Annotated in this window: 107 protein-coding genes, 1 pseudogene and 1 riboswitch (2 of these 109 cut by a window edge); of the genes and pseudogenes, 62 read left to right on the top strand and 46 right to left on the bottom strand. The window is 71.4% G+C overall.

The annotated features are described in order from the left end of the window. The 4 genes from JAP66_RS15985 to JAP66_RS15970 form a co-directional block, all read right to left on the bottom strand. Positions 1 to 934: the 5' portion of an ABC transporter ATP-binding protein gene (locus JAP66_RS15985; protein ID WP_199432529.1), read on the bottom strand. 23 nt of this gene lie to the left of the window's left edge; only the first 934 of its 957 coding nucleotides appear in the window; it begins with the start codon at positions 932 to 934; its stop codon lies beyond the left edge, outside the window. Between the two features lie 35 nt (positions 935 to 969). After that, positions 970 to 2409 carry a GMP reductase gene (gene guaB1 / locus JAP66_RS15980; protein WP_199432528.1) on the bottom strand — a complete coding sequence of 480 codons (1440 nt, stop codon included), beginning with the start codon at positions 2407 to 2409 and terminating at the stop codon, positions 970 to 972. 60 nt (positions 2410 to 2469) lie between these two features. Beyond that, a complete protein-coding gene (locus JAP66_RS15975; RefSeq protein ID WP_199432527.1) occupies positions 2470 to 3093 on the bottom strand; it encodes an MBL fold metallo-hydrolase in 624 nt (207 codons plus the stop codon). A 62-nt stretch (positions 3094 to 3155) separates the two neighbouring features. Continuing rightward, entirely contained in the window at positions 3156 to 4667 is a 1512-nt protein-coding gene (locus JAP66_RS15970; RefSeq protein ID WP_199432526.1) for an ATP-dependent DNA ligase, read from the bottom strand. 90 nt (positions 4668 to 4757) lie between these two features. Between JAP66_RS15970 and JAP66_RS15965 the strand changes: the two genes are divergently transcribed. Next, complete coding sequence (locus JAP66_RS15965) at positions 4758 to 5327, top strand: TetR/AcrR family transcriptional regulator (RefSeq protein WP_199432525.1); 570 nt, start codon at positions 4758 to 4760, stop codon at positions 5325 to 5327. 81 nt (positions 5328 to 5408) lie between these two features. On the opposite strand, the gene JAP66_RS15960 is transcribed toward JAP66_RS15965, so the two are convergent. Further along, positions 5409 to 7448: an acyltransferase family protein gene (locus JAP66_RS15960; RefSeq protein WP_199432524.1), complete on the bottom strand. Its 2040-nt coding sequence runs from the start codon at positions 7446 to 7448 to the stop codon at positions 5409 to 5411. A gap of 174 nt (positions 7449 to 7622) precedes the next feature. On the opposite strand from JAP66_RS15960, the gene JAP66_RS15955 reads away from it, so the two are divergent. Beyond that, on the top strand, positions 7623 to 8864 hold the full coding sequence (locus JAP66_RS15955) for a hypothetical protein (RefSeq protein ID WP_199432523.1): 1242 nt from the start codon (positions 7623 to 7625) through the stop codon (positions 8862 to 8864). Beyond that, a complete protein-coding gene (locus JAP66_RS15950) occupies positions 8822 to 9157 on the top strand; it encodes a hypothetical protein (protein WP_199432522.1) in 336 nt (111 codons plus the stop codon). The genes JAP66_RS15955 and JAP66_RS15950 overlap by 43 nt, the downstream gene beginning before the upstream one ends. Before the next feature lie 7 nt (positions 9158 to 9164). Here the strand turns inward: JAP66_RS15950 and JAP66_RS15945 are convergent, their stop codons facing one another. Continuing rightward, entirely contained in the window at positions 9165 to 10562 is a 1398-nt protein-coding gene (locus tag JAP66_RS15945) for a class II fumarate hydratase (protein WP_199432521.1), read from the bottom strand. A gap of 99 nt (positions 10563 to 10661) precedes the next feature. Here JAP66_RS15945 and JAP66_RS15940 point away from each other — a divergent pair, with 99 nt between their 5' ends. Continuing rightward, entirely contained in the window at positions 10662 to 11651 is a 990-nt protein-coding gene (locus JAP66_RS15940; RefSeq protein WP_199432520.1) for an NAD(P)/FAD-dependent oxidoreductase, read from the top strand. A gap of 36 nt (positions 11652 to 11687) precedes the next feature. Here JAP66_RS15940 and JAP66_RS15935 read toward each other — a convergent pair whose 3' ends face one another. From JAP66_RS15935 to JAP66_RS15910, 6 genes are all read right to left on the bottom strand, one after another. Then, positions 11688 to 12515, bottom strand: a complete 828-nt coding sequence (locus tag JAP66_RS15935; RefSeq protein ID WP_199432519.1) for a S1 family peptidase — start codon at positions 12513 to 12515, stop codon at positions 11688 to 11690. Continuing rightward, a complete protein-coding gene (glpX, locus tag JAP66_RS15930) occupies positions 12515 to 13576 on the bottom strand; it encodes a class II fructose-bisphosphatase (protein WP_199432518.1) in 1062 nt (353 codons plus the stop codon). Before glpX ends, JAP66_RS15935 begins: the two co-directional genes overlap by 1 nt. Before the next feature lie 109 nt (positions 13577 to 13685). Next, a complete protein-coding gene (locus JAP66_RS15925; RefSeq protein WP_199432517.1) occupies positions 13686 to 13916 on the bottom strand; it encodes an exodeoxyribonuclease VII small subunit in 231 nt (76 codons plus the stop codon). After that, complete coding sequence (locus tag JAP66_RS15920) at positions 13913 to 14302, bottom strand: hypothetical protein (RefSeq protein ID WP_199432693.1); 390 nt, start codon at positions 14300 to 14302, stop codon at positions 13913 to 13915. The genes JAP66_RS15925 and JAP66_RS15920 overlap by 4 nt, the downstream gene beginning before the upstream one ends. Before the next feature lie 148 nt (positions 14303 to 14450). Then, the gene (gene xseA / locus JAP66_RS15915) at positions 14451 to 15710 is read right to left on the bottom strand and encodes an exodeoxyribonuclease VII large subunit (protein WP_199432516.1); all 1260 of its coding nucleotides are present in this window, start codon (positions 15708 to 15710) and stop codon (positions 14451 to 14453) included. Next, entirely contained in the window at positions 15707 to 16465 is a 759-nt protein-coding gene (locus JAP66_RS15910; protein WP_199432515.1) for a lipid droplet-associated protein, read from the bottom strand. Before JAP66_RS15910 ends, xseA begins: the two co-directional genes overlap by 4 nt. A gap of 189 nt (positions 16466 to 16654) precedes the next feature. On the opposite strand from JAP66_RS15910, the gene JAP66_RS15905 reads away from it, so the two are divergent. Further along, a complete protein-coding gene (locus JAP66_RS15905; protein WP_199432514.1) occupies positions 16655 to 17686 on the top strand; it encodes a 4-hydroxy-3-methylbut-2-enyl diphosphate reductase in 1032 nt (343 codons plus the stop codon). Positions 17687 to 17760: 74 nt separating this feature from the next. On the opposite strand, the gene JAP66_RS15900 is transcribed toward JAP66_RS15905, so the two are convergent. Both JAP66_RS15900 and rmuC read right to left on the bottom strand, forming a co-directional pair. Further along, complete coding sequence (locus JAP66_RS15900) at positions 17761 to 18807, bottom strand: DUF6542 domain-containing protein (protein WP_199432513.1); 1047 nt, start codon at positions 18805 to 18807, stop codon at positions 17761 to 17763. Positions 18808 to 18949: 142 nt separating this feature from the next. Then, positions 18950 to 19867, bottom strand: a complete 918-nt coding sequence (gene rmuC / locus JAP66_RS15895) for a DNA recombination protein RmuC (protein WP_307849580.1) — start codon at positions 19865 to 19867, stop codon at positions 18950 to 18952. A gap of 177 nt (positions 19868 to 20044) precedes the next feature. Between rmuC and JAP66_RS15890 the strand changes: the two genes are divergently transcribed. Further along, positions 20045 to 21211 carry an exonuclease SbcCD subunit D gene (locus JAP66_RS15890; RefSeq protein ID WP_199432512.1) on the top strand — a complete coding sequence of 389 codons (1167 nt, stop codon included), beginning with the start codon at positions 20045 to 20047 and terminating at the stop codon, positions 21209 to 21211. Further along, positions 21208 to 24186 (top strand): AAA family ATPase, encoded by a 2979-nt coding sequence (locus JAP66_RS15885; RefSeq protein WP_199432511.1) that lies wholly within the window; start codon positions 21208 to 21210, stop codon positions 24184 to 24186. Before JAP66_RS15890 ends, JAP66_RS15885 begins: the two co-directional genes overlap by 4 nt. On the opposite strand, the gene JAP66_RS15880 is transcribed toward JAP66_RS15885, so the two are convergent. Further along, positions 24173 to 24685: a methylated-DNA--[protein]-cysteine S-methyltransferase gene (locus JAP66_RS15880; protein ID WP_199432510.1), complete on the bottom strand. Its 513-nt coding sequence runs from the start codon at positions 24683 to 24685 to the stop codon at positions 24173 to 24175. The genes JAP66_RS15885 and JAP66_RS15880 overlap by 14 nt on opposite strands. Beyond that, positions 24682 to 26241 carry an AlkA N-terminal domain-containing protein gene (locus JAP66_RS15875; RefSeq protein ID WP_199432509.1) on the bottom strand — a complete coding sequence of 520 codons (1560 nt, stop codon included), beginning with the start codon at positions 26239 to 26241 and terminating at the stop codon, positions 24682 to 24684. The genes JAP66_RS15880 and JAP66_RS15875 overlap by 4 nt, the downstream gene beginning before the upstream one ends. 98 nt (positions 26242 to 26339) lie before the next feature. Here JAP66_RS15875 and JAP66_RS15870 point away from each other — a divergent pair, with 98 nt between their 5' ends. Then, positions 26340 to 26561, top strand: coding sequence for a hypothetical protein (locus JAP66_RS15870; protein ID WP_199432508.1), 222 nt, complete (start codon positions 26340 to 26342; stop codon positions 26559 to 26561). Between the two features lie 36 nt (positions 26562 to 26597). Then, positions 26598 to 27680, top strand: coding sequence for a redox-regulated ATPase YchF (gene ychF, locus JAP66_RS15865; protein ID WP_199432507.1), 1083 nt, complete (start codon positions 26598 to 26600; stop codon positions 27678 to 27680). 152 nt (positions 27681 to 27832) lie between these two features. Here ychF and JAP66_RS15860 read toward each other — a convergent pair whose 3' ends face one another. Beyond that, positions 27833 to 28231, bottom strand: coding sequence for an NUDIX hydrolase (locus JAP66_RS15860; protein WP_199432506.1), 399 nt, complete (start codon positions 28229 to 28231; stop codon positions 27833 to 27835). 201 nt (positions 28232 to 28432) lie between these two features. Here JAP66_RS15860 and JAP66_RS15855 point away from each other — a divergent pair. The 4 genes and pseudogenes from JAP66_RS15855 to JAP66_RS15840 all read left to right on the top strand — a co-directional run. Continuing rightward, positions 28433 to 28978 (top strand): annotated as a pseudogene (locus JAP66_RS15855) (Clp protease N-terminal domain-containing protein); the annotation flags it as partial. A 156-nt stretch (positions 28979 to 29134) separates the two neighbouring features. After that, positions 29135 to 30697 (top strand): amidase, encoded by a 1563-nt coding sequence (locus tag JAP66_RS15850; RefSeq protein WP_199432504.1) that lies wholly within the window; start codon positions 29135 to 29137, stop codon positions 30695 to 30697. A 205-nt stretch (positions 30698 to 30902) separates the two neighbouring features. Further along, complete coding sequence (locus tag JAP66_RS15845) at positions 30903 to 31106, top strand: CopG family transcriptional regulator (protein WP_199432503.1); 204 nt, start codon at positions 30903 to 30905, stop codon at positions 31104 to 31106. After that, positions 31103 to 31519: a type II toxin-antitoxin system death-on-curing family toxin gene (locus JAP66_RS15840; protein ID WP_199432502.1), complete on the top strand. Its 417-nt coding sequence runs from the start codon at positions 31103 to 31105 to the stop codon at positions 31517 to 31519. Before JAP66_RS15845 ends, JAP66_RS15840 begins: the two co-directional genes overlap by 4 nt. 210 nt (positions 31520 to 31729) lie before the next feature. Here the strand turns inward: JAP66_RS15840 and JAP66_RS15835 are convergent, their stop codons facing one another. The 3 genes from JAP66_RS15835 to JAP66_RS15825 form a co-directional block, all read right to left on the bottom strand. Continuing rightward, on the bottom strand, positions 31730 to 31939 hold the full coding sequence (locus JAP66_RS15835) for a hypothetical protein (protein WP_199432501.1): 210 nt from the start codon (positions 31937 to 31939) through the stop codon (positions 31730 to 31732). Positions 31940 to 32029: 90 nt separating this feature from the next. Next, entirely contained in the window at positions 32030 to 32236 is a 207-nt protein-coding gene (locus tag JAP66_RS15830; RefSeq protein ID WP_199432500.1) for a hypothetical protein, read from the bottom strand. Positions 32237 to 32309: 73 nt separating this feature from the next. Further along, a complete protein-coding gene (locus tag JAP66_RS15825; protein ID WP_199432499.1) occupies positions 32310 to 32600 on the bottom strand; it encodes a 4a-hydroxytetrahydrobiopterin dehydratase in 291 nt (96 codons plus the stop codon). 32 nt (positions 32601 to 32632) lie between these two features. After that, positions 32633 to 32744: riboswitch (TPP riboswitch) on the top strand. A gap of 24 nt (positions 32745 to 32768) precedes the next feature. Here JAP66_RS15825 and JAP66_RS15820 point away from each other — a divergent pair. The 3 genes from JAP66_RS15820 to JAP66_RS15810 are packed head-to-tail and all read left to right on the top strand — an operon-like array spanning position 32769 to position 36463. Continuing rightward, positions 32769 to 33818 (top strand): thiamine ABC transporter substrate-binding protein, encoded by a 1050-nt coding sequence (locus tag JAP66_RS15820; protein WP_199432498.1) that lies wholly within the window; start codon positions 32769 to 32771, stop codon positions 33816 to 33818. After that, positions 33794 to 35410, top strand: coding sequence for an ABC transporter permease (locus tag JAP66_RS15815; protein WP_372448975.1), 1617 nt, complete (start codon positions 33794 to 33796; stop codon positions 35408 to 35410). Before JAP66_RS15820 ends, JAP66_RS15815 begins: the two co-directional genes overlap by 25 nt. Positions 35411 to 35449: 39 nt before the next feature. Next, positions 35450 to 36463, top strand: a complete 1014-nt coding sequence (locus JAP66_RS15810) for an ABC transporter ATP-binding protein (RefSeq protein ID WP_199432497.1) — start codon at positions 35450 to 35452, stop codon at positions 36461 to 36463. 41 nt (positions 36464 to 36504) lie between these two features. Here JAP66_RS15810 and JAP66_RS15805 read toward each other — a convergent pair whose 3' ends face one another. From JAP66_RS15805 to JAP66_RS15795, 3 genes are read right to left on the bottom strand one after another with little or no spacing between them, the layout of a single operon-like run. Then, positions 36505 to 37380, bottom strand: coding sequence for an ABC transporter permease subunit (locus JAP66_RS15805; RefSeq protein ID WP_199432496.1), 876 nt, complete (start codon positions 37378 to 37380; stop codon positions 36505 to 36507). Beyond that, the gene (locus JAP66_RS15800; protein WP_199432690.1) at positions 37377 to 38405 is read right to left on the bottom strand and encodes an ABC transporter ATP-binding protein; all 1029 of its coding nucleotides are present in this window, start codon (positions 38403 to 38405) and stop codon (positions 37377 to 37379) included. Before JAP66_RS15800 ends, JAP66_RS15805 begins: the two co-directional genes overlap by 4 nt. A gap of 8 nt (positions 38406 to 38413) precedes the next feature. Beyond that, a complete protein-coding gene (locus JAP66_RS15795) occupies positions 38414 to 39478 on the bottom strand; it encodes a LolA family protein (protein WP_199432495.1) in 1065 nt (354 codons plus the stop codon). A 148-nt stretch (positions 39479 to 39626) separates the two neighbouring features. Here JAP66_RS15795 and JAP66_RS15790 point away from each other — a divergent pair, with 148 nt between their 5' ends. From JAP66_RS15790 to JAP66_RS15780, 3 genes are read left to right on the top strand one after another with little or no spacing between them, the layout of a single operon-like run. Then, complete coding sequence (locus JAP66_RS15790; RefSeq protein ID WP_307849579.1) at positions 39627 to 40331, top strand: response regulator transcription factor; 705 nt, start codon at positions 39627 to 39629, stop codon at positions 40329 to 40331. Beyond that, a complete protein-coding gene (locus JAP66_RS15785) occupies positions 40331 to 41659 on the top strand; it encodes a sensor histidine kinase (protein ID WP_372448981.1) in 1329 nt (442 codons plus the stop codon). The genes JAP66_RS15790 and JAP66_RS15785 overlap by 1 nt, the downstream gene beginning before the upstream one ends. A gap of 12 nt (positions 41660 to 41671) precedes the next feature. Continuing rightward, complete coding sequence (locus tag JAP66_RS15780; protein ID WP_199432493.1) at positions 41672 to 42088, top strand: (deoxy)nucleoside triphosphate pyrophosphohydrolase; 417 nt, start codon at positions 41672 to 41674, stop codon at positions 42086 to 42088. A 23-nt stretch (positions 42089 to 42111) separates the two neighbouring features. On the opposite strand, the gene JAP66_RS15775 is transcribed toward JAP66_RS15780, so the two are convergent. After that, entirely contained in the window at positions 42112 to 42264 is a 153-nt protein-coding gene (locus JAP66_RS15775) for a hypothetical protein (protein ID WP_199432492.1), read from the bottom strand. A 237-nt stretch (positions 42265 to 42501) separates the two neighbouring features. On the opposite strand from JAP66_RS15775, the gene typA reads away from it, so the two are divergent. Both typA and JAP66_RS15765 read left to right on the top strand, forming a co-directional pair. After that, positions 42502 to 44415: a translational GTPase TypA gene (gene typA, locus JAP66_RS15770; RefSeq protein WP_199432491.1), complete on the top strand. Its 1914-nt coding sequence runs from the start codon at positions 42502 to 42504 to the stop codon at positions 44413 to 44415. A gap of 146 nt (positions 44416 to 44561) precedes the next feature. After that, positions 44562 to 46340: an ABC transporter family substrate-binding protein gene (locus tag JAP66_RS15765; RefSeq protein WP_199432490.1), complete on the top strand. Its 1779-nt coding sequence runs from the start codon at positions 44562 to 44564 to the stop codon at positions 46338 to 46340. On the opposite strand, the gene JAP66_RS15760 is transcribed toward JAP66_RS15765, so the two are convergent. Continuing rightward, positions 46337 to 47227 (bottom strand): sigma-70 family RNA polymerase sigma factor, encoded by an 891-nt coding sequence (locus JAP66_RS15760; protein ID WP_199432489.1) that lies wholly within the window; start codon positions 47225 to 47227, stop codon positions 46337 to 46339. The two genes, JAP66_RS15765 and JAP66_RS15760, sit on opposite strands and share 4 nt — an antisense overlap. A gap of 87 nt (positions 47228 to 47314) precedes the next feature. Here JAP66_RS15760 and JAP66_RS15755 point away from each other — a divergent pair, with 87 nt between their 5' ends. Both JAP66_RS15755 and JAP66_RS15750 read left to right on the top strand, forming a co-directional pair. After that, entirely contained in the window at positions 47315 to 48748 is a 1434-nt protein-coding gene (locus JAP66_RS15755) for an MFS transporter (RefSeq protein ID WP_199432488.1), read from the top strand. Positions 48749 to 48750: 2 nt separating this feature from the next. Then, complete coding sequence (locus JAP66_RS15750) at positions 48751 to 49143, top strand: VOC family protein (protein ID WP_199432487.1); 393 nt, start codon at positions 48751 to 48753, stop codon at positions 49141 to 49143. 26 nt (positions 49144 to 49169) lie between these two features. Here the strand turns inward: JAP66_RS15750 and JAP66_RS15745 are convergent, their stop codons facing one another. The 5 genes from JAP66_RS15745 to JAP66_RS15725 form a co-directional block, all read right to left on the bottom strand. Further along, the gene (locus JAP66_RS15745; RefSeq protein WP_199432486.1) at positions 49170 to 50222 is read right to left on the bottom strand and encodes an ABC transporter ATP-binding protein; all 1053 of its coding nucleotides are present in this window, start codon (positions 50220 to 50222) and stop codon (positions 49170 to 49172) included. Beyond that, on the bottom strand, positions 50222 to 51307 hold the full coding sequence (locus JAP66_RS15740; protein WP_199432485.1) for an ABC transporter ATP-binding protein: 1086 nt from the start codon (positions 51305 to 51307) through the stop codon (positions 50222 to 50224). The genes JAP66_RS15745 and JAP66_RS15740 overlap by 1 nt, the downstream gene beginning before the upstream one ends. Continuing rightward, positions 51304 to 52275 (bottom strand): ABC transporter permease, encoded by a 972-nt coding sequence (locus JAP66_RS15735; RefSeq protein ID WP_199432484.1) that lies wholly within the window; start codon positions 52273 to 52275, stop codon positions 51304 to 51306. Before JAP66_RS15735 ends, JAP66_RS15740 begins: the two co-directional genes overlap by 4 nt. Beyond that, complete coding sequence (locus tag JAP66_RS15730; RefSeq protein WP_199432483.1) at positions 52268 to 53248, bottom strand: ABC transporter permease; 981 nt, start codon at positions 53246 to 53248, stop codon at positions 52268 to 52270. Before JAP66_RS15730 ends, JAP66_RS15735 begins: the two co-directional genes overlap by 8 nt. A gap of 157 nt (positions 53249 to 53405) precedes the next feature. Beyond that, the gene (locus tag JAP66_RS15725; RefSeq protein ID WP_199432482.1) at positions 53406 to 55160 is read right to left on the bottom strand and encodes an ABC transporter family substrate-binding protein; all 1755 of its coding nucleotides are present in this window, start codon (positions 55158 to 55160) and stop codon (positions 53406 to 53408) included. Positions 55161 to 55594: 434 nt separating this feature from the next. Here JAP66_RS15725 and mshB point away from each other — a divergent pair, with 434 nt between their 5' ends. Genes mshB through JAP66_RS15710 form a run of 3 tightly spaced genes read left to right on the top strand, consistent with a single transcriptional unit; the run spans position 55595 to position 57620 of the window. Continuing rightward, positions 55595 to 56416 carry an N-acetyl-1-D-myo-inositol-2-amino-2-deoxy-alpha-D-glucopyranoside deacetylase gene (gene mshB / locus JAP66_RS15720; protein ID WP_235999060.1) on the top strand — a complete coding sequence of 274 codons (822 nt, stop codon included), beginning with the start codon at positions 55595 to 55597 and terminating at the stop codon, positions 56414 to 56416. Further along, positions 56413 to 56814, top strand: coding sequence for a hypothetical protein (locus JAP66_RS15715; protein WP_199432480.1), 402 nt, complete (start codon positions 56413 to 56415; stop codon positions 56812 to 56814). The genes mshB and JAP66_RS15715 overlap by 4 nt, the downstream gene beginning before the upstream one ends. Before the next feature lie 2 nt (positions 56815 to 56816). Continuing rightward, positions 56817 to 57620 (top strand): hypothetical protein, encoded by an 804-nt coding sequence (locus JAP66_RS15710; RefSeq protein WP_199432479.1) that lies wholly within the window; start codon positions 56817 to 56819, stop codon positions 57618 to 57620. A gap of 45 nt (positions 57621 to 57665) precedes the next feature. Here the strand turns inward: JAP66_RS15710 and JAP66_RS15705 are convergent, their stop codons facing one another. Then, on the bottom strand, positions 57666 to 58439 hold the full coding sequence (locus tag JAP66_RS15705; protein ID WP_199432478.1) for a site-2 protease family protein: 774 nt from the start codon (positions 58437 to 58439) through the stop codon (positions 57666 to 57668). Positions 58440 to 58702: 263 nt separating this feature from the next. On the opposite strand from JAP66_RS15705, the gene JAP66_RS15700 reads away from it, so the two are divergent. Beyond that, the gene (locus JAP66_RS15700; RefSeq protein ID WP_307849578.1) at positions 58703 to 59023 is read left to right on the top strand and encodes a WhiB family transcriptional regulator; all 321 of its coding nucleotides are present in this window, start codon (positions 58703 to 58705) and stop codon (positions 59021 to 59023) included. Between the two features lie 125 nt (positions 59024 to 59148). After that, complete coding sequence (locus tag JAP66_RS15695; protein WP_235999046.1) at positions 59149 to 62499, top strand: glycosyltransferase family 2 protein; 3351 nt, start codon at positions 59149 to 59151, stop codon at positions 62497 to 62499. Here the strand turns inward: JAP66_RS15695 and JAP66_RS15690 are convergent. Then, positions 62460 to 62921 (bottom strand): metallopeptidase family protein, encoded by a 462-nt coding sequence (locus JAP66_RS15690; RefSeq protein ID WP_199432687.1) that lies wholly within the window; start codon positions 62919 to 62921, stop codon positions 62460 to 62462. The two genes, JAP66_RS15695 and JAP66_RS15690, sit on opposite strands and share 40 nt — an antisense overlap. A gap of 102 nt (positions 62922 to 63023) precedes the next feature. Here JAP66_RS15690 and JAP66_RS15685 point away from each other — a divergent pair, with 102 nt between their 5' ends. From JAP66_RS15685 to JAP66_RS15650, 8 genes are all read left to right on the top strand, one after another. Beyond that, on the top strand, positions 63024 to 63380 hold the full coding sequence (locus JAP66_RS15685) for a DUF3499 domain-containing protein (protein ID WP_199432477.1): 357 nt from the start codon (positions 63024 to 63026) through the stop codon (positions 63378 to 63380). A 76-nt stretch (positions 63381 to 63456) separates the two neighbouring features. Then, positions 63457 to 64812: a phosphomannomutase/phosphoglucomutase gene (locus tag JAP66_RS15680; protein ID WP_199432476.1), complete on the top strand. Its 1356-nt coding sequence runs from the start codon at positions 63457 to 63459 to the stop codon at positions 64810 to 64812. Positions 64813 to 64829: 17 nt separating this feature from the next. Further along, positions 64830 to 65081 carry a Trm112 family protein gene (locus JAP66_RS15675; protein ID WP_199432475.1) on the top strand — a complete coding sequence of 84 codons (252 nt, stop codon included), beginning with the start codon at positions 64830 to 64832 and terminating at the stop codon, positions 65079 to 65081. Next, a complete protein-coding gene (locus JAP66_RS15670) occupies positions 65071 to 66162 on the top strand; it encodes a hypothetical protein (protein WP_199432474.1) in 1092 nt (363 codons plus the stop codon). Before JAP66_RS15675 ends, JAP66_RS15670 begins: the two co-directional genes overlap by 11 nt. A 53-nt stretch (positions 66163 to 66215) precedes the next feature. Next, the gene (gene manA / locus JAP66_RS15665; protein WP_307849577.1) at positions 66216 to 67451 is read left to right on the top strand and encodes a mannose-6-phosphate isomerase, class I; all 1236 of its coding nucleotides are present in this window, start codon (positions 66216 to 66218) and stop codon (positions 67449 to 67451) included. Positions 67452 to 67564: 113 nt separating this feature from the next. Then, a complete protein-coding gene (locus JAP66_RS15660; protein ID WP_199432473.1) occupies positions 67565 to 68482 on the top strand; it encodes a cation diffusion facilitator family transporter in 918 nt (305 codons plus the stop codon). A gap of 68 nt (positions 68483 to 68550) precedes the next feature. Beyond that, a complete protein-coding gene (locus tag JAP66_RS15655; RefSeq protein ID WP_199432684.1) occupies positions 68551 to 70062 on the top strand; it encodes an amino acid permease in 1512 nt (503 codons plus the stop codon). Positions 70063 to 70236: 174 nt separating this feature from the next. Beyond that, positions 70237 to 71001 (top strand): hypothetical protein, encoded by a 765-nt coding sequence (locus tag JAP66_RS15650; protein WP_199432472.1) that lies wholly within the window; start codon positions 70237 to 70239, stop codon positions 70999 to 71001. Between the two features lie 177 nt (positions 71002 to 71178). On the opposite strand, the gene JAP66_RS15645 is transcribed toward JAP66_RS15650, so the two are convergent. Beyond that, on the bottom strand, positions 71179 to 73491 hold the full coding sequence (locus tag JAP66_RS15645; protein ID WP_199432471.1) for a hypothetical protein: 2313 nt from the start codon (positions 73489 to 73491) through the stop codon (positions 71179 to 71181). 111 nt (positions 73492 to 73602) lie between these two features. Here JAP66_RS15645 and ahcY point away from each other — a divergent pair, with 111 nt between their 5' ends. Continuing rightward, a complete protein-coding gene (gene ahcY / locus JAP66_RS15640; protein WP_199432470.1) occupies positions 73603 to 75096 on the top strand; it encodes an adenosylhomocysteinase in 1494 nt (497 codons plus the stop codon). Between the two features lie 27 nt (positions 75097 to 75123). Beyond that, the gene (locus tag JAP66_RS15635) at positions 75124 to 75771 is read left to right on the top strand and encodes a dTMP kinase (RefSeq protein ID WP_199432469.1); all 648 of its coding nucleotides are present in this window, start codon (positions 75124 to 75126) and stop codon (positions 75769 to 75771) included. Between the two features lie 32 nt (positions 75772 to 75803). Here the strand turns inward: JAP66_RS15635 and JAP66_RS15630 are convergent, their stop codons facing one another. Then, a complete protein-coding gene (locus JAP66_RS15630) occupies positions 75804 to 76601 on the bottom strand; it encodes an IclR family transcriptional regulator (protein ID WP_199432468.1) in 798 nt (265 codons plus the stop codon). A gap of 180 nt (positions 76602 to 76781) precedes the next feature. On the opposite strand from JAP66_RS15630, the gene mtrA reads away from it, so the two are divergent. The 6 genes from mtrA (at position 76782) to secA (ending at position 86026) form a co-directional block, all read left to right on the top strand. Further along, a complete protein-coding gene (gene mtrA, locus JAP66_RS15625) occupies positions 76782 to 77459 on the top strand; it encodes an MtrAB system response regulator MtrA (protein WP_199432467.1) in 678 nt (225 codons plus the stop codon). Between the two features lie 7 nt (positions 77460 to 77466). Continuing rightward, positions 77467 to 79182: an MtrAB system histidine kinase MtrB gene (mtrB, locus tag JAP66_RS15620; RefSeq protein ID WP_199432466.1), complete on the top strand. Its 1716-nt coding sequence runs from the start codon at positions 77467 to 77469 to the stop codon at positions 79180 to 79182. After that, positions 79179 to 80954 (top strand): LpqB family beta-propeller domain-containing protein, encoded by a 1776-nt coding sequence (locus JAP66_RS15615; protein WP_307849576.1) that lies wholly within the window; start codon positions 79179 to 79181, stop codon positions 80952 to 80954. Before mtrB ends, JAP66_RS15615 begins: the two co-directional genes overlap by 4 nt. A 45-nt stretch (positions 80955 to 80999) precedes the next feature. Beyond that, positions 81000 to 81674, top strand: a complete 675-nt coding sequence (locus JAP66_RS15610) for a ComF family protein (protein WP_307849575.1) — start codon at positions 81000 to 81002, stop codon at positions 81672 to 81674. A gap of 554 nt (positions 81675 to 82228) precedes the next feature. Then, positions 82229 to 82933 carry a ribosome hibernation-promoting factor, HPF/YfiA family gene (gene hpf, locus JAP66_RS15605; protein ID WP_199432465.1) on the top strand — a complete coding sequence of 235 codons (705 nt, stop codon included), beginning with the start codon at positions 82229 to 82231 and terminating at the stop codon, positions 82931 to 82933. A 243-nt stretch (positions 82934 to 83176) separates the two neighbouring features. Continuing rightward, on the top strand, positions 83177 to 86026 hold the full coding sequence (secA, locus tag JAP66_RS15600) for a preprotein translocase subunit SecA (protein ID WP_199432464.1): 2850 nt from the start codon (positions 83177 to 83179) through the stop codon (positions 86024 to 86026). Between the two features lie 78 nt (positions 86027 to 86104). Here the strand turns inward: secA and JAP66_RS15595 are convergent, their stop codons facing one another. Then, positions 86105 to 86593, bottom strand: a complete 489-nt coding sequence (locus JAP66_RS15595) for an Rv3235 family protein (RefSeq protein ID WP_199432463.1) — start codon at positions 86591 to 86593, stop codon at positions 86105 to 86107. A 168-nt stretch (positions 86594 to 86761) separates the two neighbouring features. On the opposite strand from JAP66_RS15595, the gene JAP66_RS15590 reads away from it, so the two are divergent. From JAP66_RS15590 to JAP66_RS15570, 5 genes are all read left to right on the top strand, one after another. Further along, a complete protein-coding gene (locus JAP66_RS15590) occupies positions 86762 to 87169 on the top strand; it encodes an HAD-IA family hydrolase (protein WP_199432462.1) in 408 nt (135 codons plus the stop codon). A 54-nt stretch (positions 87170 to 87223) separates the two neighbouring features. Then, positions 87224 to 87670, top strand: coding sequence for a hypothetical protein (locus tag JAP66_RS15585; protein ID WP_199432461.1), 447 nt, complete (start codon positions 87224 to 87226; stop codon positions 87668 to 87670). Further along, the gene (locus JAP66_RS15580; RefSeq protein ID WP_307849574.1) at positions 87667 to 88299 is read left to right on the top strand and encodes a DUF3558 domain-containing protein; all 633 of its coding nucleotides are present in this window, start codon (positions 87667 to 87669) and stop codon (positions 88297 to 88299) included. Before JAP66_RS15585 ends, JAP66_RS15580 begins: the two co-directional genes overlap by 4 nt. Positions 88300 to 88364: 65 nt before the next feature. After that, positions 88365 to 89645, top strand: coding sequence for a hypothetical protein (locus JAP66_RS15575; RefSeq protein WP_235999084.1), 1281 nt, complete (start codon positions 88365 to 88367; stop codon positions 89643 to 89645). Beyond that, the gene (locus JAP66_RS15570; protein WP_307849573.1) at positions 89642 to 90400 is read left to right on the top strand and encodes an ESX secretion-associated protein EspG; all 759 of its coding nucleotides are present in this window, start codon (positions 89642 to 89644) and stop codon (positions 90398 to 90400) included. Before JAP66_RS15575 ends, JAP66_RS15570 begins: the two co-directional genes overlap by 4 nt. A gap of 43 nt (positions 90401 to 90443) precedes the next feature. Here JAP66_RS15570 and JAP66_RS15565 read toward each other — a convergent pair whose 3' ends face one another. Further along, on the bottom strand, positions 90444 to 91208 hold the full coding sequence (locus JAP66_RS15565) for a TrmH family RNA methyltransferase (RefSeq protein WP_199432458.1): 765 nt from the start codon (positions 91206 to 91208) through the stop codon (positions 90444 to 90446). A gap of 35 nt (positions 91209 to 91243) precedes the next feature. Between JAP66_RS15565 and JAP66_RS15560 the strand changes: the two genes are divergently transcribed. The 3 genes from JAP66_RS15560 to pruA are packed head-to-tail and all read left to right on the top strand — an operon-like array spanning position 91244 to position 94837. After that, on the top strand, positions 91244 to 92650 hold the full coding sequence (locus tag JAP66_RS15560) for a WS/DGAT/MGAT family O-acyltransferase (protein WP_199432457.1): 1407 nt from the start codon (positions 91244 to 91246) through the stop codon (positions 92648 to 92650). Next, positions 92647 to 93159: a DUF6912 family protein gene (locus tag JAP66_RS15555; RefSeq protein ID WP_199432456.1), complete on the top strand. Its 513-nt coding sequence runs from the start codon at positions 92647 to 92649 to the stop codon at positions 93157 to 93159. Before JAP66_RS15560 ends, JAP66_RS15555 begins: the two co-directional genes overlap by 4 nt. Before the next feature lie 49 nt (positions 93160 to 93208). After that, positions 93209 to 94837 carry an L-glutamate gamma-semialdehyde dehydrogenase gene (gene pruA / locus JAP66_RS15550; protein ID WP_199432455.1) on the top strand — a complete coding sequence of 543 codons (1629 nt, stop codon included), beginning with the start codon at positions 93209 to 93211 and terminating at the stop codon, positions 94835 to 94837. 73 nt (positions 94838 to 94910) lie between these two features. Here pruA and JAP66_RS15545 read toward each other — a convergent pair whose 3' ends face one another. Together JAP66_RS15545 and rsgA are read right to left on the bottom strand one after the other, a co-directional pair. After that, positions 94911 to 95759, bottom strand: a complete 849-nt coding sequence (locus JAP66_RS15545) for an SCO4651 family lipoprotein (protein WP_199432454.1) — start codon at positions 95757 to 95759, stop codon at positions 94911 to 94913. A gap of 110 nt (positions 95760 to 95869) precedes the next feature. Then, positions 95870 to 96874 (bottom strand): ribosome small subunit-dependent GTPase A, encoded by a 1005-nt coding sequence (gene rsgA / locus JAP66_RS15540; RefSeq protein ID WP_199432453.1) that lies wholly within the window; start codon positions 96872 to 96874, stop codon positions 95870 to 95872. Between the two features lie 157 nt (positions 96875 to 97031). Between rsgA and JAP66_RS15535 the strand changes: the two genes are divergently transcribed. Further along, complete coding sequence (locus JAP66_RS15535; protein WP_199432452.1) at positions 97032 to 97823, top strand: SOS response-associated peptidase; 792 nt, start codon at positions 97032 to 97034, stop codon at positions 97821 to 97823. Next, positions 97820 to 98434 (top strand): alpha/beta hydrolase family protein, encoded by a 615-nt coding sequence (locus JAP66_RS15530; protein ID WP_199432451.1) that lies wholly within the window; start codon positions 97820 to 97822, stop codon positions 98432 to 98434. The genes JAP66_RS15535 and JAP66_RS15530 overlap by 4 nt, the downstream gene beginning before the upstream one ends. Positions 98435 to 98442: 8 nt before the next feature. Here the strand turns inward: JAP66_RS15530 and ybaK are convergent, their stop codons facing one another. After that, entirely contained in the window at positions 98443 to 98919 is a 477-nt protein-coding gene (gene ybaK / locus JAP66_RS15525) for a Cys-tRNA(Pro) deacylase (RefSeq protein WP_199432450.1), read from the bottom strand. Positions 98920 to 99107: 188 nt separating this feature from the next. Between ybaK and JAP66_RS15520 the strand changes: the two genes are divergently transcribed. Then, positions 99108 to 99764, top strand: a complete 657-nt coding sequence (locus JAP66_RS15520; RefSeq protein WP_199432449.1) for a sigma-70 family RNA polymerase sigma factor — start codon at positions 99108 to 99110, stop codon at positions 99762 to 99764. Further along, positions 99761 to 100087 (top strand): mycothiol system anti-sigma-R factor, encoded by a 327-nt coding sequence (gene rsrA / locus JAP66_RS15515; RefSeq protein WP_199432448.1) that lies wholly within the window; start codon positions 99761 to 99763, stop codon positions 100085 to 100087. Before JAP66_RS15520 ends, rsrA begins: the two co-directional genes overlap by 4 nt. A 102-nt stretch (positions 100088 to 100189) precedes the next feature. Here rsrA and JAP66_RS33205 read toward each other — a convergent pair whose 3' ends face one another. Further along, positions 100190 to 100264 (bottom strand): 50S ribosomal protein bL37, encoded by a 75-nt coding sequence (locus JAP66_RS33205; RefSeq protein ID WP_372448980.1) that lies wholly within the window; start codon positions 100262 to 100264, stop codon positions 100190 to 100192. 113 nt (positions 100265 to 100377) lie between these two features. Between JAP66_RS33205 and JAP66_RS15510 the strand changes: the two genes are divergently transcribed. Further along, a complete protein-coding gene (locus JAP66_RS15510; protein ID WP_199432447.1) occupies positions 100378 to 101901 on the top strand; it encodes a sensor histidine kinase in 1524 nt (507 codons plus the stop codon). Positions 101902 to 102021: 120 nt separating this feature from the next. Here the strand turns inward: JAP66_RS15510 and JAP66_RS15505 are convergent, their stop codons facing one another. Both JAP66_RS15505 and JAP66_RS15500 read right to left on the bottom strand, forming a co-directional pair. Beyond that, a complete protein-coding gene (locus tag JAP66_RS15505) occupies positions 102022 to 102276 on the bottom strand; it encodes a WhiB family transcriptional regulator (protein WP_199432446.1) in 255 nt (84 codons plus the stop codon). 290 nt (positions 102277 to 102566) lie between these two features. Next, the gene (locus JAP66_RS15500; RefSeq protein ID WP_199432445.1) at positions 102567 to 103493 is read right to left on the bottom strand and encodes a diacylglycerol/lipid kinase family protein; all 927 of its coding nucleotides are present in this window, start codon (positions 103491 to 103493) and stop codon (positions 102567 to 102569) included. A gap of 332 nt (positions 103494 to 103825) precedes the next feature. Between JAP66_RS15500 and JAP66_RS15495 the strand changes: the two genes are divergently transcribed. Beyond that, a complete protein-coding gene (locus tag JAP66_RS15495) occupies positions 103826 to 104305 on the top strand; it encodes an NUDIX hydrolase (RefSeq protein ID WP_199432444.1) in 480 nt (159 codons plus the stop codon). A 34-nt stretch (positions 104306 to 104339) separates the two neighbouring features. Here the strand turns inward: JAP66_RS15495 and JAP66_RS15490 are convergent, their stop codons facing one another. Beyond that, positions 104340 to 104813, bottom strand: coding sequence for a GNAT family N-acetyltransferase (locus JAP66_RS15490; RefSeq protein ID WP_199432443.1), 474 nt, complete (start codon positions 104811 to 104813; stop codon positions 104340 to 104342). Further along, positions 104810 to 105409 (bottom strand): acid phosphatase, encoded by a 600-nt coding sequence (locus JAP66_RS15485; RefSeq protein ID WP_199432442.1) that lies wholly within the window; start codon positions 105407 to 105409, stop codon positions 104810 to 104812. Before JAP66_RS15485 ends, JAP66_RS15490 begins: the two co-directional genes overlap by 4 nt. Positions 105410 to 105466: 57 nt before the next feature. Between JAP66_RS15485 and JAP66_RS15480 the strand changes: the two genes are divergently transcribed. Both JAP66_RS15480 and JAP66_RS15475 read left to right on the top strand, forming a co-directional pair. Further along, positions 105467 to 105943 (top strand): hotdog fold domain-containing protein, encoded by a 477-nt coding sequence (locus JAP66_RS15480; protein ID WP_199432441.1) that lies wholly within the window; start codon positions 105467 to 105469, stop codon positions 105941 to 105943. Between the two features lie 97 nt (positions 105944 to 106040). Next, positions 106041 to 107648: a GMC oxidoreductase gene (locus tag JAP66_RS15475; protein WP_199432680.1), complete on the top strand. Its 1608-nt coding sequence runs from the start codon at positions 106041 to 106043 to the stop codon at positions 107646 to 107648. A gap of 16 nt (positions 107649 to 107664) precedes the next feature. Here the strand turns inward: JAP66_RS15475 and JAP66_RS15470 are convergent, their stop codons facing one another. Further along, positions 107665 to 108261 carry a dTDP-4-dehydrorhamnose 3,5-epimerase family protein gene (locus JAP66_RS15470; protein ID WP_199432440.1) on the bottom strand — a complete coding sequence of 199 codons (597 nt, stop codon included), beginning with the start codon at positions 108259 to 108261 and terminating at the stop codon, positions 107665 to 107667. A gap of 365 nt (positions 108262 to 108626) precedes the next feature. Here JAP66_RS15470 and JAP66_RS15465 point away from each other — a divergent pair, with 365 nt between their 5' ends. Continuing rightward, a complete protein-coding gene (locus JAP66_RS15465; RefSeq protein ID WP_199432679.1) occupies positions 108627 to 109814 on the top strand; it encodes an NAD(P)-dependent malic enzyme in 1188 nt (395 codons plus the stop codon). A 49-nt stretch (positions 109815 to 109863) separates the two neighbouring features. On the opposite strand, the gene JAP66_RS15460 is transcribed toward JAP66_RS15465, so the two are convergent. Continuing rightward, positions 109864 to 111324, bottom strand: a complete 1461-nt coding sequence (locus tag JAP66_RS15460) for a bis-aminopropyl spermidine synthase family protein (RefSeq protein WP_199432439.1) — start codon at positions 111322 to 111324, stop codon at positions 109864 to 109866. Between the two features lie 91 nt (positions 111325 to 111415). Here JAP66_RS15460 and JAP66_RS15455 point away from each other — a divergent pair, with 91 nt between their 5' ends. Next, positions 111416 to 112499, top strand: partial view of an ABC transporter ATP-binding protein gene (locus JAP66_RS15455; RefSeq protein WP_199432438.1) — the 5' portion only. It continues 14 nt past the right edge of the window; only the first 1084 of its 1098 coding nucleotides appear in the window; the start codon lies at positions 111416 to 111418; the stop codon falls past the right edge of the window.

Genomic DNA, 112499 nt, shown 5'->3' with positions numbered 1-112499 from the left:
GGTGGATGAACACGTCCTCGAGACTGGGCCGGCCGATCGAGAGGTCGGTGACCGCGCAGCCCGCCGCGCCCGCCGTCCCGAGCACGTCCGGTAGTACCGCCGCCGGCTCGCGCCCGGTGTAGAGCCGGAACTGCTCGTCCGCCGTGTGCTCCACCCGTTCGATGCCGTCCACGGCGGCGAACTTGCCGCTCACGACGTCCGGATCGTGCCCGTCGGCGCTCACCGAAACGCTCAGCGTCGCACTGCCCGGCAGCGCGCGGGTGAGCGCGCCGGGCGTGTCCAGTGCGAGCAGCCTGCCGTGGTCGACGATGCCGACGCGGTCGCACAGTTTCTCGGCCTCGTCCATGTCGTGCGTGGTGAGCACGACGGTGACCCCCTCGCGGCGCAGGTCCGCGATCCGGTCGTGCACGAACAGGCGCGCCTGCGGGTCGAGCCCGGTCGAGGGCTCGTCGAGAAAGAGCACCCTCGGGTTGTGCATCAGCGCCCTGGCGATCATCACCCGCTGGGACTGGCCGCCGGAGACGAAGTCGATGCGCTCCTTCGCCTGGTCCGTGAGGCCCATCCGGTCGAGGATCTCGTCGGCCCGCCGGATGCGCTCGGCCCGGTCCACGCCGTGATAGATCGCGTGGAAGAGAAGGTTCTGCCGGATGTTGAGCGAGCGGTCCAGGTTGTTGCGCTGCGGGACCACCGCGAGCAGCTGCCGCGCCGTGCTCGGCGCCCGCACGACGTCCACGCCGTGCAGCTCGGCCCGGCCCGACGTGGGCCGCGCGCGCGTGGTGAGCACGCCGACCGTCGTCGTCTTACCGGCGCCGTTCGGGCCGAGCAGCCCGAACACCTCGCCGTGGTGCACGGCGAAGCTCAGCCCGTCCACCGCGTTCGGCCCGCTGCGCCGGTAGCGCTTGACCAGGTCCGTCACGACCACCGCTTCGTCCACACACCCAGCGTAGGGCGGTCTGCGGCGGCCGGCCGTCACCAGCCGGTGGGCAGCGGTCTGCCCTCCGCGAACCCCGCGCTCGACTGCACGCCCAGCACGGCACGCTCGTGCAACTGCTCCAGGGTGGCCGCACCCGCGTAGGTGCAGGCCGACCGCACTCCCGCGGTGATCGAGTCGAGCAGGTCCTCGACACCGGGGCGGGCGGGGTCGAGCGCCATCCGGGACGACGAGATGCCCTCTTCGAAGATGGCCTTCCGCGAGCGCTCGTACACGTCGTCGGTGCGGGTGCGCGCGCCGACCGCTCGCTTGGAGGCCATGCCGAAGGACTCCTTGTACGGCCTGCCGTGCTCGTCGTGGCGCAGGTCGCCGGGGGACTCGTGGGTGCCGGCGAACCAGGAGCCGACCATCGCGGCGGACGCGCCGGCCGCCAGCGCGAGCGCCACATCGCGGGGGTGCCGCACGCCGCCGTCGGCCCACACGTGCTTGCCGTGCGCGCGTGCCTCGGCCGCGCAGTCCAGCACTGCCGAGAACTGCGGGCGCCCGACGCCGGTCATCATGCGGGTGGTGCACATCGCGCCCGGCCCGACACCGACCTTGACCACGTCGGCGCCCGCCTCGATGAGGTCGCGCGTGCCCTCGGCGGTGACCACGTTGCCCGCCACCACCGGAACCGTCGGCGACACCGAGCGGACCGCCTTCAGCGCCGCCAGCATCTTCTCCTGATGTCCGTGCGCGGTGTCCACGACCAGCACGTCGACACCGGCACCGAGAACGGCCTCCGCCTTCGCGGCGACGTCACCGTTCACGCCGATCGCGGCCGCCACCCGCAGGCGCCCTTCCGCGTCCGCGGCGGGCCGGTAGATGTCCGCCCGCAGCGCGCCGACCGCGGTGAGCACCCCGGCGAGCCGTCCGTCCGCGTCGACGCCGAGGGCGAGCCTGCCACCGTGCGCGTGCAGACGGTCGAACACCTCGCGCGGGGGCGTGTCGAGCGGGCAGGTGAGCACGGCCGTGTCGGCGACCTCACCGAGCCGCGAGAACCGGTCCACGCCTGCGCATGAGACCTCGTCGACCACTCCGGCCGGCCGGCCCGTGGCGTCGACCACGACGACGGCGCCGTGTGCCCGCTTGCCGAGCAGGTTCAGCGCGTCGGCCACCGCGTCGCCAGGGGTGAGCACCAGCGGGGTGTCCCACACGGTGTGCCGGTCCTTGACCCAGGAGACGATGTCGGTCACCGCCGCCGCCTCGACATCCTGCGGTAGCACGACGAGGCCGCCGCGCCGGGCGACCGTCTCCGCCATCCGCCTGCCGGCGACCGCCGTCATGTTGGCGACCACGACCGGAATCGTCGTGCCGGTGCCGTCGGCGGTGGAGAGGTCGACGTCGAAACGGGACTCCACGGCCGATCGGTTCGGCAGCAGGTAGACGTCGTCGTAGGTCAGGTCGTGGGCGGGCCGGTGGCCATCCAGAAAGCGCACGAGGCTCCAGCTTACGTGGTCAAACCGGACAGGGCGGAACCGGTCCGCCGCCGTGCCCGGTCAGGGGACGGGCCAGCCCGTCGAGCCGTCTTTCTCGGCGCCGATCGTGGTGTGCTCGCCGTGGCCGGTGTAGACCGTGGTGTCGTCGGGCAGCGCGAACAGGCGCTCCCGGATCGACTTCACGATCGTCGGGTAGTCGGAGTACGAGCGGCCGGTGGCGCCCGGCCCGCCGCTGAAGAGAGTGTCACCGGTGAACACCGCGCCGAGGTCGGCCGCGTAAAGGCAGACCGCGCCCGGCGCGTGGCCCGGTGTGTGCAGGATGCTCAGCTCGGTGCCGGCGATCGACAGTGTCTGGGCGTCGCAGAGCTTGTCGTCCGGCGCCCGGTCCGGATGGGTGAGGTCCCACAGCCCGCGGTCCTCGGGGTGCAGCAGGATCGGTGCGCCGGTGCGTTCGGCCAGGTCGGGCGCGGCGTTGACGTGGTCGTTGTGGGCATGTGTGCACACGATGGCCCGGACGGCGCGCTCGCCGATCACGCCCGCGATCTGTCCGGCGTCGTGCGCGGCGTCGATGACGATCACCTCGGTGTCGTCGCCCACGATCCACACGTTGTTGTCGACGTTCCAGCTTCCGCCGTCGAGCTCGAAGACGCCCGACGTGACCAGGTTCTGCACAGTTGCTGCCATGCGACCGACCCTAACCGACCTCGCTGGGAGGGCCAGGAGGTTCGCGGCGGTGGCGGCGCCGATCAGCCGCGCAGCATCGCGCGCACGGCGTCGATCGTGTCCGCCTCGGCGGGGTCCTTGTCCGGCCGGTACCGCAGCACGCGGGCGAACCGGAGAGCGGCCCCGCCGGGGTAGCGGGTGCTCACCTGCGCGCCGTCCAGCTCGATCTCCACGACCAGCTCGGGGCGGACGTACACGGTCCAGTCGTCGCGGTGGGTCTCGATTCCCGGCAGCTCCGCGGTCTGCCAGGCGAGCAGCTCGTCGGTGAGCCCCTTGAACGTCTTGCCGACCATGATCGGCGGCCCGCCGTCGGGGTCGCGCGCGCCGAGATGCAGGTTCGACAGGTAGCCGGTACGCCTGCCGTGCCCCCACTCGGCGCCGAGCACCACGAGGTCGAGCGTGTGCACCGGCTTCACCTTCAGCCACGCGCGCCCGCGCCGCCCGGCCGCGTACGGCGAGTCGAGGTCCTTCACGAGCACGCCCTCGTGACCCGAGTCGAGCGAGCCGGACAGGATCGCCTCCGGGTCGGCGGGCTCGATCTCCCCGGGGATCACGTGCTCGCCGGCGACCTTGCGGAGCGCGGTGTTGCGCTCACGCAGCGGCGCGTCCAGCAGATCCGTCCCGTCGAGGTGCAGGCAGTCGAAGAAGTACGGGCGCAGCAGCAGCGCGCGGACCTGCTCCTCACGACTGCTCCCGAAGCGTGACATCGTCTCCTGGAACGGTCGGGGCCTGCCCTCGTCGGTGAGCGCCAGCGTCTCGCCGTCGAGGACCACGGACTCGCACGGCAGCGAGCGCACGAGGTCGGCGAGCTCGCCGACGTGCGGGGTGACGTCCCGCAGCGTGCGCGTGTAGACGCGGACCTCGTCGCCGTCGCGGTGCACCTGGATGCGCGCACCGTCCATCTTGTACTCCACCGAGACGGATCGCAGCTCGGCGAGCGCGTCGGCCAGCGTCTCCGCGGGCGAGGCCAGCATCGGGCGGACCGGCCTGCCCAGCTCGATCCGGAACTCGGCCAGCGCGGCGCTGCCGCCGGACATCGCCGCGCTCGCCGTCGCGGGCAGCCGCCCGGAGAGCATGAACGCCCGGCGCACCGCCTCGCCGGGCACCTCGGTGGCGGCGGCGATCGCGTCGACCATCACGCCTTCGAGCGCGCCCTGCCGGAGCTCGCCGGTCAGCAGCCGGAACAGGAAGCTCTGCTCGGCCTCCGTCGCGCGGGCGAACAGGCCGCCGAGCACCTCGGCGCGGCGGGCCGCCGAGCCGCTGCCCGTGGTCTCCGCGACCTCGCCGAGCGCGGTGTCGACCTCGGCGACCGTGAGTGACGGCTCGGCTGCGGGCTCGGTGCGCAGCGCGGCCAGCGTGCGCCAGCCGGCGCCGATCCGGCCCTGGGTGGGCGTGCCGGTCAGGAACGCGACCGTGGCCGCGAGCTCGCCGGCCGGGGCTGCGCCCAGCAGGTCGGCGAGGATCGTGGTCTTCGCCTTGCGCGAGCGCGTGGCGGCGAGCGCCGCCGAGGCGGCCACGACTTCGTGAAGCCACATGCCGACATCATCACCCCGGACACCGACATTTCGCCTGCCGAATCTCCTGCCGGGAAGACACGCCTAGACCGGTCGGTATACCGTCGAGGGGTGACTGAGGAACTGACGTTGACCCCGGCCGCCGAGCGGGTGCTCGATGTCGCCGGGCGGCTGTTCTACGACAACGGCATCCACGCCGTCGGCGTCGAGTCGATCGCCACCGAGGCCGGGGTCACGAAGAAGACGCTGTACGACCGTTTCGGCTCCAAGGACGCGCTGATCGGCTGCTATCTGCGCCGGCGCGACGAACGCTGGCGCGAGCACGTGGTGAGGGTCGTCGAGCAGCGGGCGCGGATCACCCCGGCCCGGCGGTTGCTGCTGGTGTTCGACGCGCTGGAGCAGTGGATCACCACCGAGAACACGCGCGGCTGCGCGTTCGTCAACGCGCAGGCCGAGCTGCCGGACGCCACCCATCCCGGCCGCGAGGTGATCCGGGAGCAGAAGCAGTGGATGCTCGACTACCTGCGGACACTGGCGCGAGAGGCGGGTCTGCGCAACCCGCGCAAGGTCGCGACGTCACTGCTGATGCTGCTGGAAGGCGCCACGGTGACCGCCTCGCTGGGGGTCGTCCCCGGTGCGGTCGGCAACGCCAAGGAGATGGCCCGGCAGCTGCTCACCTAGCCTGTCCTCGAACCCGCTGGTCACCGGTCGTGAGCGCGTAACAGTGTTCTAACTCGCGTGCGCACTCACGAGTGGCCGGGCTCAGGCGTCCTGCGGCCAGCGCAGCGCGGCGGCCAGGTGCTCGGCGAGCGCCGGGGCCAGCGTCGCCATGTAGCTCGCCGTGACGTGGTTGTCGTCCAGGTACACCAGCACGTTGCCGATCACCGGGCGGCACACGTCCTCGGGGCAGAAGTAGTCGCTGAGGTCGAGGAAGGACACCCCGGGCGGCGTGTCGAGCGCCGCGTACGGCGGCTCGGGTGCGTACAGGTCGGACCGCGGGACGCTGCACTCGGGCGCGCCGGGTCCGTGCCGCTCCACGCACGCGGAGGGCTCGAAGTCGTAGCGCGGGTTGTCCCGCACGGCCACCACGGGGATGTCCGCGTCGGCGAGCCGCTGCCACTGCTCGACGTAGCCGGGCGGGGTCCATTCGGTGAGCCCGGCACGCACGTCCCTGGTCGCCATCGTCAGTACGGCGTCCGGCCGCATCTCGATGATCTCCTCGGCCACCGCCTCGTTCCAGTCCAGGCAGCTCTGGTCGCCGGGCGAGTTCTCGGAACCGGTCGAGAGCGGGCAACCGCCGCGCCCCATCGAGATGATCTCCCAGTTGCTCGCCTCGGCGATCGGTGCGAGCGCGCCGATGTACTGCTGCGAGTGCGAGTCCCCGGCCACCACGATCCGCCGATCGGGCGGACCGGTGGTCCCGGTCGTGCAGATCACCAGTTCGGCGTGGCGCTCGGCCACCGTGCAGTCCTTCTCCTCGAAGGCCACGAACTCGTCCCGCAGCGCGATGAAGGGCGGCACGATCGGCGCCTCGGCGTCGAACACCGGCAGTTCGGCGGCGACCGCCCGCGCGCCGGGGTGCACCGGATCGTCCGGGGAGGCGGTGTACGAGGCCTTCTGCTGGCTCACGTACTCCCAGCCGCCGGCGAAGACCAGTACCGGAGCGAGCGCTAGTGCCGCGAACCGGTACGCGCCCCAGCGGGTCGCGACGCCGATCCGCGAATCCCGCACCGGGGTCTCGATCAGGTGGTAGGTCAGGGCCGCCAGCGCCGTGGCGCCGGCGATCAGGGCGGCGCCCTCCCACCAGCCGACCTTCGGCGTGTCCCTGGCGACGAGGTAGAAGATCAGCACCGGCCAGTGCCACAGGTACAGCGCATAGCTGATGTTGCCGAGGTACTCCAGCGGCCGGGACGAGAGCAGCCGGTCGGCGCCGATGCGGCTGCCGGTCGCGCCGGCGAGCAGGACGAGCGACGCGGACAGCGTCGGCCACAGTGCGGCGTAGCCGGGAAAGACGGTGCCGATCTGGAGGACGAGGCCGCACAGGACCAGCCCGGCGACGCCGAGCCAGCCGAGCGCTATCCGCAGCGCGCGGGGCAGCGCGATCGCGTCGATCACCAGTGCCAGCAGCCCGCCGAGGGCGAACTCCCAGATCCGGGTGAGCGAGGTGAAGTACGCGAGCGGCTGGTTCACCGCCGTGAGCCAGACCGAGTAGGCCAGCGACGTGCCGAGGAGCACGGCCAGGCTCGCCCCCAGGGTGGACCGCAGGTCCCAGCCCGCCCGCCGCGCGAGCAGGGCGACGGCCGCGATCAGCAGCGGCCAGGCGAGGTAGAACTGGCCCTGGATGGACAGCGACCAGAAGTGCTGGACGACGCTGGCCGTGTCGTGCTGGGCGAAGTAGTCGACCGAGTCGGCGGCGAGCCGCCAGTTCTCCACGAACAGCGCCGAGGCGACCACCTCGCGGATCGTGTCGAACCAGCGGTGCTGGGGCAGCAGCACCACGGCGACCGCCATGGTCGCCAGCAGGACGGTCAGCGCGGCAGGGAGGAGCCGCTTGATGATGCGGCCCCACATCGGCCGGAACTCGATCCGGCCGCGCGCCGCCACCCGGACGAGCTGCCCGGTGATGAGGAAGCCGGACACCAGGAAGAACACGTCGACGCCGCCGGAGATGCGGTCGAGCCACACGTGATAGGCGACGACGAGCAGGGCGGCGACGGCGCGCAGGCCCTGCAGCTCGGGGCGGTACCGCCGCGGCGACGGCTGGGCGGTGCCCTCGGGCGCGCTGGCTCGCGGCTGCGGCATCCGCCGAGTCCCCCTGTTCCCAAAGCTGTCTCGTAACCCGCGAGGCCGGGCCCCAGTCGTCTCCACCGGTCAGCGCCGCACGATCGTGCAGCGCGGTTCACCGGATCGGGCGGTTACCTTACCGGTCACCCGCGCCGTGCGGGTATCGGGCCGCCCGCCGCTAGCCTGCGCGGCATGGCCACGTTGACCCCGGGTGATCTGACCGAGACCGAGCGCGCCCTCGCCGGCGCCGTTCTCGCCGGCACCTTGCTCGACCTCGGAGACCTCGAAGACCTCGGAGACCTCGGAGACCTCGGAGACCTCGAAGACCTCGAAGACACGGAGGAGCGCGAGGTGCGGGCCGAGTTCGTACGGCAGGTCATGGCCGGGAGGTTCCCGTGGCACGGCGGCGAGCGGCCCGACCCGCGAGGGCTCCGGCTGCGGGGCGCACGGATCATCGGCGAGCTCGACCTCTCCGAGGTGGACTCCCAGCTCCCACTGCGGCTCCTCGATTGCCACGTGGACGGGGCGGTGCGGCTGACCGGCGGCCTGCTGCGCGCGGTGGACCTGTCGGGGCTGGTGGCGACGAGTGTCGCCGCGCAGGAGATGACCCTCGAGCGCAGCCTCGTGCTGCGGGACGTGCGCCTGCGCTCGGACGGTCTCCACGCGCCGATCGAGCTGGGCGGCAGCAGGCTCGGCGGGCTGCTCGACCTCAGTGGCGCCCGGCTGACCAGCGCGGACGGGCCGGCCGTGCAGGCGAGCAACCTGCACACCGGCGGTGGGGTCTTTCTCAACCGTGGCTTCCGTGCCGACGGCCGCGGCACACTGGGCACGGTCCGGCTGCCGGGGGCCGTGCTCGGCGGGCAGCTGAACATGACCGGCGCCGTCGTGCGCAATCCCGACGGCCCCGCACTGATCGCCGACTACCTGCAGACCGCGAGCAACGTGATGTTGAACGGGGACTTCCGGGCCGAGGGACGGCGGGACACCGGGACGGTCCGGCTGGTCGGCGCCCGCATCGGAGGACGGCTGATCTGCGAGGGCGGGCGCGCGCGGGCGGCCGAGCCCGGCGACCTCGCCCTGAACCTGTCGCAGACCGCGGTCGCCGGTGACCTGCTGCTACCGGTGTCGTTCGCCGACGGACCGGTCGATCTCAACGGGCTGACCTACGGCGGGCAGGCGCGGCACGCCGATCTGACGGAGTGGCTGGACCTGCTCTCCACCGGGACGAACTACTACGCGAGCCAGCCGTACTTCCAGCTCGCCGCGGCGCACGGCTCCACCGGGCACGAGCGGGACGTCCGGCGCATCCACATCGCCGGCAGAAGGATCTGCTCAGGCGTGGTGAGCTCGGGTTCTGGGGCCGGCTCTGGCACCGCGTCACCGGGCCGACGGTGGGCTACGGCTACCGGCCGGCGCTGGCGTTGCTCTGGCTGATCGGCACCCTGCTCGTGTCGATCGTGCTCACCGTCGGCGTCGCGGGCGCGGCCGGAGTCACGAGCCGCCCCGGTGAGGGCGGCCCGTGCTCGGTGGTGGAACAGGCCGGGCTCGCGCTGAGCGCGGCGGCGCCGCTGGTCCGGACGGATGGCGGCCGGCGCTGCGTGATCGACGCAGGTACCGGTGCCGGCCAGACTGTGCTCGCCGCGACGTGGGTGCTGCAGGCCCTGGCGTGGGCCTTTCTCACCCTGTTCGTCGCCGGCTTCACCGGCCTCGTCCGCAGGTCGCCGTGACCGCCGCTCACTTGCCGCCGCGCGCCATCCTGAGCACGTCGAGGGCCTCGTCGAGCTGCGCCTCGGTGAGCTTGCCGCTCGCCACGTGGCCGCGTTCGAGCACGACGTCCCGGATCGGCTTGAGCTCGGCCAGCGCCTGCTTGGCGACGGCGGCCGCCTCCTCGTAGCCGATGTAGGCGTTCAGTGGCGTCACGATCGACGGCGAGCCCTCGGCGTAGGCGCGGGCGCGCTCGACGTTCACGGTGAGCTCCGCGAACACCTTGTCCGCCAGCAGCCGAGACACCGCCGCCAGCAGCCGCGCCGACTCCAGTACGTTGCGGGCGATCACGGGCAGGTTCACGTTCAGCTGGAAGTTGCCCTGCGAGCCGGCGAACGCGACCGCGGCATCGTTGCCGATCACCTGCGCGACGACCTGGAGCGTCGCCTCCGGGATCACCGGGTTGACCTTGCCCGGCATGATCGACGAGCCCGGCTGCAGATCCGGCAGCGCCAGCTCGGCCAGCCCGGCACGCGGGCCGGAGCCCAGCCAGCGCAGGTCGTTGGCGATCTTGTTCAGCGACACCGCGACCGTGCGCAGGTGGCCGGACGTCTCCACCACGCCGTCCTGGCTGGCCTGCGCCTCGAAGTGGTCGCGTGCCTCGGTGAGCGGCAGGCCGGTGACGTTCGCCAGCTCGCCGGCGACCGCGGCGCCGAACCCGGCAGGCGCGTTCAGCCCGGAACCCACCGCGGTGCCGCCGATCGGCAGCTCCCCGAGCCGGGGCAGGCCGCTGCGCAGCCGCTCGATGCCGAAGCGCACCTGCGCGGCCCACGCTCCCGCCTCCTGGCCGAGCGTGATCGGCACCGCGTCCATCAGGTGCGTGCGGCCCGACTTCACCACGTCCCGCCACTCGGCGGCGCGGCTCTCGATCGTGGCAGCGAGATGGTCGAGTGCCGGGACGACGTCGGTGAGCACCGCCTCGGTCGCGGCGACGTGGATCGTGGTCGGGAAGGTGTCATTGGAGGACTGGGAGGCGTTCACGTGGTCGTTGGGATGCACGTCCCGGCCCAGTGCCCGCGCGGCCAGGGTGGCGATGACCTCGTTGGCGTTCATGTTCGACGACGTCCCGGACCCGGTCTGGAAGACGTCGATCGGGAAGTGGGCGTCGTGCCTGCCCTCCGCCACCTCGTCGGCGGCGGTCGCGATCGCCGTGGCGACGTCGGCCTCCAGGACGCCGAGGCGGGCGTTGACGCGGGCCGCGGCGGCCTTGAGCAGGCCGAGCGCGCGGATCTGGGCGCGTTCGAGACCGCGGCCGGAGATCGGGAAGTTCTCCACGGCACGCTGTGTCTGCGCGCGGTACAGGGCGTCGGCGGGGACCCTCACCTCGCCCATCGTGTCGTGCTCGATCCGGTATTCCTGTTCAGCCATGGCGCCAGTCTGTCCCACCGCGCATCCGTCCGCCCGGTGTCGTTGCGCACTAGGATCGAGGGTGACGGCCACCCACCACGGCGGGAAGGACGGTGAGCCATGGGCTCGCCCGAGACGCTGACGGTCGACGTGCTGATCGTCGGTGCTGGACCGACCGGTCTGTTCGCGGCGTACTACGCCGGGTTCCGCGGTCTTTCGATGGCGATCGTGGACTCGCTGCCGGAATCCGGCGGGCAGGTCACCGCCATGTACCCGGAGAAGATGATCTACGACGTCGCCGGGTTCCCGGGGATCCGCGGCCGGGACCTGATCAAGGGGCTGGTCGAGCAGGCCGCACCGTGGGACCCGGTGTACCTGCTCGGCCGCAAGGCCGTCACGCTCGAGAAGACCGGGGACGGGCTGGAGATGACGCTGGACGGCGGCGACGTCGTGCGGGCCGGGGCGGTGCTCATCACCGCCGGGATCGGTGAGTTCACGCCACGGCCGCTGCCCGCGGGCGACGGCTGGCTCGGCAGGGGCATGGTGCACTTCGTCCCGGCGCTCGACGCGCACCGCGGCGAGGACGTCGTCGTGGTCGGCGGCGGCGACTCCGCCTTCGACTGGGCGCTCGCGCTGCAGCCGATCGCGTCGAGTGTGGCGCTGGTGCACCGGCGGGCGAAGTTCCGCGCGGCGGAGTCGATCGTGCGGCAGGCCCGCGAGACCGGGATCCGGCTCATCACCGACGCGGAGGTCCGCGATCTGCGCGCCAACGGCGACGGCGAGCTCGGCGAGGTCGAGGTCGAGATCAAGGGCGGCGAGCGGCTGGTGCTGCCCGCGCAGACCGTCGTCGCGGCGCTCGGCTTCACGGCGGACCTCGGCCCGATCGAGACCTGGGGGCTGGAGATCCACAAGCGCTCGATCGCGGTGGACTCCACCATGGCGACCGCCCGCGACCGCGTCTACGCGGCGGGCGACGTGGCCGCCTACCCGGGGAAGGTGAAGCTCATCGCCACCGGCTTCGGCGAGGCGGCGACGGCGATCAACAACATCGCGGTCACCCTCGATCCGAGCGCGCGCCTCTTCCCCGGCCACTCGACCAACGCCGACTGACCCACGACCCGCTCGCCCGGCCCGGGCGAGGGAGCTTCACCACCGCGGGGCCGGGGCTGGTTCCGGAACGGGTGGTGGCTCCGGTGCCGTGCCGAGCTGTTCGGTGATCCACGGTTCGTAGGCCACCGCCGAGGTGTAGATCGACGGTCCGGTACCGCACGTCGCGTCGTCGTTGCCGGGGCGGCTGGAGACGCCGAGCAGCAGCCACCGGTCCTCGACCCGCATGAGCTGGGGCCCTCCGGAGTCGCCGTAACAGGGCCCCGCGGTGCCGCCGGGGTTGCCCGTGCACAGCTCGACCGTGGCGTCGAAGGCGCTGCACCCGGCGCCGTCGACGATCGTCGTGTCCAGCTGCTGCAACATCACCGGGCTCGTGCCGCATCCCTCCGCCGGGCACGTCTGTCCCCAGCCGAGCAGCCGGGTCGCCGTGCCGACGGCGGCTTCCGTGCCGAGCTCGACCGGCGCCGCCTGCGCCGGTTCCGCCAGCCGCACCAGCGCGAGGTCACCGCCCGCACCGTCCGGGTCGTACTCCGGGTGCGCGACGAACTCCGCCACCGGGCGTGTCTCGCCGCCGTCGGTGCGGTCGTTGCTGCCGATCCGCGCGGTCACCGCGCCGGGCTGCCGGCCCTGCACGCAGTGCGCCGCGGTCAGCACCCACCCGGGGGCCGCGAGCGCGCCGCCGCAGAAGTGCTCGCCGGAGGCGAACTGCAGCGACACCATGAACGGATACGGCTGGTCCGCCTCGATTCCGCCCACGATGAACGGCTGCACCGCGGAAGCCTGTGGCACCGCCGTGCCTGCCAGCGCCAGCACCCCGGCGACGACTGCGGCGAGCCGGGCACCGCCCCGCCGTAGGCCGACGCCCATCAGGGAAGCGGCGGGACGACGTCGTCGTCCGTGGGGCCGCCGTCGAAGTCCACGGACGAGTAGTCCCGCAGCTTCGTCAGCCGGTGGTAGCCGTCGATCAGGCGCACCGTGCCGGACTTGGACCGCATCACGATCGACTGCGTGGTGGCGCCGCCCGCGCGGTAGTGCACGCCACGCAGCAGGTCGCCGTCGGTCACCCCGGTGGCGCAGAAGAACACGTTGTCCCCGCGCACGAGGTCGTCGGTGGTGAGCACCCGGTCGGGGTCGTGCCCGGCCGCGCGCGACTTCTCCCGCTCGGCGTCGTCCTTCGGCCACAGGCGCCCCTGCAGCTCGCCGCCGAGGCACTTCATCGCGCAGGCGGCGATGATGCCCTCGGGCGTGCCGCCGATCCCGAGCAACATGTCGACACCGGTCGTCGGGCGGGCGGCGGCGATCGCCCCGGCCACGTCACCGTCGGTGATGAACCGGATTCGGGCACCGGCCTCGCGGACCTCCTTCACGATCTGCTCGTGCCGGGGCCGGTCGAGGATGCAGACGGTGACGTCGGAAACGCTGCTGTGCTTCGCCCTCGCCACCCGGCGGATGTTCTCCGCGATCGGCGCGGACAGGTCCACCGCACCGGCCGCCTCGGGACCCACCGCCAGCTTCTCCATGTAGAACACGGCGGAAGGGTCGAACATCGCGCCGCGCTCGGCGACGGCGAGCACGGCCAGCGCGTTGGGCATGCCCTTGGCCATCAGGGTCGTACCGTCGATCGGGTCGACCGCGACGTCACAGTCCGGCCCGTCGCCGTTGCCGACCTGCTCGCCGTTGAACAGCATGGGCGCCTCGTCCTTCTCGCCCTCGCCGATGACGACAACGCCCCGCATCGAAACGGTGCCGATGAGCTGCCGCATGGCGTCGACCGCGGCGCCGTCGCCACCGTTCTTGTCGCCCTTGCCGACCCACCGGCCAGCAGCCATCGCGGCCGCCTCGGTGACCCGCACCAGTTCCATCGCGAGGTTGCGGTCCGGGGCCTCACGGCGTCTCGGCGAACTCGTGGACTGGCCTGCGACGGTCATGGTTCCTCCCGGATCGACGCGACTTGCTCACTACACGGTTCCCACGGTTCCGCACGGGAATCCTCCCAGATACCCGCGAAAGCTCCAGCTCAAGCCGCCGTCGCGAACATCACTCCGCGTCGTCGCCGTCCTCGACGCTGGCCAGCGCGGCCTCGATCCGCTCGCGAGCACCCTCGAGGTGCCGTTCGCAGAGCTTGGCGAGCTCCTCGCCCTTCTCCCACAGCGCGAGCGAGTCCTCCAGGGAGAGCCCGCCGGCCTCCAGCTCGCGGACGACCTCGATCAGCTGGTCGCGCGCCTGCTCGTAGCCGAGTTCGGCCTGCTCACCGTTCGCTTCGCTCAACTGTGCCTGCTCAACTTCTCCGATGGTGGTCCTGCGGTCCGGGCGCACACTACCGCGCTGGCCATCGCATGGTCGTAACCCACGAACGCCTTCGCGAACTCCTGTCCGTCACCGTCGGTCACCGCGTCCTCGATGTGCGACTGGGCGGTGGCCACCCGAAGGCGGTATGCCGAACCGTCCCGGAACCACCAGCGGGTGCCGACATAGAACGACGTGGCCTCGGACAGCCTGCGCAGCCGCGGCCCGAGCGCGTCGCGGCCCGCGGAGTCGCATCCCGCGAGCAGCGCGGTCCAGCAGCGCGCCGCCGCGGCCTCGGCCTCCTGGGCCCTGCGGTGGACGGTCACGGCCCGCTCGCGCGCCTCCCCGGACGTCGCGCCGCGGCACATGCGCGCGACGGCGTCCGTGGTCAGCGGGAGGAACCTGGTGGCGTGCGGAGCGGCCGTCGTGGGCACGGACAGGCCGTGCGCGGCCTGCGTGGCCTGTGAAGGCGGTGGATACGGTGGTGACACTGCCGCCCTCCCTGGTCGTGATCGGTCACTCGTCCTGTCCCCGCGCGACGGCGGAGACGGCGCCGTCGGCGACCCGCACGCGAAGCGGCGTGCCGTCGGCTATTTCAGAGACCGATCGGAGCACCTTCAGGTTGCCCGCCGAATCGGTGTATTGCACGACCGCGTAACCGCGGGAGAGCGTCGCCGACGGCCCGAGCGCGCTCAGCCGGGCACGCGCGGAGGCCAGTGCGGTCTGCTCCCGGGTGAGCGTCGAGAGGATCGCGCGCCTGCCACGCTCGGTATGTGTCTCGATCTCGGCGGCGCGGCGGTCGATCGGGCCCATCGGGTCGGCCAGCGAGGGCCTGCTGCGCAGCTGGTCCAGCAGCCGGCACTGGGTGTCGACCCAGCCGTGCAGTGCGCGGCGTGCCCGGTCGCGCAACTGGTGTACGCGGGCGGTTTCCTCGCGCACGTCCGGTACGACGCGCTTGCCGGCGTCGGTGGGCGTCGAACAGCGCAGGTCGGCGACGTAGTCCAGCAGGGGCGAGTCGGGCTCGTGCCCGATCGCGCTGACGACCGGGGTGCCCGCCGCCGACACGGCCCGGCAGAGTGCCTCGTCGGAGAACGGCAGCAGATCCTCGACACTGCCGCCGCCGCGCGCGATGACGATGACATCGACGTCCGGATCGGCGTCCAGAGTGGACAGCGCCCGCAGGATCTGCGGCACCGCCTGTGTGCCCTGTACCGCGGTGTTGACGACCCGGAACGCGACGGCGGGCCAGCGGCCCTGCGCGTTCACCAGCACGTCGTGCTCGGCGGCGGAGGCCCGGCCGGTGATCAGCCCGATACCCCTCGGCAGGAACGGAAGCGCGCGTTTGCGTTCGGCCGCGAATAGGCCCTCGGCGGCGAGCAGGCGCCGCAGCCGCTCGATGCGGGCCAGCAGCTCGCCGATGCCCACCGCGCGGATCTCGTTGGCGCGCAGGCTCAGCGTGCCGCGGCCGAGGAAGAAGGTCGGCTTGGCGTGGACCACGACGCTGGCGCCGTCCCGCAGCGGTGGCTCGACGGTGCGCAGCAGCCGCGCCGGGCACGTCACGCTCATCGAGACGTCCGCGGAAGGGTCGCGCAGCGTCAGGAACGCCGTCTGCGTGCCCGGCCGCGCGGAGATCTGCGTGACCTGGCCCTCCACCCAGACCGTGCCGAGACGGTGAATCCAGTCGGCGATCTTGCGTGCGACGGTGCGCACCGGCCAGGGATTCTCGGCACTGGAGGGCCCGCTCGTGGCGCGGGTAGCCGGTTCGGCGCCGCTCACCGTTCGGTCGGGCCCTCGGTGTCACCGGCCGCGGCCTGCCGCACGTTGGCGATGCGGCGGGTGAGCATGCCGACGAACGAGGGCCGGTCGGCGTGCGCACGCTCGTAGGCGAGCATCTCCTCGAGGTCGGCGAGGGAGAGCCTGCGCAGGCGCGCCCTCACCTGGGGCAGCGTCAGCCGGTCGTAGTCGGCGAGGCCGGCCGGGCCCGGTGCCGGCGCGGTGGCGGCGGGCCCCGCCGGCTCGGGTCCGTCGGCGCTTTCCGGGCCGGGGCTTTCCGGTCCGGTCCGGTCCGGGCTGTCGAACTCGCCCTCCTCGTGTTCCTCCGCTAGCGCGCGCTCCTCCTCCGCCCACGGGTCGTCGCCGGGGGCGGGCTCGCCGGTGTCGCGGGCGTCGTCGCGAAGCGGTGCCTGCGGCTGCCCGTTGTTGCGGGCGTGGGAGTCCGTCACGCCGAACGGGGCTCCGATCGGCGTGACGTTGCCTGCCGGCGTCGCGGGGCCGCTCAGGTCCGGTTCGATGTCCTCGTCGAAAGTCGCCCAGCTCGGGTTCTCCTCGACGGGGCGCAGCGTCGCGAGCGCGTCGTCGCCCTTGATGGCCAGTTCGGTGACGTGCTGCTGGACGCGCATCGACACCTGCAGCACCTGGCTGGCGACGGTCACCGGCAGCCCCGTGAGCTGCTTGGGGAGGTCTCGAACCCGCTCGGCCGTCGTGACGGCGAGCCCTGCCGCGACCCGAAGCGGGAACGGGAGATGCGTCATGTCCCTAAGCCTGCCGCACATGGTTCGTCCTGCCCAACCGAAAGTGGTAACGCGTGTTGCGGGGTGACGCTCCGCACAGTGCCCGATGATGGAACCGGGTCGGAAGCCCCGTACCTGCCCTGCTCATCGCGTACTCCATGACCCTCGTCTCGTGTCCTGGCGCTCGTACGTGACCCGTACCCTGGTGGCATGAGTGCAGCGAGTCCCGGAACCGAGCCTGCCACCAGCGTATCCATCGATGCGGGTGCCGAGGCACCGGCGACCGATGGTAAGCGCGTTCTGCTGGCGAAGCCGCGTGGTTACTGTGCCGGGGTCGACCGTGCCGTCATCACCGTCGAGAAGGCGCTGGAGATCTACGGCCCGCCGGTCTACGTCCGTAAGGAGATCGTGCACAACCGGCATGTCGTGGACACGCTGCGGGAACGCGGGGTCATCTTCGTCGAGGAGACCTCCGAGGTGCCCGAGGGCGCGCTCGTGGTCTTCTCCGCGCACGGGGTCTCACCCGCGGTGCACGCCGAGGCGGAGAACCGCAACCTGCGCACGATCGACGCGACCTGCCCGCTGGTGACCAAGGTCCACAAGGAGGTCAACCGGTTCGCCCGCGAGGACTACGACATCATGCTCATCGGCCACGAGGGCCATGAGGAGGTCGAGGGCACCTCGGGCGAGGCGCCCGACCGGGTGCAGCTGGTGGACTCCGCCGACGACGTCGACAAGGTCAATGTGCGCGACCCGAACAAGGTCGTCTGGCTCTCGCAGACCACGTTGAGCGTCGACGAGACGATGGAACGCGTCGACCAGCTCCGCGAGCGTTTCCCCGACATCGCCGACCCGCCGAGCGACGACATCTGTTACGCGACGTCCAACCGCCAGGTCGCGGTCAAGGCGATGGCGGCCGAATGCGATCTCGTCATCGTCGTCGGCTCCGGGAACTCCTCGAACTCGAGGCGCCTCGTGGAGGTCGCCCTGCAGGCGGGCGCGCGCGACGCCCACCTGGTGGACTTCGCGAAGGAGGTCGACGAGACCTGGCTCGAAGGCGTGGAGACCGTCGGCGTGACCAGCGGGGCCTCCGTGCCGGACGTGCTGGTGATGGAACTGCTCGAATGGCTCGCCGGGCGTGGCTGGGACGACGTCCAGGAGGTCACGACCGCGAACGAGAAGATCGCCTTCGCGCTGCCACGCGAGCTGCGCTCCGGAGCCGCGCAGAGCAGCGTGCGCTGAGCCACGGCGCCGCTCGGCCCGGATCGGCCGGCCGAGCACGCTCCTGTCCCAGGGGCAGGGTTCGAGTCAGCTGTTCAGCGTTCCTCGTCCCACGGGCGGCTACGGCGCGGCGGCCGGGGGCCACGACTGGGATCGCGCCGCGGGCTGTCCGGCCTGCCGGGCGGCGGCTCGTCGGAGCGCGGCGGTGTGCGGCGTGGCCGTTTCGGCCCCGGTGGACGTTCCGGCCGGTCCTCGTCGCGGCCACGGGCCGGCTCGCCCGGCGGCGGCGTGCGCGGACGCCGAGGCGTACGCCGGTCCGGGTTGCGGGGCGCGGCGTCGCCCGCCGCGCCCGGGTCACGTTCCGCTGGCCGCTCGCGGCCACGCCGCCCGCTCTCGTCCGGACGCCCGCGCCTGCCGGCCGCGCCCGCGGGCGGTGCCGCGCCCCGGCGGGGTGCGTCGGGCGGCGCGGCCTCCGGTGCCGCTCGCCGAGGTGGCGCCTCACCCCGGCCCTCGGCGGGCCGCTTCTTCGCCGGCCGTTCCCGGCCGCCCGCGTCGTCCTTGTTCTTGGCGGTCTTGGCGCCCTTCGCGTCCCTGACTCCCGCCCGTGGAGCGCCGCCCGCGGACGGTTTGTCGTCGGTCCGCTTGTCCTTGGCCGGAGCCTTCCTGGGCGCGTCCGGGTCGCGCTCCCGGAACATCCGGTAGACGCCGATCGCCACGGTGATGCCGGTGGTGATCGCCATCGTCGGGAACCCGTTGATCAGCGGCGTGCTGATCGCCAGCGCCTTGGACAGCATGTCACTGCTCGCGGGCAGGCCGGATCCCATCAGCACCACCGTCGGCACGGTGATGGCGAGGATGAGCGGTGGCTGCACCATCGGGCCGAACAGGCTCCGCCGGCGTACCGCGCCGACCGCCACGACCGAGCCGACCAGGTAGCAGCCCTGGAACAGCCAGTTCAGCGAGCCGGAGACCTGCAGGTCCGCGACCGCGCCCAGCGCGGCCAGGCCGAAGGCGAGCAGCACCGCTCCCCACCACGGCATGCCTCGCCAGGGCCCGAAGAGAGGACGCTCGTCCCAGTCGACGTCGGGGGCGTCATCGTCGGCGGCGTCAGGATCGCTCCGGCGATCGCGAAGGGCGGTCACGAGGCAACACCGTATCCCGTTACCGCCCGGAAGTGCCTACCGCTCCGCGACCTCGACCTTTGCGACACCCAGGAGCGTGAAACGGGCCACATCGCAACCATCATGCCGCACGATGGTATGGACCAGGGATCCGTCCTGTCCGTCAGTTGGCGGCCATTTCGTCCCCTTTCCGGATCGTGGCGACCTGCGACGGGCTGGCGGACGCCTCGGTGAGCGGGGAGACGTTCGCCCGGAAGGTCTCCAGAGCGTCCAGCTCCCGCCGCCTGGCCGACAGGAAACGCTGCAGGTGTGTGCTCGACAGGTTCACCGCGTCGATCGCGTTTCCGGCGGCGCGGTGGGCCGACGCGGCCTGTGCCCGCACGTTCTCGACGTCCTCGACCAGTGCCCGCTCGGTGGCCGCGAACACCGCCGCCGACGCGATCACCGCGAACCCGGTCGGCCCGCACAGGAACACCCGCCGGTCGAGCATCCAGCGCAACAGTTCCGGATCGGTGTCCAGTGCCGCGACGACGGCCGCGTCGGAGGGCACGAACATGACCGTGCCGTAGATGGCGTCCGCCCACCGCTGGTAACCCTTCGCCGACAGTTCGGCCGCACGGGAACGCAGGTTCCGGACGTGCACCCGCAGCGCGTCGCGGCGTTCCGCGGGGTCGTCGGTCTCGACCGCCTCGGCCCAGCACGCCATGCTCGCCTTGGCGTCGACCGGGACCGTGCGGTCGCCACCGACCCGGAGCACCAGGTCCGGTTTCGCCGCGCCGCCACCCGCGAGATCGGTCTGCACGGTGAAGTGCAGGCCCTCCCGCAGCCCGAGCGCCCTGGCCGTCTCGGTCAGCACCTGCTCGCCGAGTTCGCCACGCCCGCTGATCGAGGCGAAGGCGACCTCGTAACGACGAAGCTCGGCCTGGCGCTCGTCCGCCCTCGCGCGTTCGACGTCGACCTGCCGCGCCGCGGCGTCGGCGCGGCGCATGCCGTCCTGATAGAGCCGCCACAGCATGACGACCGCGGCCGCCAGCAACAACGCGACCACCACGGCCGCCGTGCTGAGCACCGTCGAACCCACCGGCACGCTCCTTCCCGTTCGTTCCCGTCCACGCCTTCGCGCTCCGTGACCGGTCGTGCGCATCATGGCGTACGGCACCGACAGAATCGGAGCGGGAACGAGCTCGAACACACGTTCGAGTGACACGCCGGGCTTTGCTACCGGGTTCTGTCGTTCCACCGTCCTAGCTTGGGTTCCGTGCGGATGCTGCATACCTCGGACTGGCACGTGGGACGGACGTTCCACGGTGCCGACCTGCTCGCGGAGCAGGAGTCCGTGCTCGGTCACCTCGCCGACCTGGTGCGCGAGGAGGGGGTGGACGTGGTCCTCGTCGCGGGCGACGTCTACGACCGCGCGGTGCCCTCCGCCGAGGCGGTGCGGGTGGCCACCGGCGCGCTCGCGAGGATGCGCGAGGCCGGCGCCCAGATCGTGCTCACGCCCGGCAACCACGACTCGGCGGCCAGGCTGGGCGCCTTCGGGGAGTTCGCCGCCGCGGGCGGGCTGCACCTGCGCACCACGATCGCCGAGCTGCACCGGCCCGTGGTGCTCGAGGACGAGCACGGACCGGTGGCGCTCTACGGCATCCCGTATCTGGAACCCGAGGTGGCACGGCACGCGCTGGGTGTGCCGGACGCGCGCGGGCACACCGGTGTGCTGACCGAGGCGATGCGGCGCGTCCGTGACGACCTGGCGGACAGGCGGCCGGGGACGCGCTCGGTCGTGCTCGCGCACGCGTTCGTCACCGGTGGCGCTGCCAGCGAGTCCGAGCGGACCATCGCGGTCGGCGGTGTCGAGCAGGTGCCCGGGTCCGTCTTCGACGGTGCCGAGTACGTCGCGCTCGGCCACCTGCACGGGCCCCAGCGGCTCGCCGAGCACCTGCGCTACTCCGGCAGCCCGCTCGCGTACTCCTTCTCCGAGGCGGCGCAGCACAAGTCGGTCTGGCTGGTCGATCTCGACGGCGGCGGACTGGCCGGGGTCGAGCGGCGCGAGCTGCCGGTGCCGAGGCGGCTCGCGACGGTGCGGGGCAGGCTCGCGGAGCTGCTGGAGGACCGCCGGTACGACGAGTTCGCCGACTGCTACCTGTCCGCCACGCTGACCGACCGGGTGCGCCCGGTGGATGCCATGCGGAAGCTGCGCGAGCGCTTCCCGCACGCGGTGCACCTGGACTGGGAGCCGGAGGACGGCGCGGCGACCGTGCTCCGGTACGCCGAGGCGGTGCGCGGGCGCTCGGATGCCGAGATCGGCCGCAGCTTCCTCGCGGACTGCCGGGGCGCGCCACCGAGCGAGCGGGAGCACGCATTGCTGATGGCCGCGCTGGAGACGGCGGGAAAGGGCGACCCCGAGCGGGACGGTGATCCCCGGTGAGACTGCACCGGCTGGACGTGACGGCGTTCGGTCCTTACGCGTGCCGGCAGACCGTCGACTTCGATGCCCTCGGCGTGGACGGGCTGTTCCTCCTGCACGGCGACACTGGGGCCGGCAAGACGACATTGCTCGACGCGATCGCGTTCGCGCTGTTCGGCACGGTGCCGGGAGCGCGGGGCCAGGTGAAGCGGCTGCGCTGCGATCTGGCCGACGCGGAGACGCCCACCGAGGTGGCGCTGGAACTCACGGTGCAGGGGCACCGGCTACGGCTCGTCCGCTGTCCCGAGTACCAGCGGCCGAAGCGGCGCGGCGACGGCTACACCACTCAGCAGGCCACGGCGTCGCTGAGCTGGGTCGGCGAGGTGCCACACGGGCAGCCCGCCGAGGGCCTTACCCGCATCGACGAGGTCTCGCGCACCGTGCAACGCCTGCTCGGGATGAGCGCGGAACAGTTCTTCCAGGTCGTGCTGCTGCCGCAGGGGGAGTTCGCCCGTTTCCTGCGGGCCGAAACCACGGAACGGGAACAGCTGCTGGAGCGCCTGTTCGGCACGCGCCGGTTCGCCGACGTGGAGCGGTGGTTCCGCGAGCTACGCGTCGAGCGCGGCCGGGAGCTGGAGCGGCGCAGGCAGTCGGTGCGCGAGTGGGTAGCGCGGATCGGGCAGGTCGCCAAGGAGGAGCCGCCCGAGGACGCCGGGCAGCAGTGGGTCGACGACGTCCGGCGGCGTGCGGACGAGGCGGCGGCCGATGCGGCCGAGGCCGAGCGGACGGCGAGCGCCGCCCGGGAACGGGCCGATGTGGTGCTGCACGAGCGGAGGACCGCTGCCGACCGGGTACGCCGCGTCCGGGCCGCGCACGAGAGCCTCGGCACGCTGGCCAAGCAGGCGGACGAGCGCGCCGAGTGGGCCGCCGAGCTCGCGGCGGCCAGGCGGGTCACCACGGTCACCGAACTGGCGGCGGAGGCGGACCGCCAGCAGGCCAGGTTCGACCGGGCCCGCGACACCGAGATCGCGGCGCGGAACGCGGTGGTGGACATCGGGTTCACCGAACCCGATGCGACGGTTCCGGTGCTGCGGGAACGGGCCGGTGCGCTGCGTGAGGAGGCCGGTGCGCTGGCCGGGCTGGTCGCCGAGGCGGAGCAGCAGGCACGCGACCACGCACGCCTGCGCGAGCTGGAGGAGATCGCCACCTACGCCACCGCGCAGGCCACGGCGCTCGGCGAGAAGCTGGCGGGCCTGCCCGAGCGCACCCGGGAGATGCGGGCCGAGCGCGACCTGGCCGCGGAGGCGGAGGTGAAGCTCGAAGGCGCCCGGTCGCGGGAGGCTGAGCTGGCCGCCGCCCATGCCGACGCCGAGAACGTCCCCGCCCTCGAACGCGCCGCCGTGCGGGCCCGTGACGCCGAGCGCGAGGCCGTCGACGCCCACCAGCTGGCCAGGACGGCCCTGCTCGACCTCCGCGAGCGGCGGCTCGCCGGGATGGCGGCCGAGCTGGCCGCCGACCTGCGTGCCGAGGCGCCGTGCCCGGTGTGCGGATCGGCCGAGCATCCCGCGCCGGCTGCCCCCGACGCGAGCTCGGTCGGCGAGGACGAGGAGCGCGCCGCCACCGAACGGGAACGGGCCGCCGAGCAGCGGCGGCACGCCGCCGTCACGGCGCGGCACGAGGCCGACAGCAGGCTCGCCGCGGCCCGCGAGCGGCTGCGCGGGCAGACGGCCGATGAGATCACGCGACAGCTCGCCGCGACCCGGGACGAGGTCACCAGGCTGTCCACGCTGGCCGGGCGCAAGCCGCGGCTCGACGCGTCCCTGCGCGCCGCCGAGGAGGAGGCCGAAGAGCTGACGGCCGAGCGGACCGCTGCGGAGAAGTCCGCCAGCACGGCCACGGCGGAGCGCCGGGCGCTGGCCGAGCACGTCGGGGAAAGGGCCCGGCGGCTGGAGGCGGCCCGCGGTGAGCACGCAGGCGTCGCCGAACGCCGTGAGCACCTGGTGGCGGTCGGTCACGCACTCGACACGCTCGCCGAGGCCAGGTCAGCGCGGGCCGCCGCACGGGAGCGGCTCGACGAACAACTCGCCGCGGTTGCGGACGCCGCCGGCCGTGCCGGTTTCGAGACGGTGGCTCCGGCGCTCGCGGCGGCCAGGACGGAGCCCCGGATCGCCGAGCTGGAGCGGGAGCTCACCGAGGCCGCCGAGGCGGAGGCCGCGGCCCGCGCGGTGCTCGGCGAACCGGAGCTGGCGGGCGTTTCGCCGGACGATGTGATCGACGTCGACTCCGCCCGGGCCGCCGTGGAAGAGGCCCGGGCTCGCGCCGAGACGGCGGTGGCGACGGCGCGTTCGGCGGCCGAGCGGGCACGGGAGCTGACGATTCTGTCCGGGCGGTTCGCCGAAGCCTCGGCCGACCTTGCCCCGGCCGAGGAGGAGTACGCCGAGCTGGACGCACTGACCGACGTCGTCAACGGCCGGGGCCAGAACGCGCGCAAGATGTCGCTGCGTTCGTATGTCCTCGCGGCACGGCTGGAGGAGGTCGCGGTGGCCGCGACCGCCCGGCTGCGCTCGATGAGCCAGGGCCGGTACTCCTTCGTGCACTCCGACGCGGCCGGGGCCCGTGGCACCCGGGGTGGTCTCGGTCTCGACGTGCTCGACGACTACTCGGGCACGGTGCGTCCGGCGAAGACCCTGTCGGGCGGCGAGTCGTTTCTCGCCTCGCTGGCGCTCGCCCTCGGCCTCGCCGACGTCGTCGCGGCCGAGGCCGGCGGGGCGCTGCTGGACACGCTGTTCGTCGACGAGGGCTTCGGCACGCTCGACGCCGAGACCCTCGATGTGGTCATGGACGTGCTCGACGAACTGCGGGCAGGTGGGCGCGTCGTCGGCCTGGTGTCCCACGTCGAGGAACTGCGCCAGCGCATACCGACCCGGCTCCGGGTACGCAAGTCCCGGACCGGGTCGGCGCTCGAACCGGAGGGAGAGATGGCTATCGCAGGCTGACCCCGGCCTCGTGGTCGAGCAGCCAGCGCTTGACGTCGACACCCCAGCGGAAACCGCCCAGCGCACCACCGATGCGGAGCACGCGGTGACACGGCACGAACAGCGCCGCCGCGTTGCGGGCGCACGCGGACGCGGCCGCGCGGACGGCGGCCGGGCGGCCGGCCAGCGCGGCGAAGTCGGAGTAGGTCACCGGCTTGCCCGCGGGCACCGTGCGCAGCACGTCCCATGCCTGCACCAGGAACTCGCCGGAGCGCTGCCGTACGGGAACGAGGTCCACCGCGTCGAACTCTCCGGTGTGGTAGCGGTGCACGGCGGTGCTGACAGGGCCGAGGTCGCGCTTCTGCCGCAGCTCCGTCGGTACCAGCGCCGGTGAGATCTGCGGCGTCAGTGCCGCGAGGTCGGCGGTCCAGCCCGAAGCCAGAACGGCGCCGTCCGAGGCGACCACGGCGGTGAACGGGCCGATCGGTGTGTCGTGCGTGGACCAGTGGGCGATGCTCATCGTGTCTCTCCTGTGGTGGCTGGGTCGGTGGGTGGTGCGCTGGCGCGCCAGAGGTGCATGCCCGCGTAGGAACGCCAGGGCCGCCAGTCCTGTGCGTGCCCGGTCAGCCCGGCGGCGCTGTCCGCGATGCCGAGCGCCGCCGCGCCCCTGCGCAGTGCGAGGTCGCCGGTGAGCAGTACGTCCGGATCGCCGAGCCCGCGCATCAGGACGTAGTCGGCGGTCCACGGCCCGATGCCCGGTGTGGCGAGGAGTTCGGCCCGGAGCTCGTCGGTGTCCCGGCCGACGTGCACGTCCAGCCGGCCGGTGGCCAGGGCGTCGGCGACCGCGGCGAGGGCATCGATCCGGCGGCGCGGCCCGCGCAGCACCTCGCCGGCGTGCTCGGCGACCGCGGCCGGGCTCGGGAACAGGAGGCCGGGCTCGCCGTCGCCCGCCGTCGGTGCCTGCTCGCCCAGTTCGGCCGCGAGCCGCCCGGCGGCCGTCCGGGCCGCCGCCACCGACACCTGCTGGCCGAGCATCGCCCGCAGCACGAGTTCGGGGCCGTCGACGGTGCCGGGTACCCGGATGCCGGGTGCCGCGGCGACGCTCGGCGCGAGCGCGGGGTCGGCGGCGAGCATGCGGTTCACGGCCTGGGGATCGGCGTCGAGGTCGGCGAGCCTGCGCAGCCTGGTGACCGCGCTGCCGAGGTCCCGGACATCGCTGAGCCGCAGGTCGCACCGCACGTGCCCACTCGAAGGGGTGAGTGCCGCGGAAGCGCTGCCGTGGGGCAGCCGCAGCGTACGGCGGTAGGTTCCTTCGCGGACGTCCTCGACGCCAGGTACCGCCCGGGCCGCCAGGAAGGCGAGTGTGCCGACGGCGTCGAACGGCTCCCGGTACGGCAGCCGCAGGGTCAGCCGCGCGCCCGCGGCGGAGGTTTCGTCCGCCGGTGCCGGCCGCGGCTTCCTGAGGGCCGCCGCCCTCAGTTCGGACGGCGTGGTGGCGAAGACCTCCCGGATCGTGTCGTTGAACTGCCGCACGCTGGCGAACCCGGCGGCGAAGGCCACGTCGGTCAGTGTCAGTCCGGACATCTCGATCAGCAGCCGCGCGGAGTGCGCCCGGTGCGCGCGGGCGAGCGCGAGCGGGCCGGCGCCGAGTTCGGTGGTGAGTACCCGGCCGAGCTGGCGTTCGGAGTAGCCGAGCCGGCGGGCGAGGCCGCCAACGCCCTCGCGCTCGACCGTGCCGTCGGCGATCAGCCGCATCGCGCGGGCGGCCAGGTCGGCGCGCACGTTCCACTCCGGGGAGCCGGGGACGGCGTCGGGCAGGCAGCGCCGGCACGCGCGGTAGCCGCCGGCCTGTGCGGCCGCCGAGGTCGGGAAGAACTCGACGTTCGTGACCTTCGGGGTCGTCGCCGGGCACGAGGGCCTGCAGTAGATGCCCGTGGTGCGCACGGCCGTGATGAACTGCCCGTCGAACCGGGCATCCCGGGACATGACGGCGCGGTAGCACCGTTCGGCATCGCGCCAGATGCTCCGGCTCTCCGTCCGCACCAGGCGGTCCGGGGCCGTCGTGAGCTGTGTCATGAGGTCGATCCTGCCACCGCGCGAGGGCAGTGACTGGCGGAAATCGGACACGAAGGATCGGATGCGCCGACGTGGGTGGCGCCGTACCGTCGACGGGTATGAGCTCAGCTATCCGTAAACGGTCATTCCGCGCAGTGGCGGCGGCCGTCGCCGCCGCGGGCGCCATCGGGTTCTCCGCCGCCTGCGACGAGACCCAGCCGCAGGAGGACGGCGGCACGCAGCAGGAGGAGAACGGCGGCTACGGCGGTGGCGAAGAAGGTGGCGACGGCGGTGAAGGTGGTGACGGCGAGCAGGGCGAGGAAGGCGAGGATGACGGCTGATCCGGCGCCCTGTCGCGGCACGTAGACTGCCCGGTCGTGAGTCTCACCCTCGGCATCGTCGGTCTGCCCAACGTCGGCAAGTCGACCCTGTTCAACGCACTGACCCGTAACGACGTGCTCTCGGCGAACTACCCGTTCGCCACGATCGAGCCGAACGTCGGAGTCGTCCCGCTACCGGACCCTAGGCTGGCCAGGCTCGCGGAGATGTTCGGCTCGGCCAAGACCGTTCCCGCGACGGTGTCCTTTGTGGACATCGCAGGCATTGTCAAGGGCGCGTCCGAGGGGGCGGGCCTCGGTAACAAGTTCCTGGCCAACATCCGCGAGGCCAACGCGATCTGCCAGGTGATCCGGGTCTTCGAGGACCCCGACGTCGCGCATGTCGAGGGCAAGCTCGATCCGCTCTCGGACATCGAGACGATCAACACCGAGCTGATCCTGGCCGACCTCCAGACGCTGGAGAAGGCGCTGCCGCGGATGGAGAAGGAGGCGCGGACCAAGAAGGAGCACCGGCCGGCGCTGGAGAACGCGCAGCGGGCCAGGGAGATTCTGAACTCCGGCCGGACGCTGTTCTCCGCCCAGCGGGAGGTCGACTTCGAGGGCCTGCGCGAGCTGAGCCTGCTCACCACGAAGCCTTTCCTGTACGTGTTCAACGCCGACGAGAGCGTGCTCACCGACGAGGCGCGGCGGGAGGAGCTGACCAAGCTGGTCGCGCCGGCCGACGCCGTGTTCCTCGACGCCAAGGTGGAGGCCGAGCTGCTCGAACTGGACGACGAGGAGTCGGTCCGCGAACTGCTGGAGTCGGTCGGCCAGGACGAACCCGGCCTGTACGCCCTCGCCAGGGCGGGCTTCCACACGCTCGGCCTGCAGACCTACCTCACGGCCGGGCCGAAGGAGGCGCGCGCCTGGACGATCCCGCAGGGCGCCACCGCACCGCAGGCGGCGGGAGTGATCCACACCGACTTCGAGCGTGGCTTCATCAAGGCCGAGGTCGTGTCCTACGCCGACCTCGTGGAAGCGGGTTCGATGGCCGCCGCCCGCTCCGCTGGGAAGGTGCGGATGGAGGGCAAGGACTACGCGATGGCCGACGGCGACGTGGTGGAGTTCCGTTTCAACGTCTGACTGCCCTGTCCTTGATCCTGCAGCCGCCGCGTTGTGCCTGGTCACCTCTCGTGAGTTCGCACGCGAGTTAGAACACTGTTACGCACTCACGACCGCTGACCTGCGGAGATGGGCTGCTGTTGGGCTCGCAAGGCCGCTGCTCATCGGGTTGATCAGCTGAGCAGGGAACGCTGGCGGAGGTGATCGAAGATGATCTGGTCAACGGGCGAGACGCGGTCCCGGTCGGCGTAGGTCAGCCAGATCAACTCTGCAATCTCGCTGTTGGGAGTCAACGTTCCCTGGTAATCCGCGGCGTAGCAGGTCATGCGGACCGCGGTTCCGGTCGGGTGGCCGTGCGCCTGTCCTTCGAAGGTGCCGACGTGCGTCGCGCTGTCAGTCTCGACGACGACGGTCAGTTCTTCGCCGATCTCGCGGGCGAGGGTCTCCATGTCCGTCTCGCCGGGTTCGCGCTTCCCGCCCGGGAGGTAGTAGACGTCCTTCCCGTGTGATCGGGTGCTGAGAATTTTGCCGTTCTCCAACTTGGTCCATGCGATCTTGTCGATGGTCGTCATCGTTTGTGTCTCCCTGAGCCAGATTCAGTGACCGTGGCCAGACCGCGTATCCGTCGCGCCACGCAATTGCACTGAGTCAGGACAGTGGCCGTCAGCGTGTCGGACGCGGCGATAACGACGGCAGATGACGCCGCATCGATACTCACGACAGTTGACCGCTTCCGGTACACAGCCACAGTGATACACGCCATACTCGGAAGGATGTTCGAGAAGTTCACCGATCGTGCGAGGCGCGTGGTCGTTCTGGCTCAGGACGAGGCCCGGATGCTCAACCACAACCACATCGGTACCGAGCACGTCCTGCTGGGCCTGGTCCACGAGGCCGACGGTATCGCCGCCCGGGCGCTGGAGTCGTCGGGTATCACGCTCGGACCGGCCCGGCGGCAGGCCGAGGAGATCGTCGGCAAGGGCCCTCGGCCGCCGGGCGGGCAGATGCCGTTCACCTCGCAGGCCAAGTCGGTGCTGGAGTTCGCCCGGCAGGAAGCACTTCAGCTCGGTGACGTGGACATCGACACCGTGCACGTCCTGCTCGGACTCATACGGGAGGGTGAAGACGTCGGGGCACAGATCGTGGTGAAACTCGGCGCCGACCTCGCGCGGGTGCGGCTGCGGGCGCTACAGATGCTGTCCGGTGCCCCCGGTGCGCAAGCGGAGGAGCAGCCGGCCGCCGACCAGTTCGGCACGCGTCTCGACCGTATCGAGAACACGCTCACCGAGATCGTCGAGCGGCTGGCCGCCATCGAAAAGCGACTCCCCGGGGACGGATGAGTCGGACGCGTGGCCGTGTTCGACGGCGGATCGGCTTCGTCCGGACAGGTGCCGCGCCGTACGCGGCGATGCGCCGGCGCTTCGCCCCACCTTCGTCGGATTGACAGCGCTCGGGCGGGTCACTGGAATGCCGGGATGAGACGGACCCTGCTCGCCGCCCTCGTCGTGGTCACCCTCGCCGGTCTGGTGTCACCCGCCGCGGCGGTGCGCGGGAACGCGCCCGAACTCGGTTTCGCGCTCGACGAGGCCACCATGCCGGACCTGCAAGGGCGCATGGCGCGCGGTGAGCTCGACGCCGTCGCGCTCACCCGCGCCTATCTCGCCCGGATTCGCTCCATCGACGGCAAGGTCGGCGCCGTTCTGGAGGTCGATCGCGGCGCGATCGCCCAGGCACGGCGCAGCGACCTGCGCCGCCGTACCGGCACGCTGCGCGGCCCGCTCGACGGGATTCCCGTGCTGCTCAAGGACAACATCGACACCAGGGCGATGGCGACAACGGCCGGTTCGCGCGCGCTGACCGGTGCCCGGCCGTTGCGGGACGCGCACCTCGTGCGGCGGCTCCGCGCCGCGGGCGCGGTCGTGCTCGGCAAGGCGAACCTCAGCGAGTGGGCGAACTTCCGCTCCACCAACGCGACCTCCGGCTGGTCCGCGGTCGGCGGTCAGACCCACAACCCGCATGTCCTCGACCGCAACCCGTGCGGCTCCTCGTCCGGCTCCGCCGCCGCGGTCGCGGCCTCCCTGGCCCAGGTGGCCATCGGCACCGAGACCAACGGTTCGATCGTCTGCCCGGCCGGTGCCACCGGCGTCGTCGGCCACAAGCCGAGTCTCGGGCTGGTCAGCCGGACCGGGGTCGTGCCCATCTCGGCGGAGCAGGACACGGCGGGCCCCATCGCCCGGCACGTTGTCGACGCCGCCATCACGCTCGGCGTCCTGCAGGGCCGTGACCCGCGCGATCCGGCGACCTCGGCCTACCCGGCGGACCAGCCGACGGACTACGCCGCCCACCTCCGGCTCGACGCGCTGCGGGGGGCCCGGATCGGTGTGTGGCGGCAGGCCGGGCTGGACCCGGACGTGGACCGGACCATGCGGTCCACGGTGCGGCTGCTGCGCGAGCAGGGCGCCACCGTCGTCGATGTCAGCCTCGACCATCAGGAGGAGATCGGCGAACACTCGCTGGCCGCCCTGCTCAGCGAGTTCCACCGCGACATCGAGGCGTACCTGCGCACGCGACCGGGAGCACCGCGGACGCTCGAGGAGCTGATCGAGTTCAACCGCGACGATCCGGTGGAGCTGAGCAAGTTCGGGCAGGAGCTGTTCGAGCAGGCACTCGTCGCACCCGGCACCGACGACCCCGGCTACCGGCGGCAGCGCGCGGCCGCGACGGAACTGGCGCGCCGCAGCCTGGACGACGTCATCGCCGCACACGACCTCGACGCGATCGTCTCGCCGACCAACGGCCCGGCGTGGCGGACCAGCTACGGCGACGGTGACGACTTCCTGCTGGGCTCCTCGACGCCCGCGGCGGTGGCCGGCTACCCGAACGTCACGGTTCCCGCCGGGTTCGCCGGCCCGCTGCCACTCGGCGTGTCGTTCATGACGGCGCGCTGGCAGGACGCCAGGGCGCTCGGACTCGCGGCCGCGTTCGAACGGGCCGCCGACGCCCGGCGGGCGCCGTCCTACCTGCCCGGTTCCGGCTGAGTGCCGTCGCTACGGGCCTGCCTGCGGCGTTGCAGCAGGTAGCTGCTCCAGAACGCGAGTGCGCTGAGCACCATCAGCCGCCGAAGAACCACAGCGTCCAGTCCGGCTCGGCGCGCAGCAGGATCACGGCGAACATCGCCAGGCCGAGGATGCTGCGTTACCGACAGGCCAGGCCATCTGCTACCACAGTGGTAGCATGCGGGGCATGGCTATGACACTGCGCCTCACCGACGAGCAGGAACGTGCGCTCGCGTTGCTGGCCGATGCCGAGGGCGTGAGCAAGCACGAGGCGGTCGTGCGGGCGATAGCGGACGCTGCCGCTCGCCGGATCCGTGACGGCCGGGTTCGTGCCCTGTCGTCCGAGGGGCGTACGCGGTACGAGTCTCTGCTTGATCGCTTGGCGCAGTGACAGTCGAGTACCTTACGCTCGAAGATCTGCTGATCCTCGCGCACGACTTGGGCGTGGCCAAGATCCGCGACCTGGGACTGCTCGATTCGGCGGCGCACCGGCCACAGTCTTCCTTGATGGGCCAGGACGCCTATCCAACTCTGCACGAGAAGGCAGCCGTGCTGCTTGAGTCGGTGGTGCGTAACCACGCACTCGTCGACGGCAACAAACGGCTCGCCTGGATGGCCGCGTTCGTGTTCTACGGGCTGAACGGAACCGATCTCGACGCGCCGGAAGACGACGCTTACGACGTCGTGATCGCGGCCTCTACCGGTTCGATGGGCTATGCCGACATTGCCGCGAAGTTTGCCGGCTGGACCCGGCCGGACGTCGCTCCGCCACGCAATCCCGCGGAGTTCCGCTCCAGGGGCTGACGGCATCCGAGTGCGTGCGTTCGAACCGGATTTGTAGCAGCCGCTCGATTCGGCGACTTCGACGACGGCAACGAGTAGCAGCCTGCGACTCCCCGTCTGCGGTAAGGGCCGGCGACTGTGCCGTCCCGCTCGGCCACCAGCACGGTCCGGCTCTGCTGGGCGACGACAGCCGACCAGATCCGGGCCGCGGAACGGTGTGGAAGCGGCTCGTCATCGGGCGTCCCTGCGGGCCTGCCTGCGGCGTTGCAGCAGGTAGCTGGTCCAGAACGCGAGCGCGCTGAGCACCATCAGCCCGCCGAAGAACCACAGCGTCCAGTCCGGCTCGGCGCGCAGCAGGATCACGGCGAACATCGCCAGGCCGAGGATGGTCATCACCGCGACGGCCCGGACCTGCCGCTGCGTGAAGTTCGACGCGGTCATCCGCCGATCCTCTCAGCGGCGACCCGCCGGGGGTTACCGGGCCTCGGGCTCAGGCTGCTGCGTCAACGGAGGCGTCCACTGTGACCGATATCACCGTGAACGTGCCGTGTAGTACACGACCGCGCCGGCCGCGGTGATCATCAGCATGAAGGCGAGGCTGCCGACCGTGATCGCCTGGACATCGTCCCGCGCCGCCGCGCCGTCCTCCGCCACTCCGGCGGCCGCCGCGGCAGGCACCGTGAACGCGCCGAGCACCATCACCAGCACCGCCGCCAGCGCTGCCAGGACCTTCTTCATCGCGCACTCCCTCCGACGGCAGGCGGATACCCGGCGCCGTCGCGAGAACACGCCGCCACCGGTGCGCGAAGGGTCACACCGAGTTGATCACCTCGTCGATCTCGCCGGCGAGCGTGACGTCCTTCTGCGTGATGCCGCCGTCGGAATGCGTGCTCAGCCGGAAGGTCAGGTTGCGCCACCGGATGTCGATGTCCGGATGGTGGTTCTCGCTCTCCGCGATCTCCGCGACTCGGTTGACCACCTGGATCGCCTGCGGGAAGTCGGCAAGCTGCGCAGTGCGTTCCAGCGCGTCGCCCTTGCGCTGCCAGTCGGAGAGATTGACCAGGGCTTCGTCGATACGTTCGTCGTTCAGTAGTTCCGCCATGCGTCCATGGTGGTACGAAGGCGGGTACGCTGCACCTCTGCCACGGGAGTCCGGCCTCGCCGGACTGAGAGGTGGGTGTGAGCCCCACGACCGTTCGCACCTGATCCGGATCATGCCGGCGCAGGGAGGCCGAGCTCTCCTTCTTGCCGGTGGAACAAGGAGGGTTCAATGAGAGTCGTCCGTGCGGCGGCGGTGTACCTGCTCGTCGGCGTGCTGGTCACGGGTTGCACGCTGTTCGGTGGCAACGACGAGCAGGCCGAAGGCCCGGACACGGTCACTCTCGTCACGCACGAGTCGTGGAGTGTCCCGCAGGAGGTTCTCGACGCCTTCGAGCAGCGTTCCGGGATCAGGCTCCGCGTGTTCCCCGAGGGTGACGCGGGCGCCCTGACCAACCGGCTGGTGCTGACCAAGGACAACCCGATCGCCGACGTCGCCTACGGCGTCGACTCCACGTTCGCCTCCCGTGCGCTGTCCGAAGGCGTGTTCGAGCCCTACACCAGTCCGGAGGCGGACCGCGGGCCGCAGCGCTACGCCATCGACCCGCAGCACCGGCTCTCCGCGGTCGACGTGGGAGACGTGTGTGTCAACGTCGACACCGAATGGTTCGCCGAGGAGGGGCTCGCGGAGCCGGAGACGTTCGAGGACCTGGCCGAACCGCGTTACCGTGACCTGCTGGTGGTGGAGAACCCGGCGACCTCGTCGCCCGGTCTCGCCTTCCTGCTCGCGACCGTGGCGGAGTACGGCGAGCAGGGCTGGACCGACTACTGGAAACGGCTCCGGGACAACGGCGTGAAGACCGTCAGCGGCTGGACCGAGGCCTACACCCAGGAGTTCTCCGGCTCCTCCGGCGAGGGCCCGCGGCCGATCGTGGTCTCCTACGCCTCCTCCCCGGCCGCGGAGATCGGCGAGGACGGTGAACCGCGGACGACGGCGCTGCTGGACACCTGCTACCGCCAGGTCGAGTACGCCGGTGTGCTGGCGAACAGCGGGCAGACCGAGAACGCGGGCAAGGTCGTCGACTTCCTGCTGTCCCAGGAGTTCCAGTCCATCCTCGCCGAGAACATGTACGTCTACCCGACCCGGGAGGGCGTCGAGCTGCCGTCCGCGTGGGCAGAGGCCGCACCGTTGCCGGAGGACCCGGCCTCGCTGCCGGGCGAGCAGGTGCAGGCGGGCCGGGAACAGTGGATCAAGCAGTGGCGCGGCCTGCTGGAGGGGTAGCCGGGGTCGCGGTACTCGCCCTGCTGCCGCTCGGGTTCCTCGCCGTCTTCTTCGCCTGGCCGGTGCTGGCGATTCTCGGGCTCGGCTTCTCCTCCGGCGGCGTGGGGACGGTACTGGCCGAGGCGCAGACCTGGCAGATCGCCGGGTTCACCGTCGCGCAGGCGGCCGTGTCGACGGTGGTGGCACTGGCCGCCGGGCTGCCGATCGCGTACCTGCTCGCGCGGGTGCGGCTGCCCGGCCTCGGCGCCGTGCGCACCCTCGTGCTCATCCCGTTCGTGCTGCCGACCGTCGTCGTCGGGCTGGCGTTCCGGGCGTTGTGGCCGGCTGGCGGGGTGGTGACGATCGTGCTGGCCAACGCGTTCTTCAACGTCGCCGTCGTCGCACGCACGGTCGGCGGGCTGTGGGCCCAGCTCGACCGGCGCGGGGAGGACGCCGCGCGGGCACTCGGCGCCTCGCCGTGGCGGGCGTTCGCCAACGTCACGCTGCCCGCGCTCGTGCCCGCCCTCGCCTCGGCGGCCGCGGTGGTGTTTCTCTTCTGCGCCACCAGTTTCGGCGTCGTGCTGATGCTCGGTGGCGCGCGCTACCGCACCCTGGAGACCGAGATCTACCTGCGCACGGTGAACCTGCTGGATCTCTCCGGCGCCGCCGCGCTCTCGGTGCTGCAACTCGCCGCCGTCGCCGCGGCGCTCGCGGCCGGTGCGTTCGCCCGGCGCCGCCGGGAGACGGCGCTGCGGCTGCGCTCGGCGCGGGACGTGGCCCGCCGTCCGGAGGGTAGTGAATGGTGGGTCGTCGGCGCGGCGTTCGGCGTGCTGGCACTGCTGGCCACGCCCGTCCTCGGGCTGCTGATCCGGTCGGTGTCCACTCCGGACGGCTGGAGCCTCGCGGGCTATCGTGGGCTTTCCGGCGGTGGTGAGCACGGTGCGCTCAACGTCACCGGCTGGGACGCGGCACTCAACTCGCTGCGGACGGCCTCCGACGCGACGATGCTCGCGATGCTGGTCGGCGTACTGGCCGCGGTCGTGCTCGTGTCGTTGCGCCGCGCACCCGGCCGCGGCGCGCGGGTGATGGGGGAGACCATGGACGCCGCGCTGATGCTTCCGCTCGGTGTTTCGGCGGTGACCGTGGGTTTCGGTTACCTGGTCACGCTCGACGTGCTGCCCGGGGACCTGCGCACGTCGCCGCTGCTCGTGCCGTTCGCGCAGGCACTGGTGATCATTCCGCTGGTGATCCGCATGGTGCTGCCCGTGCTCCGCTCGGTGGACGAGCGGCTGCGCCAGGCCGCGGCCACGCTGGGCGCGGGACCCGCTCGTGTGTGGCGGGAGGTCGACCTGCCGCTCACCGCGCGCTCGGTGGTCGCGGCCGCGGCCTTCGGCTACGTGGTGGCGCTCGGCGAGTTCGGGGCCACGAGCTTCCTGGCCCGGCCGGACGCACCGACGCTGCCGGTGGCGATCGCGACGCTGATCAGCAGGCCGGGGCAGCTCAACAACCAGATGGCGTACGCGGCGTGCGCGCTGCTGATGGTCGTCACGATGCTCGTGGTGTCGGTGATCGACCGGCTCCGCTCGTCGCAGGCGCAGGTGGGGGAGTTCTGAGGTGACGCGTTCGTCGACTGAGCGCTCGGGGAGACCACGGTGCTGACGGTGGACGGGCTGACCGTGCGGTACGGATCCTTCGCCGCCGTCAGCGACGTGGGGCTGGAGATCGCGGACGGGGACGTGCTCGCGTTGCTCGGGCCCTCCGGTTCCGGCAAGTCCACGCTGTTGCGTGCGATCACCGGGCTCGAACCGATGGCGACCGGGGCGGTCCGCTGGGACGGGACCGACCTGGCCAGGGTGCCGGTGCACCGGCGCGGCTTCGGGCTGGTGTTCCAGGACGGGCAGCTGTTCCCGCACCGCGACGTCGCCGGCAACATCGCGTTCGGCCTGCGGATGCACGCCGTGCCACCCGCCGAGCGCGGCGGCCGGGTCCGGGAGCTGCTCGACCTCGTCGGGTTGTCCGGCTACGAGCGGCGCAGGGTCACCGGCCTGTCCGGCGGTGAGGCCCAGCGGGTGGCCCTGGCGAGGGCACTGGCGCCCCGGCCCCGGCTGCTCCTGCTCGACGAGCCGCTTTCCGGGCTGGACGCCGAACTGCGCGAGCAGCTCGCCATCGACCTGGCCGAGCTGCTGCGCCGGGCGAAGATCACCACGCTGCTCGTGACGCACGACCAGGAGGAGGCGTTCACCCTCGCCGACCGGGTAGCCGTGCTGGACGGCGGGCGGATCCAGCAGACGGGCGGGGTACGCGACGTCTGGCGGCGGCCCGTCGACGAGCGGGTCGCGCGGTTCCTCGGCGTGACGACGGTGCTCGACGCGGAGGTCCGTGACGGCGTGCTGCGATCACCGCTCGGCACGGTGACGGTGCCCTGGCTACCCGAAGGTGCCGTGCGGCTGGGGCTGCGCCCGAACGCGCTGCGCGTCGCCACCACCGGGGTGGCCGGTGCGGTGGTGAGCCGGGTGCACCGGCGGGATCACGTGCGGCTGTGCGTCCGGCCGGAGAACGGCCCGCCGACCGTGGACGCCGTCGCACCGGTGGCCGAGGATCTGCGTACCGGCGACCACGTGCGGCTCACGCTCGACGCCGACGGAATCGCGGTGGTCGGCTCGTGAGTGCGCACGCGAGTTAGAACTCGTGTGCGCACTCACGAGCGTCAGCCGTCCTTGGTGGTCAGCCGGGCGTAGGCGATCGAGAGCGCGATCGCGATGTAGCACAGCGCCCGCAGCGCGCCCTCGGTCAGCTCTCCCGTGGGCACCGGGTCGCGCAGCACGTCCCCGATGGCCTGCCACGAGTCGTTGAGCAGGAACGGGTGCAGCCAGTCCAGCGCGTCCAGCGCACCCAGCACCGAGAACAGGATCGTCCCCGCGAGCACCGAGACCACCACGAGCATCGGATGCTCGGTCCAGGTGGAGATCGCCAGCGCCACCGCGCCGACCGCCCACAGTTGCAGCGCGACCCAGCCTGCCGCCAGCGCGACCTTGCCGACCGCGGCCGGGAACGACAGCGTGGTGCCGGACAGCGTGAACAGCGTGCCGCCGCCGTTGATCACCAGGCCGGTCACGATCCCGGTCAGCGCCATCGCCACCACCGCGGCGACGGCGACGGCGGCCACGCCGAACGCCTTCACGAGCAGCAGCCTGCCCCGGCTCACCGGCGTGAGCAGCCAGCCCCGCAACGTGCCATGTGCGGTCTCGCCGGCGACGGCGTCGGCCCCGGCCATCGCGGCGGCCAGCGGCAGCAGCAGCGCCAGGGCCATCCCGAGCGCCGCCACGGGCAGCACCAGCGCGTTGCCTCCTGCGGAGACCAGCAGCGACTCGCCGCCCCCCGCTCCGTTCGGCCCGCCACCAGGCGGGCCCGGCGAGTCGACGAGCGTGAGCGCGATGCCCACGACCACCGGCAGGAGCGCCAGCATCCCGAGTACCACGAGCGTGCGCGGTCTGCGGAAGATCCAGCGGAGCTCGGCGCGCAACAGGCGGGTCAGCGGTGCGCGTGGCGCCCGCTCCCGTGCGGTCATCGTCGCCTGTGTCATGGCGTCGCCTCCCCATCCGCCTCGACGACGCCGGAAAGGCCGTCCATCCTGGACTCGTCGGCCTCCTGCTGGGTGAGCCGCGCGAACAGATCCTCCAGCCCCGTGCGGGCCCGGCGGGCCTCGTGCACCGGCACATCGGCGCGCACGAGGGCGGCGAGCACCTCCGGCGCGGTCGCGGCGGTGAGATCCACCCGAATTCCTTCAGGGGCGAGGCGGGACGGAATCCTCTTGCTCCGCAACGCCTCCATGGCCGCAGAAGTATCCGGAGTAGACACGAGCAGCGACGGCGAACCCGACTCCAGCAGCTCGGCGAGCTCGCCCTGGGCTACCACGGTGCCCGCGTGCAGCACCGCGACGTGCGTGCAGGTCGCCTCCACCTCCGCGAGCAGGTGCGAGGACACCAGCACGGTCACCCCGGCCGCGTGCAGCTCGGCGATGATCGTGCGGATCTCCCTCGTCCCGGCCGGGTCGAGGCCGTTCGTCGGCTCGTCCAGCACCACCATCCGCCGAGGCACCAGCAGTGCACCGGCCAGGCCGAGCCGCTGCTTCATACCCAGCGAGTAGCCGCGGTAGCGGCGGTTCGCGGCGGCGGAGAGCCCGACCCTTTCGAGTGCGGCATCGACGGCACCGCGAATGTCCGAAGTGGTCAGTCGCGGTTCGGCCGCGGCCATCCGGAGCAGGTTCTCCCGCCCGGAGAGGAACGGGTGGAAGCCGGGCCCCTCCACGAGGGCCCCGACGTCGGGCAGCGCGTGCCCGGCTCCCTCCGGCATCGGGTGGCCGAGCAGCCGCACCTCGCCCGCGGTCGGCCGCACCAGTCCCAGCAGCATCCGGATCGTGGTGGTCTTGCCCGATCCGTTCGGACCGAGCATTCCGAGCACGGCGCCCTCGGGCACGTCGAGATCCACCTGGTCGACGGCGACCGTCCGGCCGTAGGTCTTGCGCAGCCCCCTGGTCCGCGCTGCCAACGGCCCGGCAGGCGTGGACGCCCCCTCCGGAACGTCCACGCCGGCCAGCGTCGTGCTCACCGAACTGCTCACCGGTCTCCCAGCGTCTGGATCAGAACCTGCTCCGGCACCGCCCCGAAGGCCACGCGGCCGTCGTCGGTGACGAGGGCGTTGCCCACGTTGGTGCTGATCACGTGTCCGGAACCGAACGACCCGGTCACCGGCTTCCCGATCTGGCCGAGCAGACCCCGCACGTTCACGTCGTCGCTCCCGGGCGCCTGCTGCGTGAGCAGCTCGGCCGGAACCTCGCCGACGAGCACGGTGTCCCAGCCCTCGCCGACGGCGTCGAACTGCGGCTCGGCCTCGGTCTTCGGCGCGTGCTCGCGCCCCTGGTCCGCCTGCCGCTCCTCGACCGTGGCGCCCGGCGGCGGCGTGAACCGGAACAGCCCGGCGGGCTGCGGGCCGAACTCCACGTCGCTGAACCCGACCTGCAGCGCGGGCTCCGTCGTGCCGTGGGTCAGCACGGCCAGCCGCAGCGGCAGCCTGGTCTCCGAGTCGACCGCCACCCGAACCTCACGCAGCAGCGTCCGCTCGGTCGGCTTCGGCGTGAGCACCAGCTCGTAGGCGGCGCGGTCGGCGACCCTGGCGGTGCCGTCGACGGTGACTGTGCTGCTCTGCCGGACCGCCTGCAGCACGTCCTTGGCGGCCGAGGTGGGGTCGGTCACCTGCCCGTCCCCGGTCATGCCGTGGCCGGTCGCCGCCTCCGCCGGCAGCGTGGTCTTCGTGGCGGTGTTGCTCGCGGAGTCGTAATTCCACACGGTCGCGCCGTCGTGCACGATCGTGCGCTCCGTGCCACCGTCCTGCATCGCGAGCCTGCTGCGTCCCTCGCCGTCGTTGTGCACCCTGGCCGAGTCCATGTCGAGCGCCGGTGCGCCCGGGATGGCCGGCAGGCCGAGGCCGTTGTCCAGCTCGATCGTTCCGGACAGCGCGGGTGACTCGGCGCTGAACACCGACTCGACCAGCGCCTCCGCGCTGACCGGCGGCAGCTCCGGTGCCGCATCCGCGCCCGCCGGCATCGCGATGACGCCGAGGCCCGCGACCCCCAGCGCGGTGCCGGCCGCCGCGACGGCTACTGCTTTCCGTTTCGGATTCACTGCTCACTCCCTGTTCGATCCCAGTGTGCCCCTTCAACCACCTCCGAGCGTGCGCCACCGGTGCTGAGACTGGCCTGAGAGCTGCCGCGGGCTGAGAGTGCGCTGAGAGTCCGCGCGCGACGGGCGTCGAAGCGGCATCCTGGTAACCGTGAATCCGCGAGTTCTGGTCGTCGACGACGAGCCCGGTGTGCGCAAGGCCCTGCAGCGCGGGCTGCGTGCTGAGGGCATGGACGTGGTGACCGCCGCCGACGGGCCGAGCGCGCTGCGCCTGGCGCAGACGGGCGCCTTCGACGTGCTGCTGCTCGACATCATGTTGCCCGGTCTCTCCGGCTACCGCGTTCTGCAGCACCTGCGCGCGGAGGGCGTGCACACGCCGGTGCTGCTCGTCTCGGCGAAGGACGGCGAGGTCGACCAGGCGGACGGGCTGGATCTCGGGGCGGACGGGTACCTGGTGAAGCCGTTCTCGTTCGTGGTGCTCGTCGCGCAGGTGCGGGCGGTGCTGCGGCGCTCGGCGGCCGAGCATCCGCGCGGCACCCTGCGGATCGGCGGGCTCGTCGTGGACCGGGCCGTCCGCGAGGTGCGCTGGCGCGAGGACCCGGTGGCGCTGAGCCCGCGTGAGTTCGCGCTGCTCGAGGTGCTCGTCGGCCGCGCGGGCACGGTCGTCACGAAGGACGAGCTGTTGCGGGCCGTCTGGGGCGACGAGCAGGCGGCGACGCGCAACGTGGTGGAGGTCTACGTCGGCTACGTCCGGCGCAAGCTGGACGCCGTCGGCGCGGGTGCCTTCGTGCGAACGGTGCGCGGGCACGGTTACCTCGCTTCCGATCCCGAGCTCGACCAGGCGATCACCGGGTGATCCGGACACCGCGCCGCTGGTGGCTGCGGCGGAGCCTGTGGTTCCGGATCACGCTGATCGCCACCACGATCACGCTCGCTCTGCTCTTCGGGCTCGCGGTGCTCGCGGGCCGGGCACTCGGCCCGCTGCTGATCCAGTCGGTGGACGATGAGCTCACCGCCGTGCTCGCGCCCGCGACGGCGCAGGTGGCGGCGGGCGACCAACCGGCCCGGCCGAGCGGTACCGAGGTGCGGGTGCTCGACACGGCGGGCGGACCCGTCGACGGTGACCCGCCGGCCCGCCTCGGGGCCGAGGACATCCGGGACCTCAAGGCCGGGCTGCCGGTGCGCGTGGGAGACGCGCCGACCTGGCGCTGGCTCGGCTCCGTGGTCACCGCGCCGGACGGCTCGCAGCGGCTGGTCGCGGTCGGGGCGCCCATGGTCGGTTTCGGCGCCGCGGTCGCCGACGGCTCCCGCTGGTTGCTGCTGGTCGCGGTGGTGGGCGGGCTCGTCGCGATGATCGCCACCTGGCTCGGCGTCCGCGCCGCGCTCCGCCCGGTCGGCCGGATGCGCCGCTCGGTGCGCGAGCTGCCTCCGGGGCGGCGGCTGCCCATGCCCGAGGCCGACGACGAACTGCGGGCGCTGGCCTCGGACTTCAACGCGCTGCTGACGAGACAGGAGGAGGTCAGCGAACGGCTGCGGCGGTTCACCGGGGACGCCGCGCACGAGCTCCGCTCGCCGGTCGCGTCGATCCGGGTGCAGGCCGAGGTGGCGGTGACCAATCCGGATCCCGAACTCGCGCAGGAGACGCTCACCGACATTCTCGACGAGTCCGAGCGGCTGTCCGCGCTGCTGGACGGCCTGCTGACGCTGGCGAGGTCGGACGCGGGCGAGCTGCCTGCCGCCGAGCCTGTCGAGCTGGTCACCGAGGCGCGCGGCGCGGCAGGGCGGCTGCCCGACGGCTCGCCGCCGGTGCGGGTGAGCGCCGTCGTGCCGCAGGCCTGGGCGCTCGCCACGCCAGCCGAGGTCGAGCTCGTCCTGGACAACCTGCTGCGCAACGCGTGCCGCTACGCCGAGACGCAGATCGTGGTCTCCCTGCTCGCTTCGCGGTCCCGGGTGCGGGTCGTGGTCGACGACGACGGGCCGGGTGTCGCGCGCGAGCACCGCGGGCACGTGTTCGACCGCTTCTACCGGGTCGCCGACGACCGTGCCCGCACGTCCGGGGGCACCGGGCTCGGGCTGGCGATGGTGGCCGAGGCCGTGCGCAGGCGCGGAGGCCGGGTGACGGTGGGGGAGTCACCGGAGGGCGGGGCGCGCTTCCAGGTGATCTGGCGCAGGCACGACGGGTAGGGTGGCCGTCCCGTGAGCCCTGCCGTCATCGTCGGCGCCGCGATCGTGCGCGCAGGCCACCTGCTCGCCCAGCAGCGGGCTTACCCGGCCGACGCCGCGGGTCTGTGGGAGCTGCCGGGTGGCCGGGTCGAGCCCGGCGAGTCCGAGGCGGCCGCGCTGCGCCGCGAGTGCGCCGAGGAGCTCGGCGTCGAGGTCGTGGTCGGTGACCGGGTGGGAGGCGACGTGCGGTTGCCGGGCGGCAAGGTGCTGCGCGTCTTCGGCGCGTCGCTGGCCTGCGGGCCTGCCGAGCCGCGTGCGGTCGAGCACCGGGCGCTGCGCTGGCTCGCCGCCGCGGACCTGGCGGAGGTGGACTGGCTGCCCGCGGACCGGGTGCTCGTGCCCGCACTGCAGGCCCTGCTGCGCCCTCGTGAGTGCGCACACGAGTTCTAACTCGGGTAGGCACTCACGAGGGGTTACGCGGCGGCCTTGGCCTTGGCCTTCTTGAGCGCGAGCACGGGGCACTTCTTGCAGCGCGGCTTGGACTTGCAGCACTTCTTCTTGACCTTGCCGGATTTGACCAGCTTGCGGACGACCGCCTGAGGGTCGCCGCCGTGTTTCTTGCCCACCTCACGCTCCACGCCGATTGGGTGCGAGCTTCACATTAGGTGAGCCTACCCTTGATCGAGGTGTGGCACTGGGCACAGTGACGCCGCGGCTATGCTGGAGGGGACCACGTCCGGCGGCGAGGTGTGGCACTGGGCACAGTGACGCCGCGGCTATGCTGGAGGGGACCACGTCCGGCGGCACTGCCGTCGCCGTACCCACTGGTCGCCCCAATACCTCTTTCGCACAGGAGCCGACGCGTGCCCACAGCCACTGCCGAGAAGGTCCGCACGGATCTCCGAAACATCGCCATCGTGGCACACGTCGACCACGGCAAGACCACCCTGGTCGACGCGATGCTCCGGCAGTCCGGCGCCTTCGCCGAGCGGGCCGAGCTGGTCGACCGGGTGATGGACTCCGGCGAGCTGGAGCGGGAGAAGGGCATCACGATCCTCGCCAAGAACACGGCGATCCGCAGGCAGACGCCCAGCGGCCCGGTGACGATCAACGTGATCGACACGCCAGGGCACGCCGACTTCGGCGGGGAGGTCGAGCGCGGCCTGGCGATGGTCGACGGCGTCGTGCTGCTCGTCGACGCCAGCGAGGGACCGCTGCCGCAGACGCGCTTCGTGCTGCGCAAGACGCTCGAGGCGAAGCTGCCGGTGGTGCTCGTGGTGAACAAGGTCGACCGCCCGGACGCCCGGATCGCCGAGGTGGTGGACGAGACGCACGACCTGCTGCTCGACCTGGCCGGTGACGTCGAGGACATGAACGACGCCGCTCTCGATTCCGTGTTGTCCATGCCGGTGGTCTACGCGGCCGCGCGGGACGGCCGCGCCGGTCTGGAGCAGCCCGCGGACGGCGCGCTGCCGGAGAGCGAGAACCTGGACCCGCTGTTCGAGGTGCTGATGCGGCACGTTCCACCGCCCACGGCCGACCCGGACGCGCCGCTGCGCGCGCTGGTCACGAACCTCGACGCCTCCAGCTTCCTCGGCCGGATCGCGCTGGTCCGCATCCACGCCGGCACCCTGCGGAAGGGGCAGACGGTCGCGTGGCTGCGCGAGGACGGCTCGGTCCAGCAGGTGCGCATCTCCGAACTGCTGGTCACCCAGGCGCTGACCCGGGTGCCCGCCCAGGAGGCCAGCGCGGGCGACCTGGTGGCCATCGCGGGCATCCCGGACATCACCATCGGTGACACGCTGGCCCACCCCGAGCACCCCGACCCGCTGCCGCGGATCACCGTGGACGAGCCGGCGATCTCGATGACCTTCGGCGTGAACACCTCGCCGCTGGCCGGCCGCAACGGTGGCGACAAGCTCACCGCACGGCTGGTCAAGTCGCGCCTCGACGCGGAGCTGATCGGTAACGTCAGCGTCCGCGTGCTGCCCACCGAGCGGCCGGACACCTGGGAGGTGCAGGGTCGCGGCGAGCTCGCACTGGCGATCCTGGTCGAGCAGATGCGCCGCGAGGGCTTCGAGCTGACCGTCGGCAAGCCGCAGGTGGTCACCCGCACCATCGACGGCAAGCTGCACGAGCCCTTCGAGCGGCTGTACCTGGACGCGCCCGAGGAGTACCTCGGCGCCATCACGCAGCTCGTCGCGTCCCGCAAGGGCCGGATGGAGCACATGGCCGGGCACGGCACCGGCCGGATCAAGATCGAGTACGTGCTGCCGGCCAGGGGCCTGATCGGCTTCCGGACGGATTTCCTCACCGAGACGCGCGGCACCGGTATCGCCAACCACGTCTTCGAGGGATACTTCCCCTGGGCGGGCGAGATCCGCAGCCGGCACAGCGGTTCGCTGGTCGCCGACCGCTCCGGACCGGTCACCGGCTACGCGATGCTCCAGCTCGCCGACCGGGGCACGTTCTTCGTCGAGCCCGGTGCGGAGGTGTACGAGGGCATGGTCGTCGGGGAGAACCCCCGGGCCGAGGACCTCGACATCAACATCACCAAGGAGAAGAAGCTCACCAACATCCGTTCCTCCACCGGGGACGAGCTGGAGCGGCTTGCGCGGCCGCGCAAGCTCGGGCTGGAGGAGGCGCTGGAGTTCCTCGGCTCCGACGAGTGTGTCGAGGTCGGTCCGGACGTCGTGCGCGTGCGCAAGCTCACCCTGGACGTCAACCAGCGTGCCAAGGAGCGCTCGCGGGCGAAGAGCAGGGACCGGGACGCCTGAGCTTCCGGGAACCGATGCCGGCCGCCGTGCGTCACCCAGGTAGCGGTACCTGATCCGGTAGCCGTCTTTTACTTGCGGTCTGGCAGTCTCGTGGCCGCGGAGAACGTGTCACGACGACGGTTCAGGCGAGCAGGAGGGGCTGCGGCGTGCGGGCGACTGGCAAGGGAAAGGCAGCCGCGGCACTGGCGCTCGCATTCGCACTGGGGGCGAGCGGGTGCACCAACACGCCACCTCCGCCGGTGGTGTCCTCGCCCGCCGCGCAGAGCGAACCGCCGCCCGAGGACACCGCCTCGCAGATCGTCGTCAGCCTCGACGCCATCGTCGGCGGGTACAACCCGCACAACCTGGCCGACTCGTCCACCATCACCTCGGCGCTCTCGCAGATGCTGCTGCCGTCGGTGTTCCGGCCGGACGAGGAGGGCGTGCCGACGCTCGACGAGAGCCTGATGACCTCCGCGAAGGTGACCTCGCAGGAGCCGTTCACGGTCGTGTACCAGATCCGGCCCGATGCCTCCTGGTCGGACGGCGCCCCGATCGCCGTCGAGGACTTCGCCTACCTCGCCGACGCGATGAAGAACCAGCCAGGCGTCGTCGATCCCGCCGGGTACCGGTTGATCTCGGGCATCCAGCCGGGCGAGGGGGGCAAGCGGGTCGAGGTCACGTTCACCGACCCGTACCCCGGCTGGAAGACACTCTTCGACAACCTCCTCCCCGCACACCTGCTCAAGGACGCCCCGGGCGGCTGGCAGGGCGCGCTGGCGGACAGCTTCCCCGCCTACGGCGGCCCGTTCTCGATCAAGACGCTGGACAACGCGCGCGGCGAGATCGTGCTCGAACGCAACGAGCGGTACTGGGAGAAACCGGCCGCCGTCGACCGCATCGTGCTGCGCCGGTCGGACCAGCAGGGTATGGCGGCCGCCCTGCGCAGCGGCCACGACCAGTTCGCGCTCGCCAGCACCGACGCCGCGGGCCGGAAGCTGTTCGAGGGGCTCGGCGACGACATCCAGCTGCACACCCTCGCCCGGCCGCGGACCGTCGAGGTGCTGTTGCGCCCGGCGGGTTCGGTGCTGGCCGACGATCAGGTACGGGCCGGCGTCGCCGCGCTCATCGACCGTGCCGGACTGATCGAGGAGGGAACCGGCGGCGGCCCTTCGGCACGGCTGCCCGCCGACGCGCACGTGCTGCCGCCCTCCGCGAGTGACTACGCGCCCACCCGGCCCGCCGCGCCCGGCCCGCGCCGGGCCGACGAGCTGCTCTCCGCGGCCGGGTACATCAAGGAGGCGGGCACCTGGCGCCGTGACGGCGAGCCGCTGTCCCTGGTGATCGCCTCTCCCGGCCAGCGGGAGCCCTACGCCGGTATCGCGAAGGCCCTCGGCAGGCAGCTGATGGCCGCCGGTGTGGACGTCACCATCGTCAACCCGCCCCCGCGCGAGCTGTTCTCCGAACTGCTCGCGATGCCGGTGAGCACGGACGGTGCCGAGGGAGACGACGGTCAGGCGAGCCCGCAGAACGGAGCGGTCGCCGTCGACATCGCGGTCGTCCCGCAGCCCGCCGGTGGTGATCCGGCGTCGGACCTGGCTTCGAGCTTCGGCTGCGGGCCAGGCTGGGACGACACGTCCGGGGACTCGGGAGGCTCGGGCAACTCCGAGACCTCGGAAGAGACCTCGATAACCCCGGCGAACCCGGCGGCGTTCTGCGACGAGAGCCTGCAACCGCGGATCGAGGCGGCGCTCACCGGCGAGGTGTCGACGGCGCCGACGCTGGCCTCGGTGGAGCCCGAGCTGTGGCGGGAGCACGTCGCGATCCCGCTGTTCCAGCTCAGCGAGACCCTCGCCATCGGCAGCGGCGTGCTCGGCGTGACGCCGGGCCCGCCGCTGGCCGGCCCGTTCTCCTCCGCCGTGAACTGGACCCGGGGCAACCGCTAGCCGAACCGGATGACTCCGGCTGCCAGCCGCCGCACGCGGTCGGGGTCGCGTATGCCGTAGATCTCGACGATCCGGTCGCCCACGACGACGAAGGCGACCATCGACACGGGGCGGCCGTGCCTGGCGCTGATCACTCCGGGGAGACCGTTGACCAGCACCGGGTGGAGGTCGGCGCCGTGGGCGGCACGCGCCTGCCTGGCGACCGTCGCCGCCCCCCGGTATACGGCGGGTGACCGGCCTGGGCCGTAGTCGGCGTGGAAGACGACGCCGGGGTCGAGGAGCTCGACGAGCGCGGCGAAGTCCCCAGCGTTCGCGGCCGCGTAGAACGCGTCGACGACCTCCCGCTGCCGGGCCCGGTCCGGGTCGGGAGAAGGCGGCTCGGCGCCCCGGACGCGCCGGCGGGCGCGGCTGGCGAGCTGGCGGGCGGCTGCCGGGCTGCGGCCCACCAGGGGGGCGATCTCGTCGAAGGGGAGGTCGAACATGTCGTGCAGCACGAACGCCAGCCGCTCGGCCGGGCTGAGGGAGTCGAGAACCACCAGCAGCGCGAGACCGATCGAGTCGGCGAGCAGCACCTCCTGCTCGGCGTCGACCGCGGCACCGGCGGCGGCGATGACCGGGTCCGGCAGCGGCTTTCCGACCGTGTCCACGAGCTCCTCGCGCCGGCGGCGACGCGACCTCAGCAGGTGCAGGCACTCGCGGCCGACAACCGTGGTCAGCCAGCCGCCGAGGTTGTCGATCTTGTCGGCCTCGGCCCGGTCGAGCCGGAGCCAGGCGTCCTGGACGGCGTCCTCGGCCTCGGACAGTGATCCCAGCATCCGGTAGGCCACCGCACGCAGCCGCGGCCGGTGCTCCTCGAAACGTTCGGCGAGCCACTCGTTCTCGTCCACCTGTCACACCATTCCCTCGGGCGGGCTCATTCGGGATGAGCCCGCCGACCGGCGGAACGTGACGAACGGCAAAGGGGGAGAACTGCTGTGACCGACGGAATCGACCGGATGAGCCCGGAGGCACACGTCGATCGGCAGCGGGACCGGTGGTGGCTGGTGGCGGCCGTCGGCCTCGCCGTGTTCATGGCGTCGGTGGACATGAGCATCGTCGCAGTCGCGCTGCCGGTGATCGAGGGTGACTTCGAGATCACGACCAGTATGACCGAGTGGGTGCTGCTCGCCTACCTGCTGCCGCTGGCCGGTCTGGCACTGCCCAGCGGTCGCTGGCTCGACACGGTCGGGCACCGGCCCGCCCTGGTGTTCTCGCTCAGTGGTTTCGCGCTCGCGAGCGTCGCTGCCGGGCTCGCTCCCGGCCTGGCCTGGCTCATCGCCGCACGGCTGGTCCAGGGAACGTTCGGCGCGCTCCTGTTCTCGCTGGTGCCCGCGTTGGCCACGACGGCCGTGCGGGCGCAGGCACGCGGGCGTGCCATGGGACTGATCACGACCCTCGGCCCGGTCGGGCTGATCAGCGGTCCGGTGCTGGGTGGCCTGATCGTCGACGGATTCGGCTGGCCGGGGATCTTCTTCGTCAACGTCCCCGTGAGTGCCCTCGTGCTGGCGGCCGGGCTGCGCATGCTGCCACCCGGGGCCCCGTTGCGCGCGCCCGATCGCTCCTGGTGCGCCGAGGCACTCCTGCTCAGCGTCGCCGTGGCCTCGGTGCTACTCGCGCTCACGCTCACCGCGAGCGACGGGCCTGCGTGGATGACGCTCGCGCTCCTGGGGGCGCTCCTGCTCGGCCTGTGGCTGCGCATGCCCACCAGTGCCGCCGTCCGTCGGCTCCTGCGCTCGCCGGGGGAGTCGGGGCCGCACCTGGCCTTGACCCTGGCGGCCACGGCCATCGGCACGGTCTTCTTCATCACCCCCTACTTCCTGCAGCGGTCGCTCGGCATGTCCGCGTCGGCGGCCGGGGTCACCATCCTCGCGTTCCCGGTGGGAATGGCGCTCACGGGACTGATCGGTGGGTTCCTGGGGGACTGGTGGGGGCGGCGTCGGACGGCGGCCCTCGGCGCCGCCCTGTTCACCGTCGGCCTGGCGCTCGTGCTGCCGATGGACGGAGCCTGGGGGCTCGGCGATCTGGTATGGCGCCTGTTCCTGGCGGGCTGTGGCAACGGGCTGTTCAACGCCCCCAACATGGCGATCGCGATGACCAGCGCGCCGCGGGCGCTGCTGGCGACGACGGGCGCCTCGACCAGCCTCGCCCGCCAGGCGGGCTTCGCCCTTGGGCCGGCACTGGCCACCCTGACCTGGGCGCTCTCCTCCTACCGGCCGGAAGGGATGCGGGCAGCCGTCATCGTGGCGACGGCCCTCAGCGCCGCGTCGGTCGTGGCGCTCGCGCGCACGCGGGCACCTGGCGCGGAACCCGAGGAATCAGAACTGAGTGCCGCCACGGTAAACGACGCGACGACAACGGAACGGAGATAGGGATGTCCGACAACCGGCACGATCTGGTCGGTGTGCGCTACCTGGTCGACGACGTGGCGGCGGCGATCGACTTCTACACCGAACACCTTGGGTTCACCCTGAGGATGAGTGCTGCACCGGCGTTCGCCGACGTCGTCCGCGGCAACCTGCGCCTCCTGCTGAGCGGGCCCTCCAGCTCGGCAGGCCGAGCGATGCCCGACGGCGCCGTGCCCGGGCCAGGCGGGTGGAACCGGATCCATCTGATCGTCGACGACGTCGCGGCCGAGGTGCACCGACTGCGCGCCGCGGGTCTCAGCTTCCGCAACGACATTGTCACCGGTCCGGGTGGTCAGCAGATCCTGCTGCAGGACCCGTCCGGCAACGTTGTGGAGTTGTTCCAACCCGCTGAGCGCTGAACGGTCGACCGCATCCGGACGCGGGGTCAGAGCAGCTGCGCGGCCTCCGCGTAGTGACACGCGGACGGGTGGCCCTGGCCGCGGTCCACCAGCTGCGGCTCCTCGTCCTTGCAGAGCTGCCGCTGGTTGTCGGTCAGGATGTCCGCGAACTTCGGGCAGCGCGTGCGGAACCGGCACCCGCTCGGCGGGTCCACGGGGCTCGGCACGTCACCGGTGATGACGATCCGCTGCCGGGTGCGCTCCTTGCGCGGATCGGGCACCGGGATCGCGGAGATCAGCGCCTGCGTGTACGGGTGGGCCGGGCTCTGGAACAGCTGCTCGGCGGGAGCCGTCTCCACGATCTTGCCCAGGTACATCACCGCGATGCGATCGGCGACGTGCCGCACCACCGACAGGTCGTGCGAGACGAACAGGTACGAGAGGCCGAGCTCGGCCTGCAGGTCCTGGAGCAGGTTGAGCACGCCGGCCTGGATCGACACGTCCAGGGCCGAGACCGGCTCGTCGAGCACGAGCAGCCGCGGCTCCAGTGCGAGCGCACGGGCGATGCCGATGCGCTGCCGCTGGCCGCCGGAGAACTCGTGCGGGAAGCGGTTGCCGTGCTCCGGCCGCAGCCCCACGGTCTGCAGCAGGTCGCGGACGCGCTCCTTGCCGCCGTCCTCGTGCAGCCCGTGAATGCGCAGCGGCTCGGCCACGATCTCGTTGACCGGGATCCGCGGGTCCAGCGACGCGTACGGATCCTGGAAGACGATCTGCATGCTCCGGCGGAGCTGCCGCATCTCCTTGCTGGACAGAGTGCCCAGCTCCGTGCCGTCGTAGCGGACCTCTCCGGTCGTCGCCGGCTGCAGGTTGAGCACCGCCCGCGCGGTCGTCGACTTGCCGCAGCCCGACTCGCCGACGAGCCCGAGCGTCTCGTGCGGGTAGATGTCGAACGACACGTCGCACACGGCGTGCACCTCGCCGATCCGGCGGCGCAGGAGGCCGCCGGATCGCACGGGGAAGTGCTTGACCAGGTTCCGCACGGAGAGCACCGGTGTCCGGTCGCTCTCGGTGGTGGACGGAACCGTCGCGGCCTCGGTCATCAGCGCACCTCCCCGTCGTTCGTGCCCGCGGGCAGCGGCGTCGCGTCGGACGCCGCGGTGCTGAACAGCTCGGTGGGGTCGTGGCCCTCGACGCGGTAGGCGAAGTGACAGGCGCCCAGATGGTCGGGGTCGGAGCCGGCCTCCAGCGGCGGCTCCTCGGTGTCGCAGATCTCCTCGGCGAGTGGGCACCGCGGGCTGAACGGGCAGCCCGGCGGCATGTTGACCACCGAGGGCGGTGATCCCGCGATCGGCGTCAGCCGGTCGGTCTTGACGTCGAGCCGGGGCAGGCTGCCCAGCAGGCCCAGCGTGTACGGCATCCGGGGGCGGTAGAACACGTCGTCGGCGCTGCCCGACTCGACCACCTTGCCCGCGTACATCACCAGTACCCGGTCGGCCTGGCCCGCGATCACCCCGAGGTCGTGGGTGATCAGGATCATCGCCGCACCCGTCTCCTTCTGTGCCGTTCGCAGCGACTCCAGGATCTGGGCCTGCACCGTGACGTCGAGCGCGGTCGTCGGCTCGTCGGCGATGATGATGTCCGGCCGGTTCGCCATCGCGATGGCGATCACCACACGCTGCCGCATCCCGCCGGAGAGCTCGTGCGGGTAGGACTTGGCCCGCTGCTCGGGGTGCGGGATGTGCACCAGGTCGAGGAGCTCGACGGCCTGCCTGCGGGCCGCGTCCTTGCGGATGTCGTGGTGGGCCATGATCGCCTCGGCGATCTGGTCGCCGATGGTGTAGACCGGGTTCAGCGACGTCATCGGGTCCTGGAAGACCATGGAGATGCCCTGGCCGCGGACCCGGGACAGCTCCTTGTCGGTCGACTCCAGCAGCTCGTTGCCACGGAAGCGGACGGAGCCGGAGAGCTGTGCCGAGCCGGGCAGCAGGCCCATGACGGCGAGCGAGGTCACCGACTTGCCCGAGCCCGACTCGCCGACGATGCCGAGCACCTCGCCGCGGCGCAGCTCGTAGTTCACCCCGCGCACGGCCTGCACGAGGCCGTCGTCGGTCGGGAACTGCACGGTCAGGTCCGCCACCTCGAGGACAGTGTCGGCCGTCGCCGTGGTGGGGTCTGTGGGGGTCATGCGCGTACCTTCGTCTGCTGGGGGTCGAACGCGTCGCGCAGTCCGTCCCCGATGAAGTTGATCGTGAGGGCGATCAGGATGATGAACAGGCCGGGGAAGTAGAACAGCCACGGCCGGGTCGACACCGCCGTCTTCGCCTGGCTGACCAGCAGGCCCAGCGAGGTGTCCGGCGGTACCACCCCGAAGCCCAGGTAGGACAGCGCGGTCTCGAGCAGGATCGCGATGGCCACCAGGATAGTGGCGTTCACGATCACCGAGCCCAGCGCGTTGGGCACCAGGTGTTTGAAGATGATCCGGGCGTCGCTCGCGCCGAGCGCCTTGGACGCCTCGATGAACTCCTTCTCCCGCAGCGAGAGCACCACGCCGCGCGCCACGCGCGAGACGTAGGCCCAGTACAGCCCCGCGATCACCACGGCGATCAGCCACCAGGTGCCCCCCACGTTGTGCCCGAGTACGGCGGCCACCGCCAACAGCGGGAGGGTGAGGACGAGGTCGGCGATCCGCATCATGGCGGTGTCGAGCCAGCCGCGGTAGAAGCCGGCCACGGCGCCCCAGATGGTGCCGACGATGGTGGCGAACAGCGCGACGAGCACCGCGATCCCGATGGAGATCTGGGTGCCCCGGAGTACCTGCGCGAACATGTCGCGCCCGGTCTGGTCGGTGCCGAACGGGTGCTCCCAGGAGGGCGCCTGTGACTCGTCGGGGGTGAACTGGCCGACGTCGTACTTCCACAGTGCGCCGCCGACGAAGGCGAGCAGCACGATGGCCGTCAGCACGATCAGGCTGGCCACCGCGAGGCGGTGTTGCAGGAACCGGCGCAGAACGAGCTGCGCCTGGCTCCGCTGGGCGACGGTGAACTCCCGCTCGGTCCGCGCCGGGCCGGCGAGCGTCTCGCCGGCCCCGCTGGCCTTGGTCTCGGGGACCTGCGGCGGGCTCGGGTCGATGTCGCTCTTCGGGTTGTCAGGCATAGCGGATCCTCGGGTCGAGCACGCCGTAGAGCAGGTCGGCGATCAGGTTGAACAGGATGATGAAGGTCGCCGAGACCAGCAGCCAGGCCATGATGACGTAGACGTCGCTCCCGCGGATGGCGTCGAGCAGGAAGCTGCCCGCGCCGCGCCACTGGAAGACGTCCTCGGTCACGATGGCTCCGGAGATGATCGCGCCGAGGTCGAGTGCGGTCACGGTGGTCAGCGGGATGAGCGCCGTCCGCAGGGCGTGCTTGCGCATCACCTTGCCGCGGCGCAGCCCCTTGGCCCGCGCCAGCCGCACGTAGTCACTGTTCAGCACCTCGAGCATCGACGCCCGCTGGAAGCGGCTCCAGGCCGCGAACGACAGCAGCGCCAGCGAGATGGTCGGCAGGATCATGTGGCCGAGCGTGTCGGCCACCTCGGCCCAGAGTCCGCCCGTCACGTACACCGAACTGTCACCGATCGTGTAGAGCACGGTCTCACCGACGGCGTTGTTGAAGCTGATGCCCGCTTCCTTGAGCAGGATCGCGAACCAGAACGAGGGCATCGCGAGGAACAGGAACCCGGTGAAGGTGAACGTGTAGTCGAGCCCGGAATACTGCTTCACCGCGCTCACCACGCCGACGACGACCGCCAGGATCAGAGCGATCAGCATGGCGAGGAAGATGAGCCGGAAGGTCACGGCGAACCGGCTGACCACCTCGTCGCCGATGTTCATCGTCGACTGCACCGACGGCCCGAAGTCGCCACGGAACAGGCCGGTGAGCCAGAGCCAGTAGCGCTCCATGAGCGGGTGGTCGAGGCGTAGCCGTTCCGCCTCGAGCTGAAGTACGCGGGGCGAGGGCGGCGGGTTCTTCGCCTTGAGTGCGTTCAGGGGGTTCTTCGCCAGGGACGACAGGATGAAGACGACGAACGTCGAGGCGATGAGGATCGGCACCGATATCAGCAACCGGCGCAGCGCGTAGGCGAGCATGGAGGTCTTCCTGCTGTGAGCGGGTCATCGTGCGGCGCAGCCGCTCGTGGCGGTACCACCGCGGGCAGCGTACGTCCGTGGGTGTCCGGCCGTGCGGGAGACCACCGTCGGCGACGGCGGCCTCCCGCACGGGAAGGTGGGATTCAGCGAGGCGAGATCACTCGGCCCGCAGGCCCCAGTCCTTCAGGTTGTACACCGGCCCGTCCAGCGTGGAGTTGTTGCGGACGTTGGCGAGGTTGTCGTAAGCCGCGATGAACGTCGGCTTCTGGTACAGCGGCAGGACGTAGGCGTCCTCGGACATGATCTTGTCCGCCTGGTTGACCTTCTGCGCAGCCTCCTGGCGGTTGGTCTCGGCCGCGGCCTCCTTCAGGAGCTTGTCCACCTCCGGGTTGCTGTAGTTACCGAAGTTGTTGCCCTGACCGGTGGTCCAGTTCTGGACCGCGTTGGCGAACGGGTACGGCGAGGCCACCCACGCGAACACCATCACGTCGTAGTCGCCGCTCTCCAGCGTGCCACCGAGGTCGTCGGTCGGCGCGACGTTGACGGTCACGCCGAGCTCCCTGGCCGCCTGCGCGAAGAGCTCGCAGGAGTCCTGCCTGATCTGGTTACCGGTGGTGTAGCGGATCCGCATGTCCGGAACCGGCTCGCCGTCCGGGTTCATCAGCTGCTGGCCCTGCAGGGTGTAGCCGGCGTCGGTCAGAATCTTCTTCGCGGCCTCGATGTCGCCGCTGCCCTGGCCGGTCTCACTGACCGTGTCCTCATACCCGTCCTGCCCCGGCATGAAGTTGTGGTTGTTCAGCGGTTCGACCTTGTCGGTGAACTGGCCGACGGTCTTGTCGATCAGCCCCTGCCGGTCGACGGCCGTGAACAGGGCCTGGCGCAGTGCCTTGTCCTTCAGCGCCTCGGTGTCCAGGTTGAAGTCGAAGTGCTCCCAGGTCAGGCCGAGGCCGATGTAGGAGGACACGTTCGGGATGTTCTGCACCTGCTGCACCAGGTCGACCTGCGGCTGCGGGTAGATGACCTGGACCTCGCCGTTCTGCAGGGCGGTCGGCTCCTGGGTCGCGTCCGTGATGATCCGGAAGATCACCCGGTCGAGGTTCGGCTTCTCGCCCCAGTAGTTCTCGTTGGGCACCAGAGTGATCGACTGGTTGTTCTGGAAGCGTTCGATCTTGAACGGACCGCCGGAGTAGGTCGGCACGTTCGTGCCGAACCAGTCGAAGGCGGACTTGAGGCCCTCGGGGGTGTCCAGGTCACCGTGCTCGGCGGCGATGTGCGCCGGGTAGATCGGCTGGCCGGACTCCCACAGCTGCTGCCAGTCGGTGAACGGCTCCGAGTAGGTCACGGTCACCGTCTTGCCGTTGTCGGAGCCTTCGACGGACTCGACCTGCTCGTACCCGGCCGTGGTCGACACCGCGCAGTCGGGGCAGTCCCTGCCGTTCTGGGTCTTCCAGATGTAGATGAAGTCGTCGGCGCTGATCGGGGTGCCGTCGGACCACTGCGCGTCCGGATGGATCTTGTACTCGATGGTCTGCGGGTCCTCGCTGATCATCTCCGCGGACTGGAGCACGTCCTCGTTCATGGCGAACGAGAGGTCCGGCTGGCTGTGGTAGGTGCTCGGCAGCACGGCCTTCATCACCATGCCGGTCTCGAAAACGTTGCCCTCGGAGGAGTTGAGGTTCCAGTTGGCAATGTTCTTCTCGATCGCCATGGTGACCTCGCCGCCGTCCTGCAGCTGGTCGTCCGGGGCGGAGTTGCACTCGTTGGGGTTCGAGTCGCAGTCGGCGAAGATCTGGCCGGTCTGGCCGCCACCTTCACCGTCTCCCCCGCCGTCGCCGCTGCACGCGGACATGGCCAGGGCAGCCCCGGCGATGAGCGCGGCCGCCCGGACCACGCGTGACTTCGTTGTTAGCATTGAGTCTCCTTGCTGGACGCCATCGGGTTCGAGGCGATCTCTCCCCTACGCGGCAAAGCGATCGATGTGGACCGAGTATGCAAGCCGTTAACCGTGCACGCTAAGCAGCGTCCCGGCCACTGGCCCGGCTCGACGAGCGATCGTGATGTAACGGTGATGCCGCAGTGTCTACTCCGAAAGAGTGAACATGGTCATGTCCCTCGTGATGGAGGGTGACTGTCGGACTTTTGCTCACCGGGTGCCTCTCCACGCTCTCGATCTACCACTGGGGTGACGCGGGGAGAATAGCGGAGGTATCCCGGTATGTGGACACTACGAACGAACTAAATACCGATTGGTAACATTCGTTAGCCCGTTCGGTGATGTGCCCGGGCCGTCGGCGTGCCCGCGAAGCGCGAACTAACCTGCACTCTGTGATCGCCGAACGCCGCAGGTTGCTCCTCGTGCACGCGCACCCGGACGACGAGAGCATCACGACGGGCGGCACCATCGCCAGATACGCTGCCGAGGGCGCCGAGGTCACCGTCGTGACCTGCACGCTCGGCGAGGAGGGCGAGATCATTCCGCCTGGTCTCGACCAGCTCGGCGCCTGGGCGGGCGACCAGCTCGGCGGCTACCGCGCGGGCGAGCTCGCCGCGGCCGGTTCGGCCCTCGACTGGAGCGCGCATCGCTACCTCGGCGGCATCGGCCGCTGGCGCGACTCGGGGATGGCGGGCACGCCGTCGGCCGAGCATCCAAGGGCGTTCCTGCGCGGGTCCGCCGACGAACAGGCGGAACAGCTGCTCGCCGTACTGGACGAGCTGCGCCCGCAGGTCGTGGTCGGCTACGACGCGTTCGGCGGTTACGGCCATCCCGACCACATCCGCGCGCACGAGATCACGATGTCGGCGGCCGCCCGCGCGACCTCGGTGGCCCGGGTCTTCCACACGGTGTTCTCGGCGGGCGCCGTGGCGCGCGGTCTGGCGAGGCTGAGAGAGGCGGCCGACGTGCCGTTCCGGGTGCCCGCCGACGGCGAGTTGCCCACGACGCCGGACGAGCGGATCACCACGACGATCGACGTCGCCGCGCATCTCGGGGCGAAGTTCGCGGCGCTGCGCGCGCACGAGACGCAGGTTCAGGTGCCCGGGAGCCGGGAGCCGTGCTTCGCGCTGTCGAACGGCATCGCGCAGCCGGTGCCCCCGGCGGAGTACTTCGTGCTGGCCCGGGGGGACGCGGCGGGCTCGGCGACCGACCTGTTCGGCGGACTCGACCCGTGAGCGGACCCGTCCGCGGCGCCGAGTGGGCGCTGTTCGCGCTCCTGGTGCTCGACGCCGCCCTGCTCGCGCTGCTCGAACTGTTCTACCTCCCGTTGCGCCTGGACGGCCTGATCCTGCCGCGGCTGGGCGACGTGCCCGTGCCGGTGAGCGTGCTCGTGGCGGTGGTGACGACGCCGCTGCTCGTCGCGCAGGCCGCCCGGCTGGTGCGGTCGCGGCTGGCACTGGTGCCGCTCGCCGCCTGGCTGGTGACGTTGCTGGTCTTCGGGGTACTCGGCCCTGGCGGCGATCTGGTGCTGGTGGCCGACTGGCGAGCGCTGGCGCTGCTGGCGGGCGGTGCGCTGCCCGCAGCCGTGGTGCTGGGCGGGGCGCTGGCGCGCCTCCGGACGGAAGCGAGGTAGGGATGGCCGAATCGATCACCGACAAGCAGGTCGCGGCGGTGCTGCGGCCGTTCGTGCGGGCGACCGGGCCGACCCTCGACGCCCTGCGCGAGGCGGACCCGCTCGGCCTGGTCGCCGGAGCCGCTGACCGGGATGTCGCCGGGCAGGCGCGGCTACCTCGGCGGCGGCGGGACCGGCTGCGCGACCGGCTCTCGGCGATGAAGGTGCCGGGCACCGGGGCATGGGCAGGCATGGACGCCGCGGAGCGAACCGACTGGTGGATCAACCGGGTCGGCCGGGTCACCTCACTGGTTACGGCCGTGCCCGGCCTCGGCGGGGTGCTCGCCGACCGGCTGCCCGTGCAGGACACCCTCGGTGCGGCGTCGCAGGGCCTGGTGCTCTGCGCGATCGCAGGCGAGCGCGGCGTAACCGGAATCGGCGACCGGGTGCGGCTGCTGGCCTGGGTGCTCTTCGAACGGGACATCGATCCCGTGGTCGCCGGGGGCAGGCACGCCGGGTACGACGAGTCGGCGCGGGAGGCCGAGGACGCCGAGACGGCGAAGCTGACGGAGGAGCTGTCGGCCTCCTCGCGCACGCACGGCCGGGTCACGGTGAAGGCGTTCGCGCGGACGCTGTGGCGGCTGGGCCGGTCGCTGCTGTCGATCACCGGCGAGCTGGAGAAGCGGCCGACCGGGCGTATCCACCACCGCGCGCTCGGGGTGCTGCCCGTCGTCGGCATGCTCGGTGACTACCTCGGTGAGCGCTCGGCCCTCAAGCGGGTCGCCGGGCGCGCGGACCGCTGGCTGACCGAGCACGCCACCTCGTGAGTGGCCACGCGAGTCAGAACCCGGGTAGCCACTCACGACCGCTGATCAGCGCCAGAACATGAAGACGTACTGGCCGACATCGGCCGCGTACTCGTCGCCGCCGATCGCGCCGAACACGAAGTCGGTCGCAGCCCAGAGCGTCTCCGCGACGCCCGGCAGGCCGATGATGAGGGCGAAGAGCACCAGCGGGGCCCACGGCCGCGCCTTCATGCCGAACTCGCGCGCCTGCGGGGAGAGGTAGGGCTCGATCGCGCCGTACCCGTCCAGCCCCGGCACCGGCAGGATGTTGATCACAAAGGCGAGGATCTGCAGCGAGGCGAGGTAGGACAGCCCGACCAGGAGGCCGAGCGGCATCTGCACGAGCGCCACCACGATGGTGAGCAGGATGCCGAGTGCGAGGTTGCTGAGCGGGCCCGCGAGCGACACCCATGACGCCACCGTGCGCGAGTGCAGCGCACCCCGGTTGATCCACACCGCGCCGCCGGGCAGCGGGATACCGCCGATCGCGAGGATGATCAAGGGCAGCACGAGCGAGAGCACCGGGTCGGTGTAACGGCGGATGTCCATCGTGAGGTAGCCCTTCGAGGCCACCTCGTGGTCCCCGCCGCGGTAGGCGACGAGCGCGTGCCCGAACTCGTGCAGGGTGAGCGACAGCGCCCAACCGCCGATCACCAGGACGAACACCCCCAGGGTGCCCAGCGGTGCTCGTTCGAGTGAACGCGTGATCGGGTCCGCGAACGCCGCGAGCGTGCCGCCCGCGGCCGTGACCGCGAGAATGAGATAGAAGAGCTTGCTGGGGCGCACGGCTGATCGTTGCACCCCCACAGTCTGTCGTACCGGGGTGCGGCGAGATCACGGCACCGTCTCGCAGGAGTGTCCGGATTCAATTCCGGGTGAGGTCGTCTCGGCGTGTCCGCTTGCGCGAGTCGCCGAAAGTATCCCCCGAACACGCGACTCGGCTTGACCTGGCCGCACTACACGGGTGTAATCACATTGATGTCATTCGCTGCCTGGCAAGGGGAGCAGCGGGTGCCCATCCGAATACCGCCAGCCTGGGAGTGCGTGGAAGCGAGGAGGCGGACGTGCGGTTAGACACTACTGGAAGGGAATGGGGGCACGTCATGGATTGGGGAACCCCGGACGAGGAGCTGGGCGTTCTCACCGATCTGTTCGACGTGTCCGACGAGCAGGACTGGCAGGAGCGCGCGCTGTGCGCGCAGACGGATCCGGAGGCGTTCTTCCCGGAAAAGGGGGGATCCACCAGGGAAGCGAAGCGGATCTGCCAGGGCTGCGAGGTCAAGGACGACTGCCTCGAGTACGCGCTCGCACATGACGAGCGGTTCGGTATCTGGGGCGGGCTGTCGGAACGGGAGCGGCGCAAGCTGAAGAAGCGTGCGGTGTGACCGGCGGCTGCGGGGCCGTAACGGCGCCGCTCGTGCCGTCCGTGCCGTGCGAGGTGGCACGGCGACCTCGCACGGCTCGTCGTTAAGGTGATCGCACCCGGATCACCTTGAAGCACGGAGGGCTCTTGCCCCGGACGACCATGCCGCCGTCGACCCGCACGGCCCCGGTACTCGCGATTCTCGTGTGCCACAACGGGGAAAGCTGGTTGCCGCTCGCGCTGTCCGCGTTGCGGCGCAGCACGATCCGGCCACGGCACGTGCTCGCGGTCGACACGGGCTCGACCGACCGGACCGCGGAGCTGCTTGCCGAGGCCGCCGCGCCCGATGCGGGCGCCGGAACGCCGGTTCTCGACGGCGTCCTCACGGTCCCGGCGGACACCGGTTTCGCCGCGGCGGTCGCCGAGGCCGTCACACGGGCGAGTGAACGTTGGGGTGACCCGGGTTCCTGGATCTGGTTGCTCCACGACGACTGCGCACCCGAGCCAGACTGTCTCGACATCCTGTTGCGCGCGGCGGAGACGGCGCCGTCGGCCGCGATGCTGGGCCCGCTCGCCGTGGACTGGACGGATCCGCGCCTCATCGTCGAGGCCGGGCTGACCACCGACGCCTCCGGCCATCGCAGGCAGGCCGTCCCCGGCAGGCTCGGCTCGGAGGGATCTCCCGAACAGAGCACCGAGGTGCTCGCCGTGCCGAGCGCAGGCGCGCTCCTCGGCCGGGCGATGTGGGAGGAGCTGGGCGGTTTCGACCAGGCGCTCTCCCTGCTCCGCGAGGACATCGACTACGGCTGGCGGGTGAACGCGGCAGGCGGTGTGGTGCTGTGCGTGCCCGCCGCCCGCCTGCGCCACGTGCGAGCCGTCGGCACCGGTCAGCGCGCCGCGGACGCCGTGCGGGGCTCGGTCGCGGCGGCCGACCGTGCCAACGGACTGCGGACCTTCCTCGTCAACTGCTCGACCGTCTCCTTGGTACTCGGCGTGCCCCGGCTCGTGCTGCTGTGCGTGCTGCGCGGCATCGGTTTCGCCTTGTTGCGCAACGGAACGCGGGCGCGGGCCGAGTTCGCGGCGGCCGGTTACCTGCTCGGCGGCTCCGCGGAACTCCGCGCCGCCCGCCGGGAACGTGAGCCCGGTGGCCCGGTGCGCGGCCTGTTCACGAGCCGGTTCAGCCGGTTGCGCGACGCGCTGCGGGGCGGGGTGGTGCAGCTGGTACGCAGGCGGGTGGCGAGCGAGGCCGCGCTCGGGAGGCTGCCGGAGGCGGCCGACGGAGCCACCGCGTGGATCCCGCCCGAGGACAGGTACAGCAGGCCGAAGCCGGTCGGGCCGGAGGCGCTGCCTGCCGGAGCCCTGCGGTCCCTCGGCTCGCGTGGCTCGGGGCTGCGCAGGCCGGCCGGCATCGTCGCGGTGCCGCTGCCCGAACGGACCGGAGGCCCCGCGGCCACCACTGATGCCGAGGACACCGGCACAGGCACGGCCGCGCGGCCGTCCCCCGGACGGCTCGCCGGCGCGGCCGGGGGCGGCCTCGTGTTCGTGGAGGTCAACCGGCGCCGGATTCTCGCGGCGACCGTGTTCTCACCGCCCGTGGCACTGCTGCTGGTGCTCACCGCGCTCGGCCTGGCCGCCAACGGTGCGCGCCTCGGCTGGGACCTCGCCGGTGGTGCGTTGCTGCCGGTCGGCGACCTGGCCCAGGTCTGGTCGACCTACCTGGGGGCATGGCATCCGGTCGGCGGGGGCACCGCGACCGCCGCCCCCGTGGCGCTGGCGGTACTCGGGCTGCTCGGCGCGCCGTTCGCCCCGCTCGGTGGGCCGGCCGCGCTGGTCGCCGTGCTGATGATCGGCCACGTCCCGCTCGCCGGGCTCGTCGCTTACGCGGCCACCCGGCGCGTCCGGGCAGGCCGGTGGGTCCGGGCCGGTGCCGCGGCCGCCTACGCGCTGCTGCCCGCCGCCACCGTGGCCGTGACGCAGGGCAGGCTCGGCGTGGTGGTGGTGCACATCCTGCTGCCCGCACTGATCGCGGGGCTGGCCGCCGTGCTCACCCGCGCGGACTCGCGCTGGCTGAGCGTGGCGGTGCTGTCCGCGCTCACCCTCGCGGTGGTGGGCGCGTTCTCCCCGCTGGCGCACGCGCTGGCGCTGGCCGGCCTCGCCGTCGGTTTCGTCGCGCTGCCCTCGGGCGGCGGACTGGCCCGCCGGGTGTCCGCCGTGGCCATCGTCGTGGTGCTGCCCGCGGTGCTGCTGCTGCCGTGGCTGCCGACCCTGCTCACGCATCCCGCGGTGTTGCTGCACGGCCTCGGTGGACCGGCGAGCGTCCGGGCCACCGCGGCGGACCTCGCCGGTCTCGCCCCGGGTGGCGGGGCGGCCATGCCCGTCGGCATCGCCGTCGTCATCGCGGCGGTCGTCGCGGTGGTCGCCCGGCCCACGGCCCGGATCGCGCCCGGACTCGCGGTGGTCGCGCTCGGGATCGCCGGCGCCGTCCTGGTCCGGCTCGTCGAGGTCGCCCCCGTGCGCGGCGGGCTGCCCGCACCGGGCTTCACGGGCGTGCCGCTGCTGATCGCCGGTGCCGGGCTGATCGGCGTCGTGCTCGGCGTGTGCGTGCCGGACCGGCGGGCCACCCCGGCCCTGTTCGGAAGGCTGGGCGCCCTGGGCGGGGTCGCGGTGCTGCTCGTGCTGGCGGCCGGCGGAGTGGCCGCCGGCCGTACCGGACCGCTCCAGGCCGACGGCTGGCGGCTCGCGCCGTCACTGGCGGCGGAACTCGCCGACACCGGCCGCGGCGTGCTCGTGCTCTCCACCCCCGGCGAGCCGGTGCGGCAGGTGGGCGGGCGGCTGCCGCGCTACGGCGACGACGCGATCGCACCCGTGCCGGGTACGGCCGAGCGCCTGGCCGGCTGGGAGCGGGACCTGCTCGCCGGCGTGCGCGACACGGTGGCCTCCGCCGCGGCCGCGGGCGTGCTGTTCGTGGTTCTCCCGCCGGGGGAGGACGCCGCCGCGCTGCGGCAGGCCGCCGGGGATCTGGTGGGTGGTGCGCCGCCGACCACCGACGGTCGCCAGGTGCTGCGGCTCAACCCGGTGAGCGGCCAGGTCACGCTCGTGTCGCCGGAGCAGGCGCGGCGCGCGGTCAGCGGCCGGCCACCCGAGGGCGAGCTGATGGACGGCAGTGCCGTGGTGCCGGTCGACGCGCGGCTGCCGGATGTGCGGGTGCGGGTCTCCGACGGTCCGGAGGGCCGGCTGCTCGTGCTCGCCGCGGAGCAGGAGCCTGGCTGGCGGGCGAGTGTCGACGGGGCGCCGGTGCCGATCGTGCCCGCCTGGGGGCGCCAGGTGGCGGTCTCGGTCCCGGCACGGCAGTCGGAGGTGGTCGTGGAGTACCCGCAGACCCTCTACAGCCTGCTGCTGCTCGGCCAGGTCGCCGCGGTGCTGTTCACGGCGCTCACCGCGATCCCGGGCCGCAGGCGCTACTCGCCCTCGATGATGTCCGGCTCGACACCGAGGTAGCCGGCGATCTGCTCGACCAGGACGTCGTGCACGAGATCGGCCAGCTCCCCCGGGTCCTTGGCCCTGGCCTCGAGCGGCCGGCGGTACAGCACGATGCGGGCACGCGTGGGCAGGCCCGCCCGGTCCACCCCGGCGGGCACCAGCCGGGACAGCGGCACGGTTCCGTCGAGCAGTACGCCGTCGACCTGCGCAGGCGGGATCTCGCGGCGCACCTCGGGCACGTCGTCAACGGCCACGTCCAGCTTGGTGAGCTCGTGCCGCCAGCGCGCCTCGATCGGCTCGAGCGCGTCGAGGACCAGTGCGTCGAACTTCTCGGCCCGGCTGGTCGCGGCGGGCAGTGTCGCGGGGTACAGCGGCCCGCGCAGACCGCGGCCGTGCCGGTCCCGGCGCAGCCGCTGCCGCTGTCGCGAACCACGAGCCATTGCCACGAGGCAAAGGGTACGCGGGTCCGCGCGGACCCTTGCCGGTGTGTCGCCGGTGCGCCTGCACGCCGTGGGCGGCACGACCGGCTATCGTGACGAACCGTGCCGAGCGTACGGAAGTGTTCGCGGACGGGCTGTCTCGAGCCCGCCGTCGCCACGCTGACCTACGCCTACAGCGACTCGACGGCGGTGGTGGGGCCGCTCGCGACGGCGTCCGAGCCGCACTCCTACGATCTCTGCGAGGAGCACGCACTGCGGCTTACGGTGCCCAAGGGCTGGGAGGTCGTGCGCCACGAGGGCGACTTCTCCGCACCGGAGCCCTCCGGTGACGAGCTGACCGCGCTGGCCGAGGCCGTGCGCGAGGCCGGCCGTTCCGACCGCGCGCCACGGCCCGCCGAGCAGGCCGAGGCCACCTCGGGCCGGCGCGGGCATCTGCGTGTGCTGCCCGGCCGCGGCTGAGCCACGGCACGTGTCGGTAGGCTTCCCCCCGGGTATCGAGGCTTGCGTAAGCCACCATCGAGCAATGGGAGAGGGCGTGTCAGACCTTTCGGGCATCGTGAAGGCCTACGACATCCGTGGCGTGGTCGGTGAGCAGCTCGACGCCGGCCTGGTCCGGGACTTCGGCGCCGCGTTCGCGCTGCTGATCAAGCCCGACTCGCCGTCCGTGGTGATCGGTCACGACATGCGCGAGTCGTCGCCGGGGCTCGCGTCCGCGTTCGCCGACGGCGTGACCTCGCAGGGGCTCGACGTGGTGTCGATCGGCCTGGCCAGCACCGACCAGCTCTACTTCGCGTCCGGCTCGATGAACATGCCCGGCGCGATGTTCACCGCGAGTCACAACCCGGCCCAGTACAACGGCATCAAGCTGTGCCGGGCCGGCGCCGCCCCGGTGGGCCAGGACTCCGGTCTCGCCGAGATCCGCGACACAGTCGAACAGGGTGTGCCGGCCTTCGCCGGGCAGCCGGGCAGCGTGGTCGAGCGCGACGTGCTCGCCGACTACGCCGCGTACCTGCGCTCGCTCGTCGACCTCTCCGGCAGCAGGCCGCTGAAGGTGGTGGTCGACGCGGGCAACGGCATGGGCGGCCACACGGTGCCCACTGTGTTCAAGGGAATTCCGATCGAGATCGTGCCCATGTACTTCGAGCTCGACGGCACCTTCCCCAACCACGAGGCGAACCCGCTGGACCCGGCGAACCTCGTCGACCTGCAGGCGAAGGTGCGCGAGACGGAGGCCGACGCGGGGCTCGCCTTCGACGGCGACGCCGACCGCTGTTTCGTCATCGACGAGAACGGCGACCCGGTGCCGCCGAGCGCGGTCACCGCGCTGGTCGCCGTCCGGGAGCTCGCCAAGGAGCCGGGCGGGACGGTGATCCACAACCTGATCACGTCCAAGTCCGTGCCGGAGATCGTCACCGAGCACGGCGGCAACGCGCTGCGCACCAGGGTCGGGCACTCCTTCATCAAGGAGAAGATGGCCGAGACCGGCGCGATCTTCGGTGGCGAGCACTCCGCGCACTACTACTTCCGCGACTTCTGGCGGGCCGACACCGGCATGCTGGCCGCGCTGCACGTGCTCGCCGCGCTCGGCGAGCAGTCCGGCACGCTCTCGGATCTGACCAGGGAGTACACCAGGTACGCGGCCTCCGGGGAGATCAACTCAACGGTCGACGACCAGGTCGCCCGCCAGCTTGCGGTCAAGGACGCCTTCGCCGGCCGCAACGGTGTCACCATCGACGAGCTCGACGGGCTCACGGTCGATCTCGGGTCGAAGGGCTGGTTCAACCTGCGGCCGTCCAACACCGAGCCCCTGCTGAGGCTGAACGTCGAGGCGCCCGACGCCGCGGCCGTCAAGGAGCTCACCGACGAAGTCCTGGCGATCGTTCGCGGATAGCGTGGTAAAGAGGAAACATGGCCGTCACCCTTGATGCTCAGCTGCTGGAGATTCTCGCGTGTCCCGCACCGGATCACGCGCCGCTGAGCCCAGGCGCGCCGGACGACCCGTCCGCCGACGCGCTCACCTGCACTTCCTGCGGGCGGGTCTTCCCCGTCCGGGACGGCATACCGGTGTTGCTGCTCGACGAGGCCAGCGAGCCGCGGTCGTCCACCGACGAACCCGATGAACCCGCGAGTTCCGACGAACCCAGTACCGATGGTGCTTGACGACGCCCTGCTCGACGATCCCGCACGGCTGGCCGAGGCCGACACCGCGGGACTCCTGCGCGCCGCCGCGATGTCCGGTGCGCAGATCCGCGCGACCGTCGAGGCCACCGCCGAGCTGGAGTTCGGCGACCGGCTGGACATCGGGCGGCCGCGGGCGCTGGTTATCGTCATCCGGCCGGGCGCGGGCCGCAGCGCGGCACTGCTGCTCGCGGCGCTGCTCGTGCCGTCCTGCCCGGTGCCGGTCGTGCTCAGCGACGTCGTGCCCACCTGGATCGGCGCGCTCGACGTCGTGCTCGCGCACACCGACGACCCGAACGACCGCGACCTGGCGGCCTCCCTGGAGCGGGCCAGCCGCTACGGCGCAACCGTGGTGCTCTCAGCCCCTCCGGACGGCCCGGTCGCCTCCGCCATCGCGGGCCGGGGGCTGCTCATCGCCCCCCGGGTGCTGGTGCCGCCCGAACTGGCGTTCCCGCGCGCACTCGCGGCCGGCCTGCTGACCGCGAACACGCTCGGCCTGCTCGTCGCCGACGTCGAGTCGCTCGCCGACCACCTCGACGGGGAGGCGGAGCGGTGCCATCCGGGCCACGAGTCCTTCGTTAACCCCGCCAAGTCGCTCGCGTTACGCATCGCGGGCCGGACGCCACTGCTGTGGGGGCTGGACCAGGTCGCCGTCGCGGTCGGCCACCACGCGGCGTACGCGCTGGGTGCGCACGCCGCGATCGTCGGTGACGTCGCGGACTACCGGCAGGCGCTGGCCCGGCCCGCATTGCACCGCGCGGCGGTGGAGAGCGTCGGCGAGCGGAACATCTTCGCCGACCCGGACGACTCTTCCACCGAGGGCCCGCTACCGCGGGCGCTACTGCTCGCCGTACGCACCGGACCGGCCGCGGACGGCGCCCGGCACCGTGCGTACGAGATGCTGACCTCGGCCGACGTACTCGCACCGGCCGAGGAGATCGAGGCCGACGACGTCGGCCGCGCCGCGGTGCTCGCGTTACGTTTCGAGCTCGCGGCCGTCTACCTCGGCCTAGCGGCTGGAACTATTGGGGGAGCCGGCCGGTACACGCCCGCGATGGCGTAGGTCGGCGTGATCTGAACGGGCCGGTGTGCGAGAACGGCCGGCAAGGAGTTGAGGTGACCGTGGAACTGCTGCGCAACGCCGTGCGGCCTTATGCGTGGGGCTCCAGGACCACTATTCCCGAGCTGCTCGGGCGCCCGGTTCCCGCACCGCACCCCGAGGCGGAGCTGTGGATGGGCGCGCATCCCGGCGACCCCTCGCGGGTCACCGGGCCGGACGGCGTCGAGCGCAGCCTGCTGGACGTGGTCGAGGCCGATCCGGTCGGTCAGCTCGGCGCCAGGTGTGCCGGGCAGTGGGGCGGCAGGCTGCCGTTCCTGCTGAAGATCCTCGCCGCCGAGGAGCCGCTGTCCATGCAGGCGCACCCTTCGGCCGAGCAGGCCGCGGAGGGCTACGCGCGCGAGGAGGCTGCCGGCATTCCGCGGGACGCGGGCAACCGCAACTACCCGGACCCCACCGCTAAGCCGGAACTCGTGTGCGCGCTCACCGAGTTCCACGCGCTCGCCGGTTTCCGGGACCCGCACCGCACCCTGGAGCTTCTCCGGGCCGTCGACACCCCCGGCCTGGCCAAGTACACCGGGCTGTTGGCGGCCCAGCCCGACCCGGACGGCCTGCGGGCCCTGTTCACCACCTGGATCACGCTGCCGCAGCCCACACTGGACGAGCTGCTGCCCGAGGTCCTCGACGCCTGCGTGCTGCACGTCAAGGAGCGCGGCGAGTTCGACACCGAGTGCCGCACCATCCTGGAGCTCGGCGAGGCCCATCCGCGCGACGCGGGCGTGCTCGCCGCGCTGCTGCTGAACCGCCTGACGCTGCGCGCGGGCGAGGCCATCTACCTCCCGGCAGGCAACCTCCACCTCTACCTGCACGGCACCGCGGTGGAGATCCTGGCCAACTCGGACAACATATTGCGCTGCGGCCTCACCCCCAAGCACGTCGACGTGCCGGAGCTGCTGCGAGTGGTGGACTTCGCGTGCGGGGACATGCCGGTGCTGCGAGGTGACCGGGAAGGGCGGATCGCCGTCTACCGCACCGACGCGCCCGAGTTCGAGCTCTCCCGCGCCGAGTGGGCCGCGGGCGACTGTGCCGAGGTGGTCCTCGACGGCACGGGTCCGCAGATCCTGCTCTGCACCGAGGGGGAGTTGCTGCTCTGTGCCGGGGACGGCACGAAGGTGGAGCTGCGCCGGGGCGAGTCGGTGTGGCTGCCCGCGTCCGATCCGGCCGTGCGGCTGCGGCCGACCTGCGCCGGGCCGGCGCACCTGTTCCGCGCCACAGCCGGGACCTGCCCGGACTGAGCCGCCTGGTCACCTCTCGTGAGTGCGTACGCGAGTTAGAACACTGTTACGCACTCACGAGCGGTGACCTCTAAGCTGCTCGCGATCAAGTCGGATCGAGCAGGGGGTAGCGCGTGGCAGCAAACGGTGGCACGAAGGCGATCCTGGCGGCGCTGGTCGCCAACGCCGGGATCGCGGTCGCCAAGTTCGTCGGCTTTCTGATCACGGGCTCGTCCTCGATGCTCGCCGAATCCGTGCACTCGGTGGCGGACACCTCGAACCAGGGGCTGCTGCTGCTCGGGCAGAAGACGTCGCGGCGAAAGGCGACCAGGGAGCACCCGTTCGGCTACGGCCGCGACCGGTACTTCTACTCGTTCATCGTCGCGCTGATGCTGTTCACCCTCGGCTCCGCCTTCGCGCTGTACGAGGGTATCCACAAGGTGCAGCATCCGGAGGAGCTGACCTCGCCGGTCGTCGCCGTGGTGATCCTCGTGGTCGCGATCGGCCTGGAGATCTACAGCTTCCGCACGGCGATCGTCGAGTCCAGGAAGGTCAAGGGCGACGCCACCTGGTGGGGCTTCATCCGCAAGTCGAAGACTCCCGAGCTGCCGGTGGTGCTGCTGGAGGACGCCGGCGCCCTGTTCGGTCTCGTCTTCGCGCTGATGGGTGTCGGCCTCTCGGTGGTCACCGGGGAGCCGGTGTGGGACGGCATCGGCACCGTCATGATCGGTGTGCTGCTCGGCATCATCGCGATCATCCTGATCATCGAGATGAAGAGCCTGCTGATCGGCGAGGGCTCCGGGGAGGGTGAGCTCTCCGCCATCACCGCCGAGCTCACCGCGGGTGACGACGTCGACCGCGTCATCCACATCCGCACCCAGTACATCGGCCCGGACGAACTGCTCGTGGCGGCCAAGCTCGCGATGCGGCCGGGGCTGGAGATGAGTGAGGTCTCGCGGGCGATCAACGACGCCGAGTCGCGGGTCCGGTCCACAGTGCCCGTCGCGCGGCTGATCTACCTCGAACCCGACCTCGATCGCGGCGGCTCCTGACCGGGAGCGCACACCCGGACGCTAGGGTGCCCACCGTTCCTGAGATCCAGGTCGAGTGGGAGGAAGCGTTGTCCGGTAACGGGATTTGGCGGACGAAATCGGTCGAACAGTCCATTGCGGACACCGACGAACCGGGCACCAGACTGCGCAGAAACCTCGGCGCGTGGGACCTGACGGTGTTCGGCGTCGCCGTGATGATCGGCGCCGGTATCTTCACGCTGACCGCCCGCACCGCGGGTGACCTGTCCGGGCCGTCGGTGGCGCTCGCGTTCGTCTTCGCCGGGACGGCGTGTGCGCTCGCCGCGCTGTGCTACGCCGAGTTCGCCTCGACCGTGCCGGTGGCGGGCAGCGCCTACACGTTCTCGTACGCGACGTTCGGCGAGTTCCTCGCCTGGATCATCGGCTGGGACCTGATTCTCGAGTTCTCGGTCGCCGCGGCGGCGGTGGCCAAGGGCTGGTCGGTCTACCTGGAGACCGTGCTGCGGTACGTGTTCGGGGAGGGCGTGAGCACGACCGTCGGCGCCGGCGGAGTCGACGTGGACTGGGGATCGCTGTTGCTGGTCGCCGTGCTCGCCGCCCTGCTGACCGCGGGCACGAAGCTGTCGTCGCGGTTCGGCCTGGTCATCACGATGATCAAGGTGCTGATCATCCTGTTCGTCATCGTCCTCGGCATCGCCTACATCAACCCGGACAACTACACGCCGTTCATCCCGCCCGCAGCCGAGGGTGGCGAGACGGCAGGCGGCCTCGAACAGTCGCTGTTCTCCACGCTCGTGGGCGGGTCAAGCAGCGTCTACGGTGCTTTCGGACTGCTGGCAGGCGCCTCGCTGGTGTTCTTCGCGTTCATCGGCTTCGACATCGTCGCCACCACGGCCGAGGAGACCCGTGAGCCGCAGCGCAACGTGCCGCGCGGCATCCTCGGCTCGCTCGCCATCGTGACGGTGCTGTACGTGGCCACGTCGCTGGTGGTGGCCGGGATGGTGCCCTACACGTCGCTCGCCACGGACGCCGAGCCTGCGGGCCGCAAGACGCTGGCGACCGCGTTCGCGTTTCACGGCGTCGACTGGGCCGCGAACGTCGTCTCGATCGGGGCGCTGGCCGGGCTGACGACCGTGGTGATGGTGCTGCTGCTCGGACAGCAGCGGGTGCTGTTCGCGATGGCCAGGGACGGGCTGCTGCCGCGTCCGCTCGCGAAAACCGGTTCCCGCGGCACGCCGGTGCGGGTCAACATCCTGGTCGGGGTCGTCGTCGCGATCGCCGCGACGTTCTTCGACACGGGCAAGCTCGAGGAGATGGTGAACGTCGGGACGCTGTTCGCGTTCATCCTCGTCTCGGCGGGTGTGCTGGTGCTGCGCCGGAAGCGGCCGGATCTGCGGCGGGGCTTCCGCGTGCCGCTGGTGCCGTTGGTGCCGCTCCTGGCGATCGCCGCCTGCACCTGGCTGATGCTCAACCTGACCGTGCTCACGTGGCTGCGATTCCTCGTGTGGATGGCGCTCGGCGTGCTGGTGTACTTCGCGTACAGCAGGCGGCACGCGGTGCTCGGCCGCCGAAAGTCAGTACAGTCGGTTACCCGGGATTAGCTGCCGGTGTAGTCCATGTGGTGGTTGGGACTCAAGTTGGTTACTGGCGGAGATCAATAAGGTCACCGAGGTGATAAACGGGTAAAGTGGCTCACCCGATCGGTTAGGGTCCGTGCGGCCTGCCCGCCTTGCCGGGCACTTCCCCGAAGTCTTCACCCGCACGGGAGATTCTTGATGTCTGTGAGTCCGAGGTTCCGCCTTCGCACGTTCGCCGTGGCCACGATGGCGCTGGGTCTACTGGCCGGTTCGGCCACCGTCGCCGCCGCGACCTATGTGGAGGATCCACGCGCCGAAGTCGTCGACGGCAATGTCGATGAGGGAATGAAGGACGCCTGCGAGAAGGCCGGGCTCGCCGGGGAGCCCCTCGACAAGGACGACGTCGAGTTCACCGGCGGCACCCAGCAGGACCGTTTCCTGACCATCACGGAGATCCCGGACGGTGCCGAGGTGACTGGCATCATCGTCAAGGGCGGTGATGGCTACAACCTGTACGTGCCCGGCGAGAAGAAGCTCTCCGCCACGCCGCCGTGGAAGAAGCTGCGCGCACCGCTGAACAACGGCGGCAAGATCCCCCAGATCAGCCACTGGTTCCTCTGTGGCGAGGTCACCACGCCGAGTTCCACGACCTCGCCGAGCGAGACCGAGACCTCGACCAGCACCACCACGGAGAGCTCGACGACGTCCACCGAGACGTCGACCTCCAGCGAGACGACCAGCCCGGAGGAGAGCACGACCGGCGTCGCGACCTCCACGACGACCAGCGGAGCCGGCGGTGTGGCGACCACGACGTCGCAGCCCGCGGTCTCGCCGGCCGGGGACAGCGGCGACCTGGCCTCCACCGGGTTCGGCAGCGGCTGGCTGATCGGTCTCGGCGCGCTGCTGCTCGCCGGTGGCGGTGCGCTGCTCGCGCTGACCAGGATGCGCCGCAAGACCTCCTGACGCCCGGGAGTCAGTGCCCGTCAAAGCGCGCGACACGATCGTGTCGCCGGGGCTCGGGACTTGACCTCGTCAGCCCGCCGCCCGCAGTTGGGACGCCCCGCCGCCACGATCACGAGGCTTCGCCGGGCGCGCCCTGCTGCCCTTTGACCAGGCACGTCACGGTTCTCAGCTGGTCAGTCAGTGACAGCGCGGCTGGCCGAGCAGATCGCCGAACAACGGCACCTGCTCGGCCAGCCGCTTCGTCGTGTCGGGGTCCTCCAGCCCGGCCGCCATGATCACCGCGCGGTCCCACTCCGGGTCGGCGACGTAGTCCGCGTGCCTGCGCACGCCCGCCACCCAGCGCCTGCCGTTGAGGGGACCGGTGATGGGGTCGGGCAGCCAGTGATCGCCACCGAGCACCAGCGCGCCGGTCGGTCCGCGCACCGCGGCGGGCAGCGCGCCGACCCCGCCGTCGGGCAGGTAGCCCATCCCCAGCAGCTTGCCGTCGACCACCTGGTGCCGCCAGGTGGTGGCACCACCGCCGAAGGTGTCCGTGCCGCGGCACAGCCCGCGCCACCGTCCGTCGAGCCTGCCGTAGAACCGGGTGAGCGACTCGTGCGGCAGTACGGCGGGAAAGGCGCGCTGGTAGCCCCACTGCAACGGCGCGCCGCCGGTGAGCACGCCGACCCGCTCCCGGTCCTCGGCGGGCAGGTCGGCCACCAGCCTGCTCGCCGCGACGACCGCGAGCAGACCGCCGATGTGATAGCCGGCGAGCACGACGCGGGTGTTCGGCTCGGCCAGGTGCTCGCGGGCCCGCTCGGCGACCTCGGGGACGACCTTGAGCGGGTACGACGGCGGCACGGCCGGATGCGCGGCCCGCGGCCAGAAGCAGACGAGATCGGCGAAGGCGCCGAGGTGCCGGCTCCGCTCGGGTCCGGTGGCGGTGGTGTAGACGACCCGCAGCAGGCCGGCGGCCAGCGCGCCCAGCGCCAGCACGCCGACGCCGGAGAACGGGGCCAGCCTGCCGGGCACCGAACCGGCACCGAATCGCACCGCGAGCAGCACCGCGACACCGACCGCCATCGTCAGCACGAACCCGAGCACCATGCGGTGCAGGTACTTGCGTTCCCAGCTCGCCCTGGCCCACGCGGTCGCGGCCGCAGCCCGCTCCTGCTTGCCGTTCTGCAGTAACCGGACCACCTCCGGCACGCCTCTGCGGAGCCGCCGCAGCGGGATCGCGACCGCGAAAGCGCCACCGGCGAGCAGCGCGGCGACCGGCAGCGCCGTGCCCCACAGCAGGGTGACCAGCGTGTAGCTCGGCGGCAGGAGCAGGTCGCCGGTGCCGATCAGCTGGCGCAGCGCGATCGCCAGCCCGGCACCGAATCCGCCGCCGAGCAGCCCGGCCAGCGCCAGCGCGGGTGCGGCGGCCCAGCCACCCGCCCACGGCCGCAGTCGCCGGGGCAGTGCCGCCCACGCGGGCCTGGCGAGCAGCGCGGCAGGTACGAGCAGCACGCCGAAGAGGACGCACACCGCGAGCAGCGCCGCGCCGACCACCTGCACCGCGTCGTTGGTGCCGGTCAGCGCCGACGGCAGCGGTGTCCGGAGTACCGCGGCGGTGACGACGAGCCCGAGCGCGACGATCAGCAGCACGACGCGGATCACCGCGCCGAGCAGCCGGTGCGCGCGCGTGGTCGCGGCCAGCAGCGTGCAACCGAGCACCGTCAGCGTGACCACCCACAGGACGAGCTCCGCGGTCGACCCGGGTACGCGCAGCGGTCCGCCGAGCAGGAGCAGTGCCACGCACGCCAGCGCGGCCACCGTGTGAGCGGAGCGCAGCAGCGCCGTGTCGGTGCCGTCGACCAGGTCGTCCCCGGGCAGTTCCGGCCCCTGGTTGCGTACTCGCTCGGGCGCGTTCACCGTCCACGCCGCCGATGAAACCCGGTACAGCACGAAGATGACCGCCAGCAGTGGCAGCACTCCGACGACGGTGCGCATCGGCGGGACGTCCCTGATCCAGGACGGGGTGAACGGCACGCAGGTGGAGCCCGGGGCGAGGCACTGCACCGCGACCAGGTCGAGGCTGACCACCGCGAGCTGGGTCACCAGCAGCACGGTGAGCAGCAGTGCCGCGATCCGGAGCAGGGCGCGGCACACCGTGCCGATGGCGGTGGCGAGCCGGCTGCCCTCCGGAACCGGCGGCAGCATCCAGTGGGCCACGTTGGCCAGTGAGAACGGGAACAGCAGCGCCCAGGCCGTCTTCGCCATACCGCCCGAGGTCATCCGGTTCCACAGGTAGCCCTCGACCGTGCGCGGCAGCGAGCGGCCGAGTGCCTGCAGCATGGGCCCGGGCGCGGGCCTGCGCAGCCGGTCGGACGGCCGGATGATCCTGCCGACGCCGTCGCCGGCGACGTCCACGGTGTCGACCGAGTCCAGCAGCGATTCGCCGCTGGTGCCGATCAGCCCCGGAACGCGCAGTTCGACGACGCGGGTATCGGGGCCGGGGAGTGGCACCTGTACTTCTCCTAGCTGGGTTCAGGGAAACAACGGACGAACGAACAACGGTAATCTGCTGGTGTCAATGCGGCCGGTTGGCGGCACAGCGAGTCTGAAGGAATGTTCGAAATGCCCCCTGAAAGCGTTGCTCCACGGCAGCAGAGCCGCAATGGGATCGAATTCGCCGTCGCGGACCTGGCCGCCGCCGAGTTCGGCCGCAAGGAGATCCGGCTCGCCGAACACGAGATGCCAGGGCTGATGGCGCTGCGGCGGGAGTACGCGGAGGTCTACCCGCTCAAGGGGGCCCGGATCTCGGGTTCGTTGCACATGACGGTGCAGACGGCGGTGCTGATCGAAACGCTGGTGGCGCTCGGCGCCGAGGTGCGGTGGGCTTCCTGCAACATCTTCTCGACCCAGGACCACGCCGCGGCGGCGGTCGTCGTCGGTCCGTACGGCACTCCCGAGGAGCCGCGCGGGGTGCCGGTCTTCGCGTGGAAGGGCGAAACCCTCGCGGAGTACTGGTGGTGCACCGAGCGAATGCTCACCTGGCCGGGCGAGGGGCCCAACATGATCCTCGACGACGGTGGCGACGCGACCATGCTCGTGCACAAGGGCACGCAGTACGAGAAGGCCGGGGTCGTGCCCTCACCGGAGGCGGACGATCCGGACGAGTGGAAGGTCTTCCTGGAACTGCTGCGGAACTCGGTGGCCGCCGACGCGGGGAAGTGGACGACGATCGGCGCGGGCATCATGGGCGTCACCGAGGAGACCACGACCGGCGTGTTGCGGCTGTACCAGCTGGCGGCGCAGGGGGAACTGCTGTTTCCGGCGATCAACGTCAACGACTCGGTGACCAAGTCGAAGTTCGACAATCGCTACGGCATCCGGCATTCGTTGATCGACGGCATCAACCGTGGCACGGACGTGCTGATGGGCGGCAAGGTCGCGGTGATCTGCGGCTACGGCGACGTCGGCAAGGGGACCGCGGAGTCGCTGCGCGGGCAGGGTGCGCGGGTCGTCGTCACCGAGATCGACCCGATCTGCGCGCTACAGGCCCAGATGGACGGTTACGAGGTCAAGACGCTGGAGTCGGTGCTGCCGGAGGCGGACATCGTGATCACCACGACCGGCAACAAGGACGTGGTGATGGCCGAGCACATGGCGCGGATGAAGCACCAGACGATCGTGGGCAACATCGGGCACTTCGACAACGAGCTCGACATGGCCGGCCTCGCCCGCTACCCGGGCATCCGCAGGGTGAACATCAAGCCGCAGGTCGACGAGTGGATCTTTCCCGGCGGTTCCGAGGGCCGCCCGGACGGGCACTCGATCCTGGTGCTGTCCGAGGGCAGGTTGCTGAACCTCGGCAACGCCACCGGGCACCCGTCTTTCGTGATGTCGACCAGCTTCTCCAACCAGGTGATCGCGCAGATGGAGCTGTTCACCAAGAACGCCGAGTACGACCGGGAGGTGTACCGGCTGTCGAAGAAGCTGGACGAGAAGGTCGCCCGCATCCACGTCGAGGCCCTCGGTGGGGAGCTCACCAAGCTCTCCAAGGACCAGGCCGAGTACATCGACGTGGACGTCGAGGGACCGTACAAGTCGGACCACTACCGGTACTGACCCCGCCGCTTTGTATCGTGCACGCTCGTGGGGCGACTGGTGGTCATCGAGGGTATCGACGGCGCGGGCAAGCGCACGCTGACCGACGCGCTGACGAAGGCGCTGCACGAGGCAGGCGCGAGCGTGGCGACCCTGGCGTTCCCGCGCTACGGTGCCGGCGTGCACGCCGACCTGGTGCGGGAGGCGCTCTACGGCGAGCACGGCGACCTCGGTGACTCGGTGTACGGCATGGGGCTGCTGTACGCGCTGGACCGCCGGGAGGCCGCCGCGGGCATCCGCGCCGACCTGCGCGCGCACGACGTCCTGCTGCTCGACCGCTACGTGGCCTCCAACGCGGCCTACGGGGCCGCCAGGCTGCGCCAGGCGGCGGACGGCGAGTTCGTCGAGTGGGTCCGGCTGCTCGAGATCGAGCGTTTCGGCCTGCCCGTGCCCGACTCGCACGTGCTGTTGCGGGTCGCCCCCGACGTGGCGGCGCGCCGGGCCGGGCGGCGGGCGGTCAGCGAGGCCGGCCGGGCCAGGGACTCCTTCGAGTCCGACGACGGCCTGCAGGCTCGCTGCGCGCGGATCTACGACGACCTCGCCGCCGCGGCCTGGCTGTCGCCCTGGCATGCCGTCGACGGTGCCGCGGAGGTGGACGCCCCCGCCCTCGCCGCGAACCTGCTGGCCGGCTCGTGAGTGCGTAGCCGAGTTCTAACTCGCGTGCGCACTCACGAGGGTGTCTGGTGCGGGAAGTGGCCGAGCTGGCCGGAGAGCTCGGCGGCCGCCTCGGACATCGGTTGCACCAGTTGCCTGATGCGCTGGCGGGAGAGCCGGTAGGACGGTCCGGAGGCGCTCATCGCGGCGATGATCTCGTAGCCGGTGCCGAAGATCGGCACGGCCACCGCGTGCATGCCGATCTCGAACTCCTCGAAGCACGCCGCGTAGCCGTCCTCGACGATGCGGTCGAGTTCGGCCGTCAGTTCCTCCGGCCGGGTCTTGGTGCGCGGGGTGTACTCGTCGAGCCTGCGGCGCAGCAGCCTGCGCCGTTCGGTGGCGTCCATGTAGGCCAGCAGCACCTTGCCGCTGGAGGTGGCGTGCAGGGGGGTGCGCCGGCCGGTCCAGTTCTGCGCGGACACGGCGGCGGCGCCGTGTGCCTGGCTGATGTTGATGGCGATGCCGTCGTCGGCCACCGCGATGTTGACCGTCTCGCCGAGCGACTCGGCGAGCATCTGGCAGGTCTGGTTGCCGAGTTTGGCCAGATCCATCCGGCCGGTCGCGGCACCGGCCAGCCGGACGATCCCGAAACCGATCGCGTACTTCCCGCGCTCGCCGAGCTGTTCGACGAGGCCCCTGGCCTCCAGGACGCTGACGAGCCGGGAGGCGGTCGACTTGTGGACGCCCAGCTCACCGGCGATCTCGGTGATTCCCGCTTCTCCGTTGCGGGCGAGTAGCTCGAGGACGCTGATCGCCCGGTCCACGGACTGGACCGGGCTGGTGCCGTTCTTTCCTGCGCCGGAGTTCCGCATAGCGCAACACTAGTGGGTCGGCGCAAGGGGGTCGCCGTTCCCGGGCGGTGTCTGACCAGGCCGCGCAGTTACCCGGAAGGCCGCCGAACGGCGTCTCGCCTGATCGCCCGATCGGACTAGTGCGGCCCCGGAAAGCCGGGCCGCGTACGCGGACTGTGACATGAGTGCGAATATGTGCTCATGAAGGCACGTGTGCTGGTCGTCGACGATGACCCTGCTCTTGCTGAGATGCTGACCATCGTTCTGCGTGGCGAGGGATTCGACACCGCGGTCGTCTCCGACGGTTCGCGTGCGCTGCCCGCGCTGCGTGAGCTGAAACCCGATCTTGTGCTCCTCGACCTGATGCTGCCCGGCATGAACGGTATCGACGTCTGCAAGGCCATCAGAGCCGAGTCCGGGGTACCGATCGTCATGCTCACCGCCAAGAGCGACACCGTGGACATCGTGCTCGGCCTCGAGTCGGGTGCCGACGACTACGTGGTCAAGCCGTTCAAGCCCAAGGAGCTCGTCGCACGTGTCCGCGCCCGCATGCGGCGGACCGAGTCCGAACCCGCCGAGACGCTCACGATCGGCGACCTTTCGATCGATGTGCCCGGCCACGAGGTCACCCGCGAGGGCAAGCCCATCCCGCTGACGCCGCTCGAGTTCGACCTGCTGGTGGCACTCGCGCGCAAGCCGCGCCAGGTGTTCACTCGGGAGGTGCTGCTCGAACAGGTGTGGGGTTACCGGCACGCTGCGGACACTCGCCTGGTGAACGTGCACGTGCAGCGGTTACGGTCGAAGGTCGAGAAGGACGCGGAACACCCAGAGGTGGTGTTGACGGTGCGCGGCGTGGGGTACAAGGCGGGTCCCCCATGATCGAGCGATGAAAGACCGGCTGACCAGGTTCGGCCGGGCGACGGCGGCGGTCGCCGCGAGGGCGGTGACCTTCGGCAGGCGGCGCGCCGTTGTCTTCGGTGAGCTCTGGCGGCACTCGCTGCAGTTCCGGGTCACCGTCTCCACCCTGGCGCTGTCCTCGGCGGTGGTCTTCGTTCTGGGCATGGTGTTGCAGAGCCAGATCACCGAGCGGCTGATGGACACCAAGGAGAAGGCGGCGTTCGGCCAGCTGCAGGTGGTCGTCCAGACGGCCGAGAGTCAGCTCGTCGGTGACGCCGGCCAGGAGGAGGGCCTGCGCAACCGGCTGGCCAACGCGCTCAAGAAGATCACCAGCAGCTCGGTGGCCACCCGCGACACGTCCAGTTCGGCGGCCGGCGCCTTCGAGCCGGTGCTCGCGGCGGGGGATCCCGACCGCTCTTCCGAGGACACCATCTACGCGGGCCCCTACGAGAAGGTCCCAAGCGGGCTGCGCAACTTCGTCGAGAACAACCAGCAGGCGAACCAGATCCACACCTTCGGCACGGGCAACGACCGGGCCACCTACCTCGTGGTCGGCGCGCCCGTGACAACCACCTCGCGCCCGCTGCAGCTCTACCTGCTCTTCCCGCTCACCGCCGAGCAGAACACGGTCGCCACGGTGCAGAACACCCTGCTGGTCGGTGGCCTGGTGCTGTTGCTGCTACTCGCGGGCATCACCAACCTGGTCACCCGCCAGGTGGTGCGTCCCGTTCGCCGGGCCGCGGCGGTGGCGGAGCGCTTCGCCGACGGCGAGCTGGACCGGCGCCTCGACGTGGTGGGTGAGGACGACCTGGCCAAGCTCGCCGTGTCGTACAACGAGATGGCGGCCAGCATCCAGCGGCAGATCCGGCAGCTCGAGGAGTTCGGCCAGCTGCAGCGGCGGTTCACCTCGGACGTTTCGCACGAGCTGCGGACCCCGCTCACCACCGTGCGGATGGCGGCGGACGTGCTGCACGCCTCGCGCGAGCAGTTCCCGGCCGGGCTGGCCCGCTCGACGGAGCTGCTGGTCGACGAGCTGGACCGGTTCGAGACCCTGCTGCGCGACCTGCTCGAGATCAGCAGGCTCGACGCCGGTGTGGAGGAGCTCTCGCCCGAGGTCGTCGACGTCAGGCCGGTGGCGGAGCGCGCGGTCGAGCAGGTCAGCGTCATCGCCGGGTCCGCGGGCAGCACGATCGAGCTCGACGTGCCGGAGGAGGAAGTCACCGCCGAGGTGGACGCGCGCCGGGTCGAGCGGATCCTGCGCAACCTGCTCGCCAACGCCGTCGACCACAGCGAGGGCACGCCGGTACGGTTGCAGTTGGCCGCCAACGACCATGCGATCGCGCTCACCGTGCGCGACTTCGGGATCGGGTTGCGTCCCGGCGAGGCCGAGCTGGTGTTCAACCGGTTCTGGCGGGCGGATCCCTCCCGTAACCGGCGCACCGGTGGCACCGGGCTCGGCCTGGCGATCAGCCACGAGGACGCCCGGTTGCACGGCGGCCTGCTGGAGGCCTGGGGCGAACCGGGCCGGGGCGCGTGTTTCCGGCTCACGCTGCCGCGCCGGGTCGGCGACACGGTGGAGCAGAGCCCGCTCGCGCTGCCGCCCGATGGGCCCGCGGCGGGCAACGGCCAGGTGGTCGAGGCCGGAACGGACACCCCTGGCGAGGGCGCGACCGAGCCGGCCAGGGAGCACGAGGAGGTCAGGTGAAAGGCGTACCGGGGCACGTCTTGGCGAAGCGGCGGCACGTGGTGGCGGCCGCGCTCGCCTGCGTGCTGGTCGCGGCCGGGTGCGCCAACATCCCCGCCGAGTCGCAACCCGAGGCGATTCCACGGGACCGGCTCGGCCAGCCGACACAGGAGATCCCCGAGCCGGCGCCGGACCTGGACCCGCTCACGGTGGTCCGCGAGTTCGTGCGCGCGAGCGCGCAGCCGGCGAGCGACAACGCCGCCGCACGGGCCTATCTCGAGCGCACCGAACGGCAGACGTGGCGGCCGGATCAGAGCCTGACTGTCATCCAGGACACCTTCGGCACGGTCTACGCACCGAGCAGCGAACAGCCGGCCGGCGAGAACGAGCGGCTGGTGACGCTGCGCGGCTTCCAGGTGGGCAGGCTCGGGCCGGACAGCGCGTTCATCCCCTCGACCGACTCCGTCGAGGTCCCCGTGCGGCTGCGCCGTCAGCAGAACGCCCAGTGGCGCATCGTCGACCCGCCGAACAACATCATGATCACGGAGACGGACTTCACCGAGAGCTACTTCCGCGTCCCGGTGTACTTCTTCGCTCCCGATTCCAGCGCACTGGTGCCCGACCTGCGCTATGTCGTGGCGAAGCCGCAGTCCGGGTTGCCGGCCAGGGTCGTCGACCTGCTGCTCGCCGGACCGTCGAACGGCCTGGCGGGCGCGGTGCGCAATCCGCTCGGCGACTCGGCGACGCTCGAGAGCAACGTGACGGGTACCAGCGACGGCGCTCTGGTGGTGCCCCTCTCGGGCGTCGAGGAGCAGAGCGTGCAGGACCGCAAGCTGATCGCCGCGCAGATCGTCCGCTCGCTGCAGAACGTGACCACGAGCCGCATCCGGTTGCTCTCCGACGGCACGGCGCTCGTGCCGGGCCACATCGACTGGCGGCCGAGCGACCTGCCCGCGTACGAGGCCCTGTCCTCACCGAGCTCCGAGCTGCCCGGCCTGATGGTCGTCGACGGGCGCGTCCGCTCGCTCGGCAATGGCGCACCGATCGACGACCCGGCCGGCACCGGCGCGCTGAACGTGGAGAGCGCGGCGCAGTCCATCAACGGTGAGCAGCTCGCGGTCGTCGAACGGGTGGGAGACCGGGCGCGGCTGCGGGTCGGCGACTACGGCGCGAACGGACAGGTCGTCGACCTCGCCGACGCGAAGGCGCTCACCAGGCCGAGCTGGCGGCCTGCGGCGTCCACGTCGAGCTCCTCGGGCGAGCTGTGGACCGCCGTCGACCAGGAGCAGGTGGTGCGGGTGCTCCGGGCGCCGGACGGGCGGTGGACCCCGCAGTCGGTGAACGCCTCGGAGATCACCGCGGTCGGTCCGATCACCGGGCTGCGGCTGTCGAGGGACGGTGTCCGGGTGGCCGTGATCGCAGGCGGGCAGCTGCTGGTCGCGTCCGTGGTCCGTGCCGCGGACGGCACGTCGGTGACGCTGCGTGCGCCGCGGATCCTGCAGAGCGGCCAGCTCGGGGAGGTCGTGGACGTCGACTGGATCAGTCAGGACACGCTGATCGCGGCAACGGCCTCGGAGTCCGTTCCGGTCGCCCGCGTGCCGGTCGACGGGTTGCGGCTGGACAAGTTCAACAGCTCCAACCTGACGCCGCCGATGAGTGCCGTCACGGCGGCGCCGGGCAGGCCGATCGTCGTCGCCGACGCGGGCGGCCTGTGGACGGTGAGCGACGTGGGTGAGGTGTGGCGCCCGCACGCGCACAGCCACGCCGAGGCGAGGCCCTTCTACCCCGGCTGAGGTCCGCCACCGCTTTCTGTCGGTGGGTGCGGGCATGCTGCGGGCGTGACCAGCCGGGCAGGTGTGCGCTCGATCGGAAGGGCCGCCCTCGATCTGTTTCTCCCCGCCGTTTGTGCGGGCTGCGGTGAGCCGGGCGCCCCGTGCTGCCCGGCGTGCGCCGCGGTGTGGTGCGGCCAGGAGTTCGTCGCCCGCGGCGGGGGTGTCCACGCGCTCGCCCGCTACCACGGAGTCGCCAGGCGGCTCGTGCTCGCCTACAAGGAGCGCGGCAGGCGCGATCTGGCGCGCCCGCTCGGCGAGGTCCTGGCCGGCGTGGTGCCCCACCTGCCTGGCGCGCGGCCGGACGCCGCGGGCATGTGGTGGCTGGTACCCGCCCCTTCCCGGCGGTCGGCGGCGCGCGTCCGGGGCGGGCCGCACGTCCTCGAACTGGCACGGCGGTGTGCGGCCTGGATGGCGGCGCAGGGCAGGCCGGTCGCGGTCGCGCCCGCGCTACGGCTCGACGCGGGTGCGCGGGACGCCGTGGGGCTGGACCAGGCGCAGCGGGTGGCGAACCTGGCCGGGCGGCTGCGGTTGCACCCGGACGGCGCTCCGCCCGCGGGGACCCCGGTCGTGCTGCTCGACGACGTGGTGACCACCGGGGCGACTGTCGGCGCGTGTACGGCGGCGCTGCGTGCGGGCAGCGTCGAGGTCTCGGCCGTGCTCGCGCTGACGGCGGCCGGCTGAGCCTGCTGAGACTGCCCCCTGTCACCCGGTCGAGTGTTCTCTCGGCGGGAACCCACGCGGGGCGCCCGGTCGTTGGTGGGGCATGAGGCCGGCACCGTTCGTGGGTCACTCCGGCGGAGTGGCGGACGGCTGCGGCACGATCGTCACCCTCGGGCAGGCAGACGCCGCGCCGCTGCGCCCCAGGAATGAAATCCACGTGAGCCCGCTGCTCCGAACGGGGCGCGGCCGTCGCGCGTGCACGGCGCGTCCACTGCGGACGGTGACCGTCTCTCACCGCCCGGCGTCCCCCGCCCCGGGGGCTGTTCTAACCGCCGTCAGCGGGCTAACGTGCTCCGCTAACAGCTTGTCCCGGCAGGCAGGGAGGTGAAGAGCCCATGTCCCTAGCGCCGGAGGAGCGCTGATTCCGCGTTCGGCCATCGCCCACGAGACGTCGTGACCGCGTGCCGACCGCAGCCAGCGCGCGTACGGGCTTCGCAGACCCGGCGGTTCCCTTCTACACCGGCGCGCACCGTCCAGAAGATAGCTCGCAGCCATCTCAGCGAGGGAGGTCGTGTATGGACATCGTCGTTAAGGGTCGCAACGTGGAGGTGCCCGAACACTATCGGGCGCACGTCAGCGAGAAGCTGGCCCGGTTGGAGCGGTACGACAAGAAGGTCATCCGCTATGACGTGGAGCTTTTCCACGAGCCCAACCGCCGGCAATCCAAGAGCTGCCAGCGGGTCGAGATCACCGGCAAGGGAAAGGGGCCCGCCGTCCGCGCCGAGGCCTGTGCCGGCGACTTCTACGCGGCGCTCGACTCCGCCGTCAGCAAGATCGAGAACCGTCTGCGCCGCATGCACGACCGGCGCCGCGTGCACTACGGCAGGCGTAGCCCGGAGTCCGTCGCGGAAGCGACCTCCGTCGCGGCCGCCGGAGCGGGCCTGACCGGTCCGGAGACCAACGGACGGCGCCCGGCGGGCACGGCCGTGCTCGATGCACCGGCATCCGTCGAGGCGCTGAGCGAGGAGATGGCGGCCGCCGAGATGGCCGACTTCTCGGTACCAGAGCAGCGCTGGGACGACGGCGTGACCGAGCACGAGCCCGGTCGCATCGTGCGGGAGAAACAGCACTCCGCGGAACCCATGACGGTCGACCGGGCTCTCTACGAGATGGAGCTCGTCGGACACGACTTCTACCTCTACAACGACGCGGAGGTCGGCAAGCCGAGCGTCGTCTACCGGAGAAAAGGCTTCGACTACGGCGTCATCAGGCTCGGCTGAGCCCGCCGGGGAACGAACTACGAGCCCAGGACTCTTCCACTCCTCAGCAGCGGACGGCCCGCACGCGCAGCGCGTGCGGGCCGTCCCGCGTGCCCGTTCGCGACGCCGGGTGCACGCAGGGCGGCATGTTCCCTACGATGGACGTATGCGCGGTCCCGTTCCCCGGGGCTGCGTGTGCCAAGCTGCCCGGCGCCCGCTCGGGTGCTATCACGACCAAGAGACACAGCTAGTGAGGTCGACCGGATGCTTCTGAACCGCCTGCTCCGTGCGGGCGAGGGCAAGATGGTGAAGCGGCTGCGCCACATCGCAGACCACATCAACACCCTCGAAGACGATGTGCTGGACCTCTCGGACGCTGAGCTCCAGGCCAAGACCGGTGAGTTCCGCCGGCGGCACGAGAACGGCGAGTCCCTCGACGACCTGCTGCCGGAGGCGTTCGCGGTGGCGCGGGAGGCCGCCAAGAGGGTCCTCGGGCAGCGCCCCTTCGACGTGCAGGTCATGGGTGGTGCCGCGCTGCACCTCGGCCAGGTCGCCGAGATGAAGACCGGTGAGGGCAAGACGCTGACGTCGGTGCTGGCGTGCTACCTCAACGCGATCTCCGGCAAGGGTGTGCACCTCGTCACCACGAACGACTACCTGGCCAAACGTGACTCCGAGTGGATGGGCCGCATCCACCGGTTCCTGGGGCTGGAGGTCGGTGTCGTCCTGTCCGACCTGCCGCCGTCCGGACGCCGGGCGGCCTACAACGCCGACATCACCTACGGCACGAACAACGAGTTCGGCTTCGACTACCTGCGCGACAACATGGCGTGGAGCCTGGACGACTGCGTGCAGCGCGGCCACAACTTCGCGATCGTCGACGAGGTCGACTCGATCCTGATCGACGAGGCGCGCACCCCGCTGATCATCTCCGGGCCCGCCGACCAGTCCTCGCGCTGGTACACCGAGTTCGCGCGGATGGCGCCGCTGATGAAGCGTGACATCCACTACGAGGTGGACGAGCGCAAGCGGGCCGTCGGTGTCACGGAGAAGGGCGTCGAGTTCGTCGAGGACCAGCTCGGCATCGACAACCTCTACGAGGCGGCGAACACCCCGCTGGTCGGCTACCTGAACAACGCGCTGAAGGCCCAGGAGCTGTACCGGAAGGACAAGGAGTACATCGTCCGCAACGGCGAGGTGCTCATCGTCGACGAGTTCACCGGGCGAATCCTCGCCGGCCGCCGGTTCAACGAGGGCATGCACCAGGCGATCGAGGCGAAGGAAGGCGTCGAGATCAAGGCGGAGAACCAGACGCTCGCCACGATCACGCTGCAGAACTTCTTCCGGCTCTACGACAAGCTCGCGGGCATGACCGGTACCGCCGAGACCGAGGCGGCCGAGTTCCACCAGACCTACAAGCTCGGTGTGGTCCCCATCCCGACCAACCGGCCGATGATCCGGGCCGACCAGGCGGACCTGATCTACAAGACCGAGCAGTCCAAGTTCGAGTCGGTCGCCGACGACATCGCCGAGCGGCACGAGAAGGGCCAGCCGGTGCTGGTCGGCACCACCAGCGTGGAGAAGTCGGAGCACCTGTCGAAGCTCCTGCTCAAGCGCGGGGTTCCGCACGAGGTGCTCAACGCGAAGAACCACCACCGCGAGGCACTGATCGTGGCCAAGGCGGGGCGCAAGGGCGCCGTCACGGTCGCCACCAACATGGCAGGCCGAGGCACCGACATCGTGCTCGGCGGCAACCCGGACATCATCGCCGACGAGGTGCTGCGGGAGCGCGGCCTCGACCCGGTGGAGCACTCGGAGGAGTACGAGGCCGCGTGGCCGAAGGTCCGCGAGGAGGTCACCGCGGAGTCGAAGGCGGAGGCCGAGGAGGTCATCGAGGCCGGCGGCCTGTACGTGCTCGGCACCGAGCGGCACGAGTCCCGCCGCATCGACAACCAGTTGCGCGGTCGCTCCGGGCGCCAGGGCGACCCGGGTGAGTCGAGGTTCTACCTCTCGCTCGGCGACGACCTGATGCGCCGCTTCAATGCCGCGATGGTCGAGCGGGTCATGACCACCATGCGGCTGCCCGACGACGTGCCGATCGAGCACAAGATGGTCAGCAAGGCCATCAAGAGCGCGCAGACGCAGGTCGAGCAGCAGAACATGGAGATCCGCAAGAACGTCCTCAAGTACGACGAGGTGATGAACCTCCAGCGCAAGGTGATCTACGCCGAGCGCCGCCGGGTGCTGGAGGGCGAGGACCTGCGGGAGCAGCTCGAGCACATGCTGCGCGACGTCGTGACCGCCTACGTCGACGGGGCGACCGCCGAGGGCTACGCCGAGGACTGGGACCACGAGAAGCTGTGGACCGCGCTGAAGACGCTGTACCCGGTCGGGATCCGCTGGGAGGACCTCGCCGAGGACACCGACGACCTCGACGCCGACCGGCTGCGGGAGGCCCTGCTCGAGGACGCGCTCAGGGCTTACGACCAGCGTGAGGCCGAGATCGACGCCAAGGTGGGCGAGGGCGCGATGCGGGAGCTGGAGCGCCGGGTCGTGCTGTCGGTGCTCGACCGCAAGTGGCGCGAGCACCTCTACGAGATGGACTACCTCAAGGAGGGCATCGGTCTGCGGGCGATGGCCCAGCGGGACCCGCTCGTGGAGTACCAGCGCGAGGGCTTCGACATGTTCAACGCGATGCTGGAGTCGCTGAAGGAGGAGACCGTCGGTTTCCTCTTCAACCTCCAGGTCGAGCAGGCGGAGCCCACCCCGCAGACCGAGCCGCAGCCCGCGGTGGCGGCGCCGGCGATGGCCGGCAACGGTCAGGCGGCGCCTGCCGAGAGCAGGCACGCCCGGTCCGTCCCGCCGCAGCCGAAGGCCGCACCGCAGGGTGAGGCGGTGCCGGCGGCGCTCCGGGGCAAGGGTCTCGGCGCAGGTTCCAGCCAGCAGGCGCTGACGTTCTCCGGCCCGGCCGAGGGCGGCGGCGTCGAGTCGCACGGTGCCGGCGACGGTGACGGCTCGCAGGGCGGGTCGTCCTCGGCGGCCGGTACGCGGCGGGAGCGGCGTGCTGCCGCCCGTCAGCAGGCGAAGAAGGGCAAGAAGGGCGCGCGCCGCTAAGGCCGGACCACCAGGTGCCCCCGCGGCCTCGTACGAACGCGTACGAGGCCGCGGGGGCACCTGTCGTGCTGTGCCCGGTCAGCGCCGGTGCGCGCCCGGATCGAGCAGGCCGAAGTAGGTGCAACGCCAATGACCGTCGCCGTACTGGAAGCGGGCCACGACGGCGAGCGCACGTCCGCCCCCGTAGGCGGTGCCGCACGCCTCGACGGCGTCGGCGGCCGGTCGGCACGCGTGCACCTTGCGAAGTGTGTAGCGCGGGCCCACGGTGCGGGGGCTGTCGCGCAGCCGCCGTTGCAGGGCCGGCGCCAGCCAGGGACCGAGCTGGGCGGCGGGCCTGCTTCCGGTGTGGACCTCCAGCAGCGCCACGAGCAGACTGTGCAGCCGCCGCCGGTCCAGCTCGGGCCGTGGCGGGGCCGCCGCCGCCCGCTGCGCCGGTACCTCGGCCAGCAGGTCGTCGAGGCTGAGCTGACCGGCCGCCACGGCCGCTCGCGGTGTCCGGTCGTCGTGTCTGACCGGTTCGTACGGGTTGAGCGGCAGTAGTCCCCCACCGGACGAATTCGTTGGCATCCGTCTCCTCCGAGATCGTGCAAAGCGAGTGATCCCCCTGACCACCCATAAGGGAGAGGACCGAGCGAGCCGGATCGGGCAACATCGCACCTGTTTTGATGAACGCGGCCGAATGTGCGCGTGCGCGAGGCGCCGATGCGGTATGGGGCGGATCCGTAGGCTGGGCGAGTGCTGAGAGGGATCGTGCTCGACTACGCCGGGGTGCTCACCGACGCCGACTCCGGCCTCCTGCTCGGTGCGGTGCATGCCGCTCGCGGTCATGGCGTCCGGACCGCGCTGCTGTCGAATGCCGACGGCGGAGGCGCCGTGCGGCGCAGGCTTTCCGCCTGGTTCGACGCTCTGCTGTTCTCCGGCGAGACCGGTGTCGCGAAGCCGGATGCGGCGGCGTTCCGGCTGACGGCCGACCGGCTGGGACTGGCGCCGTCGGCGTGCGTGTTCGTCGACGACGCGGCGCACAACGTGGCGGGTGCGGTGGCGACGGGCATGGTCGGGGTCCGGCACCGGTCGGTGACCGAGACGCTCGGGGAACTGGCGGTGTTGTTCCCGGGTGTTGTGGAATCGTCTGACGTGGGTTGAGCGGTCGGCTACCCTCGTGTACTGGATCGTCACGGTGTGAACTGGGAGTTGGGGATGGCCGACGAGGCGTGGATGGGCGAGAAGCGCCTGGATGACGTGGTCGCCGGTGGCGCGACCGAGCAGGTGCGGCAGGTCTTCGGGGGTACGTCCTTCTGGGAGAAGGCCGTACCGGGCGGCTCCGGCTCGTGGACCTTCGACCGGGAGCAGATCGAAGCCGTGATCGGCAAGTGGGAAGCCCTGCTCGAAGACGTCCAAGAGGATCGCGCGCTTCTTAACGGTCTCATGGGCACCGTGGTGCATCCGTCTGAAGACGATCCGAGTAAGAAGTTCGTGAACCTGGTGTGGGACGGCTTGGGCTCTCTGTCTGAATCGAATACATCGATGCTGGTCTACATCGACAACTTCCTCGGCAAGTTGAGGGACGCCAGGGACCGGATAGCGAAGGCGGAAGCTCGGAACGAGGAACCGTTCCAGGCTGCGACCGCGTCCACCGAGCGATGATGGTGACGCGTCGGGTGGCCGTGTCGGTCATCAGCGTTTCGGCGCTTCTACTTGCCGCGTGTTCACAATCCGAATCCGGGAGCGCGACACCCGAGTCGCCGGGGTCGTCGCCCGCGGCAGGCGGGGAGCCGGTGCCCTCGGTGACCGCGCCGCTCGATCCGTCGGCCTATCTGGATGATCCCTGCCGACTGGTTCCGCAGGAGACGGTTGCCGGTCTCGGCTACTCCGACGGAGGCGAGGTGCGTGACGCGGAGGACGACGCCGGCGCCGCGTTGGCGGGGCCCGGATGTCTTTGGGAAGTCTCAACGGGCATCAGGGCGATTCAGTTGATCATTCAGACCGGTGCGCGCGATGACGGAAACGGCGGGCTTCGAGGCGGTTACGAAGTGTATGAGGAGTACGACGGCTTCGCCTATTGGGAGCCGACGACAGTGGCGGACCATCCGGCGGCATTCGTCGATGTCCGTGACCAACGGGATCGCGGTGACTGCGGCATGATGGTCGGACTGGCGGACGACCTCTCGTTCTTCGTGACGGCCCGGGGATATGCCGGGGAGCCGGATGCGGCTTGTCAGGACGCCGAAACCGTGGCCGGACAGGTCATCGAGACATTGAAGGGGGGCGCCTGACAATGGACGGCACGGCTATTTACCACAACTTCAAAGACGGCGAGGGCACTGACCGACTTGAGTCGGTGGCCAACGAGATCGAGCGCCTCAAGGCGACCTACGTCGACCGCGCGCGGTCGATCCAGGGCATCCAGTCGGAGATGGAGTCCGCGTGGACCGGTGATGCGGGGGCAGCCGCAAGCGAGGGCGCGGGCCCGCTGATGCAGGCGCTCGAAGAGTCCGCCATGAACATGGACGCCACGACCGGTGCGACCATGAGCCAGTCCGGCGCCTGGCACGACGCCTCGAACTCAGTGGAGCCGGTGCCGCCGATGCCGGAGAAGCCGAACCCCTGGACCACCGGTCTCAAGGCGGCGATTCCCGTGGCCGGTCCTTTCATGGCCGCCGACGACCTCAACTCCTACCAAGACGCCGCCGAGGCGCACAACAAGGCCTCGCAGCACAACGTCGACGTCATGAACGGCTACGCGAGCCAGACGAACGGCAACTCGAACTTTCCGCGCACCTACGGCGTCCTGGAACCGGGCGGCGCGTCGATCTCGGTGAACAGCTCCACGCCCTCCGCCATCTCGGGCGAAACGTCCAGCGTCCCGGAGACCACGAGCGCGTCCCGGTTCGCCGGCTCGGCGCCGGTGACGGGAGGGTCCCCCGGCTCCCCGGTGGGCGCAGGCCCGAACGTCGGTTCGCCGATCGCCACCGGCGCCGGTCCCGCTCCCGGGCCGGTGAGCGCGGGACCGTCGGTGTCGAGCGGGCCGACGACGGCCGGTCCGGGCAACGCTCCCGCGCCGGGGACGCCCACCGGCGCCGCGGCGGCGACGAATGTGCCACCCGCGGCCGGGGCGGCGTCCACGAACCGGACCAACCAGCCTCGGACCGGCTTCGGCAGGCCCCCCTCCGGCACCGGATCGCAGCGACCCACCTCCGGCGCGGCCCGCGGTGGCACCGCCAGCGGACCGGGCTCCTCCCGTGGCGGCAGCGGCTTCGGCGAGCGGGCCGGCAGCCGGCTCTACGGCCAGGGCGCCGCCGGCCGTGGCGCCGCCGCCGGTGAGGGCGCCGGTGGCCGCGTGCCCGCCGACGGTGCGCGTGGTCTCGGCGGCGCCAAGGGCACCGGTGCGGGTCTCCCCGGTGGCGCGGCGGCAGCCGACTCGGCCGCGGCGCGCGGCGGTGGTGCCGCGGGTGGCGCCCGGGGCGCGGGTGGCATGGCCCCGATGGGCGCCGGCGCGGGCAAGGGCAAGGGGTCGGACGACGACGAACACCAGCGTGCGTCCTACCTGCAGGAGAACGACCCCGACGAGGTCTTCATCGGCAAGCTCGACAGAACCACGCCCCCGGTGATCGGCGAGTGACCCGCGAGCGGGTGGACCTTCCGATCGCGGCGCTCGCCGGCGCCGTCGCCCGGGAGAAGCTGGGGGAGTTGCACCTCGTCCTGCAACCCGAGCCGATCTGGCTGCCGGAAGAGGCACGGGGCGAGGCGGAGTCCGCCGTCGACGAGGCGCTGGCCGAGGCGGGACTGGTCGACGGCCGCGGCCGCGTCGACGTCGAGTTCCTGGACTGGCTGCCCCTGCTGACCAACGCCTCGCTCGAGTACTACGGCTGGTTCACCGCTGACGGCACGACGTGGGGAGTGCTGACGGCCGCGCGAGGCGTGCAGGGACTGCTCGCCGTCCGTAGAGCGGACTGGGTCACGCTCGTGCCGATCGGCCGCAACCGCCTGGCGGAGTCACTGGTGGAGCAGTTGCCCGAGCTGGTGCCCGGTGGCGGCACGCCCTGGAGCGTCCGGGTGGCCGACCTGGAGGCCGCCGGCCGGGCCGGCACGCACGATCGCGCGCTGCCCGTGGACGTACGGGAGGTCGTCAAGGTCGTCCAGCGGCCTGTCAGCGGCAGTGGCGAGCTCTACGCCGCCGAGCGTGACGAGCGCGGCCGCTGTCTCCGGCTCCGCCGGCCACTGCACTATGTGGACACCGACTGGGGCCGCTACCTCAACTACACCCACGGCACCGGGGACGACGAGGAGATCCACATCGCGCCCGGCAGCCCCGGCGCCATCGTGGCCGCGCTGGAACGTCTCCGCAGCGATCTCGTGAGTGCGCATTCAAGCTAGAACTCGCGTAGCCACTCACGACCAGCCACTCACGACCAGCCACTCACGAGCCGCGGCGAACGAGCTCGAAGCACACGACGGCGGCGGCCGCGGAGACGTTGAGCGACTCCACCTCGCCCGGCATCGGGATGGACACCCAGCCCGCCACGAGATCCGCCACATCCGCACCGATGCCGGTGCTCTCGCCACCGAGCACGAACGCGACCCGCGAGGGCAGCTCGACGTCGAACACGGACTCCGTACCCGCCGCTCCCAGCGCGTAGACGGCGTAGCCCGCCTCGCCGAGCTGTTCCACGGCATCCGCCGCGGTCGCGCAGCGCAGTACCGGCGAGCGGAACGCCACCCCCGCCGACGCCTTCACCACCAGCGGATCGAGCGCGGCGACCCCCCGGCGCGGCACCACGATCCCACCGAGCCCCGCCGCCGTGGCCGTGCGCAGGATCATCCCGACGTTGGCCGGAGTGGTGATGCCGTCGAGCACCAGGATCGGTGCCGGCGGCCGCCGCTCGGCCAGCGCGGTCGCCAGCGGCCGCATCCGCGGGGCCACCACATCGGCGAGGACGCCCTGGTCCTGTTTGCCGTTGCCGGCCAGCACCTTCACCCGGTGCGCGCTGGCGCGCTGGATCTCGACGCCCCTCGCCTTCGCCGCACGCTGCAGCTCGGCAACGGCCGGTCCCCGCGCGGTGTCCGCCAGTATCACCTTGTCGACATCGAGACCGGGATCGGTGAGTGCTTCGAGCACCGGCTTCCGGCCGTAGACGGTCAGGAAGCGGTCCTTCGGCGAAACAGCCCGGTCGTCGTCACCCACGGCGAGAAGTCTCCCACCTGTGTCAGGATCACCCCATGCCCGACCGTCTCTCCGCGCTGGACGCCTCGTTCCTCTACGTGGAGCAGCCCGCCACCCCGATGCACGTCGGCGGGGTCGCGATCTTCGAGCGGCCACGGGACGATTTCGACTACGGCAGGCTGGTGGAGCTGGTCAGGCACCGCCTGGGATACCTGCCCCGCTACCGGCAGCGGGTGCTACCTGTGCCCGGTCACCTCGCGCGGCCGGTGTGGGTGGACGACGTGGACTTCGACCTCAACTACCATGTCCGCCGCTCGGCGCTGCCCGCTCCCGGCAGCGACGCCCAGCTGTTCGATCTCGTGGCCCGGCTGATGTCCCGCCCGCTCGACCACGAGCGCCCGCTGTGGGAGGCGTACTACGTCGAGGGCCTGGCGAACGGCCGCGTCGCGCTGATCACCAAGACCCACCAGGCCATGATCGACGGTGTCGGAACCGTCGAGCTCGGCCAGCTCATCATGGATCCCTCGCCGCACGAGCGGGAGCCCTGCGAGGACACCTGGTCACCGCGCAGGCAGCCCAGCCGCGCCCAGCTGGTGCTCGACGCGTTCGGCGAGGCCGTCCAGCGTCCCGGCGAGGTCGTGGAGAACGTCCGGTCGGCGGCGCGTGACGCGGCCGCGACCGCCGAGAAGCTGGTCGACGCGGTGGGTGGCGTCACCTCGACGTTGCGTGCGGTCGCCCGCCCCGCGCCGCCCGGTCCGCTGAACGCGCGCGTCTCCGGCGGCCGGGTGTTCGCGGGGGTCCGGACGAGCCTGGAGGCCTACCGCAAGGTGCGCGCGCGGCACGGGGGAACCGTGAACGACGCCGTGCTCGCGGTGCTCACCGGGGCGCTGCGGGATTGGCTGGCCTCCCGCGGGGAGACGCTCACCCCGACGGCGACCGTGCGCGCCCTCGTGCCGCTCGCCGTACTCGACCCGGACGCCGCGGAGTTCTCCCCGGCAGGGCTCGTCAACAACTGGATCGAGCCGTACCTCGTCGATCTTCCCGTCGGCGAGCCGGACCCGGTGCTGCGGTTGCAGCACATCGGCCACGCGATGGCCGAGCACGTCGACTCGGAACGGTCGGTCACGGCGCGGGCGATGCTGAGGGTCGGCGGGTTCGCGCCGGCGACCATGCACTCGCTGGCGGCGCGTGCGGCCGCGTCGTTCTCCAGCCGGATCTTCAACGTGCTCGTCACGAACTCGCCCGGACCTCAGCAACCGTTGTACGCGGGCCCGGCGAGGCTGGCCGAGATCTACCCGATCATGCCGCTTGCCCGGGATCAGGCGCTGGCGGTCGGCATCACCTCCTACCACGGTGACGTCTACTTCGGACTAAACGGCGATCGCAAGGCGTTCCATGACGTGGATGCCCTTGGCGGGATGATCGAGGAAGCGCTCGAGCAACTGGAAGGGACACACTGGTGAGGGTCTACCTGCCTGCCACGATCGGCATGCTGCGCCAACTGGTCGCCGAAGGAGAGCTCAGGCCGGTGAGCGGGACGGCGTTCGCGCTCACGCCGGCGCTGCGCGAGTCCTACACCAGCGGGTCGACGGAGGAGCTCGAGTACGCCGCGCTGCTCGACGCGGCCAGGGCCTCCCTGCGGCTGCTCGCCTCGGCGCAGGAGCCCGGCGCGTCCGACGACAAGGAGCCGCCCCGCCGGGTGGTGATCTCCGCGGACGCGGAGGACGTCACCCTTCGCCCCGATCTGGACTACGCCGTCGTTCGGCTCGCAGGCCCGGTGCGACTGGAGGATGTCGCGGCCGTCCACGTCGACGCTCCCGAGGCCGAGCAGGCCGTACTGGCCGCCGCCGCCGTGGTCGACGCGGCCGATCTCGGCGATCCGGATGCGGAGTTCACCCTCGGCGACGTGGAGGACCACGAGCTGGCCTGGTACGCCGCGCAGGAACTGCCCTTCCTGCTGGAACTCATGTAACCATGGGGTGAACCGCTCACGAGGCGGAGGATCAGGAGGCGAACTGACCATGGACGCTGTGACATCCGTTCCCGTGCCGGTCAACGAGCCGGTACGCACGTATGCGCCGGGGACCGCCGAGCGCGAGTCGCTCCTCCGGCGCCTTGCCGAGCTCGAAGCCGACAAGCACGAGCTGACCCAGACGATCGGCGGGCGGCACGCACTCGCCGGCGGGGAGCCCTTCGACGTCGTCGAGCCGCACGACCACGGGCACGTGCTCGGCGTCAGCGCGCAGGCGAGCAGGGAGGACGTGGCCGGCGCCGTCGGGGCGGCGAAGTCCGCGGCCCGCGAGTGGAGCGAGCTGCCGTTCGACGAGCGCGCCGCGGTGTTCCTGCGGGCGGCGGAGCTGATGGCGGGCCCGTACCGCGACACGCTGAACGCCGCGACCATGCTGGGGCAGTCGAAGTCGGTGCAGCAGGCGGAGATCGACGCGGCCTGCGAGCTGATCGACTTCCTGCGCTTCAACGTGCACTACGCGCGGCGGATCCTCGCCGAGCAGCCGAACTCCGTGCCCGGAGTGTGGAACCGCATGGAGTACCGGCCGCTGGACGGCTTCGTCGTGGCGATCACCCCGTTCAACTTCACCGCGATCGCGGGCAACCTGCCGAGTGCGCCCGCGCTGATGGGCAACACGGTGGTGTGGAAGCCGACGCCGACACAGCAGCTCGCCGCGCACTACACGATGCGGGTGTTCGAGGAGGCGGGCCTGCCGCCCGGGGTGATCAACATGGTCACCGGCGACGGCCAGGCGGTTAGCGAGGTCGCCCTCGCCGACCGGGACTTCGCCGGCCTGCACTTCACCGGTTCCACCACGACGTTCAAGCTGCTGTGGCGCACGATCGCCGACCGGCTCGACGACTACACCGGCTACCCGCGCATCGTGGGGGAGACCGGAGGGAAGGACTTCGTCGTCGCGCACCCCTCGGCGAACCCGGACAAGCTCGTCACCGCGCTCGTGCGCGGCGCCTTCGAGTACCAGGGGCAGAAGTGCTCCGCCGTCTCCCGCGCCTACATCGCGCGCTCGCTCTGGGAAGGCGGCTTGCGGGAGCAGCTCGCCGACGTCACGCGGACCGTGAAGTACGGCGACGTCAAGGATCTCTCCCTCTTCGGCGGCGCGGTGATCAACGCCCGCGCGTTCGCCAAGCACAGGGAGCTGCTATCCAGTGTGGACAGTGACCCGGCGGTGAGCGTGCTCGTCGGCGGCGGCTGCGACGACCAGATCGGTTACTTCGTCGAGCCGACCGTGCTGGTGTCCGAGGACCCCGCGCACACGCTGTTCTCGACCGAGTACTTCGGCCCGATCATGGCCGTGCACGTCTACGAGGACGGTGACTACGAGCGGATTCTGGAGACGGTGGACGCCAGTGCCCCCTACGCGCTGACCGGCGCGGTGTTCGCCGACGACCGCAACGCGATCCAGCAGGCGCATCGGGCCCTGCGGCAGGCGGCGGGCAACTTCTACGTCAACGACAAGCCCACCGGCTCGATCGTCGGTCAGCAGCCGTTCGGTGGTGCCAGGGGGTCGGGCACCAACGACAAGGCCGGGTCGATGTTCAACCTGCAGCGCTGGGTCAGCCCGCGTGCGATCAAGGAGACCTTCGACGCGCCGACCAGCATCGCCTACCCACACATGGGCTGAGCGGACGCACACACAGCGTGCGGGCCGCCTTCGAGGACTCCTCGAAGGCGGCCCGCACGCGTTTGTGAGTGGGTCAGTTCGGCATTGCGGGCATCTCGCCGACCTGGTCGGCAGGCGGTGCCTGCACATCGACCGGGGCGCCCCAGTCGGTGTACTTCATGACCATCGAGCCGCCCTGGCCGGGCGCGCCCGCGGCCTCGGCGATGGCACCCATGTCCATCGTGACCTGGACGGGAAGCTGGTCGCCGTTCAGCCAGAGCTCCATCGGGAGCTTGTCGATCTTGCCGGCCAGCTGCTGGACCTGCTCCGGCGTCAGGTTGCCGGGGGCCTGGTCGGCCAGCTTGGCGAAGTCGAGGTCGATCCAGTAGTGGGTGACGTCCTGGCCGTCGAGCGTCGTCTTCTCGCTGTTGGTGATGGTGCCGGCCTGCTGGATCTGCTCCAGCGTCTTGCTCGGGTCGTTCTGCTCGGCCATCTGGTCGAACATCGGGCCGATGGCCTGCGACATCGGGTCGCTGCCGTCGGGCGAGATCTTGATCCACGGCTTGCCGCCGGTGGAACCGCTCATCTCCTCGGGCATCTTGATGTACATCGTCCGGTCGACGAAGCGCATCTCCATCGACTGGCCCTGCGCGTCCATCGTCATCGACATCGCCGTGTTGGCGCCGTCGTACAGTCCTTCACCGCTGGCGGTGATCTGCTGGCCGCCCATGTCCATCTCGAGTGAGAACTTGGAGGACTTGCTCTGCTCGGTCTTCTGCGACGCGGCGTCGACCAGTTCCTGGGCGTCTGCGAACAGGCTCGTACCGGAACCGGAGCCGGACTCACCGACCGGGCTGGCGGTGCCCCCTTCTTCGTTGCCACCGCACGCGCCGAGCGCGAGAACCAGCGCGAATCCGCTGGCGGCGAGGGCTGTTTTACGCATGGAGTTCCCCTTGCATCAATGTTGCCTTCGTGATCCGACCGCATGAATCGGACGGCGGAACTGGTACCAGGGTTCCACACGCCGGCGACTCCGTGTAGTGAACGGCGAGATCACGTTTCGATTCCGGCTCGCGACGCGAGCAGCCTGCGCAGCGACGCCAGCCTCCCCGGGCCCGCGGCACCGTCCGCCACCACGTCGTCCAGAGCGCAGTCCGGGTCGTCCGGCGGTCCGAGGTGCCCGCAGCCGGAGGGGCACTCCTCGGCGGCCTCGGCGAACTCGGGAAACGCGCTGACGATGTCGTCGGCGGTCACGTGGGCCAGGCCGAACGACCGGATACCGGGCGTGTCCACCACCCAGCCGCCGCCGGGCAGCGGCAGCGCGACCGCGCTCACGGACGTGTGCCTGCCCTTGCCGACGGCGCTCACCGCGCCGGTGGCCAGCTCGGCGTCCGGCACCATCCGGTTCACCAGTGTCGACTTGCCGACTCCGGAGTGCCCGACCAGTGCCGTCACGCGCCCGCGCAGGCGTTCGAACAGCTCCGTCGGCTGCTCGTCACGCCGGGTGACGACCGCGGGCACCTCGAGGTCGGCGTAGGAGGCCAGCAGCTCGTCCGGTGCGGCGAGGTCGGCTTTCGTCAGGCACAGCACCGGCTCGAGCCCACCGGTGTAGCAGGCGACGAGGCAGCGGTCCACGAATCCCGTGCGCGGCGGCGGATCGGCCAGCGCGGTCACGATGAGCAGTTGCTCGGCGTTCGCGACCACCACCCGTTCGTAGGGATCCGTGTCGTCGGCGGTGCGCCGCAGCACGCTCGCGCGCTCGTCGACGCGCACGATCCTGGCCAGCGTGTCCGGCCTGCCGCTGACGTCGCCCACCAGGCCGACGCGGTCGCCGACGACGACCGGCGTGCGGCCAAGCTCACGGGCGCGCATGGCGGTGACGAGCCGGTCCGGGGCACTCGCGATCGCGCAGGTCCAGCGGCCTCGGTCGACCGCGGTCACCATCGCCGGGGTGGCGTCGGCATGCGCCGGACGGAGCTTGCTGCGTGGGCGGGTTCCCTTGCCCGGGCGCACCCGGACGTCGGACTCGTCGAGCTCGCGCCAGTCCCTGCGGGCCAAACTGTCACACCCTCCTGCTTGGGTACCACTGACAACCTTGGGTACCACTGACAACCTTGGGTACCACTGACAACGATGATCCCCCATTGCCCTCGCCACGGCTCGGCAACCGTGTCACGATGGCGCCGGGAGAGCCAGGAGAAGGAGGCCGAAGACGATGTGCGGCCGCTACGCCGCCACGAAGGACCCGGCCACGCTGATGGCCGAGTTCGACGCGGTGGACGGCACCGAGGGACACGCGCCCTCGGCGGACTACAACGTCGCGCCCACGAAGAAGGTCGTGAGCGTCGTGCAGCGCCACCCACGTGAGGCGGACGGCACCGTGCTCGACGAGGAGCCCGCCGTGCGCAGCCTGCGGGTGATGCGCTGGGGCCTCGTGCCGTTCTGGGCGAAGGATCCGGCGATCGGCAGCCGGATGATCAACACCCGCGCCGAGACCGCCACCGAGAAGCCGGCCTTCCGCAAGGCCCTGTCCCGTCGCCGCTGCCTGGTGCCTGCCGACGGCTGGTTCGAGTGGCGGGCGGCGGAGGGCGGCGGCAAGAAGGCCCCCAAGGAACCGTTCTTTATGACGTCGGGTGACGGTTCGTCGCTGGCGTTCGCCGGCATCTGGGAGACGTGGCGCGATCCGAAGGCCGCCGCCGACGACCCGCCGCTGGTCACCTGCTCGGTGCTGACCACCGACGCCATCGGCCGCCTCACCGAGATCCACCACCGGATGCCGCTGGTGCTGCCCCGGCAGCGCTGGGACGCCTGGCTCGATCCCGACCGCACCGAGGTGGACGGCCTGCTCGCGCCGCCCGACCTGGGGTTCGTCGACTCGTTGGAGCTGCGGCCGGTATCCACCAGGGTGAACAACGTCCGCAACAACGGCCCGGAGCTCGTGGAGCGGGCCGAGCCGGAGCCCGCGAGCCTCGACGGCGGGCTCTTCGAGGTACCCAACCCGTCATGACCCGCACGCGGATCGACACCCCGCACGGCCCGGCCGTCGCGGAGCTGCACTGCGCCGCCGAGGGCTCGGCGGGGCTGCTGCTCGGGCACGGCGCGGGTGGCGGCATCGGTGCCGCGGACCTCGTGGCGGTCACCAGGGCGGCCCAGGAGGCCGGTGTGCACGTGGCGCTGGTCGAGCAGCCCTACCGAGTGGCGGGCCGGCGAGCGCCCGCACCGGCGAAACAGCTCGACGCGGCCTGGCTCGCGGTGACCGAGGAGCTGGCCAGGACCTGGTTCGACGGTCTGCCGCTCGTTTTCGGCGGCCGCTCGTCGGGCGCCAGGGTGGCCTGCCGGACCGCCGCGAGCGGGCAGGCGGTAGCCGTGCTCTGCTTGGCGTTCCCGGTGCACCCGCCCGGCAAGCCGGAGAAGACCCGCCAGCCCGAGCTCGACGCCGTCGAGGTGCCCGTACTGGTGATACAGGGTGAGCGTGACCCGTTCGGCAGGCCGGCGGCGGGCCCGCACCACGAAATCGTCTTCCTTTCCGGCGACCACAGCCTCAAGGCCGATCTGGACGGCGTGTTCCGGGCATCCGCCGAATGGCTCGCGCGCGTCCTGCGGCCGCACACGTCCTGAGGGCCTGGTCAGGCGGCGATCGGCGCCACGGTGGCACCGGTCAGCCGGACCAGGTCGGCGGGGGCGAGCTCGATCTCCAGGCCGCGCCTGCCGCCCGAGCACAGCACCGTGCCGAACCGCTCCGCGGAGGAGTCGACCACCACAGGCAGCCTGCTGCGCTGGCCGAGCGGGGAGATGCCGCCAAGCACGTATCCGGTCGCGCGCTGAGCGGCGGCCGTGTCCGCCATTCGTGCCTTCTTGCCGCCGACCGCCGCGGCGAGTGCCTTCAAATCGAGCTGGCCGGTGACGGGGACCACGCCCACCGTGAGCCTGCCGTCCACCTCGGCGACCAGGGTCTTGAACACCTGCTCGGCCGCCACCCCCAGTGCCTCGGCGGCCTCGGTGCCGTAGGACTCGTGTCGCGGATCGTGATCGTACGTGTGCACCGTGTGCGCGACCTTGTGCTTGACCAGCAGTGCGGTCGCCGGTGTGCCCTTCCCAGCCACACGCGGATCCTAGGCCGGGCCCGATCGCGCCGGGGAATTCGGCACCGGGCGCTCGCGTTGCACCACACGTGCCGACCACGCTGACCAGAGCCGCGAGCCGATCCCGGGTACCCTCGAAGGCGACATATGCGCACCCGGCCACGGGTAAGCCGAGCCGGAGCGCCGGCGCCGATCGGGAAGGGAACGGTTTGCCGAGCACGCAGAACTCCGCGGACTCCACGGCCACGGAGGCCGACGCCGCGACCGAGAACGAGCAGACGGACGCGGAGCGGGCCGAGCGCTTCGAGCGGGACGCCATGCCGCTGCTGGACCAGCTCTACTCGGCCGCGATGCGGATGACCCGCAACCCGGCCGACGCCGAGGATCTCGTGCAGGAGACGTATCTCAAGGCGTACGCGGCGTTCGCCTCCTTCAAGAAGGGCACGAACCTCAAGGCCTGGATGTACCGCATCCTGACCAACACCTACATCAACGGCTACCGCAAGCGACAGCGGCAGCCCCTCCAGCAACCGACCGAAGAGATCACCGACTGGCAGATCGCCCAGGCGGAGAGCCACACCTCCAGCGGGCTGCGCTCCGCCGAGGTCGAGGCGATGGACAACCTGCCGGACAACGACGTCAAGGCGGCGCTGCAGCGGCTGCCGGAGGAGTTCCGGCTCGCGGTCTACCTCGCCGATGTCGAAGGTTTCGCCTACAAGGAAATCGCTGAGATCATGGATACACCCATCGGCACGGTGATGTCGCGGCTGCACCGTGGCCGATCCCAGCTGCGCAGTCTGCTCGCCGACGTCGCCAGGGAGCGGGGATTCATTCGTTCTGCCGAGCAGGAGGTGGCAGGTCGATGAGCGCACACGGCGAATCCGGCAAGGACGGCAAGGTCCACTGCGAAGAGGCGCTCGCGGAGATCTACCTGCTGCTCGACAAGGAGTGCAGTCCCGAGCGCGACGCGGAGCTGCGCAAGCACATCGAGGACTGCCCGCCGTGCCTCGAGGAGTACGGCATCGACGAGCAGCTCAAGCAGCTGCTGGCACGCAAGTGCGGTGGTGAGCACGCTCCGGCCGACCTCAAGAGCAGGCTCCGGGCGTCGATCCGCAAGACGGTCGCGGAGCGCGGCGGGCTGCGCGTCGAGCAGACCGACATCCGGGTCGAGCGACAGGTCACCGACTGAGCGTCCTGCTGTATCGGGATGCCACTGCGATGGCGCGGCCCCGGCACCCTTTTGGGTACCGGGGCCGCGGCACATCGACGCCCCTGCGTCGAACAGACAGGTTCAGGCGTTGGGCTTCTTGCCGTGGTTCGCGCTGTTCTTCTTGCGCGCGCGACGCTTCCGGGCTCGCTTGGACATCGGTCACTCCTCGTACGTCTACATGCTCCTGCGCGCTAGTGTGTCACGAGGGCTGACCGTCGTCCGTCGGGAGGGGCATCGGCAATGACCGGAAACGTGGTGGTCGGGTAGCGATGTCCACACTCGCCGATCTGCTCGCCGACAACACCGGCCTGTCCGGCGAAGCGGCCGATCACCTGCAGACCGTGGTCGCCGAGTGGCAGCTTCTCGCGGACCTGTCGTTCGCGGACTTCCTGCTGTGGGTACCGGTGGATGAGGGCGACTTCGTCTGCGTGGCGCAGGCGCGGCCGACGACGGCCCCGACCGCGCACCCGGAGGACGTCGTCGGGACCCGCTTCACGGTGGCGGAGCATCCGCAGCTGGCCAGGGCGATCCGCGAGGTCCGCATCTGCCGCGAGGAGGACCCGCACTGGTACCGCGACCTGCCGATGCGCAGGGAGGCCGTTCCGGTGAAGTTCGGCGACACGGTGATCGCGGTGCTGAGCCGCGAGACCAACCTCGCCGCGCCGCGGGTGCCGAGCCCGCTGGAGATCGCCTACCTCGGCAGCGCCGCGGACCTGTGTCAGATGGTCGCCGACGGCACGTTCCCCAGCCCCGACGCCAACACCGATGTGCACACCAGTCCCCGTGTCGGTGACGGCCTGATCCGCCTCGACCAGACCGGCACGGTGGTCTTCGCGAGCCCCAACGGCCTTTCCGCCTACCACCGGATGGGACACGAGTCCGATCTTCTGGGCACGCGGCTCGCGCCGCTGACGCGGTCGCTGATCCGGGACCCGTTCGACGCCACCGAGGTCTCCCACCGCATCCTGGATGCGCTCGACGGCAAGCCGGGCAGCCGCACGGAGGTCGACTCGCGCCGCGGCGCGGTGGTCCTCTTCCGCGCGCTGCCGCTGCGCCCCGCCAACCGGGCGACCGGTGCGCTGGTCCTGGTGCGCGATGTCACGGAGGTCAAGCGCCGCGACCGCGCGCTGCTGTCGAAGGACGCCACGATCCGGGAGATCCACCACCGGGTGAAGAACAACCTGCAGACCGTGGCGGCGTTGCTGCGGCTGCAGTCCCGGCGCACACCGAGCCAGGAGGCGCGGCAGGCGCTCAGCGAGTCCGTCCGCCGCGTCTCGTCGATCGCGATGGTGCACGAGGCGCTGTCGATGTCCGTGGACGAGCGCGTCGACCTGGACAAGCTGCTCGACAACGTGCTGCCGATGGTGGGCGAGGTGGCGACCGCCGAGGCGCAGGTGACGCTGTCCCGCACCGGCTCGTTCGGCGTGGTGGTGGCCGAGATCGCGACACCACTTGTGATGGTGGTGGCCGAGCTGGTGCAGAACGCGGTGGGACACGCCTTCTCGGGCGGTGGTCCCGGCAAGGTCGAGATCATCGTCGAGCGCTCGGCGCGCTGGCTCGACGTGCTCGTGCGCGACGACGGAAAGGGCCTGCCCCCGGGGTTCTCGCTCGAACGCGCGGACGGCCTCGGACTGCAGATCGCCAGGACGCTGGTGGAGTCGGAACTGCGCGGCTCGCTGTCACTGCGCGCGCTGCGCGAGGACGGCACGACCCTCGACGGTGCCGCGGGCGGAACCCGGCGCGTCGCGGGAACCGAGGCGGCCCTGCGCCTCCCGCTCAGCCGCCGCCTCTGAAACAACCCTGAACGTTTCGAGGGCCGGCACCCGAATCGGGTGCCGGCCCTCGCAAAACCTTTCGCCGCGCGAAGTGGAACCTCGCCGAGCGAAAGTTTGCTATCTGATTCTTCAGTACGTTCAGGCGTTGCTTCGCGTGCCGATCTGCGCACGGCGACGCTTGAGAGCGCGCCGCTCGTCCTCGCTCATACCGCCCCAGACGCCGGCGTCCTGTCCACTGGCCAGTGCCCAGGCCAGGCAGTCGGACGCGACGGTGCAACGGTGGCACACGGCCTTCGCCGCGGTGATCTGCGAGAGTGCCGGCCCGCTGGTTCCCACGGGGAAGAACAGTTCCGGGTCCTCGTCTCGGCAGGCCGCGCGGTGGCGCCAGTCCATTTCTCTGAGCTCCTCGATAAGGGCGCGGTGCTCCGCGCCACAGTCGTCATGGCGGTCGTTATTTGGGGTGCTTGTGAATGCTTTCACGAAGCACCGAGTTCGACAAGGGTTTTCCGGAGATCGGTGAGTCAGCTCACCCGGCCGAGCTACGCGTCTGACCTGCGAATATGAGCCGAGAACCCGCTTCGCCGGCAACAAACGATGCGGCGAACGGAGGCTCTCCGTCGATGAGCGGCAACTCTGAGTTTGCCCCGCACGATCATCCGGGTGTCCCCGGTCGCCGTGATCGCTCAGACCGCGACGGTGAGCGCGCGGGGCACGCTCCGGAACTCCACCCGGGTCCGCTGCCCGACCAGATCCCCATCCACCTGGAAGTTTACCGGTTCTTCGGCGACGATGCGGATGATCGGCAGATCGTCGTGCCGGAGCAGGTTCCGGCCGCGATGCCTGCTCCGCGTCCGCAGCGCCTGCCGCAGATGCCGCAGCACGCTCGGCAGCGCCAGGCCGCGCAACGCGAACAGGCCGAGCCCGGTGTCGAAGGAGCTCTGCGTGTTGAGATGGATCGGGCGGTTGCCCAGATAGCTCCAGGGGTCTGTGTTCGAGACGAACGCCGTACGCACTTCCGCCGGCTGCTCGCCGGGCACCTGGACGGTCAGCGCGGGCCGGCCGAGCGGGGGACGCAGGTAGCAGGCCACCGCCGTCCGCAGGTACAGGGAAGGGCCCGTGCGCTTGCCGCGGCGGCGGTCGACGCCGGAAACCACGTCGGCGTCCCAGCCGAGACCGGCGTTGAACGTGAACCACCGCTCGCCTGCCAGCCCGAGTCCCACCTGCCTGCTGCGCCGTTCCTCGACGGCGTGCAGCAGCCGGTGGGTGGCCTCGACCGGGTCACGTGGCAGCCCGAGCGCGCGGGCGAACACGTTAGCCGAACCGCCGGGCACGACACCGAGCATCGGCACCTGGCCGTACCCGCCCGGGCGGCCGCCGGTGTCCGCCAGCAGCCCGTTGACGACCTCGTTCACGGTGCCGTCGCCGCCGTGCGCGACGACGAGGTCGATGTCGTCCCTGGCCGCCGCGCGGGCGACCGCACTGGCGTGCCCGCGATAGTCGGTCTCGACGACGTCCAGCTTCACCTGGCTGGCCAGGGCGTGCGCCAGCACGTCACGGCCACCGGGGGTGGTGGCGGTGGCTTGCGGGTTCACGACGAGGACTGCTCGCACCACTGCAGACTAAGTGACCGGAGGGCCCGTGCGGCCCGATCGGCCGGACAACCTCCTGCGAACCTCGTCACCGTGCTCGCGCGGCTCTGGCGCGCCTTCCGCGACTTCGATCCCTGTGCCGGCTGCCCTCCGTTTCCGAAACGACAGTGCTCTGACCGACCGCCGTGACAAGTGCACCCGGGCCGACCGCCCGCTCATCGACGACTGCACCAGCATCTTGACCCGCTGGGCGGCCGGCCGAAAACGGCCGACCGGGTGGCATACCATCGAAGGCGTTCACACACGGTCACCTGACTCCGGCCGTGTCCCGGTCCTCGGAAAGGGCAGTACGCGTGTCGCTCGCCGACAGGTTCTCCCCGGCGCCGCGCGAGGTGCGCCTCGCGGGTGCGCTCACCGCGCTGCCCGGGTTCGCGATGGTGGCGATCGGCGTGGTCATCGCGCTGGAGTCGGGCGGTGCGCCCGAGCAGCCGGGCAACAACATCTACGCCGAGGTCGCGTACTACGTGCTGCTCGGTCTCGGCGTGCTGGCCTGCGCCGCGGGTCTGGTGCTCGGCAAGACCTGGGCGCGCTCGCCCGGTGTCGTCCTCGGCCTGCTGCTCGTCGGCATCGGCTGGTACGCCACCGGGCCGTCGTCCCAGCCGGGCATCGGCATCCCGACGCTGGCCGCGGGCGCGCTCGTGGTGGTGCTGCTCTTCCGCAGGGCGTCCCGCGCGTGGGTGCTGGGCCAGCTCGAGGGCGAGACCGAGGAGGAGGCCGCGCGGCGGGGCGGGGCCGAGGGCCGCGCCGCCCGTCGCGAGCGGCCCGAGGAGTGAGCGTCTCGGGCAGTGGTGCCGGCTGCTGGGGTTCTCAGCTCCCGGCCAGCGCCCGCAGCGGCTCGTCGGTGAGGCGGAAGACGGTCCACTCGTCCATCGGCACCGCGCCGATGGACTTGTAGAACCCGATGGCGGGGGCGTTCCAGTCGAGCACCCACCACTCCAGGCGGGCGTAGCCGCGGCGTACGCATTCCTCGGCGAGGGCGGCCAGCAGCGCCCTGCCGAGCCCCGACCCGCGCCGGTCCGGGCGGACGTAGAGGTCCTCGAGGTAGATGCCGTGCACGCCGCGCCAGGTCGAGAAGTTGAGGAACCACAGCGCGCAGCCGACAACCTCGCCGTCCGCCTCGGCGACGTGCCCGAACAGGGCCGGATGCTCACCGAACAGGGCGGCGCGGAGCTGCGCCGCGGTCAGGTGGCACTCGTTCGGCGCCCTCTCGTACTCGGCGAGCTCGTGCACCAGCCCGACGACGGCGTCGACGTCGGACTCTCGGACGCGGCGGACGGTCACGGGGCCTCCTGGCTCGGCGGGATGTTGAGATGGTCGATCCGCGGTTCACCGCGCTCGTCACCGAGCACGGTGAGGCCGGCCGGGCCGAGCTTGAAGTGGACGCCGGCGGTGACATCCAGGCCGAGCCAGCGGGCGACCAGGACCCGGCTGAAGTGCCCGTGGCCGACCAGGACAACGTCCGCGTGTGCGAGGGTCTGCCGCACCCGGGGCAGCAGCGTGTCGGCTCGTGCGGCCACCTGCGCGGCGCTCTCCCCGCCCGGCACCGCGTGGGACCAGACCGTCCAGCCCGGGACGGTCTCCCGGATCCGGTCGGTGGTCAGGCCCTCGTAGTCGCCGTAGTCCCATTCGGCGAGCTCCTCGGTCTTCTCGTCGATGCGAAGGCCGGCCAGCTCCGCGGTGCGCAGCGCACGCTCCCGCGGACTGCTCAGCACCAGCGGGACCGAGCGCTGGTCGCGCATGTGGGCGTAGGTGCGGCCCGCCGCACGTGCCTGGTCCTCGCCCGCCGCGGTGAGCGGCAGGTCGGTGCGGCCGGTGTGCCTGCCGGTGGCCGACCATTCCGTCTCGCCGTGCCGGAGTAGGTAGAGCGCGTGATCCACGTTTGCGAATATAGCTGGCCGTCTGACAGGCTACTGGTTGGTAACTTAGGAGGCGTGATGGCCACGAGCCCGACTTACGCGATGTGGACCCGGCTGGCAGGCAAACCCGGTGGGCGGCGGCTGTTCTCGGCCGCGCTCTGCCTGCGGGTGCCCTACTTCCGCACGGTGCTGCCGCACGTACGCGACATGCGGCCTGGCTACTGCGAGGTCAGCGCGCCCAAGTGGTGGGGTGTGCGCAACCACATCGGCACCTTCCACGCCATTGCCGCGTGCAACCTGGCCGAGCTGGCCATGGGCATGCTCGCCGAGGCGACCGTGCCCGCGACGCACCGCTGGCTGCCCAAGGGCATGACCACGGCCTACGTCGCGAAGGCGGAGACCGGCCTTACCGCCGTGGCGGAACTGGCCGAGTTGCCCGAGTTCGGTGAAGGGGGCACCGAGCTGGACGTCCCGGTCACCGTCTCGGACAAGCACGGAAAACCCGTGGTGACCGCCACGATCACGATCTGGGTCACCCGCAAGCCGCGGGCGTAGGGCCGCGGCGCCACGGCTGCGCCGGACGAGTGGAATTAACGCCGTTAACCGAGCGACTGCTTGCTCGTTCCGTGCGCGAACGTGAACGATGTTCACCATGCCTTTCCCGCTCTCCCGCCGGAGATTCCTCGGCCTGGCCGCGCTGAACTCCGCCGCGGCACTCGGCGTCACGACGATCTCCACGGCGAGCGCCTCGGCCGCCCGCTCCCCGGACTACTCGCCAGCCGTCGTGATCGGCACCGGGTACGGGGCCGCGGTCACGGCACTGCGGCTGGGGGAGGCGGGCATTCCCACGCTCATGCTGGAGATGGGGCAGCTGTGGGACACACCGGCGAGCGATGGCCGGGTCTATACCGACATGCTCGCCCCCGACCGCCGTTCGATGTGGCTCAAGGAGCGCACCGAGATGCCGCTGTCGCGGTTTCTCTGGGTGGACATCAACCGGGACATCGAGCGCTACGCGGGCGTGCTCGACCGCATCAACTACGACGCCATGTCCGTCTACGTGGGCCGGGGCGTCGGCGGCGGCTCGCTGGTCAACGGCGCGATGGCGGTCACCCCGAGACGGTCCTACTTCGAGGAGCTCCTGCCCGGGGTGGACGCCGACGAGATGTACGGCACCTACTTCCCGCGGGCCAACGCGGCACTCGGGGTGAACCACATCGACAGCGCGTGGTTCGAGACGTGCGAGGCGTACAAGTTCGCGCGCGTGTCGCGCAGACACGCGCACAACGCCGGGCTCGGCACCACGTTCGTGCCGAGCGTCTACGACTTCGGCTACATGGAGCGCGAGGAGGCGGGCGAGGTGCCGCGCTCGGCGCTGGCCTCCGAGGTGATCTACGGCAACAACCACGGCAAGCGCTCGCTGGACAAGACGTATCTGCCCGCGGCACTGGGCACCGGCAACGTCACGATCGAGGCGTTGCGCGAGGTCCGCGCGATCCACCGGCAGCCCGGCGGCGGGTACGTGCTCACGGTGCGCGAGCTCGGCACCGACGGCACGGTGCTCGCCACCCGCGAGATAGCCACGAGGCATCTGTTCCTGGGTGCCGGCAGCATCGGCTCCACCGAACTGCTGCTGCGGGCGCGGGAGACCGGCGCGCTGTCCGGGCTCGGTGAGGAGATCGGGCAGGGCTGGGGCACGAACGGCAACGTCATGCTCGGGCGCGCCAACCACATCTGGGACACCACCGGTGCGATCCAGTCCGGGATGCCGGCACTGGGCATCGACGCATGGGACGGCCGCGAGCAGCCGGTGTTCGCCGAGGTCGCACCGGTGCCCGCCGGTACGGAGACCTGGCTGAGCCTGTATCTGGCGATCACCAGGAACTCGGAGCGCGGCCACTTCACCTACGACGCCGCGAGCGACTCCGCCCGGCTGCGGTGGGCGGCGGATCAGGGCCAGCCCTCGATCGACGCCGCGAAGACGTTGTTCGACGAGATCAACCGGGTGAACGGCACGATTTACCGGTCCGATCTCTTCGGCGGCACCCGGGTGTTCGAGAACAGGTTCACCTACCATCCGCTCGGCGGGCTGCCGCTGGGCGAGGTCACCGACCTGTACGGCCGGGTCCGCGGGTACCCGGACCTCTACGTCACCGACGGCTCGCTCATTCCCGGCAGCACCGGCGTCAACCCGTTCGTGACGATCACCGCGCTCGCCGAGCGCAACATCGAACGCGTGCTCGCCGAGGACCTCGCCTGACCCGCGGAGTTGCCGGTCAGCGAAGCTTGTCGTAGTACGCCAGGCAATCGTCGTAGGTGGGGAGCAGTCCGGCGCGCTCGGCCTCGGAGAGCGTGGGCGCTGCGGAGTCCTTTTCGGACAGGATCGGGTCGATGTCGGCGGGCCAGGGCAGGCCCAGCGCGGGGTCCAGCGGGTTGATGCCGTGCTCGCCGGCCGGGTTGTAGCCCGTCGAGCACAGGTAGGCCATCGCCGTGTCGTCCTCCAGCGCCATGAAAGCGTGGCCGAGGCCCTCGGCGAGGTAGACCGAGCGGAACCCGGTGCTGTCCAGCAGGACGGCGTCCCACTCGCCGAAGGTCGGGGAGCCGACGCGGACGTCCACGGTCACGTCGAGCAGCGCGCCTCGCGGGCAGTAGACGTACTTCGCCTGCCCGGGTGGCGTGTCCGCGAAATGCACGCCGCGAATGGTGCCCCGGCGCGACACGCTGTGGTTGGACTGCGCGACAGTCAGCCGGTGCCCGACCGCCTCGACGAACGCGGCCTCCTGGAACGGAGCGACGAAAGCGCCGCGGTGGTCGGGGAAGACGCGGGGGACGAACTCGTAGGCGTCCCGTACGGCCAGCTCGCGCACGTTCATGGACCAAGCCTAACGACACCTTTCCAAGCCGGACGGTCGTCTTGCTACTACCTCTTCTGACCTGCGCAAAGTCCGTCGTATCTGTGATCTCAACCGCACCTGGGCGGCAGTACCCGGGACCGGCCTGTCACACTGTGGGAACCGCCGCGTCCGCGGCCGTAGCCCCACCATGGGCTTCGACGGACGCCTCGCCGACTACTCGCCGCTACCGCGACGCTCGGTCGTGCTGGAGGAGCCCCCATGCAGTACGGGCGCCGCGCCGGCGCCTCTTCTTTCAGCTGTTGGAGATTGACGTGTCCCAAGCTCAGGTAGCGAGCCCGGTGTCAGACGCTGAGGTCATGCCCGAACCGATGACAGGAAGAGCCATGAACGACCAGGCCAGGTCCGACACCGCCGCTGAAGTGAGCGACGAGGAGATCTTCACCGGGCACGAGGGCGGCAAGCTCTCCGTGACCGCGAACGCCCCCATCTCGCACGCACGGGACCTGTCCATCGCCTACACGCCCGGCGTGGCGAAGGTGAGCCGCGCCATCGCGGAGGATGCCGCCCTCGCCGAGCGGTACACGTGGGCGGACCGGCTGGTCGCCGTGGTCAGCGACGGCACCGCCGTGCTCGGCCTCGGCGACATCGGTGCGAGCGCGTCGCTGCCGGTGATGGAGGGCAAGTCGGTGCTATTCAAGAGCTTCGCCGGGCTGAACTCGATTCCGCTCGTGCTCGACACCACCGACGTCGACGAGATCGTCGAGACGCTGGTGCGGCTGCGCCCGTCGTTCGGCGCGGTGAACCTCGAGGACATCTCGGCGCCGCGCTGCTTCGAGCTGGAGGACAAGGTCAAGCAGGCGCTCGACTGCCCGGTGATGCACGACGACCAGCACGGCACCGCCATCGTGGTGCTCGCGGCGCTGCGTGGCGCGAACATGGTGCTGGACCGGGCGGTGGCCGACCAGCGGGTGGTGATCTCCGGCGCGGGGGCCGCCGGGGTCGCCTGTGCCAGGATCCTGCAGGCCGCCGGGGCCGGTGACGTGACCGTGCTCGACTCGAAGGGCATCATCCACCCGGGCCGCGCAGGGTTGAACCCGATCAAGGAGGAGCTCGCCGGGACGACGAACAAGAGCGGCCTGCGCGGTGGCCTCGCCGAGGCCATCAACGGCGCGGACGTGTTCATCGGCCTTTCGAGCGCCACGATCGAGGAGGACCTGCTGGCCACGATGGCCGACGACTCGATCGTGTTCGCGCTGTCGAACCCGGACCCCGAAGTGCACCCGGACGTCGCGGCGCGGTACGCGTCGGTCGTGGCCACCGGGCGCAGCGACTTCCCGAACCAGATCAACAACGTGCTCGCGTTCCCCGGGGTCTTCCGCGGAGCCCTGGACGCCGGTGCGCGGGCGATCACCGAGAACATGAAGCTCGCCGCGGCGGACGCGATCGCCTCGGTGGCCGCCGACAACCTCGCCGCCGACCACATCGTGCCGAGCCCGCTCGACTCCCGGGTCGCACCCGAGGTGGCCGCCGCCGTCGCGAAGGCCGCCGCGGCCGACGGCGTGACCAAGTAGCAGCGCACCGCTCGTGAGTGTGAAACCGAGTTCTAACGCGGTTTCACACTCACGAGCGGGCCAGCAGGTGCCGTAGTTCGACCAGGCGATGCCGGGGCAGGTCCACCAGCCGGTGGTCCGCGATGTCGTGTGTCTCGCTCCCGCCGCCTCCGGCCGCCCGCACCGTGTTGCCGAGCCTGCCGTGTGCGCGGCTCCACACCGCGTGCACGGCAGGCGGCACCTCGTGCGCCGGCACCGCGTCGGCGACCACCACGGCGTGGTGGTCGTCCGGTGTGCTGCGCAGCAGCCGGAGCCGGTACTTGTCGCCGACGAGTTCGGTCAGCGCGGCCTGCGCCCGCGCGTTGCCGAGGTCGGGATGTGCGTTCGGGACCAGCAGCGCCACCCGCTCGGCGTTCACGGCGAGAAGTGCCCGCGGCAGCCACGGCCCCGGATCGCCGGTGAGATCCATCGCCACGGCCGTACCTTCGGCCGGCGTGATCGGCTTCGTCCAGTCCGGGCCACGCAGGTCCACGGTGCGGCCGCCCTCGGCGGCGTGCGCGGTGAGCGCGTCGAGGAGTCTCGCCGGGGTCTGTCCCGACTCCACCGACCGTGGCCCGTGCGAGTAGATGGCGGGCCGGGGCTTGCCCCTGCCCTTCTTGCGATTCCGCGGCGTCGGCTGGCACACGTACAGGTCGGCCGCGCTGCCGATGGCCTGCGCGCCGCGATAGCGGTGGAAGTCCGGCAGGATCGCCTCGAACGTGAGGCCGAGCGCGAGCAGCTCCCGCTGCACCTGCTGCCCGAGCGAGGGATGCCGCGAGCTGTAGCCGTAGGCGAGCACCAGTCGTCCCCTCGGCGGGTCCGCCAGGCAGTCGACGCCGTGCCCGGCGAACAGCGCCATGCCCTCCGGGGTGTACGGCGGGTCGCTGAACACCACGTCCGCACTCCCGGCCACGGCGAGTGGCAGCCCGAACCGCAGGTCCGCGTACACGGTCCGGATCGTGCGGCCGCTGAGCCGGTCGAGGTACTCCAGCACCCGGTCATCGACGTCAAGGACGGTGAGCTCGGCCTCCGGGCGCAGCGCGCGCACGGCGAGTGAGGTGAGGTCGTGGTCACCGACGAACACAAGTCGCGCGGTGCGCAGGTCGTACTGCTCGTCCAGCCATCGCGCACGCCGTAGCACCGTCTCCGGGGTCGCCTGCACGTGATCCAGCGCGGGCAGCGGCGGCGGCACCTCGTCGATGTGCCTGCTCAGCTCGGCCAGCAGGTCCGGGTGCGACGGCGGGAGGTCACCGGTCACGCGGGGCGGGGCGTAGCGGCCTGCGGCGGCAGGGCGGATCCGCACTGCCGTGCCGCCGCGTTCCAGATCGTCGCCGAGTGCGGCGAGCAGCTCCTCGACGCTGCGCCGGGGCGCCGCCGTCTCGCGTACCAACGCGTCGAACTCCTGCCAGCCCTCGGCGAGCAGGGCGAGCGCGTGGCGCAACGGCCGTACGTGTGCGCCGTGCCCGGCGAGGACGGTATCGGGTGTGCTCACGACCCGAGCGTAGATCGTCCGGGCCCGTGCCTTCGCGGGCGATCTCGGCTACGGTCGGGCGGGCTGTCCGTCCGAACAGGGGAGCGCGCGTATGGGAATCGAGTTCCGCGGCGTTACGAAGAAGTACCCGGACGGCACTGTCGCCGTCGACGACCTCAGTCTCACTGTGGAGGACGGCACCATCACCGTCCTCGTCGGTCCGTCCGGCTGCGGCAAGACGACCTCGCTGCGCATGATCAACCGGATGATCGAGCCGACGGCGGGCACGGTGCTGCTCGACGGCCAGGATATCCGCGAGTCCGATCCGGCGGTGCTGCGGCGGGGGATCGGGTACGTCATCCAGCACGCCGGCCTCTTTCCACATCGGACGGTTCTGGGCAATGTCGCCACCGTGCCGCTGCTGTCCGGCTGGGACCGCAGGAAGGCGCGGCAGCGGGCCGCCGAGCTGCTGGAGACCGTCGGGTTGCCTGCCGAGCTGGGCAGGCGCTATCCCGCTCAGCTTTCCGGCGGGCAGCAGCAACGGGTCGGTGTCGCCCGCGCGCTCGCCGCCGACGCGCCGGTGCTGCTGATGGACGAACCGTTCTCCGCGGTCGATCCCGTGGTGCGCCAGGGGCTTCAGGACGAGCTGCTGCGGTTGCAGGCGCGGCTGGGCAAGACGATCGTGTTCGTGACGCACGACATCGACGAGGCCATCCGGCTCGGCGACAAGGTGGCGGTGCTGCGGGTCGGCGGCAGGCTCGCCCAGTACGGCACCCCCGCGGACGTGCTGCGCCATCCCGTCGACGACTTCGTCGCGGGGTTCGTCGGCAAGGACCGCGGTTACCGCGGGCTGTCGTTCCTCTCCGCCGAAGGGGTACGCGTCGAGGACGTACCGACGATCCGGGTCGGCAGCGCGCCGGACGTCGTGGAGCCGCACTGGCGGCTCGCGGTGAACGACGAGGGCGAGCCGCGCGGCTGGCTCCCTCCGGACTCCACTGTGGATGGGGAGCTGGCGGAGAGCGACCTCGTCGCCGGTGGTTCCCTCTACCGGCAGGGAGATCCGATTCGGGGTGCGCTCGACGCGGCGCTGTCCTCGCCCGCGGGGCTGGGCGTGGTCGTCGACGAAGGCGGCAAGGCGATCGGCGTGGTCACCGCTCATCAGGTGCTCGACGTCATCGAGGGCCATCCCGAGGGCG

The sequence above is a fragment of the Qaidamihabitans albus genome, from assembly GCF_016464705.1.
GTDB lineage: Bacteria > Actinomycetota > Actinomycetes > Mycobacteriales > Pseudonocardiaceae > Qaidamihabitans > Qaidamihabitans albus.
The sequence above is the reverse complement of the archived record's forward strand: the minus strand, read 5'-3'. Positions and strand labels throughout refer to the sequence as shown.

Excerpts from the sequence above, each read along its gene's own strand:
- JAP66_RS15975 (WP_199432527.1), bottom strand. The coding sequence starts at position 3,093 with ATGGCAGCAACTGTGCAGAACCTGGTCACGTCGGGCGTCTTCGAGCTC.
- JAP66_RS15970 (WP_199432526.1), bottom strand. The coding sequence starts at position 4,667 with ATGTGGCTTCACGAAGTCGTGGCCGCCTCGGCGGCGCTCGCCGCCACG.
- JAP66_RS15960 (WP_199432524.1), bottom strand. The coding sequence starts at position 7,448 with ATGCCGCAGCCGCGAGCCAGCGCGCCCGAGGGCACCGCCCAGCCGTCG.
- JAP66_RS15955 (WP_199432523.1), top strand. The coding sequence starts at position 7,623 with ATGGCCACGTTGACCCCGGGTGATCTGACCGAGACCGAGCGCGCCCTC.
- JAP66_RS15945 (WP_199432521.1), bottom strand. The coding sequence starts at position 10,562 with ATGGCTGAACAGGAATACCGGATCGAGCACGACACGATGGGCGAGGTG.
- JAP66_RS15940 (WP_199432520.1), top strand. The coding sequence starts at position 10,662 with ATGGGCTCGCCCGAGACGCTGACGGTCGACGTGCTGATCGTCGGTGCT.
- JAP66_RS15935 (WP_199432519.1), bottom strand. The coding sequence starts at position 12,515 with ATGGGCGTCGGCCTACGGCGGGGCGGTGCCCGGCTCGCCGCAGTCGTC.
- glpX (WP_199432518.1), bottom strand. The coding sequence starts at position 13,576 with ATGACCGTCGCAGGCCAGTCCACGAGTTCGCCGAGACGCCGTGAGGCC.
- JAP66_RS15920 (WP_199432693.1), bottom strand. The coding sequence starts at position 14,302 with ATGTGCCGCGGCGCGACGTCCGGGGAGGCGCGCGAGCGGGCCGTGACC.
- JAP66_RS15910 (WP_199432515.1), bottom strand. The coding sequence starts at position 16,465 with ATGACGCATCTCCCGTTCCCGCTTCGGGTCGCGGCAGGGCTCGCCGTC.
- JAP66_RS15905 (WP_199432514.1), top strand. The coding sequence starts at position 16,655 with ATGAGTGCAGCGAGTCCCGGAACCGAGCCTGCCACCAGCGTATCCATC.
- JAP66_RS15880 (WP_199432510.1), bottom strand. The coding sequence starts at position 24,685 with ATGAGCATCGCCCACTGGTCCACGCACGACACACCGATCGGCCCGTTC.
- JAP66_RS15875 (WP_199432509.1), bottom strand. The coding sequence starts at position 26,241 with ATGACACAGCTCACGACGGCCCCGGACCGCCTGGTGCGGACGGAGAGC.
- JAP66_RS15870 (WP_199432508.1), top strand. The coding sequence starts at position 26,340 with ATGAGCTCAGCTATCCGTAAACGGTCATTCCGCGCAGTGGCGGCGGCC.
- JAP66_RS15860 (WP_199432506.1), bottom strand. The coding sequence starts at position 28,231 with ATGACGACCATCGACAAGATCGCATGGACCAAGTTGGAGAACGGCAAA.
- JAP66_RS15850 (WP_199432504.1), top strand. The coding sequence starts at position 29,135 with ATGAGACGGACCCTGCTCGCCGCCCTCGTCGTGGTCACCCTCGCCGGT.
- JAP66_RS15845 (WP_199432503.1), top strand. The coding sequence starts at position 30,903 with ATGGCTATGACACTGCGCCTCACCGACGAGCAGGAACGTGCGCTCGCG.
- JAP66_RS15835 (WP_199432501.1), bottom strand. The coding sequence starts at position 31,939 with ATGACCGCGTCGAACTTCACGCAGCGGCAGGTCCGGGCCGTCGCGGTG.
- JAP66_RS15830 (WP_199432500.1), bottom strand. The coding sequence starts at position 32,236 with ATGAAGAAGGTCCTGGCAGCGCTGGCGGCGGTGCTGGTGATGGTGCTC.
- JAP66_RS15825 (WP_199432499.1), bottom strand. The coding sequence starts at position 32,600 with ATGGCGGAACTACTGAACGACGAACGTATCGACGAAGCCCTGGTCAAT.
- JAP66_RS15820 (WP_199432498.1), top strand. The coding sequence starts at position 32,769 with ATGAGAGTCGTCCGTGCGGCGGCGGTGTACCTGCTCGTCGGCGTGCTG.
- JAP66_RS15805 (WP_199432496.1), bottom strand. The coding sequence starts at position 37,380 with ATGACACAGGCGACGATGACCGCACGGGAGCGGGCGCCACGCGCACCG.
- JAP66_RS15750 (WP_199432487.1), top strand. The coding sequence starts at position 48,751 with ATGTCCGACAACCGGCACGATCTGGTCGGTGTGCGCTACCTGGTCGAC.
- JAP66_RS15745 (WP_199432486.1), bottom strand. The coding sequence starts at position 50,222 with ATGACCGAGGCCGCGACGGTTCCGTCCACCACCGAGAGCGACCGGACA.
- JAP66_RS15740 (WP_199432485.1), bottom strand. The coding sequence starts at position 51,307 with ATGACCCCCACAGACCCCACCACGGCGACGGCCGACACTGTCCTCGAG.
- JAP66_RS15735 (WP_199432484.1), bottom strand. The coding sequence starts at position 52,275 with ATGCCTGACAACCCGAAGAGCGACATCGACCCGAGCCCGCCGCAGGTC.
- JAP66_RS15730 (WP_199432483.1), bottom strand. The coding sequence starts at position 53,248 with ATGCTCGCCTACGCGCTGCGCCGGTTGCTGATATCGGTGCCGATCCTC.
- JAP66_RS15725 (WP_199432482.1), bottom strand. The coding sequence starts at position 55,160 with ATGCTAACAACGAAGTCACGCGTGGTCCGGGCGGCCGCGCTCATCGCC.
- JAP66_RS15710 (WP_199432479.1), top strand. The coding sequence starts at position 56,817 with ATGGCCGAATCGATCACCGACAAGCAGGTCGCGGCGGTGCTGCGGCCG.
- JAP66_RS15690 (WP_199432687.1), bottom strand. The coding sequence starts at position 62,921 with ATGGCTCGTGGTTCGCGACAGCGGCAGCGGCTGCGCCGGGACCGGCAC.
- JAP66_RS15675 (WP_199432475.1), top strand. The coding sequence starts at position 64,830 with ATGGCCGTCACCCTTGATGCTCAGCTGCTGGAGATTCTCGCGTGTCCC.
- JAP66_RS15670 (WP_199432474.1), top strand. The coding sequence starts at position 65,071 with ATGGTGCTTGACGACGCCCTGCTCGACGATCCCGCACGGCTGGCCGAG.
- JAP66_RS15650 (WP_199432472.1), top strand. The coding sequence starts at position 70,237 with ATGTCTGTGAGTCCGAGGTTCCGCCTTCGCACGTTCGCCGTGGCCACG.
- ahcY (WP_199432470.1), top strand. The coding sequence starts at position 73,603 with ATGCCCCCTGAAAGCGTTGCTCCACGGCAGCAGAGCCGCAATGGGATC.
- JAP66_RS15630 (WP_199432468.1), bottom strand. The coding sequence starts at position 76,601 with ATGCGGAACTCCGGCGCAGGAAAGAACGGCACCAGCCCGGTCCAGTCC.
- mtrA (WP_199432467.1), top strand. The coding sequence starts at position 76,782 with ATGAAGGCACGTGTGCTGGTCGTCGACGATGACCCTGCTCTTGCTGAG.
- mtrB (WP_199432466.1), top strand. The coding sequence starts at position 77,467 with ATGAAAGACCGGCTGACCAGGTTCGGCCGGGCGACGGCGGCGGTCGCC.
- hpf (WP_199432465.1), top strand. The coding sequence starts at position 82,229 with ATGGACATCGTCGTTAAGGGTCGCAACGTGGAGGTGCCCGAACACTAT.
- secA (WP_199432464.1), top strand. The coding sequence starts at position 83,177 with ATGCTTCTGAACCGCCTGCTCCGTGCGGGCGAGGGCAAGATGGTGAAG.
- JAP66_RS15595 (WP_199432463.1), bottom strand. The coding sequence starts at position 86,593 with ATGCCAACGAATTCGTCCGGTGGGGGACTACTGCCGCTCAACCCGTAC.
- JAP66_RS15585 (WP_199432461.1), top strand. The coding sequence starts at position 87,224 with ATGGCCGACGAGGCGTGGATGGGCGAGAAGCGCCTGGATGACGTGGTC.
- JAP66_RS15580 (WP_307849574.1), top strand. The coding sequence starts at position 87,667 with ATGATGGTGACGCGTCGGGTGGCCGTGTCGGTCATCAGCGTTTCGGCG.
- JAP66_RS15560 (WP_199432457.1), top strand. The coding sequence starts at position 91,244 with ATGCCCGACCGTCTCTCCGCGCTGGACGCCTCGTTCCTCTACGTGGAG.
- pruA (WP_199432455.1), top strand. The coding sequence starts at position 93,209 with ATGGACGCTGTGACATCCGTTCCCGTGCCGGTCAACGAGCCGGTACGC.
- JAP66_RS15545 (WP_199432454.1), bottom strand. The coding sequence starts at position 95,759 with ATGCGTAAAACAGCCCTCGCCGCCAGCGGATTCGCGCTGGTTCTCGCG.
- JAP66_RS15535 (WP_199432452.1), top strand. The coding sequence starts at position 97,032 with ATGTGCGGCCGCTACGCCGCCACGAAGGACCCGGCCACGCTGATGGCC.
- JAP66_RS15530 (WP_199432451.1), top strand. The coding sequence starts at position 97,820 with ATGACCCGCACGCGGATCGACACCCCGCACGGCCCGGCCGTCGCGGAG.
- rsrA (WP_199432448.1), top strand. The coding sequence starts at position 99,761 with ATGAGCGCACACGGCGAATCCGGCAAGGACGGCAAGGTCCACTGCGAA.
- JAP66_RS15510 (WP_199432447.1), top strand. The coding sequence starts at position 100,378 with ATGTCCACACTCGCCGATCTGCTCGCCGACAACACCGGCCTGTCCGGC.
- JAP66_RS15505 (WP_199432446.1), bottom strand. The coding sequence starts at position 102,276 with ATGGACTGGCGCCACCGCGCGGCCTGCCGAGACGAGGACCCGGAACTG.
- JAP66_RS15480 (WP_199432441.1), top strand. The coding sequence starts at position 105,467 with ATGGCCACGAGCCCGACTTACGCGATGTGGACCCGGCTGGCAGGCAAA.
- JAP66_RS15475 (WP_199432680.1), top strand. The coding sequence starts at position 106,041 with ATGCCTTTCCCGCTCTCCCGCCGGAGATTCCTCGGCCTGGCCGCGCTG.
- JAP66_RS15470 (WP_199432440.1), bottom strand. The coding sequence starts at position 108,261 with ATGAACGTGCGCGAGCTGGCCGTACGGGACGCCTACGAGTTCGTCCCC.
- JAP66_RS15465 (WP_199432679.1), top strand. The coding sequence starts at position 108,627 with ATGAACGACCAGGCCAGGTCCGACACCGCCGCTGAAGTGAGCGACGAG.